We start from the raw sequence: 113,200 nt of genomic DNA, 5'->3' as shown, positions 1-113,200 counted from the left end.
TGAGGGCGTGCAGCTTCGATGCGGTGAGGTTCTTGAGCGACGCGGCACCGGGCGCGAGGGCGGCGATGAGCAAGGTTTTCGCGAGTCGGTCTTCGGTGCGGAACGGGTGGTTTCGCGCGAGCCCTTTCGCGGTTGCTTCGGTGAGCCCATGCTTGTTGAGGAGGAAGGGCCGCAGTTTGTCGGTGTAGAAGCGAGCGGAGATTTCGAATCCGGCGCGCACGTTGTCGTCGAGCGGTTTCGAGGTTCCAAGCGCGATGTAGTCGTAGAGGTCGCCGACGGGGATGACGTCACCGGCGGTCAGTTCGTCGTTGCCGTCGATCAGCAGTTCGGTCATCAGCGTCAGCGCGGTGCGTTCGCGCTGCATGATGTTCGACAGGGCGACCATCGCGTCGACGAGCGCCGGCGAGAATGGGAAGACGCTCGCAAACTCTGCTTCGCCCGAGGATGCTTCGTCGGCGAGCAGGCTGTTCCACACGGTGCTGTCGGCGCGAACTCGGGCGAGTGAGGCCTGCAAGGTCTCGGCCGCATCGGCACTCACGGGTTGCAGCAAGCGCTGCTTGACGATCTTGGGCAGATCAGCGGCGCGAAGCACGATCTTCTCGAAACGGTCGTCCCAGTACTGGAGCGTCTGCTGCTGTGACACGCGTTCGACGCCGAGCGCGCTGTTGCCGAGGAACTGGGCGAGTTCCCGCTGGCGGGCGACGAATGAGATGAACGGCACGGGCAGGCTGCCGGAGCCGGTTTCAACGAGCTTGGCGACCTTGGATGCTTCGCTTTGGATGAAGGCCTGGTCGGAGAGGTGCTGCCCGAGCCAGAGTACGAGTTCGTCGAGGAACAGCACGATGCCGTCGTAGCCGAGCGCGTGCGCGTGATTGCTCATCGTGCGGAGGCCGGAGGTGATGTCGACCCATTCGCCCGCGGACGAGTACCCGGTGAAGAGCGTCGCGGTGAGGTCGCTGACGAGGCGATCACGGTCCGCTTCGCCGGGCGCTTGGGCAAGGGCCGTATCGAAGGAGGCTGCATCCCAGCCGGTCGCGAGCGAGCCCCATCCGCCGCCGGTGTTCGGCGAGATCGTGGCGAAGAACTTCTCATCGCCGAGAAGGTCGCGGTGGGTCCGGGCGTCTTCGAGGAGTTGGTCGCTCGCGTGCAGGAACGGCAGCGGGGCTTCAGGGTGCTTCGCGGTGACTGTCGCGAGGTATCCGGCGAAGAGCGCCGATTCGAGGTTCTTCGCGCCGATGAGGTGGTAGTCGACGGCGAGGAAGTTCCTCTCGAGCACTTCGAGGTGCTTGCTGACGACGGGCGCCATGCCGTTGACCTCGCGGGCGGGCAGGTGCTTGGTAAGTAACAGGTGCAGCACCGCCATGAAGTGCGACTTACCGGCACCGAACGAGCCGTGGATGTAGGAGCCCACTGAGATGCGGTTGGTGACCGCCTGCTCGACCATCGACAGCGCCTCATCGAAGGATTCGGCGATGGACTCAGTGACGACGTAGTCGCGCAGGGTGCGGTCGGCGCGGGCGACACCCTCGTCGAGACGCAGCACGAAGTCGGCGGCGTTCGCCCGCGCGGGGATCGAGATCAGGTCGCGGAGCGGAGTCGTAAGCGGCAGGGCGGTCATCTACTTGGTGCCTTTCAAAGTGGCGGCCCGGCCACGAGTTGCGGCGGGCGGCTGCCAGGCGGCTACGGTGTCACGGGAGAGCTTCGTCTGCGTGAGCAACTGGTCGGTAAGGCCGCTGATCGCGGCGGCGGGGCTAACGCCGATCGCCGGGTCGACTTCGCCGTGCCATTGCTCGAGCCAAGGCTGCAATTCGAGGAGCCCGCCGACGAGGGGCAGGACCTCGTCGCTGGTGGCGCCAGCCGCGATGAGCTCCATCGGAAGGCGCGCGAGGGCCTGCGCACGGTCGGCGTGATTCCAGCCGGCCCAGCCGTAGAGCGGGCTCGCGTCGTTCGGACGATTCGTGCCGGGGTAGGAAATGAAGCGCTCCTTAGGTACGTCAAGCTTGCCGCGCGCCTTCCAGTACAAAGGCTTTCGGAAGTCAGCCTGCCCGTACTTCGGCGGCACCGGCACGGCGACTTGCTCGCCACGGTCTTCGGCGCGCTGCAGTTCCCATGTGCGTTCCCACGCTCGGAACTTCTCGAGCCCCGACGGCTTGTACCGCAGCGACGCGAGATATGGCACCGACTCGTCACTCAGCAGCGCGTCCACGACCTTGCGGAAATCGACGTCTTTCGACCCCGTCGCGAGTTGCGCCAGCTCCACGAACCATTTGTCCGTCCGCACGAGCTCTGCAAGCTCGTTCACCGAACGCGCGACTGGACGCCCATTCGCATCGGCCCACAACTCAGGCGCTTCGAGGCGATCAAGCATCACGTCGCGCAAAGAATCCGTTCGCTCGTCGTCCCAAGACGAGCGCTCCCAGCGTCGCTTGTAATCCGGTCGCTCCAACAATCTGACGCTCGGATTGGACTCAATCTCGTGAAGTCGGCGAACCACGAGTGCGCGATAGTCCGCGGGCCACTCCCTGGGGACATCCACGATCGGACTTGAACCGTGCTTCAAGAACCACTCCGCTGGTTCTCGTCCGGCTGCAACGTGTCGGGCAAGCGCAATCTCAAAGGCACGCTGACCAAGGGTTATTCGATCGAGCTCGCCTGCGTAAGTGAGGTCCTCGTTGATCAGCCCGTAAAGGCGATAGGCCTCCCAGTCGAGTTCCTCTTGCTCGAATACCAAACGATCTCTTGCAACACGCCGCTCTGATTGCGCAGCCTCGACGGCAGACTCTACCGATGAATCGGAAGAGACAGTATGCCTGAGAATTTCACGTAGATCGGTCGAGGCAACTCGACGCGCGAGTGAATCGATCGTGGCGCTTCTCCGTGCCGGCAGAGTTTTGGGCAAGGGAAGGCGAGCAAGGTTCGTCGAGTTGAACTGATAGGTACGCAGCCAAGAGGTGTCCGCGTCGCCGCCCTTCTTCTGAGTCACCTGCTTCAGCCAGAAGCAAACGACCGAACTATTCAGGACTCCCAGAAGTGCAACATAGTCTCCTTCGCTCGACCCCGCAGGCAGCTTCACTACTGGTGCGGTTTGATCGAACAGTCGGCCACTGCGGTCTAGGACGAAATGATTGTGCGAGGCGACCTCAGCGTATGCGATTCCCAATCGCTGTCGGTGTCTTTCAGGAAAGAACATGCTGTGATCAAACCAGCGAAGGCCGCGCTGTTCAGGACTTTTTCCAAAATCAACGCGCCGGCGCAGTGGCGTCCGCTGCGGCCACATCGTTCGAATCAACTGATCCGCTGGGTCCGTCGGAAGTCCCTCATCGTTGTAGGGGAAAGGTGCCTCGGTGACGTTCTTGACCGTGAACTCTCGCACCCCGTCACCCGAAACGATTGGAGCAGTCTGGGACAGTCCGTGCCGAGCGCTTAGTCCCAGGGGTCGATGGAATGCTTCGTCGAGTCCCGTGTGTGTCGTTCGACCGATCACAGGATGGAAGCTCGACAGTCTCCGCGGACTTGATTCAAGTGCGGCTAGCACATCATCTGCGCCGCCACCCGCTAGGGACCATGGGTGCCTAGCAAACCGGTCGCGGGGCGCATCAACAATCGAGACCTGCGCGCCGTCATACTCAGGTGAGTCGACGTGCGCGATCGCTTCGGCCCAATATGGGCTGACGGCTGATTCCTCAGGCTTGCCCGGGTCTTCCTGAACGCTCTGAACGACTCGCACGAATTCTTCAGTCGGCCGCCTTCGTCGACCGACCAAGATGACCGTAGGGGTGCCATCGAAGTTGTGTCCCGGAATCCAGGCCCCCGCGGAATCAAATATCAATTGAAGATCGACAGGATTCGCTGGGTCCTTCCCACAAAGCAACTGCTCAATCAGCCGCTTACCAAACTCCCGCTTCATGAAGGAGTTCGAGGTTATCTGACCAACATAGCCAGCGCCAACAAACTCATTCACGGCGATTGCAAGCTCAAAGAACAGCTCCATGAAGGGCACCGATAGTGCATACGGACCCGAGCACGTCTTATAAAGCTGCCGGTACAGCTTGTTGAGCACTGGGTCTTTCACAGTGATGTACGGCGGGTTGCCCACGACCACGTGGTACTGGTTCTTCGAGAGAATACCGTGGTACGCCGCGACATCCTCGTTCGCATACTCGTAAGCACCCTCGTCATCCGCGATGTCGAGCTTAACGCTCGATGCTTGCGAGGCGAGTAAGGAGTCGCCGATGGCGAGTTTGAGGTCGTAGTCAGGGGCGCCGACGAGTGTGCGGTCACCGGCGGCCTGCAACGCGGCGACCGTCAGCCGGAATCGCGCGATCGCGATGGCAAATGGGTTGAGGTCGATCCCGTGCACACTCGCGAGGGCGACCTTCACGCGGGCCCGAGCATCCATTGCGGGGGCTTCATTCGCCCACGCTGTGTTGAGTCGGGCGAAGGCGCCAAGCAGGAAATGGCCCGAACCGCACGTCGGATCGATGAGCTTCAGCCCCTCGAGCCCGAATTCTTCGATCGCGGGCGTGAGCGTCCTGTCGAGGATGAACTCCTCGACAAAGACCGGCGTTTGCAGCAGTGCATACTGCTTCTTCGCGAACTCCGAGAGGTCCTGGTAGAGGTCTCCGAGGAAGCGGGTGTCGAGGCTCGCATCCGTGAAGTCGTGCACGATCTGGCCGCTCGTCTCACTCGCCCGCCAGAACTGCAACAACCCATCGGCCGCCTCACCCGAGATCGGCGCCGACCACACCATCGAGTGGTCAGGGTCGACGAGCGCTCGACCGGCCGGCAGCGCTGCGAGCGCCCGGAACGCGTACCGCAGCCAGTCTGGCCCCGCCGCCGTCGGATTCGCCGTGTAGAACGCCGACTGGTTCTCGACCGCCCTCTCGGTGCCGTCGCCAGGGCCGGCGAACCACGGTAGCGCGGCCCTCGTACCGTCGGCCACGAGGCCGTCGAGCAACCCGTTGTCTTCGCTGAAGCGGATGAACACCGATGCGATGATCCACGCCACTGCGGCCTGCGCGACCTGGCCGTCTCGCCAGTCGATCCACGACATGCCGGTGCGCTCTCTGGCCGTCGCTCGGCTGAACTCCGTGCGCAGGCTCGCGGCCCACTTGGTCGTCTCGTCCTCTGCCCGGGTGCGCAGGTCTGCCTCGAGTACCTTCACCTGCTCCTTGAGGGCGGTGAGGAGCTTCGCGGAGTCGATCACAGGTTCACCTTCGAGTTCTGCGCCGGAGCGCCGATGGAGCTGGGGACGGGCAGCACGGCTGCCAAGGTCGTTGGGAGCTCGATCCACTTACCAGCGCCGATCGGCATCGGCGTGCCGTCAAGGTCGGGGACCGCGGCAGAGCCATGCTTCGGCAGCAGGAACCAGCGGGCGCCCGCGCGCTCCGTGGAGAGGTCGATGGTACGGGCGATGAGATCGACCAGCCCGAGATGTGCAAATACTGCCGCGTTCGTGAAGAGCAGGGCGGTATCGCGATCGTTGAGCTTGGCCCAGGCGCTGCTCATGGCCTGCTTCGCAAGCGCCTGCAGGTTGCGCTGGTCGATGGTGCTGGCATCCGGCTTGTCAGCATCGACGACAACCGACCAATCGGCGCCGACTGACGCCGCAGTCGCGTGCAGGTGCTCGACCGCGAGTGCCGCGAGATCGACGATCTCGACTCCGAACCGCGCAGCCAGCGTCGTCGCGGAATCGTCGTAGCTCCCCCACGTCGTCGTCAGCACCAGCGCGCTGCGGTGCCGCACTGACTCTGCCAGGGTGCGCGCGAGCGTGTCGTTGGGCAGCGACCCTTGCAGCGTTGTCGACCGAGTCGAAGCTCCGTACGTCGAGCCATCTTTCACGAGATAGCGGTCGAGGTTCCACTCGAGGTGGGGATGCGTCGTCTGAACGATCGCGTCGAGCGCCGGGTGCGGCGGAATCGCCGTGACCAGGCGGAAGCGCCCCTTCACCCGTCGCTCGATGCTGTCGGGCGTGAGTTCGCGCACTGCTACCCCGCCGAGGGCGACCTCGATCGCGCGCGCCGGCGAAAGGTCACGACAATACACCTCGTCGAGCGACGACTTCGCACCCGTCGTCGAGGCGGCCACCGCGAAGTCGAGCAACCGACCATCGGAAAGGTCGACGCCCACCGGCACGAGCCGGCGCAATCGATCGCGCACGAGCGCCGACGGTGCGACGTCGCGACTCAGCAGCACCTTGTCGATCTCGTCGCCGAGCGCGCGTCCCATGGCCAGCATCTGTTCGGAGCTGACGCCCGGCTCTCCCGCGCCAGCGCTCTCGGCGGCGATCGTGGCGAACAGCACAGGGGCCCGGTCGTCGCGCGGGCGACGCTTATCAATGCGCGGCGTCTCCGCCGTGGCATCCAGCTCAATTACGGCGCGCACGAGACCGCGCGCGTGCCGACGCCGCTCCTCGCCGAGTCTGGCTGACCCGTAACGCTGCAACAACTGGTCGGCGACCTCATCGTGGGTCGCGACGAGGCCGAAGTCATTGACGCTATTCGCGACATCGTCGACAACCTCGCGGAGCTTGCCCTCTTTGCGCCAGCGAGCGACCGACTCTGAAACGAGTCGCGACACCGCAGCTACCTGCAGGCCGAGCTGATCGGCGATCGACGTGAACGATGGCCAGGGTGCGTCGCCCGGCATCTGGTCTTCGCCGAGCAGCAGCCGCAGCACCGTGACCTGCTTCGAGTTCTCGGCGGTCATCCGGGGAATGAGCGTCGACCGGTGGCGCTCGATCGACAGCCGACCCGCCGTCGACGCGGTCGTCAACTCCGCCTCTTGTTTCAGCCGCGCACGCCACTCGCGAACCCGCCGCTGCACCTCTTTGCGGTGCAGCTCGCCGAGTCCACGGATCTGATTGATCTGCATCGGCGGCACGCCAAGCAGTTCGCCGACGGTCGACACACGGAGGCGACCGAGGCCCGACCGGGCCCGCACACTCAGGCCCGCATCTGCCAGTGGAGTGTCGAGGGTCGCCGCGGCGGCTTGCGCGTCGAGCAACTCGGTCGTCGAGGCATCCACGTTCTCCGGCTTCGACTCGGCGAACAAGCCCAGCCAAGCAGCCTCGAACTCGTCGAGCGTCGCGAACCGGGCCTTCGACTCGGGAGCAAGCGCCCGAGCGAAGAACTCCGCAAGTGGAGCCGCGTGCGACTCCTCGAATTGCGACGGCTGCACGATCGGCGCTTCACTCGGCTGCTCTGGTGCGTTGCCACCCGGCCAGAACGGCGGCACACTCGCCGCCATCTCGAACAGCGTGGCCGCGACCGAGAACAGCTCTGCCGCGCGGTCGTACTGACGGCGGCCCGCGAGATCGAGGTACGGATCGAGGTACGGCCGCGAACCCGACTTCGTGTGCGTCAGTGGTTCCCGCGCGAGCGACAGGTCGAACAGGGTGAGGCGCGGCTTGCGAGTGCCTGGGTCAGGAGCGACAGCGAGATTCGCTGGCTTGATGTCCCGGTGGAAAACCCCCTTGCTATCGAGGTATCGAACCGCCTCGAGCAGGTCACGGCCGTAGCTCTCGAGTTGTTCGATCGTCGAACGGCCCTCGGTTTGCAGCCGCGTCGCGAGTGTCTCAGCGCCCGCATCGCTCAGCACCAGCGCGCTTCGTCCGCCGACCTGGAGCGGCCCATCGAGCAACCGCACCACTCGAGGGTGTTCCACGCCCGCGAGCACCTCGGCCTCGAGCGCAAGACGCGCCGCCGCCTCATCGTCGCGAGCGAGTTTCAGGATGACGCCGGTCTTCGCTGTGTCGTAATCATCTACCAGAAGCGCGACGCCGGTCGTACCTGCACCGCGCCTGGCCGTGATCTCGAACCGGTCGCCGATGATCTCGCCAGGCGAGGCATCCAGTGGGTCGATCTCGACCTTGATCTTCTCGCCGCGAGCCAGGTACTCCTCGGTCGCGCTCTCCAACTCGACGAGAAGCGTGCCGACATCGATGGTTCGCATCGGCTCTTCGAACGACGTCGCATCACGCACGACCTTCGCGAACACCTCGGGCAGCTCAGGCTGCACCGCGAGCGGGTCGAGCGACTCCGCCGACTGGTACAGCGCGTGCAGATCGTTCGAGTTCTCAGATGGATCGCGATCGGTGAAGATGCGGTACGCGAGTGCGCCGAGCCCGTACACGTCGAGCGCGATCGGCGACGGTTCGCCGAGGTACTGCACGACCTCGGGCGCTAGATAACCCCACTGCGCCTCGGCGATCGCATCGGGAATGTCAGTCGTGCCCAGCATGGTGCGCGAGAGCGTCGTGCCGTCAGCCGCCTTCTGACCCGCGAACCAATCGCGCACGGCGACCGACACGCCCTTCTTCGAAGCGCGCACCGTGACCCGGAGCGGTGACAGCGCCCGGTGCATCACCCGACGCGAGTGTGCTGCCTTCATGACCTCGGCGATCTTTCGCACGAGCGTCACGCGCTCCTCGATCGACAACGAAGCCGCGTGCTCGTCGAGGTAGTCGCCAAGCGATACTTCGCGCTCGTCGTACTCGAACACGAGCGCCGGCCCAACGCTCGAATCGACGTACTCGATCGGATGCGTGATGCCCTTATGAGAGATACCGTCGGTCAGGCGGAACTCCCGCACGGCGTGCCGTTGGATGTCGGCGAACGCCTCCTTCGACGTTCCGCGCGGGATCTTGAACACGCGAATGCGTCGACGCGACTTCGTCGTCGGGTGGGTTGCCAACAAGTCGACCCACTCCTCGTCTTCGCCGAGCGGATCGGCCGCATCGAGGTTGTAGTCACCTACCTTGCGGGTCTTGGGAGTCGGCTTGAGATCGGCCTGCTCGATGATCTTGCGGATCTTCGCTGCGCGGGCCTGGTCGACGACATCCATCTGGTGAGAAGCGGGGCCCATGAGGAACTTCGAGAACGCCTCGCCAGGCCCCGCCAGCTTGATGTTGTAGCCGTCGAGCGTCGTGATGCCGTGCACGTTCTGCTCGACGCCGACCTTCGAGTCGCGCCCGTGCAACACCATGAGTGACCCGAGCCAGGGCACCACGTTCTTGTTCGAGCCGTGCTTCTGCGCGACCGAGGACAGCAGGCCCGAGAGCTTCTTCGCCTTGCTGTCTGCCGCGACCGGTGGATTGCCCATGTCGTGGCCGTTCTGGTACCAGCGGTTCTGCTTGATCAGCAGTTGCCCGTGCCATCCCTTGAGCTCGACCACGAAGAGCCCTGCCTTCGTGAGCAGCAAAACATCGACTTCGTTAAAGCCTCCGCTGTTCGCCACGAACGTCAGATTCACCCACGCCGTCGTGATGCCGTCATCGGGCAGCAGATCGCGGAGATCGTTGAGCGCGATTGCCTCAAGGTTCTGCGCGGCCTTGCCCATCACGATCCAGTTCGGTGAGCCGGCCTTCATCGGCGGGTCTCCGCAGGCACACAAGTGAAACCCAGCGCAATGTCTACATTCATTCGGATCCTTGGCACGAGTCGCCAACCGCTGTTCGTAGGAAGGTGGGCGTCTTCAGCATTGTTCCAGATTCCGGCGACATCGCCGCGGGGCACGCGTGCGAACTTGCCCCACGTTCGGGGCACAAGGCCCAAATTCTTGGAGCTTGCGTGAGAATCAACGGATGCTCTCGCTATTCGACGACGCTCCAGACCCCTCTGCCCCCAGCGACCCGGGACCCAGTCCGCTATCAGATGGTCAGCGGCTCCAGATCCGAGATGCGTTCGGACTGCTCGGCCTGACGACCGCCCGCGAGCAGTTCGCGCTCGTCGAGGAACTCACCGGAATCCGACTCAGCCGGGTCACCGACCTCACCGAAGATGCCGCTCGGTCGCTCATCTATACGCTCAAGGGGCGAGTGCAGAACGCCGGCCGCGCAAATACGGGTGACTCGTGGGCCGACCGCGATGAAGATACTTGGATAGATCGGCTTTGAGCCCGACGGCAAGAACGACGACTGGTCGTTGCCGGCCTACTCGGCAGGCGAGCTGCTCGGCACATCATCCTCGTCGAGCGGAACAAGCTGCAGAAGCTCGCCGGATGAGTTGACGGTGTAGAGAAGCTCTGTTTCACCCTCTACGGGGGCTGGTGTGACCTGCGCACGTAGCCGGGCCTGCCGCGCCGCGACCGACTTGTCCTTGTATACGCGACCGGTGATTCGGTCCTGCCATCGCCCCTTGAGTTCGATGCTCTGCAGTCGCTCGGTCAATTCCTCGGCAGCACCCTCGGCCGCCTCGAGCTCGCGTGCCTCCTGCTCGAACTGTCTGCGCAAGGCCGCGTAGGGATTCGCAGGGTCGGCAAGAGCGACGGCCGCAGCGTCAGCGATCAGGGCCTTCCGTCGGATCGCGATAGCCGCCCTCGCCAGATGCAATTCTCGGATGAAGTAGTCGACATCCTTCGTTTTGCCGCCGAGCGTCTCATCCAGCACGCGGTAGTCGACCATGCCCGCAGCATCCGTGAGCTTTTCGATCACCCCGCGATACTTCTGAAGGAACTCCTGTGCAGAGTGAAACTCGTCCAACGAGCCCTTAAGCGCGAGCTCCATGTGCGGGTCCCGGCCGTCGAGCATGAGGTTGATCGTGCGCGAGAGTTGTTTGTCGGCGGTCTTCTGAGCCGCGATGCGACCCATGTAGTAACGCTCCTCCTGGCGGCCCAAGATCATCTCCAGCTTGCGCTGATGGGTGCGCTGTTCTCGCTGCGCCACCATGTCAACAACCATCACAGCGCCGGCCACCGCGAAGACCGGCCACCCTGCCGCGATCGCTCCACCGACAGCCACCGGCTTGAGCAACGCCTGCGCTGAGATGTGGGCGCCGTTATGAGCCCATCCGCGATAGAGACCGGCCTGACCAGCCGCCTCAATCAGCTTTTCCCCCTTTGGAAGAAGGACGCGAAAGAGCGTGGGGTTCTTTGGATTGAGCAGCTTCACGACCTCAGTCAGCGACTGCTGTGCCGTCGCGTTCACGGGGAGCGTGTGGTACTTCGTGATTTCGGCGTCGGTGATCGGGAGATACTCGATGGCAATCGGAGTCGCGGCGTCTTCTAGCGCCTGCCAGATTGCCACTGAGCTTGAGCCTGCGGCACGAAGAACCTCGTCAGAGACCAGCAGGCCCTGCGCCGGGAATTCGTGCCGAACCTCAACGACCCCACCACGTGATGCGCCTCTACCGATTGACGACCTGCGCCGGAGGACTCGCCACACGAGCAAGCCGATGACGAGCAGCGCGATGGCAGGCACCGCGATGAGGAAGATCTCAAAGTTCATTTGTCCAGGAGCCTAGTCAGGTGCCGAGAGCTATTGGTGCCGCGAGCTCGTATGCCATGGAGCGGGCCGCGCGATCGCCAGGCATGTGTTGGCGCCGTAGCCGGGAAGGTGCGGGGCCGCCCGATCATACCCTCCCTATTACGGTGCGGCGAGAGACAGCAGACAACCACGATCCGCGGTGACGCGAGGGATGCTCGCATCTTCCCTACGCGCGGCGGCGTTCCTGCTTGAGGTTGGCAAACGGGAGCTTGCCGAACTGCTGCGTGAATTCGCGCGTCAGCTGCGCTTCCACCGCGCCAGGGTCGTTGTGCTCGACGCGCCATGCGACCAGCAATTTGTCGCTGTCTTCAAGGCACCAGATGTAACGACCGCCCCAATGCGCTACTGGTTCACCCATGCCGTGCCTGCGGAACTCATCAAGCCGCTTTGCAAGGCCCCGCCTGCCGCGCTCCCCCGGCGTGGCAACGCCGACGTAGACGACCGCGGCGCTTTCGACCCACTTCTGCTGAAGCTTCTCAACCGGCACAGAAGGGTCCCGTCGCTGGAACCAACCCGCGGGGCTCACCGCACGAAACTGCGGCAGGCGGTCTGGTCTATGACGCACGACAACATAGACCCCGCCGTCGATCGGAACGTCCGCTGACGGAAGCTCCGCGAAAGGAACGAAGCCTTCGAAGCCGACCTTCCGCAAACCATCGAGCGTCCAGCGCGAGTAGCTCGCGATCCATTCCCGCATTTGGTCAGTGAGATGGGAGGGCTCGGCAACCTCGCGTGCGCGGAAGATACCAACGAGCTGCTTGTCGGCCATCCAATGCACTTCGCTCGACGTCGCGATCGACTTGGAGATCTCGCTGAGGAACTCGTCGTAGGTCAAGGGGCGAGCCAAGGCATCAAGATGATCTGCTGCGGCGCGAAGGTCTGCGACGAGCTGCTCTGTAGAGGTCACACTTGAACGATAGGAGACAGCGCTGACGCGCGTGAGCACCCCAGGCTTCGAAGCAGCACGACGCGAGTTCGCGAGCAGCCAGTATGCAGCGGCCGAGGCCTGTAGCATCAGGGCACATAGATTGCTCGCACGAGGCCCGCGGGAAACCGGACGGGTTGCGAGTTACGACTTGGGGCACGTTGAGGCCGCGGCACGAAAGTATCGCGACCAAGTATGCGCTGTTACCTGCGGTCGTTCCTGTTATTACGACATGGAGCCGCAGTGTCAGCATGCTCAAAAGTCCCGTACCCGTCACTCTACTCAGCTGGTCGCGCACTCATCGCAGTGCACGAGTCGATGGCGACTCACGCGCGTAAGCGAGTCGTCGTCGGCATCCACCCCTGCACCGCATGTGGCGCATTTCACCTCACATCAGACACGAAGTCCGCACGATCAAAGTGGACTCGTACCGCCCTCGAATTGGCCCGGCGTAGATAGGTCTCAGCTCCTGTCGAGGCGGGCGACGCCGTGCGTGCGTTGGTGCGGCCGCAGGGCCAGCGGCGAGCCCATTCTCGTCAGGTATCTCGCCGTGCGCGTCGCGCGCCGCAGATCGACCTCACTTGGCCCGCCGTCCGGCAGCCGATCGACCACTTCCTCCAGGGCGAGCTGAACCACCAAATAGGCCACTTCGAGCCAGCCCCTTCCTCGCACAGCCCGGGCGCGGTTCTCGAGTTCTGCTTCAGCCTCGAGACGCGGTCGATTGCGAACGACGTGCGCAACAACGGCCCGCACCAATTGCTCGTGCTGCTGCTCGCGCGTCTTCTGTTGTAGCGCCGCCTTCGATGCGCGCACGGCACCTGCCACGTCCCGGCTCGTAAGCCGGTCGATATGACGGCTTCGCTCGATGACCACGTCGACTGCCTGGGCCCACATCGCGTCATCGACTTGAACCGGCGGGAGCCCCATTCGCTCACGAGCGGCGACGTAGGCAACCGCAGACTGACGCATGGACGCACCGTGTCGCGTCATCTGCTTGGTGAGCGCATCCGTGAACGCTGCCGCCTGCCGGCTCCGCTCCCCCAACGCTGGATCGGCGAAGAACGCTTCGGCGCCGCGTTCGTTCGCACGACGCTCACTCGCGGTCGTTCGGTGCAACTGCTTCGGCGGTAGCCCTGCACGCGCGAGGCGTCGCTTGAGGCGCTTCGCCGCAGCGGTTGCCTCGAGTTCCGCCTGGTAGACCGCGGGGTCGGCTCGACGCATCCGCTGAAGCTCTGCCAGGTGATCTTTGTTGCGTGAGGCCCATTCCTTGCGCTGGTCGCGGTGACGATCGGGATCGGCGTCGCGTCGCGCGGTCGCCCGCGCATTGATTTCGTCACGGTGCGCCTCGTAGTACCGCTTCGAGTACTCGCGCATCTTGTCCCGGTTAGCGGCAACCCATCGAACGCGATATTCCCTCACACGATCCGGGTGCTGCGCCCGCCAGGCCCGAACGCGCTCGCGGGTCTTTCGCGTCTGCTCGTCTCTCCGACGCTTGCGGGCTGCGGCGCGTCGCATCGATTCCCGATTGAGCTCACGCGCATGCTCGAGGTGGTCTTCGCGCCAGCGCCGGTTGAGCTCTCGAACGTGTTCGCGGTTGGCTTCGACCCACCGTCGCCGACTGTCAGCGAGTTGCTCGGGATGCTTCGCTCTGTAGCGGCGGTTCTGCTCGCGCTTGAGCGTGCGAGCCCGCTCGGCTGCGTCTGCGTCGCCGCTCTCTGGCGCGACCGTTTCGGCGAGGGACTCGTCCACGATCGAGCTACTCGGTCGTCGGTGGCGGTGCCAGCTCGAAGACCAGCGCCAGAAGTTCGGAGCGGTGTGCCGTCGGGTCGGCGATCGTTCGTGCGATCACTTCCCGCAGGTGCTGGATCGCGTGCGAATCGAGTTCTGCAACCGGCTCAAGGCAGTGAGCGACGTCCTCGTGAATGCGGTAGTGACCATCTTCAACGGTGACCTCCGGGAGGTAGAAGAGCGCAGCGAGCGCGGTACGACCCAGTACGTCGTCAAACTGTTCCTGCGAGATCGTCATCGTTGAGCCCTCCTGGCAGCGGTCGAGGTACACGCCCACCTTGCCGTGACACAGAGGTGCGCGGCCCTCGCCGAGCCGCGCACCGCCAAGAATCCGAGGGCACCGTCACTGCACCCGAACCAGATCAGGCTTCTCCACCCGTTCGAGGTCGACGCCCTCGCTGAGCACGGGCGCCGCGTCGAGGCGACGCACTCGCGCTTCGAACCGACGCACGCGAAGCAGACGCACGAGCGTCGCCGGGCCCGCGACGAGGAACTTCAATGCGTCCCAGACGAAGACGAGCACGAGCAGGTTCAGCCACGTGGCATCCGGCTGCTGCGCGAGGCCGGCGCAGAGCAGAGCGGCGAAGAGGTAGGGCACGGCGAGCAGCATCGCCGGCGCGCCCCACTTCAGGCCGCGACGGGTGTGAATGGCGTCGAGCAGGATGTTGGACGGCATGAGGCGACGAAGCAGCATCCCGAGGCGGATGCTGGCGGCCCAAACGAATGCGAACATGCTGCAGCCCTTCGTATCCGGCAAGGAGAACGATGAAGGACTGCCGACGAGCGGCGGTCATGCCGTCGCAACGAGCGGCGGCGACTATGAGGTTGCCTTGTCGCGATGTTAAACCCGAACGCTGACATCCGGCGTGCGTGATGGGACGTTCGGCTGGATCCAACCCGACTGGTCAGGCTCGGCGGCGCCGATCCGACGTGCCTGCTCGAGAGCGACGCGAGCGCGAGCGTAGTCGGCCTTCTGCACCTGCGTCTGCGGCACCGGGCCGAGCGGAGCCGAGCCCACGACGCAGTACCGGTCCCGGTAGGCGGCGACGGTCGCCGCTCGCCGCTTCCACGCGACCGGCCCCAGTCCACGCGAAGGCGGCGCCAGCGCTCGAGTCCAGGTCTCCCCCGCGCTCAGCTCGCGCTCGAGAATGGCCGCGGCTCTCGCCTCGATCAACTCAGCGCGCTCGGCAAGCGCGAGACGCATATCGTCTTCCAGCTCCCCCAAAGCCATCGGGAGAAGGCCCGCGATCAGGCGTGGAGCCCTACGCGACCGCCCGGTGCCAGCATGGCGGGAAGTCGCGGACATCACCCGTGCTCTGAGAACTGCCGCGACATCCTGAGCGTCGTCGAACCTGCGCATCGCGACCAGGCGCGGAAGAAGCGTCTCCACGTCGATATGCTGCGCCTGGGCCCGGCGCAGCTCTGCGGTCAGCGGTCCGAACGCGTCCGATGCGATAACCGCTTCCGCCCGCTCATGCGTGAGCCCGGAAGCGCGAATCACGCCAGCCCAGCGGTCGTGCTGCGCGGCCGCCGCGATGGTCTCGTACTCCGCGGCGAGCTGGCCGATCGAGCCCCACGCCTCCTGTTGCGCGACGATCTCCTCGTGCGCGGAGAGTTCGGCACCGACGTGCCGAAGCACGCCGAACAGGATGCCACGAGCGGTCATCTCCTCGCTCTCACCCGGGTGTGGCTCGGCATGGGCGACATCAGGCCGGTCGACAGCCACGTAGGCGCGGTTCGACTCGCGGCCGCGGGTCATCGCGACATACAGGTTCTCGCGCGTCATACCCGAGGCGACGACGACATGCGCGGTATCGGTCGTGAGGCCCTGCGCGCGGTGCGAGGTCACGGCGTAACCGAGCTCCACGTGCTGCTTCACATACTCGCGCGGCAGCACGACGGCGGTTCCCCGTGATTGGCCGTGCCGTCGCACCTCGAGCTTCCCGCTGTGGTGCACCGCGATCACGGTCCAGCGGTCGCCGTTGCGCACCCAGGAGCGTGCCGAGAGCAGCCGTCGATCGTTTCGCCGCGTGATGATCGTGTCGCCGACCGCGGCCGACGTGGCGTCGTGCAGCCCGACCTCGTGAATTGCGTCCACGCGCCCGTCGAGGATCCCGTCCATGCGGGCGCGCATGTTCAGCGCCGCGACTGCCTCGTTCGAGTCGCTGATCAGCACGGTCGACCGGCTGGCTCTGGCATCCGCGCGCCAGGCGCGGTACGCGGCATCCGCCATTTCATCGCTGCTGCCGTCGCGCACGCGATCATGAGCGAGGTAGCGATCGATCGCGTCGGGGTTGCCGTCGCGAAGTTCGAGCGAGGCGCGCTTCTCCCATTCTTCGGTGAATCGATGCACGTCGACGAGCTCGGGCGCGTCGCGCCGCTCGCGCACGAGCAGAGCGAACGCACCGCCGGCGTCGACGGACTGGAGTTGCGCATAGTCGCCGACAAGCAGTACTTTCGCTCCCGCGCTCGCGGCCAGCGCGGTGACCCGATCGAGTTGCAGGGTGCCCGCGAGCGATGCCTCGTCGATGATCACGAGCTGCCCCCGACGAAACGCGGTGCCGTGCACGGTGTGGTCCTGCCACCACTTCGCGAGGTTCTCGGTCGCGATGCCGAGGTCCTCGGCGAGCACGTGCGCGGCGGCCGCCGACGGCGCGAGCCCGAGGACCGAGCCGGCGCCATATTCCGCCTCCCATGCGCGGCGCAGCGCGCTCATCGCGGTGGTCTTGCCAGCTCCAGCTGGTCCGACGAGAACGTCGACGACTCGGCCCGACGTCACGATCGCCGTCAACGCGGCGATGTAGTCCTCAGTGAGCGGATGCCTCGGGTGCGTGTCGACCGCCACGCGTCGAAGCTTCGCGGTCCTGAGCTGTGGGCCGCTCCCGTCGCCGGCCCGCTCGAGGAGTCGAGCCTCGGCGTCGATGAGGTCGGTCGAGGTGTACACGACCGTGTGTCGCGGGCGGAACACCGACGCCCCGTCGGCCCGCAGAAACGCAACAGGGCTCGAGGCAAGTTCGGGCGGCGTGAGGCGCAACGATGCGCGCTCGGCCGCGTCGACCACGAGGCCGACGATGGCCTCGCGGTCGGATGCCGCAGCAAATCGGTACTCCATCGTCTGCCGTGCCGCCTCCGCGACGAGATTCCAGTGCCGCCACGTTGCACGCCGCTCACCGACCGCACGCACCACGCTCGCGGCGAGCGCAGCGATCGTCTCAAGCGACACGTCTTCTGCCTGCAGCGGGGTTGCACGCCCTCGTGCAACGGCCTTGCGCGACCACGTCGTTGCATTCTCGCCGAGCACGTGCTGTGCACGATTGCGCCAGCTTGCCGTGAGCTCCGCGAGCGAGTGCACCTCCTTCGCCGGCCGCGTCGCCAGTGTTGCCTGCGCTCGCAGCTTCATAATCGTGACGGCGCTCGGGCGACGGCCGTGCGCCGCGATGAACTCTGCAATCAGGCGGTCTGTCTCGACATCAATGTGCCGTGCACGCGTCGAGAACTCGGCGACGAGTAGCTCTGGCACGCCGGCGATCGCCCACGCCGGTTTGCGATCGTTTCCCCGTGCTCGCTGCTCCCAGCCGACACCGAGCTCTCGAGTCAGCTGGTCCGCGAACAGCGTCTCGTGCAATTCCGACAGCGCAACCACCGCGGCGTGCATCGGCCTGCCGTCCAGCGAGCGCCATTTGCCGTCGAGCACGGTCTGCACCTTGTTGCTGATCACGACGTGCGTGTGCAGATGCGGATCCCCAGCGCGCGAATCGAAGTGATCGAATGCCGTCGCGATGAGGCCCGCAACATCGACCTGCGCAACAGCGCCGTCGACCGCTGTCGCGCCAGAGCGCGTGGCTGCGACCTCGCGCTCCATGAACGCGAGCACCGCTGCAACCGCAGTGTGGTGGGCGCGCGCGATGATCGCTTGAGTGCGCACATCCGATATCCCCCATAACACGCTCGCCGACTTCGGGATCGAGAATGTGAAGTCGTAGCCGGCGACGGCGCGGCGCCGCGAAGTCTTGGCGGCGTCATCTGCGGCTTCGTTCGAATGCACTTGCTCGGCTCGGCCGCGGCCTCCGGCCGCCTCCGCAGTTGGTTCGTCGGCCTCCCGGTAGCTGGGATACCCGCGCCCAAGCGGCGCGCCGCTCACAGGATCGCGCCCCATGCCAATCAGCAACTGCAGCTGGGGCTCGGTCACCTCGTCGCCTTCGGCAATGCGGCCGCAGCCCAGGCCGCGGACCCCACTACCGATCCACCGCCCTGGCGGCGTTCCCTTCGCCGCGTAGTAGCGGGTGAGGGGAGTCGACAGCGACCGATCGCCATCCGCCGCAGCGATCGAACGCAGGAAGTACTTGTAGCCGTTGCCCGCGCTCATCACCCGCATCGAAACCGTCACCCGGAAACCTCACCTCATCGCGAGGAAGGTGCACCGCCTCGATCTGCAAGAGGCGTGGGATCAGTGTTCTATTCTCACGAGACTCGGGCCGTATGCGGCAACGAGTCGAAAACGTTGCCGCGGCGAGGGTTCGAGAGCCGGCACTAGATGATGAGTTCTGATCACCGATACGGCCTTCTGAATACGTCGCGAGGAGTGTTCAGATCCGGTCGCTTTTCAACCTTGCTGCTCGATTACGAGTCGGGCTGATGCAATCGAATCAGCCCAGCCCGCTGAGGGTCGGGAATGAGCTTCGGGACGAGTCGGACGAACACGACCATGCCGACGAGTTCGATGAGGGTCTGAGTGACGACGGCGAGTGGCGCGATCGCGAGCTCGGCAGGCAGAGCGAGCGCGAGTGGGAGCACGACGAGGGAGTTCCTGGTAGCGCCGCTGAAGATGACGGCACGGGTTTCTGGCACCGTGAGCCGGCTCAAACGGCCGGCCGCAAGGCCGACGAGTGGCATGACGACGAGGAATGCGACGTAGAGCGGAACGACGCGGAGGAGGGTGAGTGCTTCGCTGCCGAGGGCGGCGATCTGGGATCCGATCACGACTGTGAGGGTGAGCATCATGAGCGGCACCATCGCCCCGGCCATGACGTGTTCGATGGCGCGACCGGCCTGGTGTCGGCGGGCTATGGCTTGCACGATCGCGGCCGCGATGAGCGGGATGACGATGATGATGACGAATGCCTCGATGAACGGCTCGAGCTCGATGTGCGCGACCGCCTCGCCGCCGGCGAACAGCCACAGATATGCGGGCAGCAGGACGATCTGCAGCAGCATCAGGAGCGGGGTCGCGGCGAGCAGGCGCGCCTTCGCGCCCCCGGCGAGGCCGGTGAACACGATCACGTAGTCCACGCACGGGGTGAGGAGCACGAGGAGCACGCCGATCAACAGTCCGCGATCATCGGCCACGAACCGGGATAGTCCCCAGACGATCAGTGGGACGATGACGAAGTTCACCGCGAGCACGGTTCCGAGGAACCGGAGATCTCGGAACGAGCGGCCGACCTCGACCAGAGGCACACCGAGGAACGTGGCGAACAGCAGCACCGCAAGCACCGGGTTCGTCGCGGCCGTGAGCACGGGAGACGCGCTGGGAGCCAGGACGCCAAACACGCCGCCGAAGAGGATCGCGGCGACGTAGAGGGCGACTTGGTGTCGGTCCCACCAGTCCACGAGTCGCTGCATCCGATCAGCCTAGAGAATGCTTGACCTTCAAGCTGGTCGAAGCTTTAGCGTCGGTGTCATGACCGAACTTGATTGGGCCCCCACGGCCTGCACGCTCCCCACTGTCGAGCAGCCGTTCCGCGAGAAGGAGTTCAGCGCCCTCTTTGCGAGCAGTCTCCGCGGAGTGCGTCAGGTGGACTCCACGCGCGCTGACCTCATCCTCGATCCGGCGAGCGAGACGGCCGGCCGAGACCTCGCCGCGCGGGAGTCGTCGTGCTGCTCGTTCTTCACCTTCGAGTTCGAGCCGGCCGCGGGCTCGCTCACGATGCGCATCACCGTGCCCGAGCAGCACGCCGCCGTACTCGAGGCGCTCGTCGCGGCCGCGACACGTGGCGCCGGCCTGAAGGCGGCGGGTGCGGCATGAAACGCGACAAGAACTCGATCGCGTCGACAATCGCGGTCATTGGCGCTGCGGTGCTCGCCTGCGCGGCGTGCTGTGCCGGGCCGCTGCTCGCGATCGCCGGCAGCGTCGGCGCGGCCTCTCTGCTCGGCGCGTACTGGGTCCCTGGCCTCCTGGCGGTCACCGTGCTCGCGGGAGTCGTCGTGTCGGTGCTTCTGGTCCGTCGGCATCGTGCGAAAGCCTGCCGGCTTCCGGCGAGCCGGGTCGATGTCGAGATCCAGCCGGCGCGGAACCGCGACGATGAAGCCGCGGTCAGCGGTTCAGGACCGGTAGCACGGTAGCACCGGCCGGCGGCTGCAGAGCCTGGTCGCCGGTGATCACCGAGCAGGCGCACGCATCCGAACACACTCCGCCGGTCGCCGGCTGCGACAAGCGATCCTCGGCGCGCTGCAACTCGTCCGAGAGACGCACGAGCTCAGCTATCTGCGCGCGGGTCTCGGCCAACCGAGTCGCGACGACAGCCCGCATGTCGCGCTGCACGTGCTCGCACAGATCAGACTCCCGCGCCGCGACCAACTGCCGCACGTCGGCGAGTCCGAGATTCAATCGCTTCGCGCCGGCGATGAACGAAAGTCGCTCTACTTCCGTTTCGCCATACAGCCGGTACCCGTTCGAACCACGCTCAGCCGGCTCGATCAGGCCAGCCGACTCGTAGTACCGGATCGTGCTCGCCGGCAAGCCAGTCCGCTCCGCCACCTCAGAGATACGCAGCCCAACCATGCAACGATCGTAAACCTTCAAGTAGCTTGAACCTCAATGCGGCCGCTCTCTCTGTCGTCAGTTTTCGACGGGCGGTCACGTCCTGGCCGAGGCACCGGAGTGGGAGAATAGCCGTATGAGAGCAGAAGTGCTGCACATCGAAGAATGCCCGAGTTGGGAAGACGCCGGCCGGGGTCTTCGGTCAGCGTTGGACGCCACGGGCCACCGAGACGTGGCCATCACGTTCACGCTCATTGCTTCTGCAGCTGACGCAACCCGCCTCCCGTTCGCCGGCTCGCCAACGATCCTCATCGACGGGCAAGACCTGTTTCCGTCGGACGGACGGACAACTGATCTCGCGTGCCGGGTCTACCTGACGCCGAAGGGGCTGGCCGGCCGGCCTACGCAAGAACAGGTTGAAATTGCCCTGATCGCTCATGGCTGATCCCGTCCCAATTCGGTGCGCATGCTGCGGCAGAGCACTCCCTCGGCGTCGTCTTCACGCATTGGCTGACGGCAACGCGTACATCTGTCGGCGATGCGGACTCTGGGTCGCCCTCCGCCTCCGAAACGACGTCAGACGGTCATAAACGACCGGTTATGAACGCGAGTTTTGCCGTACCGGTTCGCTCTCTGCACCACTCGAAGGAGAATGCTTGAGTGGCAAACGTTGTCTTTCGTGACTTCGCAGTTGAAGACTTCCCGGCGTGGATCGAAACCCAGCATCGCGGGTACATAGAGGAACGCATTCAAGCCGGGGATGATCGAGCCACCGCGGAACGAATCTCTGCTGAGTCGTACGCAGGATTCTTCCCGGATCAACGACCTGCCCCTGGGCACGATGTCTTTCACGTCGAGATCGAGAATCGAATCGTCGGCATGATCTGGCTCGGGCCGCATCCTCGCGGACTCGCCGGGGTCTGGTGGGTCTGGGATCTCGAGATCGACTCTGCCGAGCAAGGTCACGGGTATGGCCGCGCCGCAATGCTCGCCGCCGAGGAGTATGTCGCGAGCCGAGGGGGGCACGCGCTGGCGTTGAATGTGTTCGGTTTCAATGCGCCGGCCCGCGGCCTGTATGAATCACTCGGGTACGAAACGACCTCGGTCCAGATGCACAAGTCGATTCCATCGACGACGTAGGTCAGCGGTCGGTCGAATTGGCCGGTGCTATTCCAGGCGGGAGAGGCGGTCGACGAACTCGTCTGCCATCGCCAGCTGCTCTCGGAGCTTTTCCCGCCGCGCCCGCGCGTCTTCGAGGTATCGCCGGAACCCATCGTCGGCATCGCGCTCGACGTCGGGGTCTGACGCCGCAGCTCGCGTGTCGATGATGCGCAGGAGTTCGACCATCTCTTCGAGCGCGAACCCGAGCGGCTTCATTCGGCGGATCAGCAACAGTCGCTCGAGATCTGGCTCTGTATAGAGCCGGAACCCACCCTCTGTGCGACCGGACGGCTTGAGCAATCCGATCTCGTCGTAGTGCCGGATGGTTCTGAGTGAGAGGCCGGTACGGTCGGCAAGCTCACCGATGTGCATGGTGGTGCTCGACGTGGTCACGGTCATTCCCTCAATTCCAACCCTACCCTCACGTTAGGGTAGAGTCCATCAGGTGATCGTCGGTACTTCATACCGACTGCGGCCGTTCTGGCCGCTGCGCAACGTGGCGCTCCACATTCGACTTTATCCATGGCTTGCTGAGAGCCCCCGCCCTTCTGGAGACCACTATGGCTATCCTGCAGCGCCCTGACGCGCCCAACCGTTACAAGCCCGAACCCTCAGTCCTGACCGCGTTGCGCAGCCCGCGAATTCTCACCCGCGAAGTCCTCGCAGGCCTGGTCGTCGCGCTTGCGCTTATCCCTGAAGCGATCTCCTTCTCGATCCTGGCCGGCGTCGACCCCCGTGTGGGCCTGTTCTCCTCCTTCGTGATGGCGGTCTCGATCGCGTTCCTCGGCGGCCGACCAGCAATGATCACCGCGGCGACTGGGGCGATCGCCCTCGTCATCGCCCCCGTGGCGCGTGACTACGGGATGGACTACTTCATCGCCACGGTCATTCTCGCCGGCATCTTCCAGCTGCTGATGGGTGTGCTCGGCGTCGCGAAGCTGATGCGATTCATCCCGCGCAGCGTCATGGTCGGCTTCGTCAACGCGCTCGCAATCCTCATCTTCACCGCGCAGCTGCCCCACCTGATCGGCGTGCCCTGGCTGGTCTACCCGCTCGTCGCTGCCGGCATCCTCATCATGGTGCTCATGCCGAAACTCACGAAGGTGATCCCGGCACCGCTCGTCGCCATCGTGCTCATCACGGTCGCCGTCGTCGTGACCGGGCTGAACGTGCCCACGGTCGGCGACCAGGGCGAGCTGCCCGAGAGCCTGCCCGAACTCTTCATCCCGAACGTTCCGCTCACGTGGGACACGTTCGCGATCATCGCCCCGTACGCACTCGCGATGGCGCTCGTCGGCCTGCTCGAATCGCTGATGACCGCCAAGCTCGTCGACGACGTCACCGACACCCACTCCCACAAGACCCGCGAAACGCTCGGCCAGGGCGCCGCGAACGTGCTCTCCGGCCTGTTCGGCGGCATGGGCGGCTGCGCCATGATCGGCCAGACCATGATCAACGTGAAGGCCTCGGGCGCACGCACCCGTATCTCCACCTTCCTCGCCGGCGTCTTCCTGCTGATCCTGGTTGTCGGGCTCGGCGACATCGTCGCGATCATCCCCATGGCCGCGCTCGTGGCCGTGATGATCATGGTCTCGGTCGCCACCTTCGACTGGCACTCCATCCGCTGGTCCACCCTGAAGCGCATGCCGAAGAGCGAGACGCTCGTGATGGTCGCGACCGTCGCCGTCGTCGTGGCCACCCACAACCTCGCGATCGGCGTCATCGTCGGCGTCATCGTCGCGATGATCGCGTTCGCCCGCCGCGTCGCCCACTTCGCCGCCGTGGAACGCAAGGTCGAATTGGAAGAGCCCGTGCCAACGGCGTACTACACGGTGATCGGCGAACTCTTCTTCGCCTCGTCCAACGACCTCACCACCCAGTTCGAGTACGCCGACGACCCCGACCGCGTCGTGATCGACATGTCCGGGTCCCACATCTGGGACGCCTCTACAGTCGCCGCGCTCGACGCGATCACGAACAAGTACGAACACCATGGCAAGCGAGCCGTGATCGTGGGCATGAACGAAGCCAGCGCGAGCATGCACGGCCGTCTCGCCGGAAACCTCGGATCCGACCACTAACGCACGACTCATTGGCTTCCGTCGCAGGTCGACGGAGGAGCAGGACGTCACTCCACAGGGAAGTCCACCCCCTCGTGACGTCTGAGATGACCGCCGGCCCGAGATCCGGCGGTCATCTCCGCTACCAAGCCTGATGTGCCCGAATCGACCGGTTTGAGCACTAGTCACGAATGGTTTCAGGAGAATCGTGCGGTGATCACCGCGATCACTGCGACGCCGGCCATGAGCAGGGCCATCGCGGAGTACCCACCGACGGCCACGGCGATGACCGGGCCGAGGGCCGGTCCGAGCGCGGAGATCGCGGTGATCGGTGCGGCGAACACGCCGTTGATGCTGCCGTAGTTGCGGGTGCCCCAGCGGTCGGCGACCGCGGACCCTTGCACAAGGGTCTGCGCACCGCGAACGGCGCCGGCGATGATGCCGATGCCGATGAGGAGCCATGGCGGCCCGGGCACCAGGCCCATCAGCGCCAGGAGCACGACGGCGAGACTCGAAGTGATGGCAAGCAGGATCCAGGGGGCGGTCCGGTGCGGGACGGCGACGTACAGCAGTCGGCCGATGACCTGACCTGCCCCGAGAAGGCCGAGCGCCCAGGCGGCGAGCTCGTACGTCATGCCCTTCTCCATGTAGAGCGGGATGATGGCGAGGGTGACGCTGAACAATGCGGCCGCGAGGGTGACCATCGATACCTCGAGCATCCAGAACCGGCGCGTCCGGATCACGGCACCGACGTGATGCACCGCTTCTCCGGCGTGGGCTGGTGAGAGCGGAGCCCAAGCACGCTCGAGGAAGAACCAGTGCAACGGCACCGTGAGGACGAGCAATGCACCCGCGAGGATGAGGAACGTCGCGCGCCAGTCGAATGCGGTGAGGAGGCCGGCGACGACGGGAGCGAACACGGTCGAGGCGAGGCCGCCGGCCAGGGTCAGGATCGTCATCGCGCTGCGCCGCGAGTCGCCGTGGCGGCGGGCGATGACGGTGAACGCCGCCTGGTAGAGCACGGCCGACTGCGCGAGTCCGCACACCACCCAGCCGAGCGTGAAGACGACCAGATCGGATGCCGCGCTGACGACGACCAGGCCCAGGCTGCCGACGATCGCCCCGAGCGTCATGACGAGGCGCGGGCCGCGATCGTCGAGCCATCTTCCGACGACGATGCCGGCCGCGGCGGAGACGATCAGCCCGCCCGAGAAGCACAGCGTGACCGTCGCAACGCTCCAGCCGGTTTCGTCTGCGATCGCCGGCGCTGCGACGATCAGGGCGTAGTACAGGATTCCCCAGCTGATGACCTGGCCGATGGAGAGTGCGGCCAAGCGCACTCCGAGCGGACGATTCGACACGGCCGGCCGGGTGCTGGTGGTCAGCGGGAGGCGGTGACGTCGAGCAACTGCGACAGCTGGCCGAGCGCCCCGGGCACGAGCTTGTAGTACGCCCACGTGCCTCGTTTGCTGCGGGTGAGGAAGCCTGCCTCCATGAGGATCTTCAGATGATGCGACACGGTCGGCTGGCTGAGGCCCACCGGTTCGATGAGATCGCACACGCATGCCTCGCCGCCTTCGGACGCGGCGACGATCGAGACCAGACGAAGTCGGGTCGGGTCGGCCAGGGCCTTCAGCTTCTTCGCGAGGTCGTCCGCACGCTCCGCATCGATGGTCTCGCTGGTCAGCGGCGTGCAGCACGCTACCGCCTCCGGCTGGATCACGGGCAACAGCGTGGTGGACATGTCGACCATCCTATCCGAATATTGACAAACGTCGATGGAGTGTCCACACTCAATATCGAAGTTCATCGATGCCTAGGAGGCGCACCACCATGACGCTGATCGATCTCACCGTCCCGAGCCTGCAGCAGCGCAGCCTCGACACCCTGCCCGTCGCGATCATCGGTGCCGGGCCGGTCGGGCTCGCCGCGGCCGCGAACCTCGTCGAGCGCGGCATCGACTTCGTCGTGTACGAAGCGGGCGACGAGATCGCATCGAGCATCCGTCAATGGGGGCACACCCGCCTCTTCTCGCCGTGGAAGCATGTGGTCGACCCGGCTTCACGCCGACTGCTCGAGGCCACCGGGTGGGAACTGCCGGCCCCCGAGAGCCTCCCGACGGGCGCCGAGCTCGTCGAGCGGTACCTCGAGCCGCTCGCCGCACTCGACGTGATCGCCTACCGGATCCGCACCGGTGTCCGGGTCGCGGCCGTCACCAGGCAGGGCATGGACCGCACCCGCACCGCCCGCCGCGCCGCTACCCCGTTCCTGCTTCGTGCGCACACTGCTGACGGCGTCGAGGAGTTCACCGCACGCGCCGTGATCGACACGTCCGGCACGTACGCCCACCCGAACAGCCTCGGCTCCTCCGGCCTGGAACCCCTCGGCCTCACCGAGGTCGCCGACCGCGTCAGCCACGCCCTGCCCGACGTGCTCGGCCGCGAACGAGCACGCTTCGCCGGTCGGCACACCACGGTGGTCGGCGCCGGGCACTCGGCAGCGAACACCCTGCTCGCACTCGCCCAGCTTGCCGAGCAGGAGCCCGAGACGCGCATCACCTGGCTGATCCGCAACGCCAGCGCGGTCCGGGTCACGACATCCGACGACGACGGGCTCGCCGCCCGTGCGTCGATCGGTCGCCGCGTCGACGCGCTCGTGGCTGCCGGCCGCATCACCGTCGTCGACCGGTTGGAGATCGTCCGGCTCGGCCGCACCGATGAAGGGGTTCGCGTCTACGGCGCCCGCCGCGGTGAACTGGTCGAGCACGACACCGATCTCGTGGTCAGTGCCACCGGTTTCCGGCCGGACCTCGACATGCTCCGCGAGGTCCGCCTCGAGTTGGACGACATCGTCGAGGCGCCCAAGCGCCTCGCGCCGCTGATCGACCCGAACGTGCACACCTGCGGGACGGTCGAACCGCACGGATTCGCCGAGCTCACCCACCCCGAGCCCGGATTCTTCCTGGCCGGGATGAAGAGCTACGGCCGCGCCCCGACGTTCCTGCTCGCGACCGGGTACGAGCAGGTCCGCTCGATCACCGCCTGGCTCGCCGGTGACGTCGCGGCGGCACGCAACGTCGAACTCGTGCTGCCCGAGACCGGTGTGTGTTCCACCAGCCTCGCGCCCGACGGCTCCTCGTGCTCGACGGATGACGCAGCGGGTCAGTCGCAGAGCAGCTGCTGCAGTTAGAGCGCGGCGCGGCCTCTGCGATGGGATGTCGCCGAGGCCGCGCGCCACCTTCGCCGCCTGCTGAACGTTGCGACCACATCATTCGACCAAATCCCGTGGCGCGGTGCGTCTAATATTCGTGTGTGTTCTTCGAGGCGTGCGCCTGTTCGATACCGCGCGCGAAGGTTGGGTGAGCGGGTGCCGGTGCGGGTGTTGTTTCGGTGGTATTAGGTTGGCGAGCATGCGTCGAGTGGAGCGAGCCGTTGATTTGACGGAGCCGACTCGGCATCGGTCGTTGCCGCTCGCGTTCGCCGTTGGCGGCGTGGTCGGTGTGCTCGGCGGAATGATCGGCCTCGGCGGCGCGGAGTTTCGCCTGCCGCTCCTGATCAGTCTGTTCAGTTTCGCGGCGCTTGCGGCGATCATCATGAACAAAGCCCTGAGTCTGATCGTCGTCATGACGGCGTTGCCTGCTCGGTTGCTTGCCGTGCCTTTGGATGAAGTTACACCGTTCTGGTTCGTGGTCGTGAACCTTCTCATCGGCAGCCTGGCTGGAGCCTGGGTCGGTGCGCACTGGGCCACCCGGCTCGCATCCAAGACCCTGTACCACGTGCTCGCGGCGTTGCTTCTCGGGATCGCAGTGCTCCTCGTCGTCACGCATGTGTTCACTCTCGATCCCGTGGCTCTACCCCCGGCGATGCAGTGGACCGTCGGCATACTTGCGGGATTCGTGATCGGCGTAGTCGCAGCCGTCATGGGTGTCGCGGGCGGTGAGCTGCTGATCCCAACCATCGTTGTGCTCTACGGGGTCGACATCAAGATCGCCGGTACGCTGTCGCTTATCGTGTCGCTCCCGACGATGCTGGTCGCGTTCGCCCGGTACAGCAGGGACAACAGTTTCCGCGTGCTCAGCGAGAACAAGGCATTCCTCGTTTCGATGGCCGCCGGATCGATCGCTGGCGCAATTCTCGGAGGATTGCTTCTGGGCGTGGTACCCAATCTGGTCATCGTCCCGCTGCTGGTGATTCTCCTCCTTCTCTCGTCCTGGAAGGTGTGGAACCACAGGTAGTCGAAGCCCCAGTCGACCGAATCGGGAGGCACGCCCAGCGCCACGCGTGCTCCAGCATATAGACTTCCGTCTATGAGTGATGTTGCGGAGGCCGCGCGGGAGCTTCGGCTCATGTCCGACCCGACGCGCGCCCACATCCTCCGGAGCATCCTCGGCTCGCCTGACGGACGCGTGCTCGTCGGCCGTCTTGCCGAGGAACTCGGCCTGCGGCAACCGACCGTGAGCCATCACGTGAAAGCGCTCCTCGACGAAGGCCTGCTGCAACGCGAGCCCGATGGGCGCCGGACCTGGTACTCGCTGGCACCCGCCCACGCAGACCGGATCGCCGAAACGCTCGGCAGGCCCGAAGGTGAGATCGAGGTCGATCCGATCCTCGACCGGGTCGTGCAGGATCTCAGCGAGCGATTCCGAGGCGTGTTCAGCACGGAAACGGTTGAGCGGTACGTCCGCGAGAGCTACGAGCTCCTTGCAGCCCGACCGACCTCCGGTCAGCGGGTTCCCTCGCTCGCCTCGCAGTTCGCAGCGGATCGTCTCGAGGCGCTCGCCCGCCATGAGGCCGCGCCGAGCGATTCGGTGCCGGAGGTGCTGTTCGTCTGCGTGCAGAACGCCGGCCGGTCCCAGATGGCCTCGGCGATCCTGCGGCACCTCGCGGGCGACCGGATACACGTGCGGACCGCAGGCTCAGACCCTGTCGGCGAGGTGCGAACCTCCGTCCTCACCGCGCTCGACGAGATCGGCGTGCCGCTCGCCGGTGAGTATCCCAAGCCGTTGACCGACGAAGTCGTCCGCGCGGCCGACGTCGTCATCACGATGGGCTGCGGCGACGCATGCCCGATCTATCCGGGCCGCCGTTACCTCGACTGGGATCTGCCCGACCCGGTGGGCAAGCCGCTCGCCGAGGTGCGCGAGATCCGAGATGACATCGAGCGCCGCATCCGCGAGCTACTCACCACCCTCTGAGATCGACAGGACCGATGAGCGCCAACGAGTCACCCACGCCCAGCCCTGCCCCGCTCGCCCGCCGCCTCGTCGCCGAATTCATCGGCACCGGCCTGCTCGTCGCGATCGTCGTCGGATCCGGGATCGCCGCATCCGCGCTCTCCCCGGAGGACATCGGCCTGCAGCTGCTCGAGAACAGCCTGGCCACCACCCTCGGCCTGGCGGTGCTCATCGCCGTGCTCGCACCCCTGTCGGGTGCACATTTCAACCCGGTCGTTTCGATGGCTGATTGGTGGATGTCGCGGCGTTCGAGTGAGCCCGGATTCGCCGCCCGGGATATCGCGCCGTATGCCGTCGCGCAGGTGCTCGGCGCGATCGTCGGTGCATTGCTGGCGAACGCGATGTTCGACATCCCTGCCGCGATCTCTGCGACCGAGCGGGCGACGCCGGCGACGTTCCTCGCCGAGATCGTGGCGACCGCGGGTCTGGTGTTGATCATCTTCTCGCTCGTGCGCAGCGGCAATGCACGGATGATTCCTGCAGCGGTTGGCGCGTACATCGGAGCCGCGTACTGGTTCACCAGTTCCACCTCGTTCGCCAACCCTGCCGTGACGATCGGCCGCATCTTCACCGACACATTCGCAGGCATCGCACCAGCCTCAGCCCTACCCTTCCTCGCCGCGCAGCTACTCGGTGGAGTCCTCGGTGTGCTCCTCGTGAGCTACCTCTACCCAATGATCGTCACTGCTCCCGACGTCGCCATCACGAAAGCCGCCACCGAAGTAGCCAAATGATAGACAGACGTCTATCATTTGAGTATGAGCACTGAGAAGCCTTCCGTCCTGTTCGTTTGCGTCCACAACGCCGGCCGTTCCCAAATGGCCGCCGGCTACCTTCGCGCCCTCGGCGGCGACAACGTCGAAGTTCGTTCGGCAGGGTCCGAGCCGAAGGACCAGATCAACCCGGTCGCCATCGAGGCGATGGCCGAAGAGGGCATCGACATCACCGGCAACACGCCGAAGATCCTCACCGTCGACGCCGTCAAGGAATCCGACGTCGTGATCACCATGGGCTGCGGCGATGCCTGCCCCATCTTCCCCGGCAAGCGCTATGAAGACTGGGAGCTCGAAGACCCGGCCGGCAAGGACATCGAGACGGTGCGACGAGTGCGCAACGACATCCGCGGCCGCGTCGAGGCGCTCATCGCCGAGATCGTCCCGGCCGCATAACCATGACCGGCCTCGACACCGCCGGACGACGGGGCCTACCCGGTCTCAGCTACCCCGAGCGCTACCTGCACGATCTCTCCCTCGAGCTGACCGAGCGGTACGAGGGGACATTCAACGCCGAGACGGTGGAACGATACGTGCTCGAGTCGTACACGGCCCTCCTCCGAACTGCCACCGTCAGGGCGCACCTCACCAATCGCGTCAAGCGCTTCGCTGCAGACCGGTTGACCGCACTCGCCCAGGCAAAGGGAGCGATCGCGCACGAGGTGCCCGAAGTGCTCTTCGTCTGCGAGCAGAACGCCGGACGATCGCAGATGGCGGCCGTACTCACCCACAGCATCGCCGGCGACCAGGTACACGTGCGATCAGCAGGCTCGATGCCTGCTGCAGAGCTGAACCCCGCGGTGGTCGTTGCCCTCGAAGAGCTCGGGCTCGACGTGAGCCGGGAGTTCCCGAAGCCCCTGACGGACGACGTCGTACAGGCAGCCGACGTCGTCGTCACGATGGGCTGCGGCGACGCCTGCCCGATCTACCCCGGCAAGCGGTACCTGGACTGGCACCTCGACGACCCAGAGCGTCTCACGCTCGACGAGGTCCGCCGAGTCCGCGACGAGATCCGCACCCACATCGAACAACTGCTGCAGACACTGGAGAGCGAATCCAATGAGTGACCAGACCATCGAGAACGTCGTCGTCATCGGCTCCGGACCCTCCGGCTACACGGCCGCGGTCTACCTCGCACGTGCAGGTCTCGCCCCCGTCGTGCTCGCGAGCTCCGTCGAGGCGGGCGGCGCCCTGGTCACCACAACGGAGGTCGAGAACTACCCCGGCTTCTCCACGGGCATCATGGGCCCCGAACTCATGGATCAGATGCGCGAACAGGCCGAGCGCTTCGGCGCCCGAATCGTCTACGACGACGCCACCGAGGTCGAGCTCACCGGCGATGTCAAGACGATCCGCACCATCAACGGGGTCGAGTACCGGGCGCACGCCGTCGTGCTCGCCATGGGCTCCGCCTACCGCAAGCTCGGTGTCGAGGGTGAGGAGCGGCTGACCGGTCGCGGCGTCTCGTGGTGCGCCACGTGCGACGGCTTCTTCTTCAAGGGCAAGGACATCGCAGTCGTCGGTGGCGGCGACTCGGCGCTCGAAGAAGCGATGTTCCTCACCCGCTTCGCCGACTCCGTCACGCTGGTGCACCGCCGCGATTCGCTGCGCGCGTCGCGCATCATGCAGGAGCGCGCACTGTCGAACCCGAAGATCCGGCCCTACTGGAATGCCGAAGTCATCGCCGCCGAAGGTGACGACGGGCTCGAGCGCCTCCGCCTCCGCGACACGACGACCGGTGAGGATGCCGCGCTCGACGCGACCGGCCTCTTCATCGCGATCGGCCACGACCCGCGCAGCGAGCTCGTCGCCGGCCAGGTCGAACTCGACGACGACGGCTACGTGCGCGTGCAGCATCCGTCGACCCGAACGAATCTCGAGGGCGTCTTCGCCTGCGGCGACCTCGTCGACAAGCGCTACCGCCAGGCGATCACCGCAGCGGGCACCGGGTGCGCGGCAGCCCTCGACGCCGAACACTACCTCGCGGCGAACGGCCTCGCCGATCCGGTCGAGGAGCAGGCGGCAATCATTCTCGAGACCTCTTAGCCCATGGGTGGGATCATGGGGTCGATCTCGCCGCCGGCGCAATCGTCCGATGCTCGAAACGGCGCTCCGATAGAATCGGACGCATGGCTGCCAGTCCGCTCCGGGAACCGGAAGGTGAGCCGTCTGCCGCGGCGCTGGACCGTGAAACGGCCGAGTCGCTCGCCCGCACCCTTCGCGCGATCGCCGATCCGACACGCTTGCAGCTTCTCAGCCTCATCCGTCGAAGCCCGAACGCCGAAGCGACTGGCGGCGAACTCGCGGACCGCCTTCGACTCACTCAGCCGACAGTCAGCCACCACCTGCGAATCATGGTCGACGACGGACTCCTTGTTCGTGACCAGCGGGGCAAGCACGCCTGGTTCTCGGTCGCCGCAGAGCGTGCAGCGGAGATCGACGACCTGCTTCGGTGAGACATGAGCGGGCCAGGCTCGCCCTCACCACTGGATCCGGCATCAGCTGAGAGCCGTGCCAAGCAGATCACGGTCCTTGCTGACCCGGTTCGACTCCGGTTGTTGAGCATCCTCGCAACCGACCCAGACCGATCGTGGAACGTAGATGACCTCGGTGCTGAACTCGAGATCGACGTGTCATCCGTGCACGAGCACCTGATCGTTCTGGAAGCGGCCGGATTGCTCGTGCCTCGGCCCGGGGCGACCTCGCCCCAGCTGATCCCGTCCGCGGAAGCATGGGTGCGGTTCGGTCGCCTCCTCGTGGGCAAGCCTGCATACGTACAGGTGAACCATGATGGAGGCGAGGTCGTCAGCACCGATGCGCTTCCGTCGCCGATCCAACGCATCGCAGATCGGCTTGCATACCGGTTCAGTGCGCACTTCTCGCGTGAGACCGTCGACCGGTATGTCGCTGAGAGTTACCAGCTTCTCCTGACTCGGGCGAAGACGACGCGGCACCTTCCGTCGTTGACGAGCCGATTCGCGAGCGACCGGCTGGGTGCGCTTGCGGCGGCGCAGGGATTCGACCTGACCGGTGTCCCTGAAGTGCTGTTCGTCTGCGTGCAGAACTCCGGCCGTTCCCAGATGGCGGCAGGACTGCTCCGCACCATCGCCGGCCAACGCGTCCACGTCCGGACCGCGGGCTCCCAGCCGGCCGACACCATCGACCCAGTCGTGGTGGAGGTGCTCGGGGAGATCGGCGTCCCGACGGTCGCAGAATTCCCCAAACCGCTGACAGACGAGGTCGTTCAGGCCGCCGATGTCGTGATCACCATGGGTTGCGGCGACGCGTGCCCGGTGTACCCGGGCCGGCGGTACATGGACTGGAAGATCCGCGACCCGCTCGGTCATCCGATCGAGGAGGTGCGACGCATCCGCGACGAGATCAGGGCGCACGTCCAAGAGCTGATGACGAGCCTCGACCTGCGCTGAGGCTCAGTCTGCGGAGATCCGGTAGCCGACGCCGCGGACCGTCTCGAGGATGTGACCTGACTCGGGCGAGGCGATCTCGAGCTTCTTCCGCACTCGGGTGACCAGAACACGGGTGGCGGGGACGCTGCCCTCGTCGTAGGTTGCCAGCGCACGGGTGAGTTCCTCGACGCTGACCACTCGCGGTGTAGCGAGCATCAGGTGTTGAACGAGCAGAAACTCGCGAGCGGTGAGTGGCACGGTGTGGCCGTCGATGGTGAGCTTGAACGCTTGGGGGTCCAGCAGCAGCGTGCCGATACCAAGTGGGCGCGTCGTCGCGTCCGATCGGATGCCGCAGGCCCGGACGGCGGCGATGAGTTGGTCGGGCCGGCATGGCAAGGCAAGAATCGATCGGGCACCTCGGGCGATGGCCTGGTAGGCGAGGTCTGCGGCGCCCGCGTGGCCGGCGACCCCGACGATTACGGGCACATCGCTCCATGCGGCCATTGCTTCGATGAAGCTGATGAAGTCGACGTTGACCATGTCGGTGGGAGCGACAATCGCGGCGGGCTCCTCGACCGGGACTGCCAGCAACGCACCGATGGCATCGCTGTAACCGTGGATTTCGAACCCGTGGGTTTCGAAGGATTCGGCCGGATGCCCGGGCGCAGACCGGGACTCGATGAACAACACGCGCGCCGGCCATCGCGGCGCGCCGATCGCGATCCGTGACGCGCCGGGATGCGCGTAGGCGAGGTCGCTCGGGGAGGAAGCGGTGCCGTGCCCGGCGCTGATGGTGTTCATCCGAAGCGTCCGGAGATGTAGTCCTCGGTGCGCTGGTCCTTCGGATCTTCGAAGATCTGCGTCGTCGTGCCGTATTCGACCAGTACCCCGGTGCGCGCACCGGTTCCCTCTGACACTTGTGCGGTGAAGAACGCGGTGCGGTCGGCAACGCGTGCGGCCTGCTGCATGTTGTGCGTGACGATCACGATTGTGTACTGCTTCCGCAGTTCCTGCATGAGATCCTCGATGCGCATCGTCGCAATCGGGTCGAGCGACGCGCACGGCTCGTCCATCAGGATCACGTCGGGCCGGACTGAGATTGCGCGGGCGATGCAGAGGCGCTGCTGCTGGCCGCCCGAGAGGCCGATGGCCGACTGCTTGAGCTTGTCCTTCACCTCGTCCCAGAGCGCCGCCCTGGTGAGAGACTCCTCGACGAGGTCGTCCATCGAGTCGACCTTCATACCGGTGACGCGGGGTCCATACGCGATGTTGTCGTAGATCGATTTCGGGAACGGGTTGGGCTTCTGGAAGACCATCCCGATGCGGCGGCGAACTTCGATCGGGTCGACGCCCTTGCCGTAGATGTTCTCGCCGTGGAACAGGATCTCACCGTCGACGCGTGCGCCGTCGATCAGGTCGTTCATCCGGTTGAGCGAACGCAGCAGGGTCGACTTGCCGCAGCCCGACGGCCCGATGAGTGCGGTGATCTCGTTGAGACCGAAGGCGAGGTTCACCTCGGTCACGGCACGGAAGTCGCCGTAGTAGACGTCGACGTTCTCGACCCGCATGATCGGCCGGGCGATGTGGTCGGTGACCTGGCCGGTGTGCATGGGGCGCAGGTGCATGGGTGCGTCATCGTGTGCGCTGGCCATTGGGTTTACCACCGTTTCTGGTATCGGTTTCGGATGAAGATGGCGAGCCCGTTCATGAGGAGCAGGAGGCCGAGGAGGAGGATGCTCGCGGCGGCGGCGAGCTCGTGGAATCCTTCCTGAGGTCGTCCGGTCCAGTTGAAGATCTGGATCGGAAGGGTCGTGAAGCCGCTGAGGAGCCCGTTGGGGTCGAAGCTGACGAACACGAGCGCGCCGAGGAGCAGAAGCGGTGCAGCTTCACCGAGTGCGCGGGAGAGCGCCAGGATCGATCCGGTCGCGATGCCGGGCACGGATGCCGGGAGCACCTGACGCCACGTCGTCTGCCACTTGGTGGCTCCGAGGGCGAGGGAGCCGTCACGGATCTCGGATGGCACCGCGCGAATCGCTTCGCGGGTGGCGATGATGATCACCGGCAAGATGAGCAGGCTCAGCGCGAGCGCGCCGCCGATGACGATGTTTTTGTCGCGCACGCCGATGAGTGTGAGAAACGCGAGCGCGAGCAGGCCGTAGACGATCGAGGGCACTGCGGCGAGGTTCTGGACATTCAGCTCGATGACCCGATTGAACCAGTGCTTCTTGTCGGCGAACTCCTCGAGATGCACGGCGGCGGCCACACCGATCGGGATGGTGAGGACCGCCGTGACGCCGATCACCCAGATCGATCCGAGGATCGCCGGGCGTGCACCCGCCCGATCGGGGGACGATGCCGGGTACTCGGTGAAGAGTTGGAGACCGAAGCGGCTTCCCCCCTCGAGCACGATGTTCACGATGAGGGTGAGGAGGAAGACGACCGCGACGAGCAGGCTCAGCCAGAGAACGATGAGGAACATCATCGGTCCGAGCCGCCGCTCGCGAGGTCGCTCGCCGGTGGAGAGCGGGAGCGTGGGTGCCGTGGCGACTGAGTCTTTCAGGGATCTCATGATCAATAGGCCTGTCGGAATCGGCGGACGAGACGGATGCTGATGAAGTTCACGATCAACGTGATCGCGAACAGGAGAAGCCCGACCGCGTAGAGGGTGTCGTATTCGAGCGAGCCGACGCGGGAATCGCCCAGCGCGGCATTCGCGATGAAGCCGGTCATGGTCTGGCCCTGCTCGAGCGGCCCTCCGACGATGCGAGCTTGGTTGCCGGCGGCGATCGCGACGATCATCGTCTCGCCGACGGCGCGGGAGATGCCGAGGACGACTGCGGCCATGACGCCGGACAGCGCTGCGGGGAACACCACGCGGAGGCTGGTCTGCATGCGGTTCGCACCGAGCGCGAACGAGCCCTGTCGAAGAGACATTGGAACCGCGGACATCGCGTCCTCGGAGATCGAGGCCACGGTCGGGATGATCATGATCCCCATCACGAGACCGGCGGCGAGCACGCTGAAGGCTCCGGTGTCGAGTTGCAGCCAGTCCCGGAACACGGTCGCCTGGATGAACTGAAGTGCGAAGAGCCCGTAGACGACGGTCGGCACGCCCGCGAGCAGCTCGAGAATCGGTTTCAGCGTCTTTCGCACACCCGGCCGCGCGTATTCGGAGAGCAGGATGGCGGCGCCGAGTCCGAGTGGCACCGAGACGATCAAGGCGATGGCCGTCGTCCACAGGGTCGCGGTGACGAGCGGGATGACTCCGAAGGAGGCGTCCGCGAATCTCGGCGCCCACCGGTCACCGAACAGGAAGTCAAAGACCGGGACCTCACGGAAGAATCCGATCGCGGGCACGAGCAGAGCGATGATGATGCCGATCGTGGTCAGGATCGCGACGGTCGCCGCGAGTCTGAGGCCGAGCTTGATGACAGCTTCACCGGGGCGCGCTCGTCCGGCGAACAATGACCGCTGCGGGTGGCCCGACGGAGTCGTCGGGCCACCCGTGCTGGCGGTCGTCGTGGCCTCGGTCACCGAGGCCGTTGTGTTGGCCAGCATCAGTGTCGTCAGCCGAGGGTCGCGAGCTCGTCCTGAGCCGTGGCCTTCTGCTCCTCGGTCAGACCGATGAAGAGCGCCGCCTCGGCGACCTCTGCCTCGGACTCGACGTAGAAGTCGACGAACGACTTGACCTGCGGCTTGTCAGCGTACGAGGCGTTGTTCACGTAGATGAACAGCGGGCGGCCGAGCGGCGAGTAGGTGCCGTCCTGCACGGTCTCTGCGGTCGGTGCGACGCAGCCTGCGCCACCATCGACCTCGACGGCCTTCATGGAGTCGGGGTTCTCCTCGACGTAGGAGAGGCCGAGGAAGCCGATCGCGCCCTCGTCGCCGGAGACGCCCTGCACCGTGATGTTATCGTCCTCGGAGGGGCTGTAGTCCGTCCGGATCGCGCCCTCTTCGCCGTTGATCGCGTCGGTGAAGTAATCGAACGTGCCCGAGTCGGTGCCGGCGCCGAAGAGGGCGAGCGGCAGGTCGGGGAACGACGGGTCGACCTGGTTCCAGTTCGTGACCGTGCCCTCGGCATCGGGGCCCCAGATGGTGTTGAGCTGTTCGACCGTGAGGCACTGCGCGAAGTCGTTCTCGGGGTTCACGACCACCGAGAGGCCGTCGTTCGCGATGACGATCTCGGTGTACTCGATGCCCGCCTCTTCGCAGAGGGCGATCTCCTCGTCCTTGATCGGACGCGACGCGTTAGAGATGTCGGTCTCGTCAGCGCAGAACTTGGCGAAGCCGCCGCCGGTGCCGGAGGTGGCGACGGTGACGTTCACGTCGGGAGCTTCATCGCGGAAGAAGTCCGCGGCGGCTTCGGTGAGGGGGGCGACGGTCGACGAGCCGTCGGCGACGACTGAGCCGCTGGCGCCGGCGCCTTCGGTGGAACCGCCGCCTGCGGCGGGCTGCCCGCCGCATGCGGTGAGAACGAGGGCAGCGGCCACGATGGTGGCGCTGAGCCCTGCGAGCTTGAGAGAACGGTAAGACACGGTGATCCTTCCGGGAGAGGATTTCGCCTCATGGATGAAATGTGATGCCGGTCACCCGGCACAACACATAGAAGATCGTCTAAATGAACGCGAGGTGAACTGTGTCTTTCTGCCTTGCGACGAGCGTGCGACAACATTCGTGAACTCGTCGCAAGTTGGGTCGACGCCGAGTCAGATCACGGTGTGCCAGACTCGGCCCGATGCTGAGGCAGATCAGCGTCCGACCACTCATCCAACGCCGAAGTCACGGATTCCCGCCAATACTCGGGGTCGGCGTTCCAGGTCATGGTGTGGTCCGCATCAAACGGCTCGAGGTGAACGAGGTCCGGTTGGAGATCTCGGAGACGAGTCGCGACCTCGATCGGCGACGAAGCATCGGCGGATCCGTGGAGGATAAGCGTCGGGGCAGTTAGGTCGTCGGTTCGCGTGATCCAGTCGAAACGGCGCAGACCGACAGGTGCAGCGAGCCCTGCGATGCGCGACAATTGCCGATGGTCGAGCCACGGGACGGCGAGTGCGCCAGTCCACGCTGGGAGACCCGACCGTCTGCAGTTCGCCTTGATCGTAGAGACCCAGTCGAGCACCGGCGATTCAAGCACGAGCCCAGCCACGATGCCGCGAAGCGCGTGCTTCGCGGCCAGTTGGAGCGCTATGGCCGCACCCATCGACCATCCGAAAAGGATGACGCGGCTCGCGCCATGCGCGAGCGCGTAGTCGATGGCGGCCCGCACGTCGTCGACTTCGGTGGCGCCGAGTGTCGACCTCCCAGAACTCAGTGTCGGGCCTTCGCCGTCGTTCCGGTAGGTCACCACGAGCGACGTGAGTCCGGCCTCGGCTGCGACCTGCACGCCACGGAGTGTTCCGGTACGAGTGCTCCCGAGACCGTGAATGTGGATCGCCCACGTGGTCGACCTTGCCTCCCAAGGTTGGACTAGCCAGGCGGGCGTCAGGCCGGCATCCGTCGGGATATCCACGTCGATTGCTTCGAGGCCCGCGTCTTCCGGGCTCGAGAAGTAGATTCCACTCCACGATGTGCGAGCGCCGGGGCGCAGGTCATCACCAAACTCCCCGACGACCTCGCGGCCGACGAGGGCCGGACCGCGATCCCGAACCCCGCTCGCCAGCCGAACCCAGCCCCCGTTCTCGAGCAGGAGGCAATAAGGCCCGGGCGCTGCCGTTTGCGGCGTGCGGTCGAGCAGCACGATCGGCCGCTCCCCCGAGGCATCCAACCCACGAATGGTGAGGTCGTACCGCCGGCCGCCCACTGGGGCTGTAAGGCGCCGTGCGATGACCAGACCGAGACCACCAAGCGCGACGCCGACTGACGCCACGGCCCCGACTACTGCCCACACGGCTCTAATCGCTTCTGCTGCTCCCACCCGACGCGCGAGCGCGCCCCCGTTGCAGTATCGCCTCGATCAGCTCCGAGTAGATGCAGCTCCGCCAGCTCGACGACCTTCCGCTCGTCACTACTCACCTCGAACGACACCCTCGTGTCGATCATCGCGTCGCGGATCTCGACGACCTGGCGGTGCAAGAGCGTTTCGACGTCGTCAGCGTGGAACGGGGCATCCTCGCTCTGGCTGATGCCGGGCCGCACCGCGACGGCTCGAGCCCAGACTGGTTCGAGCTGCCGCGCCAGCGCACGTGTGGTCCGTGCGCGTGACCGCGCCTGCAGGGTTCGCGCGATCGGCTGCCCGGCGAACCCGAGGCAGAGGAAGAGGAACGTGAGCAGGTACAGCGGCCCGTATACAACCGAGACAGCGACCATGAGTTCGAGGTTCCCTGCCAGATGCGCGACATCCATCGTGATGACGACGACGGTGAGCGCGATGCCGAAGACGCTTCCGATGACCAGAGAGGCCGGCGGCAGGAGCTGGACGCCCCGGCTGATTCGTAGCTGCCGAGACGCGAGTACAGCCATCGCGGCGAGCACGATCGCGTAGTAGAGGAAATGGATTATCGAGTAGGCAGCGGCGGCCGCTTGGTCGCCGAGCTCGAGCATGAAGTTGGTGGTAGTCGAGCCTCGGTCGCTGAGGAAGAACGCGGCGATCGCGCAGACCAGGGTGATCACGAGCGCGGGTATCCCGAGCGCGAGCTGAACGGAACGGGATCGGTGATCGGTGGCCTTCATGACGCTACGCCCTAGGAAGAACACGCCGACCGTCAGGGCGAGATCGGCGACAAGCGTCACGAGGTTGACGCCGCCGACGATGCCGTCGAGAGCCACGTAGATCGAGTCAATGTTCAGGGTCATCGCGATCGCGATGAGAAGCGCGGCGTAGGTGATCGTGCGCTCGCCGCGGCCCCGGCGCAGGATCCTCAGACATGCGAGCAGCAGCCACATCAGCGCGGAGACGAGGACTGGAATCACCCGAAGATCTCCAAGAACCGCGATTCGTGCATCGCTGATCCGCGAATCGCGGCCGCCAACTGGTCCGCCAATGACTCCGCCAGTATCTCGTCGGCGGTGTCCAGGTTCTGTCGCCGGAGCAGGCGCCTGCGTGTCTCGAGCGGGATGTCCGGGAGGAGGAAGTCGGGCTCTGCGGGATCGTCGTCCTCGCCGTGATCGAAGATCATGTGCGCGAGCTCGTGCAGCACGAATTGCTGTCGATGCAGCACTGACTCGCTGTGTGCGTGGAGGACCAGGTCCTCGGTATCGGTCTTGAGCCAGATCGCACAGAGCCCGTCGTGGTCACCGAGTTCGGAGAGTTCGACGATGCGCAAGCGTCGACCGCGCCGGGTCTGTACCGCGCCGACCAGCGCGTCGAACGTGAACGCGTTCCCCAGGGCGAGTCCACTGAAGGCCGCTGACAGGGCGGCCTCGCTGTTCACGGGTCGTCACCTCCGTCGAGACTTGTAGGGATTCCGGCGCCATCGGAGCAGTCGCGCCAGCGGTTACGTTCTGATGATCTCCTCATCGAGGAACTTGCTGATCGCCTCGAGCGCGTTCGGCGAGATGTCGCCGAGTGTGCGGGCTGCGTACGACTTCACGCGAGCGGCGCGCATCGAGCGAACGAGATCGAGCTGTGCGCTCACCCGCTCCGGAGCACGCGCACCGTCAACGCCCAGAAGGAATTCAGTGTCAACGTCGAAGAACGCGGCGAGCCCTTCGAACAGCGCGCGATCCTGCACGTACCGGTGACCGTTCACCATGTAGGTCCAGCGGGAGCGCGACAGGTTCGTCCCACGCTTTTCGAGATATGCGGCGATCTGCGAATACGTGGGCTCCGACCCCGATTCAGCAATAGCGACATCGAGGAGGAGCCTGAGGCGCTTCGCAAGATCCTCTGCAGCTGCTTTGCTCTCGACTTCGTTCATGTCTCGCATCCACCATCACCCTCGGGATAGGTCTGGTCTCGATGATTCGCGTCGGTTCGGCACCCGATGCATTAGGCATGCTCAATCTACTCGGAGGCCACACAAGACACAACCATTGCGCATGCCCAACGTGCGTGTTGGTCATGCTCAACGCAACCATTGCGCATGCTCAAATCGAGTGCTAGACCAGTCTTAGGAACGGAATTGAGCACGCCCGACGCAGTCGCTGGGGCGCGTTCATTCGCCCGACGCGGGTGCCCATCGGGCTGCATGAAGCCCGCGCCCGATGCGCCATCGCGTCGGCCGGCAACGGGGCGTCGCCGGGCGCACCTCTGTGTCAGCCGCGCCGCCGCGCGGTGAACGCTCGAGGAAGGTGATCCACGTGCCATCGAAGCCGCAATCACAGGCCGAACGCGAGGCGAAGGTCGCCGAGTTGCACGAGCAGCTTGTCGCATCCGTCGACGCCCTCGTCTCCGGCGACGAGTGGAAGCGAGCGCTCGAGTTCGCGGCACGGTTCCGTGCTCGGTCGTTCAACAACACGCTCCTGATCTGGGTACAGCACGCCGCTGCGTTCGAGCGGGGAACCGTCAGCGCGCCGACGCCGACCTACGTCGCGGGCTTCAAACAGTGGCAGTTGCTCGGCCATCGAGTGCTGGCAGGTCAGCGGGGCTATGCGATTCTCGCGCCGCTGACGGCGCGCTTCGCCACGGCGCAATTGGCGGATCCGAGCGCGTGGCGACGGCTCGGCCGGGCCGAGCGCCCCCGTGCGGGTGAAGTCGTGCAATCACGCATGATCGGTGTTCGGCCGGCCTACGTGTGGGACGTCTCACAGACAGATGGCCCGCCACTCCTTGATCCCCCAGCACCGAAACTGCTGAGCGGAGCTGCACCTGCCGGCCTCTGGGATGGGCTCGCCGACCTCGTCCGCCGCGAGCGCTACAGCGTGTGGACCGTCTTCTCGGCAGCGGCGATTGGAGGGGCGAACGGTCGCACCGACTTCACCGACCAGCGGGTGTCGATCCGTTCCGACATGGATCCCGCTGCGCGGGTGAAGACGCTGGCCCATGAACTCGCGCATATCCTCATGCACGATCCGGAGGTTGCAGTGACCCATCGAGGCATCGGCGAGGTCGAGGCGGAGTCAGTCGCGCTGATGATCGGCGCGGCGCATGGGATGGACACGAGCGACTACACGATCCCGTACGTCGCAGGCTGGGCGACCTCGGTAGCCAGCAAGACCCCGGCTGAAGTCGTTCAAGCCTCTGGCGAGCGAGTCCGCCGAACTTCGGTCTCGATCCTCGATCAGTTGATGACTGAGCAGCTTGGCGCGGGTGATCCCCCAGGGCTTGAGCAGGCGCAGGCGAGTCAGCGGTCTGTTGGGAGTGCCGGCACGACCAGACCGCCGAATCGACCCGCGCAACGAGTGGGATCGCAGGGGCTCTGAGGATGGAGATCTCACAGTTGCTTCTGACGGTGACGACGATGCCGCCGCGCAGGGCCGCGCACGCGTTCGCCCGCACCGGCATCCCGATCTTCCCGTGCGTCCCGAACGGGAAGCAACCGATGTCCGCAGCCGGCTTTCACGATGCAAGCTGCGACCTCGAGACGGTCGATGCTTGGTGGGGGCAGCATCCCGACGCGAACATCGGTCTCCCCACCGGGCATGCATCAGGCGTCAACGTCGTCGATGTCGACATCAAGGCAGCCGGCTCGGGCTTCGTTGCGTTCGAGCGCGCACGGGAAGTCGGTTTGGTCGATGGCGAACTCGCTCGCGTTCGCACTCCATCGGGCGGAATGCACGTCTACTTCCCTGCACCCATGTTCGCCGAACCTCAGCGGTGCTGGCAGTCGGCAACCGCGCACATCGACTTCCGCGGCGACGGCGGCTACGTCATCGTGCCGCCGTCGGCTTTGGCGGTTGATGGCAGGCGACGGTCGTATCGGGTGTCGTCGCTCTCCACGCGAGCCTCGAAGCCCGTCGACGCCACGCGCCTTCGCGATTACCTCGATCCGCGGGCAGCCCACCCTGAACGAGGCAGTTCGACGCCCGCGACGACGGATACCCGTCATCTCGCCAACTGGGTGAGCCGACTCCAGGAAGGCGAGCGCAACCGCGGGCTCTATTGGGCCGCCTGTCGCCTCGTCGAGGCCGGCTTCGACGTTGCATCGGCGACGGATGCGCTGGCGCGGGCCGCTCAGCATGCCGGACTCTCTGAACGCGAAGCAATCCGGACGATCAGGTCGGCCGCACGTCAGCCCAGTACAGTCCACGAGTTGCCGGCCGCGCAGTGGCACGACGACCAAGCTCGGCCTTGCCGTGAAGGTGGCACGCCATGCCTGCCCTGACGCTGCTACGCGGCGACGGCATCCGCTTGGCGACGATGACGGCGATCATCGGTACCGTCTTCATCGCGGCTGGCGCGTTCTGGCTCTCGTTCACGTCGCTGAGCGATCTCGCTCGCCGCTCCGGCATCGATCCCGCTCAAGCGTGGGTGTGGCCGCTCATCGTCGACGGCATCATCGTGGTCGCGACCGTCTCTGCGGTGGGTCTCGCGCGGTCTACAGTGGCCTGGTATCCGTGGGTGCTGCTGTTCGCCGGCGCAGCCATCTCCGTCGCCGCGAACGCCATCCATGCCGTTGTCGCCGAGTCGACCGACGTTCCGCTCGTGCTGGCTGCGGCGGTCGCCTCTGTGCCGCCGCTGGTGCTCCTCTCCATCACGCATCTCACGTCGGTACTCATGCGGCACCCATCCATTCGAGAGACGTTACCCGCGCAGCGGGAGACATCCGGAACCCCTCAAGTTATGCAGTTGCATCAGCGTGCCGCCGTGCGTGGCACCGGACAGGAGAAGGCGTCATCGCTCAGGGAGCTCGGCTGGTCGAACTCGGCGATCGCGAAGGATCTCGGCGTGCACCCGTCCACCGTCGGGCGCTGGCTCAGGGAGCAGGTCGTCACACCTGCAGTTCAAGCCAGCGCGCTGCACAGTGCAGCCCTCGAGAACGGAGCGAGCGATGGATGAGGACACGTTCGAGAAGAAACAACGCGCCGAACGTATCGCCGAAGCGGTCAAGGCGGATCGGCCTCTCCGCGATCCAAGCGAGCGGTCGGGGCGCTTTGCGCTCCCACAGGGCCAGGGCGCACGACGCTCCCGAAACGGGATCGTCTGGGTTCGCGCGTCGGACCTGCTCAGCAACGGTGCAGGCCGGGTCGCGGGGCTCGGCATGGACGTCGACTCTGAGCTCGTGCGACGGCTCTACCGAATCCCGGGGACCTCCCGTCGCGCGGTGCAGCGACGAGCGCACCGACTCTCTCCACTCTCAGCGTTCGGCACCTCATCGACCGACCGCAGTTTCGATCGCGATGGCCTCGGACGGAGCTGATCATGAGCATCCTGCAAAGCGCGGACACACGCACCAGAGCAATCGGAGGTGCCGCGATGGACAGGAACGAAGGTCAGGATGCCTCGTCGCAGACGTTTCGGAGCTCGGAGGGACTGAGGAACCTGCTCTGCCGACTGCAGTCGAACGGCGGCACCGGGTGGCGCAACGACCCCGAGGCATCCGAACTCATGCGCTTCACCGCCGATCGGTACGGAGCCCTCGCCAGAAAGCACGGCCTCGACCCATGGGAGGCGGCCGCCGCAGCGTTCGACGCGATGCGTGCCTCGGCGACGCTGCGCGCGGACGACCCGTGGGCGGTCGTCACGCAGGCGGTCAGGGTGACGTGCATCGCCGAGGAGCGAGCTCAAGGGCTGCTGTGCGCCGTGCATCAAGCTCGCCGTGCCGAAGTGTCCGCGCATCACGATGCCGAGCGGTTCAGCGACCGCGAGCACGAACTGCCCGAGTATCATCCGGCGTTCAGATCGCCGCCGGCGGATGAGCTCGATGACCTGGATGCCTCCGACGACTTCGATGGACCCGACGTCGATCGGCCTGCCGAAGTGGCTGCCGCCGTCAAGGATGCGATCTCGTTCTTCGCGCTGCTCGGGTGGCCGCGCGACAGTGCACGCGAGGGGGTCGAATACGTTTGTGCGCGGCTCGCCGACGCGCCGTCGCGACCGTCAGCGTTCGAGTCACTCAGGCGCGACTATGCGGCCCGCGCGTTGCTCGACTTGCCTCAGCGGGCATGGACTTCCATGCTTCGCGCACTGCTCGGATGCTGCGACCAGCTGCAAGAGCAGACCCCGGCCGGTCGCGGCATCCTGTTCCGACTCCTCGTCGGCGAGAACCTGCAAGCGCTGCTCTACGACGACGACCTCGTCGAGGACGTCGTCGTGAACGTTCCGAGGGCGCGACCATGACTGCCGCGACGCCCGGACACATCGAGTTGGAACGGGCGATCGACTCCATCCGGATGGGCACGCGCCACCGCACCGACCTCGGCGACATCGACGCGCTCGCCGCCTCGATCGAACGGCGAGGATTGCTGCAGCCGATCACAGTCACCCCTGACGGCGTGCTCGTTTGCGGTGCGCGACGGCTCGCCGCGCTGCGGCAGCTCGGCGTTCGGAAAGTCAACGTATGGGTACGTTCGGGAATCTCCGACCAGCTCACGCGGCTGCTCGCCGAGCAGGACGACAACAGCCTGCACAAGCCACTCAGCCCGGTGGAATCAGCGGCCCTCTACCGCGAGGTTAAAGCGCTTCTCGCGGAGGATGCACAGCGACGCCAGGAAGCCTCCCGATTCCGGACCGACGGAGAAAACCCCAGATCAGACGGTGCCGCACCCGGTGCGGCACCGCACCGCGGCCTCGGCGATACTCGTCGCCAAGCGGCACAACTCGTGACCGGACGCAGCACGTACAACACCCTCGAACGCATCGGACATCTGCAAGGCATCGCCGCCGATGAGGATCAGGATGAGGCTGTTCGCGCCCAGGCGATCGCAGCGCTCAGCGCCATCGATCAGGGCGCCGACGTCAAGCCCGAGTTCCAGCGGCTGAACGCGTACCTCAGCCTCGCGGAACTCGAAAAGGTCGCGGCAGATGCATCACAGGAGTCCGAGGTGAAGAGCGCTGCGTTGAAGTGGGCGGCGGAGCTGCGCACGGCCGCGCAGGCTGTGCACACGGCTGAGCTCGAGGAGCTGGCGCGAGACGCACTCGCCAGAGTGAAAGCCGCATCGAAGTCGAAGCGGCACCACCCAGTCGACCGCCAGCACGCCGATGCGTCGCCGGCGAAGTTCCCCGCGCGCGGGTTCGTCTACCTGTGGAGCGATCTTAAGGGGTGGTGGCTTCACTACGACGACGCCGAGCTTGCTGCCGCTCTTACCGACGAGCAATGGGAGCAGTTCGAGACGACATTGGCGGGCACGATCGAGCTCGCTTCGCGAGTCCGCGCGCTGCGCAGCGGGCGCTCGGCGCTCAGGAGCGCGTCCTGACGCTGTGCCCGCGCCGCCGCGCTTCTCGGGTCGGGCTCTGCGCACCTTGTTGGCATGCATTTCGCCCCTCGACGTCGACTCGTCATCGCCGTACTCGTCGTCACGCTCGCATTGCTTGTACTCGCTGGATTCGGCGTCTACGGGCTGCTGGTCGGGCCGGCCCCTGCAAGCCGGTCGGCGCAGGGAGGGACCGCATCGGCTTCTCCTTTGACGCCGAACGAATCGGCCCCCGTCGGGCGACCACAAGCAATCGCTGAAACCTCCGAGCCTGAGTTGTTTGCTCGAGCCGTCGCCCGTGCCGTGATCGGGTGGGACACGCGCGGCGCCTCCGGCACATCCGAATGGGCTCAAGTCATCGTCGACGTCGCCGATCCTGATCAGGGCGCAGCGGTCGCAACCGATGTTCGAAGCGCCCTGCCAGCCGAGGAGCTCTGGCGCCAGCTCGGCGACTACGGCACGCGGCAATGGCTCGAGTTCGATGCAGTGACTGTGCCGTCGAGTTGGTCGACGGCAGTCGCGCAGGCCGCGCAAGGACAGATCCCACCGGATGCCGCCGCCTTCACGATCTCCGGAATCCGGCATCGGGAAGGAACTTGGAACTCGGAAACTGTGCGCACTGATCGCCCGATCGCGTTCACCGTCTTCGTCACCTGCCCACACGAACAGCCATGCATGCTGCTGCGAATCTCGCAGCTCGATCACCCCTTGGACTAGGCGATGAAGCTGTTCATCGGTCTCCTCGTGGCGCTCCTCCTCACCGGCCCACTCGCCGGGCTCGTGAGCGTGGCCGCACTCATGAATCCTGCGGCGCATTCGTGCAACGCGGGATCCCTCGTCGTCGGCGCGATCCCCGATTCATTGACCGCGACGACAGCCTCGGGCACGTCGATCACCCTGGGGCGCCACCAACTCGCGCACGCGGCGACGATCATCGCCGTCGGCTCCCGCACGGCCGGGGTCGGTCGCGAAGGCGTCACGATCGCCCTGATGGCGGCACTCACCGAATCGACACTGCGAATGCTCGCGAACACCGGCGCCCACCCCGAGTCAGCGAACTACCCCAACGACGGGGACGCCTCCGATCACGACTCGCTCGGACTCTTCCAGATGCGCCCCGCCGCAGGCTGGGGCACCGTCGCCGAACTCATGGACCCCGACTACCAAGCCCGCGCGTTCTTCGGCGGGCCGGCCGGCCCGAACGCCGGGTCGCCGCGTGGACTCCTCGACATCGCCGGGTGGCAAATTCTAGATCCTGGCGCCGTCGCCCAAGCCGTCGAGGTCAGCGCCTTCCCTGATCGCTACCGCAACTACGAGCCGGTCGCCGAAGCGGTGCTGGGCGCGCTCACCCGGGCGGCATCCGCGACCGTGGGAACTGGCGATGCCGGCGTCGCCGTGCCCGAGACGTCGCGCATAATGTTCCCTCTGCCTGCCGGCACCTACACGAGCACCGACAGCTTCGGATGGCGCACGGACCCGTACACCGGCGAGCAGCGATTCCACGCCGGCAGCGACCTCGCCACCCCAGCCGGAACGCCGATCCTCGCGATCGCCGACGGCATCGTGACCTTCGCCGGACCGCGCGGCACCTACGGCGGACTCATCATTCTCGAGCACACCGTCGCAGGCGCGCGCGTCGCGTCCTACTACGCGCACATGTACGACGACGGCATCCACGTCGCAGCCGGGGATTCGGTTGCAGCTGGTCAGCAGATCGGCGACATCGGCTCCGCCGGCAAGTCGACCGGCCCGCACCTGCACCTCGAGATCCACCCGGGCGGCGCTGACGCGCCCGCCGTCAACGCACTCGACTGGCTCGCCGCGAACGGCGCGGCGACCTCCGACGGCACCCAGGTCGCGGCCGCCACTTGCAGGTCAGTGAAGGCAGGATGAGATGGACATCTTCCCCGACTTCGGCGCCGTCGGCGGCGCTCCCGAGTTCCGAAGCATCATCGGCGCGCTGCTGACCTTCGTGCTCATTATCGCCGTGCTCATGCTGCTCATCAGCGCAGTCACTTGGGCGCTCGCCTCAGCGAACGGCCACTTCCAGATCGCTACGAAAGCCCGCATCGGAGTGTGGGTCGCGTGCGGCGCTGCCGCGTTGGCTGGCGTCGGCGTCGCGTGGGTGAACTTCTTGCTTGACCTGGGCAGCCGGCTCTGATTGCGCTTAAGCACTGGCGCATCGGGCGCGGCGAATCGGCCGACTGGAGAACCAACGACCAGACCACTCATCGCCCCAATACGAGGTATGTGTGTTTCGTCCCCGCAAGCCGCGACCGTTCGTTGCTATAAGTTCGTGCGTATGCCCGGATCAACTGCACAGCGCGGCGACATCTACCTCCCCCGCCATACCGCAATTACGGTCGGCGATACGCATTCAACGCCTCGCCGCGTCGTGTGCGTTGCGGAGCTTCCGAGCGATCCCGAAGTCTGGAGGGCAATGTCGCGAACAACGACTGCCTACGATGCGTCGATCGACCTCTTTAGTCCGGCGGACAGCACTCTCGGTCTGACGAAAGATGGCTGGTGGTCCCATCGCTTCATCCGCTCGATCCGGAAGCGGTTGACTGGTCACCCACACGATTGTGCGTATCTCGCGACGATCCCAGAGCCGCTGAAATCCACGGTGTTGGACCACTACAAGAACCGGTAGGTGTTCAGTCGATACAAATGATACGATCGTCAACTTTGCTTTTGGATTCTGAATGAACTTTGAAATCGCCCCCGCGGGCATAGACCCGAGCGCTTGGGCCGGATCAGCAGGTGATACGCCGCGAGTCGGCGACCTTTGGCTCCTTTCTTGGAATCGCCAAACGCTCGGGCTTGCCCTAGTGGCACGCGCGGCTGCATCATTTGCGCTCGTTTGGCCTGTGGCTCTGCCAAGCGAACCAATCTTTCCGCCCGCGATGGTCGTGCCCGATAGCCCACTGGGCGTTTCGCTTGCAGTCTGGCCGACACGCGAGACCGGTGTGGGCAATCATCTGTTCCATCGGCGGCTCGGTGAGCTCGTGAGCGAGCGGTCGATCTTGCGCACAATGCAATTCATCGAAGGTGACCCCGTTGAAGCCCCTTTTGCACTAGCGGAGCCGAACGTGGATGAGGGCGACTTTCACGCTGAGAGCGACGCAATGATCGACAGATGGGAAGCGATCTGCCTCCACCTCTGGCCAAACCCCTCGCCCGGGCAAACGCAACTTTCTCGATCCACGATGGAGCGGGTCGGAGCAGGCATCGAGGAACTCATTGAGGCCCTCGGCCTCACTACCCCAGATGCTGTGGCGATGATGCGCGGCGAACGACTTCCGGATTTGGGCGAGCTGGAGACGCTTGCACTCTCGCTGGAAGTTGATCCGATCGACTTGATAACCGCCCCCGTCTCAGACTCACTCTTGTCCTCACCGAAGTTCAAAGACGAGCTAGTAGACGCCGCACTAGAGCTCGCAATCGACGAGGCGACATTTCGGAATCTTGTGCAGCAAGACTTTGCACTGGCTGCACGCTCTGATGGCGACCCGAGTGCGCAACTTCGCGCGGCAATAGCCCGTGTCCGCGAGATTGGTCGTGCATGACGTTAGACGTTGCAGAGCTTGTCGCCTCGCGATCGTACCGATCGATTGCGAGGCTGCTGCTCGACTGGGAGAACGCTCGTGGCGCGCTGGATACTGCCTTACTGTCGAGCGACCCCGAAGCCGCGATCGACGCGAGCGCCGAGCTCGAGATCGAGTACGACCTGAGTCCGGGTAACGGCTGCTCGGTGTTCGGGTACTACAGGTATCGAGCGAATCCGCCGTCAGCAATCGTCATCCATCCAACGCTCACCGCAGGCCGAGACACCTTTACCTTGCTGCACGAAGTCGGTCACCACATCCAACGTCAGCATCGTGAGTGGGCGACGACGCTGTTCCGTGTTCCCCCCTCCCTAGGAGCCAAGCTTGAGGAACGAGTCGCCGACTCGATCGCGGCCGAGCTCCTCTTTCCCGATGAGTTCGGTCCCGATCATCTCAACCCGTCGCTCCTGGCGGAGTTCTACGAGTCCTCGCGAGCATCCCGATCAGCTATCGCGATGCGGGCCGTGGAAATTGCCGGTGACACTCCGGCGGTTGCAGCGGTCGTCGACCACGAAGGTCGCGTCATCTTTGCACGCTCCACAAGCGACGACGTTTTTGCGCCAGCCCGCGGGCTGATCCAGCCGGCTCTCGGAACTCTAGTCGCACGATCCATGCAAGAAGCTCGAGCCGTGGAAGCGGAGCTGAGCGAGGGACTTCTTGCAACTTCTGGATGGGCGCAATCTGATCTCGTCGCCTCGGTTGCGCTAGATCACACGCAGGAATATGCCTTTGTGGTGATCCGGCCTGCGCAACGATTCGGACGAACACCTTCATGGCACATCTTGGAGCAGGAGTGTTCCAACGAGGCGTGCGAGCATGTCTTCGTCGTCGATGCCACAATCAGGCGCTGCAACAGGTGCAGCGAACACATCTGTCCCGCGTGCGGCCGATGCGCGTGCGAGCCCAGACTTGGAGAAACTTGTCCGAATTGCTTCACGGCCTTGTCATTCGCCGAACAGGCCGGACAAGTCGAGCACGAGTGTATCTAACCCTCTCGTCTGTGAGCGTTACCCGCAACTAGCATTCATTGCACGCCTCGACTTGCGGGACTGCCCCAGCCTCACGTCGTCGCTCCGCTCTACGGCGGAGCTACGACATCAATTGCCGGACACCGACGGACAGCATCACCGCGAGCTTGCATGTTCGGCAGTACGGAATACCGGCGAGCCCGGGCAAGCACCGAGTGCCGCAGTTCGGGCAGTCGGGTTCCGTTGCGAGCCAATCCATGCTGACGAGAATACGCGCGCGAAGAGCGTGCGCCGAACGGCCCCCAACGACAGCTGGCAGTGATGGGCCTACCTGCACACCTGGCACTTGTACGCATCCATTGACGGCGTTCGAGCGAGGGAGCACATCGTGATCGACATCGATCCGAACGGGACCGGTCTTCCGGGCATCGAGCAGTTGCGCGTCATCGTTGGCGCGGTGATGACGGTGGGGCTGATTCTCAGCGTGCTGGCCTTGATAGTCGCGGCGATCGTGTGGGGCTTCGGTGCGAACTCGTCCAACCCGCACCTCTCCGCACGCGGCAAGACCGGCGTGCTCGTCTGCTGCGGGGCGGCAATTGTCTGCGGTGCATCGGTCACGCTCGTGAACTTCTTCTGGGGCGTCGGGCAGACGGTCTGACACCGGGCCCAGCGAAGGCATCCGATGAGCGTCTGCGATGTGCCGGTCATCGCCGAGGTCTGCAACACCGTCGGTGAAGGATCCGCTGCCCTCGTCGCCGCTCCATTCGATTGGCTCGCACAGGCGATGGGCGCGGCAGCCGCGTGGCTCTTCGAATCGGTGTGGGCGGCATTCGACACGACGACCCTCGTCGACGTCACCGACCCCGGCTACATCAAGGTCTACAACGTGCTCTTCGGCGTCGCCGTATTCGTCACCCTAATCCTGTTCTGCCTGCAACTGATCACCGGCCTCGTCCACCGCGACCCCACCGCACTCTCGCGCGCGGCCGTCGGCCTAGCGAAGTCGATCCTTGGCTCATTCGTCATCATCACGATCACCGGGCTGCTACTCGAGATCACCGACCAACTAGCGATCGGCATCGTTCAGGCATCCGGAAACACGATGGAAGGCATGGGCGACCGCATCGCCCTGCTCGCCGTCGGTCTCACCGCGATCAACGTCGGCGGCCCAGGCGTCGGCGCGATCGTCACGATCTTCCTGTCCGCGCTCGCGATCAGTGCCGCCGCGATCGTTTGGTTCTCTCTGCTGATCCGCAAAGCCCTCCTGCTCGTCGCGATCGTCTTCGGTCCGGTCGCGCTGGCAGGCGCAACATGGGATGCCGCGAAGGGGTGGCTCTCGAAGTGGATTGCGTTCGTGATCGGCCTCGTGCTGTCCAAACTCGTGCTGGTCGTGATCTTCCTCGTCGCTGTCGCCCAGGTCTCGGCACCGATCGATGCGGATCTCGCGTCGGTCAGCGACCCGATCGCGGGCATCGTGCTGATGTTCATCGCCGCTTTCGCGCCCTATATCACCTACAAGTTCCTCAGCTTCATCGGCCTCGACATTCACCACGCAATGTCCAGCGAGCAAGAAGCGAAGAACGCGATGAACCGCCCCGTCCCGGTGCCGTCGACGCCCATGGTCGACGGGGCGAAGAAGATCCTCGACGGCGGCGGCAAGATGCCACAAGGGCGCGCGTCACCGGCATCCGCCTCGAGCTCAGGCGGAGCTGGACCCTCGGGCGCCGGAGCAAGCACAGCCAGTGCTGGAGCCTCCGCGAGCGGCGGTGCTGCAAGCGCAAGTGGCGCTAGCTCGGCCGGAGGGGCTGCGGGCGGGAGCGCCGCCAGTGCGGGAGCGGCCGCAGGGCCTGCCGGAGCGGCTGTCGCAATCGGCGCACAAGTCGCCACCGGCGCCGCGAAAGCAGGCGTACACACCGGACAGGCCCTCGGGCACGCCGGCGAGTCCCATACCCAAGCCGTCGGCGACATAAGTTCGCCAGCCCCGGACACTCCGCCGCCAGTCATCACCACCGCGCCGACACGACCGCACGCCTCGGCTCCGCCGCCCCCGCCAGTCGTTCAACCCTCGAAAGGCGCGTAACCATGGACACCGACCTCACGACGTTCCGACTCGCCCCAATGCAGTTCTCACGACTCACACGCCACGGCATCCTGCTCGGGCTCTCACTCCCCCAGCTCATCGCGCTCACGATCGGACTCCTCACCCTGGTGATCGGGCTGTACACGGCCGGCGCGGCCGGCGTCACCTGGACCAGCCCCATCTGGGGTACCGCCGCGCTCGTCGCGACCATCCCGGTCGGCGGTCGCAAGCTCGTCGAATGGGCACCGATCACGATCAGATGGATGCTGCGCACAGCCCGCGGACAGCTCACATACCGGCGGCGAATCCTCCGACCACGCCCCGTCGGCACCCTCGCGCTCCCTGGCGACGCCGCCTCACTTCGCGAGTGGAACGACCCGGAGACCGGCACCGTCATGATCCACGACCCGCACGAGCAGACCCTCACCGCGATCATCTCGGTCTCGCACCCGGCGTTCGCACTCCTTGATCCCGGCGAACAGCACCGCCGCGTCAATGGATGGGGCCGTGTGCTCGCCGCTGCCTGTCGCTCCGGACGCATCGCCCGCCTGCAGGTCTCCGAACGAACGCTGCCCGACTCCGGCACAGGCCTCGCCGAATGGTGGGAACGCCACGGCCTCGACGACGACACCTGGGCCGCCGCCACCTACCGCGACCTCATCGAACGCGCCGGGCCGGCCGGTGAACGCCACGCGACCACCATCAGCGTCGCCCTCGACCTCGGCGCGGCATCACGCCAGATCAGGTCGCAGGGCGGCGGGATGCGAGGCGCCGCCGCTGTGCTGAGGCAGGAGATGATCGCCCTCACCGGCGCATTGCGCGCAGCAGACCTCATCACCGGCGGATGGCTCACCGCCGACGAACTCGCGAGCGTCCTCCGCACCGCCTACGACCCTGCCGTTGGTGTCGACCTCGAACGCCACACCGAGATCGGCCGCGACCTCGCCGCCGCCGGCCCCGTCGCGGTCACCGAGGCATGGGACCACCTACACACAGACAGTGCTCTTCATGCCGTACTTTGGATCAGCGAATGGCCGCGCTCGCAGGTATTTCCGGGCTTCCTCGCGCCACTCGTCTTCACCAACGGCGTCCTCCGCACCATCGCCCTCCACTACCTGCCGGTGCGCGCCGACCAAGCGGCCCGCGATCTCCGCAAGAAGAAGACCGAGCTCATCAGCGACGCCCACCAAAGACAGCGCATCGGGCAAATCGAGGATGCCTCTTCGACCGCCGAGTACGAAGACGTGCTCCAGCAGGAAGCCGACCTCACCGCCGGCCACGGCGTACTCCGTACCACCGGCCTCATCGCTGTGACCGCACCGACCGTCGACGAACTCGACGCCGCCGTCTCGGCTATCGAGCAAGCAGCAATCCAGGCGTCGTGCGAGACGCGCAGACTCGTCGGTCAGCAGGCTCAGGCGTTCACAGCCGCGGCGCTCCCGCTCTGCCGGAGCGTCTGAACTCCACCGACCGTACCCATCTGAGCAGCCCGACCGACGGAAACGTCGCGAAGCGTTATCCGCGGGTCTCGCGCGGGTCCTTTGCGGGGGCGATCGTGTTCTTCTCGCGGATCTGCCCGTTGACGCCGTGAATACTCACGTCTCCGCCTCCGTTATTCGCCGCAAGGTCGCGTGCCGCAGCGTATGCCTCAGCCTGAGTCCCATGTCGCGACGATGCACGAGACGCATCCTCCCGCTTGGCCGCCCAGCCGCTCTCGTCCTTGAACACGTTGTAATCAGGCATCGCCCGCCCCTTTGTTTTGGTGCGGCCAGCCTATTCTGAGCCCCTGACATTGAGACCCCGCCGAGATGCTCGGCTGGGCGCTCAAACACACCTCCAATCGCAAGCATCCTGATTGGAGCGGACCATGACAGTCCTCGACGAACACGCAACTGCTACCCGCTGGATCAGTGTCGCGTTCCTGCAGGGTGACGAAGCCGACGGCCTACTCGCGCTCATCGATCAGGAGGGGCCGATCGCGGCGATCTACCAACTGCGGCAGCTCGACGACGGTGACCACACGCTGGAGGCGGCCCTGGTGAACGGGTACGTGTACGACGAGATCCCGGTGGGCGTCTCTGATCACACGATCGAGCCCTTCGGCTCCCCCTACGCGCTGACGTACAACGAGTCGTTCAGGTACGTGTCTCTGCTTCGGCACTACAACGCGACAGCCGAGCCAGCGCCCGCGATGGCACCGCTTCCGCGCGCACACGCTGAGCTACCTCCTCGGCGGCCCGACATGGCTTGGCGCCCACAACCGCAACCGCAACCGCAACCGCAACCGCAACCGCAACCAGTCTCTTCTGCGATCAGTGCCGCCGAAGGCCGCAACGGCGTGACATTGTGAGCACCGACGAGCGGCTGCACACCGCCGCGCTGGTCGAGCCCCGCGGTGAAGCACGCTGCAATCGGCGAACGCGGAGGCGCGAGGCATCCAGAATCGAAGCAGATGCCCGACGCAGCCGGCATCGAGAGGCGCGCACCAACTGGCAGGCTGAGCGCGACGAGGCCCGCAACGCCGCCTACCTTCCAGCCTCCGGCGAACCCGGCGCGGCGACGCTCCGCACGCCAGGCCGCTTGCGCCTGCCAAAGCATCAAGACACCTCGGCCACGCTCGCGGGCCACTACCCGTTCCTCGCTGAGGGCGGACTCGGGTCAGCTGGGGTGTTCGTGGGGCAGGATCTCTACTCCGGGGCATCCTTCGTCTACGACCCGTGGGTGCTCTACCAACGCGGCATGATCACCGCACCAAACGTCGTGCTGGCTGGCATCGTCGGCTCAGGCAAGTCGTCGTTGGCGAAGTCCCTCTACACACGGTCGTTGCCGTTCGGGCGACGCGTGTACGTGCCCGGCGATCCGAAGGGCGAGCACACCGCGGTCGCCGAAGCCGTTGGCGGCAAAGCGATCGTCCTCGGTCATGGGCTGCGCAATCGGCTGAATCCGCTCGATGAGGGGCACAGGGCTTCGAGTACGTCGGATGCCGAGTGGTCGGCGCAGCTCGCGGCCCGCCGTCGTGAGTTGATCGGCGCGCTGGCCGAAACGGTGCTCGATCGTCCGCTCACGCCGCTCGAGCACACCGCGATCGATCTCGCGCTCGCGGACGCGGTGCGCAGCGCCGATGTGCCGATCCTGCCGATGGTCGTCGACCGCATTCTCGCGCCGAGCCAGGCCGATGACGGCGGCCGGCTCGCCGAGGATGGCCGCCTCGTCGGCCACGCACTCCGGCGGCTCGTCGCTGGTGACCTCGCCGGCCTCTTCGACGGCCCCTCAACAGTCCGCTTCGACCCGACGCTGCCGATGGTCTCGCTCGACCTCTCGCGCGTCGCCGAGAACTCGACCCTGATCAGTGTGCTCATGACGTGCTCGTCGGCGTGGATGGAGTCGGCGCTGTCCGACCCGGCCGGCGGACAGCGGTGGGTGATCTACGACGAAGCCTGGCGGCTCATGGCCTACCCGGCACTGCTGCGTCGGATGGATGCGCAGTGGCGCCTTGCCCGGCATTTCGGCATCGCGAACATGCTGATCTTCCACAAGCTCTCCGACCTCGACAATGTCGGCGACTCCGGATCCGCAATGCGCGCCCTCGCATCCTCGCTGCTCGCGAACGCAGAAACCCGCATCGTGTATCGCCAGGAGCCCGACCAGCTCGGCGCCACCGCGACCGCGCTGGGGCTCTCGGGCACCGAGCAGAAGCTGCTGCCTACCCTCGGAACCGGGCAAGGGCTCTGGCGAGTCAAGGACCGCAGCTTCGTCGTCCAGCACCAGTTGCACCCCGACGAGCTCACCACGTTCGACACGACCGCTCGCATGGCCGATCTCGGCGCGCCCGCTGGCCAGCCCGCGCAGCTCGAGGGGGCCGGGTCACACCTGTGACACGAACCCGGGAGGCAGCGCAATGGCCGTAAACGTCGATGACGAACGAGAGGCGAGAATGTTGCTAGCGGTCGCCTGCGAACCCAGCGACGTGATCACCGGCATCCTGATCGCCCGACTTGGCGCCACCGAGACGCTACAGCTGATGGGCTCAGATGGGGCACTGCCGAGCGGCATCGACTCGGTCGAGGGAACTCTGTGGCGGCACCGCAACGGCACTCGGTCGGGCGACGGGCTCCTCGAACGGGTCCAGGCCGACATGCAGCGTTGCGACCTGCGACTACTCACACCTGAGGATGCCGCGTGGCCAGCCGAGTTGCACCAACTGGGCGCCCGTGCGCCGATCGCGCTCTGGTTGCTCGGCGACTACTCCGCGCTCGCCGGTCCACTGCACGCCCGCGTAGCCGTCGTCGGCGCTCGCGCGGCCACGACGTACGGCACTGACACCACCAGTGAGCTGGTCACCGCACTCGCGCAGCACGACCGCATCGTGCTGTCGGGCGGTGCGTACGGGATCGATGCCGCCGCGCATCGCGCCGCGACCGCCGCGCGACCAGGCGCGACGGTCGCCGTGCTCGCCAACGGTCTCGACCGGATGTACCCGAGCGGCAACGAGGAACTCTTCGACCGCATCACGACCAGCGGCGGCCTGATCATCAGCGAACTCCCGCCCGGATCCGTCCCCACCCGGTGGCGTTTTCTGCAACGCAACCGCATCCTCGGTGCGCTCTCCGGCGCCACTGTCGTCGTCGAGGCGGGACCGCGCTCGGGCGCGCTCAACGTTGCCGGGCAAGCGCACTCCCTCGGACGGCCGGTCGGGGCCGTTCCCGGACTCGCCTCGAACCCGGCCAGCGCCGGATGCCATCGCCTCATCCAAGAAGGCATCGCAAGCCTCGTCGCGAACGCCGACGACGTCACCGAACTGCTCGACGCACGAGCACCTCTCCCCCGCGAGCACGCGTTCGGGCCCGCACCGGCGCGAAGCCCGGTCCGCACCGGGCACGAGCTCGGGCTCTGAACGGGCGTCCCCGATGACGACGACCAGACCCTCGGCGGCTCTCGGCGATGAGCTCACCAACCTCGGCATGAGTGTGCTGCTCGGCGGCGCTGCGTTCGCACTGCTCCTTCGCGCCGCCGGCTCAGTCGCGGCGTGGGCGAGCGGACTCCCGCAACCGATCGGCGGCGCAGAGACGGGTCTGGCGGTGTTCTTCAACGCCGACGACCCTGCGACCGCCCTCGGAGCGCCCGGCCTGCACCCCGTTATGTACTGGGCGACCGCGACGGTGCTGATCGGCGCAGTCGTTGCGTTCGTTGTCTGGTTCTGGCGGATGCTTCGCGGCTCGCGCCGTACGGCAAAGGTCGACCCGTACCGGATCGCGGGCGTCGCGACGAAAGGAGACGTGGTGCACGCGGCATCCCACAAAGCGCTCATGAAGCGCGCCAAGTATCTGCGCCCCTCCCTGCACAAGGCGACCCCGACGGATGTCGGCTACTGGATCGGTACCTCGCAAGGCGTCCCGGTCTGGGCCAGCGTCGAGGACTCGATCCTCGTGATCGGGCCACCACGCTCCGGCAAAGGCGCCCAGTTCGTCATCAACGCTGTCCTCGACGCCCCCGGACCCGTCGTGACCACCTCAACCCGAACCGACAACCTGACCGCAACCATCCGGGCTAGGCAGCGCATCGGCCCCGTCGCCGTGTTCGACCCGCAACACCTCGCCGACGGCGTGCCAGCCGGCCTCCGATGGTCACCGATCCGCGGCTGCGAAGTACCGCTTACCGCGATGATCCGCGCTGCAGGTCTCGCCGCCGCGACCGGACTCAACGGCGGCAGCGTCGATTCCGGCTCGTTCTGGGAAGCGAAGACCCGTACCGCTCTGCAAGCACTCCTCCACGCCGCTGCGATCGACCATCGTTCGCCGGCCGAACTGTTCCGCTGGACCCTCGACCCCTCGGCAGCTCACGATGCCGTCGCGATCCTACTCAGCAACCCGGCCGCCGCGACCGGCTGGGCAGACTCACTTCAAGCGATGCTCGAAGCCGACCCCCGCACCCGCGACTCGATCTGGCAAGGCGTCTCACTCTCATTCGGCGCGCTTGCAGATCCGCGGGTTCTCGATTCGGTCTCCCCCGGCGAGGGCGAAGCGTTCGACCCCGAAGCGTTCCTCCGCGCCAACGGCACCCTCCACCTGCTCGCCACCGGCGCCGGCGCGAACAACTCCGCCGCGCTCGTCGCTGCACTCATCGAAGACCTCGTCGAAACAGCCCGTCGCATGGCCGCCCGCATGCCTCGTGCCAGGCTCGACCCGCCGCTACTGCTCGCCCTCGACGAGATCGGCAACCTCGCACCGCTCCCATCACTGCCGACCCTGATGGCCGAAGGCGGCGGCACCGGCATCACGACTATGCCGGTGCTGCAGTCCCTCGCGCAGGCACGCATGAAATGGAGCGACAATGCCGCCAACGCGATGTGGGACTCCTCGATCGTCAAGGTCTTCCTCCGCGGCTCCTCGGCCGCCCGTGACCTGCACGACCTCTCGACACTCATCGGCGACCGCGACGAAGCCACCGATTCCAGCACCATCGGAGACCGCGGCTCGCGCTCCTCCCAACGTTCCGTGCGTCGGGTCCCGATCCTCCCACCCGAGCAGATTCGGATGCTCCCGGATGACACCGGCCTGATCATGCTCCGGGCGGCACCCCCGCTCATCACACGACTGCGGCCCTGGGAATCGAGACCCGACGCTGAGAGGCTCCGTGCCGACCGGCTCGAGATCGAACAACTGATGCAAATCAGTCTCGACACCGACCCGGCATCTGGACCGGAGCCGGTAGTCGATGCCTCCGGCACTGCGGTCGAAGCGACTCGCGACGCGGACGAAGCTGCTGGCGATGCGGCGTGAGCCGTCCTCGACGCCTTCAGCGAGGTGGGATCTCCCGCGCACCTCGAGGTATCGGCGGACGATCTTTCCGCCCATCACAGGAGGTCAAGTCCCATGACTATCTCGACACAGCAATCATTCTCCGGATTCATTGCCTCGGAACCGCAGAAGTCCGTCAGCGACAGCGGCATCACCCGGTTCTATGCCCGCGTCGGCCAACCCCACTTCCGCCGCGAAGACGACGGCAGCTTCACCGAACTCGACCCCACATTCCACGACCTCGTCGCGTTCCGCATCACCGCAGAGCGTGCCTTCACCCGGTTCGCCAAAGGCGACCGATTTATCGCCGAAGGGTACGTGAACACCTTCAGCAGTGAACAAGGCGGCCTCATCATCGAACTCGAAGAGTTTGTCGCGAAGAAGATCGGTCACGACGCCTCCCGCACCAACTACAACGTCGACCGCACCCGCCGAAATGCGACTGCCGTCGCCGCACCTGCGAGCCCAGCCGCCCAGCACACGACGGTGTTAGACGCGATGGTTCCGCGCGCGACATCCGCTTACCTTGGTCTGTGACCTCGACCAATGACTGACGCACCCTGGCTCTGGCAGACGGGCGATCGAGAGCCGCCGCCCGACGACGCAGCCGCCGAGGATCTCGACGCGGCACTCGTGGCCGAGCCCCCGCACCCCGTCAACTGGAACCTTCTGACCGCCGAGCAAGCCGAGACCGAATGGATCGAGCTCAACCGCTGGGTCAACTGGCTTCGCCGCACCTACGGACTACCCGCCTCCATCATCCCGCCGTATTGGCACCGCCACCCGGAGCTCGTCTGGGAGCTGTCCGCACTGAACTTGCACTGGCTCAGCGCCTACGACCCCGACCAACATGGCTCGGCACCCTTCGGATGGCACCGCGACTTCGCCGACGCCCGCAACCGCCTCCACGACTGGGTCGCCACCTCGGGCACCCGCCTCGAACGCGACCGTCCCACCCGCCAAACCGCCTGGCCCGGCGAACCACCCGCCGACCCAGTCGATGAGGTCGAGATCACCGACCGAGACGACGACTTCATCACCTTCGTCATCGACGACGTCGAACGCCGCCGCACAGCTGCGGATGCGTTCACCGAATCTGGCTAGCGCTACCACGGAACTGCGTCACTCCTTCGGCGCCAGTTGCTGCAACACATCCGCCGGCGCCGACTTGACCGTCCGATCAGGCTCGGCGTAGTGCGCCTTCGTCGTCGACGTCGACGTGTGCCCGAGCATGTCAGCCGCGGCCTGCATCCCGAGCTCCTTCGCAAGGAGGGTCGCTCCGGTTCGGCGAAATGCGTGGGGCGAGATATTCATATCCTTGAGGCCAGCAGATTCCAGGATCTTCCGGAACGTTCGCCTGATGTTGTTGGGCGTGAGCGGTGTGCCCGCCCTGGTCGCAAACAGCAGGCTCTCGTCGCCATTCCCGCCGGTGATCGTCAAGCGATGTCGAATGACTTCTGCTGCGAACGCCGGCACGGCAATGACGCGATTCGATTCGTGGGTCTTCGGGTGGTCCTGCCGAAGTACGCCGACACCCGTGCGCACGATCACCGTGCCGTTGATGTGCACCCGTGGCGGATCCGCCGTCATGTCAACATCGCACTTGCGCAACGCCAGCACTTCGCCGATTCGCGTCGCTGTGCCGAGCATGACTTCGACGAGATCGCGAACAAGGCCATCTGACTTCGGCCCCATCGTGTCCGCGCTCGTCCGATAGTTACGCGCGGCTTCGCGGATGGCCGCGATCTGCTCCGGTGTGAGTGCCTTCGGCGTGCGTTTCGGTGCCTTCATCCGCGAAACCTCTTTGATCGGATTCCTTGGAATGAGTTCCCGTCTCACCGCAAAGCCCAGCACCATGCTCAGCATCGTGCGCGAGTGCTTCGCCTTGGTGTACGAAACTGCACGCTGCGCCTTCAGGAATCGCTCGATACGCCCGACCGTCACTTCGCGGATCGTGAACTCCTTGAACGTCGGCAGCACAAGGCCGCGCAACTCGCTGGCGTAGACCTCTTTGGTGCTCAGGGCGCGGTCGGGGTCGAGCATCAGATCTTCGAGCCACGCCTCTGCGAGCATCGTGAACGGCGAGTCTGCCGTCAGGTCGGTCGAGTCGCCTACGCGCATTCGCGAAGCGAGTTCGACCTTCAGTGCGGATCGAGCCGCGTTCCGACTCGCAGCCGTGACCGTCACGCGTCGCGTCTGCCCGTCCCAGTCCCGGAACCGGGTCACGGCGCGAAACCGCCCGCCTCCAAGCGAAAGAACTGCGATGTCGCCGAACGTTCCGATCGGCAGCCGAGGACGCCCGGCCATCAGTTGGCACCTTCGTGCGCGCCGCTGAGGCTTGGCTCATGTAGGTCCTCGAGCCAGACGAGCACGTCGGATACTCGGAAGCGGATCTCACGGCCGACGCGAATTCCGGATGGGCCACGACCATGCGCGCGCAGGTCGTAGATCGCCTGCACCTGGACACCGAGATACTCGGCGAGTTCGCATGTCGTCAGCACCGGCTCCAGGCCGATTGCGGAGAGTCGTTCGGCGTTCATACCTAGGAGGTATGCGAGGCCATCCCAGCTGAACCGAGGGCAGCCGTGGCTGTCTCGATCATGCGACCGCAGAACGATCGAGGTGCAGAATAAACGGCCAATAAGTGGCACACACATCAGGTCTCATCCTTTTCTCTAGGACGAGAAGGCCTGATCAGGTCGAATTCACCGTAGGGCGGACGGGACTTGAACCCGTGACCGATGGATTATGAGTCCACTGCTCTAACCAGCTGAGCTACCGCCCCTGGAGCGAACTCAGTCAGGCAGAATGACCGGGATCGACTCGGTGACCGGATCGGTCACGCGCTCACCACGATACAGACTCTCGAAGGTGTCGAGCGTGCGGGTGATGTCGTGGGCCTTGATGAGCTTGGCGGAGGCGGCCTTGAGCGCGTTGTACTCCTCGGGTGACGCCTCGAGCACGGTGCGGAGCTTCGCCGCGAGGTCTTCGGGGTTCGACGGTTCGAAGAGGTAGCCGTTCTCGCCATCGTGCACGAGGTGCGGCAGCGCCATGGCATTCGCGGCGACCACAGGCAGCGCCGAGGCCATGGCCTCCATCGTCACGATCGACTGCAGTTCGGCGATCGAGGGCATGGCGAGCACGGATGCGCGGTGGTACGCCTCGCGGAGTTCCTCGTCGGTGACGTAGCCGGTGAAGGTCACGCGATCGGCGATGCCGAGCTCGACGGCGAGGTGCTCGAGGTTGCGTTTCTGGTCGCCGCCGCCGACGATCTCGACCTTCGCGTCGAGGGCAACAGGCAGCAGCTTCAGCGCGCGGAGCAGCACGTCGATCTGCTTCTCACCGGTCACGCGGCCGACGAAGAGGATGCGGTTCTCGGTGCGGGGCTCCCAGTTGGGCGAGTACTTGTGCGCATCGATGCCGCAGGAGATCGCGTGCACGTTCTCGAGGCCGGTGTTCTTCTCGAGGAACTGCGCAGCGCGACGGGTCGGCGTTGTGACGGCTTCGGCGCGGCCGAAAGTGCGGCCCGCCGCCTTCCAGGCAAGGCCCACGGCCCACTCCTGCCAGGCCTTCGGCAGCAACGAGAACTCGAGCATGTTCTCGGGCATGACGTGGTTGGTGCCGATGATGCGTATGCCGCGCTTCTGCGCCTCGATCGAGAGCCCCCGCCCGACCACGATGTGCGACTGGAAGTGCACGACGTCGGGCTTCACCTCGTCGATGACGCGGGCACTGTTCTGGCGGATGCGCCACGGCAGCGCGAACCGCAGCCAGTCGTGCGGGTACCAGCGCCAGCTCAGCAGGCGGTGCGCCGTGAGCTCCTGGCCCTCGTGCACCTCCTTCCACGTGCCGTGCTTGCGGCTCGCGGCCGGGGCCATGATGTGCACGTCGTGGCCTCGCTCGACGAGCCCGGCCGCGAGGCGCTCGGCGAATCGAGCGGCACCGTTGACATCGGGGGCGAAGGTGTCGGCACCGATCAGGATCTTGAGAGGGCGATCGAGCTCGGCGCCGGCGGGCGTACTCGCACCGGGGGTGTCAGACACGGGTCGTGTTCCTCACAGTTCTGGGGGCGGGACGGTCGATCCCGTCGAGTCCGCGGGGCGCGCGATGGGCACGGCGGGCTGAATCCGACCTTAGTCTACGCAGTGCACCCCCGCGGGTGCCGCGCTCGCATGTCGCGAGCTCGGCGTGACCGTGCTCAGAGTCGCGTCTGCGGGTGGTTCCTCGCGAGCTGGAAGACGCCCCACACCGCGATCGCCCCCGCCACGATGTACACGCCGATCGCCCAAGGCGGCGCCTGCGACGCCTCGCCGAGCACGGTGATGCCGATGACGACCGCCACGAGCGGGTCGACGACGGTCAACCCGGCGATGACGAGGTCGGGAGGGCCCGAGGCGTACGCGTTCTGCACGAAGTAGGCGCCGATGCCCGTGGCCGCGAGCAGGCCGATGATGCAGAGGATCGTGAGCCAGCCGAACTCGCCCTGCTCGAGCTTTCCGAGCACGACCTTCGCGAGCGTCGCCACGAAACCGTAGACCACACCGGCCATGATCACGTAGTAGATCGCACGGATCTTCGCGCGGAAGAGCGCGAAGGTGACGCCGGCGATCGCGAGCACCACGGCGAGGATGATGAGGATGACGACCAACTGCCGGTCGGTGACGGGTTTGTCGACCGCAGTGAACGCGGCGACACCGACGAAGAGGAAGACCCCGCCCACGCACATGATGATCGCGATGATCGTCTTGCGGTTCAGTTGCACGTGATTGACGCGGGAGTTCACGATCGAGGTCACGACCAGCGCGATCGCACCGAGCGGCTGCACCACGATGAGGGGCGCGAAGTAGAGGCTCGAGAGCTGGAAGACGACGGCGAGCCCCAGCATGAGCGTGCCGATGACCCACGACGGCCGGGCGAGCAGCAGCGCGAGCTGCTTGAGGTTGAGGCCCTTGCCGAGCGTGTCGACCGTGTGCTTCTCGACCTTGACGACGCCGCGGTGCTGGAACTGCGCGCCGAGCGAGAGGAAGACCGCGCCGATGAGCGCGAGCGGGATCCCGATGAAGGTCTGGGGGTCGAGCGGAATCTGCTCGACGAATTCGCTCAGGTCCGGATCCACGCAACGACCCTACCCGTTCGCAGCCAGATATCCTTGCCGAATGGCCGTGCTCCCCATTCGAATCTCCGGTGATCCGGTGCTGCACTCCCCCGCTCTCCCCGTCGAGACCATCGACGACGAGCTCCGCACGCTCGTCGCCGATCTGTTCGAGACGATGGATGCCGCGCCCGGTGTCGGGCTCGCAGCCCCCCAGGTCGGGGTGGGCCTGCGCCTCTTCACCTACGGCTGGGTCGACGAGGAGGGCTCGAAATGGCGCGGAGTCGCCATCAACCCCGAACTGTGGATCACACCCCCGCCCGCCGGCGAGCCCGACCTCGACGACGAGGCGGAGGGTTGCCTCTCGTTCCCGGGTGAACGTTTCGGCCTGCGGCGCGCCGAACACGCGCTCCTCCGCGCCACCGACCTCGACGGCGAGCCCTTCGAGATCGAGGCGCACGGATGGCTCGCCCGCATCTTCCAGCACGAGTTCGACCACCTCGACGGCACCCTGTACACCGACCGGCTCGGCGAACGCGATCAGAAGCTCGTCGCGAAGATCAGCCGCAAGCTCGGTTGGGGGCGCCCAGGTCAGCAGTGGATGCCAGGGGTCGACGACCTCGAGGGCTGAGACGAGCGGTCAGCTGAACGCCCTGATGCCGGCGGCGACGGCAGCGGCGACGATCACGACCACCACGAACGGCACGCGGAGCGCGTAGAGCGCCGCCGCGACGATCACGGCAGGGACGCGCGCGTCGATCACGATGTCCTGGCCGGCCCCGAGGGTCTGCACGGCGATCAGCGCCGCGAGGAGCGCCACGGTGAGCAGGTCGGCGATACGCGCCGGGCGTTCGCGTTCGAGGAATCCGGCGGGAATGAGATACCCGGCGAGCTTCAGCGCGAGGGTCGCGGCCGACGCGATGAGGATGATGTGCCACGTCGTCATTCGGCGCGCCTCCGGGTGAACAGGTCGAACCAGCCGACGGCGACGGCGACGACGGCGGCGACGAGCACCGGCATGCCGGGCATCAGCACCGGGGTGGTGAGTGTGGCGACGACCGCCGCCCCGACGGCGACGGCGCCCGCCTGGACCCGCTTGAGGCGCGGCCACAGGAGCCCGAGGAATGCGGCTGCGGCAGCGGCATCGAGGCCCCAGGCGCGTGTGTCTCCGATCGCGTCGCCGATGAGGGCACCCGCGAGCGTCGTGAGGTTCCAGCCGACGAAGATCACGACACCGGTCACCCAGAAACCCGTGCGGGCCGCTCGGTCGTCGGACTGTGCGAGCGCCACAGCGGTCGACTCGTCGATCGTGATCCAGGCGGCAGCGCCGCGCCGCCACACGCTCGCGGGGCGGCCGTCGGCGCCGGGCGGTGCGACGAGCGGCTTCATGCGCATGCCGTAGATGACGTTGCGGATGCCGAGCATCGCGGCCGTGGCGATCGCCGAGCCTCCGGCCGCGACGCCGCCGGAGGCTAGCACCCCGACGAGGGCGAACTGCGAGCCTCCCGTGAACATCACGAGGCTGAGGAAGCAGGCCTGCCAGACGTCGAGGCCCGAGGCGACCGCGAGCGCACCGAAGGAGATGCCGTAGACCGCGGTGGCCAGGCCGACCGCGAGCCCGTCGCGTCGGGCCGTGCGGCGCGCGGCCGCGGTATCCGCAACGACGGTGTCTTCGGCGCCGTCGACGCTGACCGGAATGACCTCGTCGGCGTACTCAGCCATCACGCCCCTCCGATGCGGCGTCACGGGAACCGCCGGCGATGCGCTCGGCGATGCGGAGTTCGAGGTCGTCGAGCTCGCCGGAGACGTCGGTCACGAACCACACGCGGTCGCGCTTGCGGCCGGTGATCTCGCGGATCACGCCCGCGTCCTCGAGCCGCACGACCGCGGGCGCGAGGTTCGCCGGACCCGAGCCTGTGACCCGGCCGATCTCGTCGATCGAGAACACGGGGTGGTCGAGCATCGCGTCGATGAGCTTCGCCCCCGCCGAGTCGGCACGGAACGGGACAGCGTCGGCCCAGAGCTGCGGCAGCTCGATGAGCCGCTCGGCAGAGACCCGCGACTCCTCGGCCGCGACGCGCAGCCCCTCGGCGAGGTCGGCGACGAACGGCGCCACCCGCCCGGCCCGGTACTCGTCGATGAAGGCGAAGTAGCGCTCACGCTGCGCGAGCAGTGCGCTCGCGACCGGCACGACGCTCGTGCCGGTGACCCCTCGACGCCGCAGCACGGCGTTGATGATCGCCCGGCCGATGCGTCCGTTGCCGTCGGTGAACGGGTGGATCGACTCGAACTGCGCGTGCCCGACGGCGGCCTGCACGACGATGGGCACGTCGTCGCGATTGATGTAGGCGACGAGGTCGGCCATGAGCTCCTCGACCCGACCGGGCGCGGGCGGCACGTGCAGCGCCGCGCGCGGAGCGTGGTCGCTGCCGCCGATCCAGTTCTGCATCGTGCGCCAGCGGCCCGCGTAACGCCCGTCGAGCGGGTCGTCGCCGAGCAGCCGTCGGTGGGCTTCGAGAATCGCGTCGCAGGTGATCTCGCGTCGGGTTCCGGCATCGTCGACGAGGGCGGCAAGCGCGCGCGTCGCGGCCACCATGCTCTGCGCCGAACTGTTCGAGCGGCTGCCGGCGAGGGCGCGGGCGAAATCCTCGGCGCTCGCGTCTTCGTACTCGATGCGGCTGGAGGCGACCGAGTCGGTGCGCATCAGGAACCGGCCGAGCGCAGCCAGCCCGCCGGTCGCGTGTTCGGCCCGAGCGATCTCGACGACGGTGCGCTCGCACGCGGCGGCGAGGCTCGGCGGCGCCTGGAGGTCGAGGCCCGCGATCATCGGCGGAATGCTCGCTTCGACGTGGTCGAGGGTGCGGTCGTCGCGGCTGCCCCCGCGCACCGCCTGACGCCATGGAAGGCGCTCGACGTCGTGCGCGGGCCACTCGTTCCGCTGGACGAGCTTCGTCACGTGCACTCAACCTCTCACTGAAACTCTCTCGGCTGAGAATATCACTTCAGTGGGCTAAATGGTCGTATTGCGACCGTTGATTGCACTTCTGACGCCGCAGAAATGCCGGGTTCAACGCGAAAGCCCCGCATTCCCTCAGGATGCGGGGCTCGGTCGCTCCCCCACTTGGACTCGAACCAAGAACCTATCGGTTAACAGCCGATTGCTCTGCCAATTGAGCTATGGAGGATCGCTTGCGCGCATCGATACTCTAGCAAAGGGATGCCCCGACTCCCAATTCGAGCCGGCCTCGCATCTCTGCGCCGTGTGGAGCGCTTCAGTAGCCCGCGTCGAGGTCGATCCGCCCGAGGAATTCGGCCTCGCCGAGGAAGGCACGCACGTTGTGCTCCACCCGTGCGGCCAGCAGCGCGGGCGTCGTCGCCATCGCGTCGGCGACGTGCGGCGTGATCACGCAATCGGGTGCACTCCACAACGGATGCCCCGCCGGGAGCGGCTCGGGATCGGTGACGTCGAGCCCCGCACCGCCGAGGTGCCCCGACTCGAGCGCGGCGACGAGCGCGGCCGTGTCGACGATCGGACCACGACCGACGTTCACGACCACAGCGCCGGGTGCGAGCGCGGCGAGCACTCCGGCATCGACGGCGCCCCGGGTCTCGTCGGTCAGCGCCGCCGCGACGATGAGCACGTCGACCCCGGTCGCGACCTCGACGAGACGATCGAGCGTCACCGTGCGAGCAGCACCGGCGACCTCGGCGTCACTGCGACGCACGACGGAGGGACGTACCCCAAACGGCGCGAGCAGTCGCAGCAGCTCGGTCGCGATGCCGCCGGCGCCGACGATGACGACCTCGGCGCCGTGCAGGCTGCGGCTCGCGTGGTCGCGCCGCCACTCGCCCGCCCGCACGCGTCGCGGGATCCGGCGGAGGAGTGCCAGCGTCAAAGTCACCGCGTGTTCGGCGACCGGCGCGGCGTACACGCCCTTACCGCTCGTCCACACTCGCCCGTCGCCGCGGAAGCGCGGCAGCACCTCGGCGAACGGGTCGATGCCGGCCCAGGGCAACTGCACCCACTCGACGCCGGGTGCACGCTCGAGCGCCTCGACGAGGGCCGCGCCGCCCGAGGAGCCGCTCCACACGATGCCCCGAGTGCGCTCGTCGAGCGGGGCGACCGCTCCCCCGGCCCGCTCGACCGCACCCACCAGTTCGGGCTCGGCATCGGGCACGACCGCGATCGTGCCGCGAGCGTCGATCGGGCCGCGCGCGGTCGAGGCATCCCTCATGCCAGTGGCTCGGCCAGGTCGTCGATGATCGCGTGGCCGCCGTCGAGTGCGCCCGCGAGCGCTCGTACATACGGGTGGTGCGGGTCGTGGAAGACCTCGTCGATCGTGCCGATCGCGGCGAGCTCGCCCCGGTCGAGGACCGCGATGCGGTCGGCGATGCTGCGCAGCACCGGCAGGTCGTGGCTGATCAGCACCGCCGAGAACGCGTGCCGCTCGCCGAGCTCGGCGATCAGCTGCGCGACCGCATCGCGCACCGTCAGGTCGATGCCGGCCGTCGGCTCATCGGCGATGAGCACCGAGGGCCCGAGCACGAGCGCCCGCGCGAGCGCGACGCGCTGACGCTGCCCGCCACTCAGCTCGTACGGATACTTCTCGAGCATGCCGAGCGGCAGCCGGACCCCGTCGAGCATGGTGGCGACCCTGGTCGCGAGCGCCTTGGCGTTGTAACGGCGGTCGCGCTCGAGGATGGGCTCGCCGATGATCTCGGCGACGCTGTGGTCGGGCGGCAGCGTCGACGCGGCATCCTGAGGCAGGTAGCCGACATGGAAGCGATACTCGGCGACTTTGCGCCTGGGCAGTCCGCGCAGGGGCTGACCGAGCACCGTCGCCTGACCGCCCGTGATCACCGGGCGCGCCTCGTTCGAACGGGCCTCGAAGGCCGCGCCCGAGAGCACCTTCGCGAGGGTCGACTTGCCGCTGCCCGCACTGCCGAGCACGCCCAGCACCTCGCCCGGCGCGACCTGGAGCGTCAGTCCGTGGAGAGCGACATGCGCAGGGCTGGCGCCGCGCGGCGGGTACTCGAGCGACAGGTCGCTCAGGACGATCGGAAACCCGTGGGCTGCGCCGTGCATCAGTCGGCCTCCCGGAGCCGGCGGAGTTCCTCTCGGCGTTCGGCCTGCGCGACCGGGTCGGGCACCGGCAGCGAGGCCAGCAGCCGCTGGGTATAGGGGTCGCTGGGCGCCCCGAGCACCTCGGCTCCCGTGCCCTCCTCGACGAGACGACCGTGGTACAGCACCGCAATGCGGTCGGCCAGCAGGTCGACGACGGCGAGGTCGTGGCTGATGAACAACGACGCGAATCCGAACTCGCGCTGAAGCTCGGCGAAGAGCTCGAGCACGCGGGCCTGCACCGAGACGTCGAGTGCGCTCGTCGGCTCATCGGCGATGAGCAGCTCGGGCTCGAGCGCGAGCGAGCGCGCGAGGCTTGCGCGCTGACGTTGTCCGCCTGAGAGCTCGTGCGGGTAACGGTCGCCGTACGCCTTCGGCAACTGCACGGCCTCGAGCAGCTCGTCGACCCGCGCGCGCGCAGACGCGGCGTCGCCGGCCCTGCCGTGGATGATCAGCGGCTCGGCGACGCACTCGGCGATCGTCAGCAGCGGGTTGAAGCTCGACGCCGGGTCTTGGAAGACGAAGCCGATCCGGCTGCGCAGCGGCCGGAACTCGCGCTCGCGGAACCCGTTCATCTCGTGCCCGAGCACCCGGAGCGAACCGCCGGTGACCTTGGTGAGGCCCGCGATCGCGCGCCCGATCGTGGTCTTGCCCGAGCCCGACTCGCCGACGAGCCCCAGCACCTCGCCGGGGCGGATCACGAGGTCGACGCCGTCGACCGCGCGGAAACCGGGCTTGCCGAAGCGCCCCGGATAGACGATCTCGAGTCCCTGCGCGGCGACGACCGGCGCCTGCTCGAGCCAACCCTCGGGCCGCGAGGCGGCCCGCGCCTCGGTCTTCGCCGTACCCGTGCCGACGTACGGTACCGCGGCCAGCAGGGCCTTCGTGTACTCGGCCTGCGGCGACGCGAAGAGCGTCTCAGCGTCGGCCTCCTCGACGACCTTGCCCTGGTACATGACCGCGACCCGATCGGCGAGGTCGGCCACGACGCCCATGTTGTGGGTGATGAGCACGATGCCCATGCCGAACTCGTCGCGACAGCGGCGCAGCAGATCGAGGATCTCGGCCTGTACGGTCACGTCGAGCGCCGTCGTCGGCTCGTCTGCGACGATGAGCCCCGGGTCGAGCACGAGCGCCATCGCGATCACGATGCGCTGCTTCTGACCACCCGAGAACTCGTGCGGGTAGTGGTCGATGCGCACCTCGGGCTCGGGGATGCCGACGCGACGCAGCACGTCGATCGCCTTCGCCCTGGCCTCCTTCTTCGAGAGCTCGGAATGCGCCCTGAGCCCCTCGATGATCTGCCACCCGACGGTGTACACCGGGTTGAGGGCGGTCGATGGCTCCTGGAAGACCATCGCGACGTCGGTGCCGCGGATGGCCCGCAGCGTTCGCTTCGGAATCGTCACCACGTCGTGCTGGGCCGTGCCCGCCTTGTTCGACAGGATCACCGCCCCGCTCGCCGTCGCCGTCTCGGGCAGAAGCCCGAGGATCGTCTTCGCGGTCACGGTCTTGCCGCTGCCCGACTCACCCACGATCGCGAGCACCTCGCCCCGCTCGACCGACAGCGAGACGCCGTCGACCGCCTTCACAGCACCGGCGTCGGTCGAGAACGACACGCCGAGCCCTTCGATGCTGACCACCGTGCTCATGGCTTGACCTCGATCCCGTGTTCGTCGAATGTCGCTTCGTCTTCGAGTCCGGCAAGGCCGCCGGGGCCGGCCGTCAGCGTGCCGCCGGGCACGACCGAGGTCTCGGCGACGACGCCGGCCGATTGCGCGACCCGGCGGCGCCCGCGCAGGCGCGGATCGGCGAGGTCGTTGAGGCTCTCGCCGACGAGCGTGATGCCGAGCACCACGAGCACGATCGCGAGTCCCGGGTAGAGCGAAGTCCACCAGATGCCGCTCGTGACATCGGAGAGCGCCTTGTTGAGGTCGTAGCCCCACTCGGCCGCGGCGGTCGGCTCGATGCCGAAGCCGAGGAAGCCGAGGCCGGCGAGGGTGAGGAGCGCCTCGGAGGAGTTCAGCGTGAAGATGAGGGGCAACGTGCGAGTTGCGTTGCGGAGCACGTGGCGGAACATGATTCGGCTGTTCGACGCACCGAGCACCTTGGCCGACTCGACGAAGGCCTCCGCCTTGATGCGCACGGTCTCGGCGCGGATCACCCGGAAGTACTGCGGGATGAACACGACCGTGATCGACAGCGCCGCCGCGAGCACGCCGCCCCAGAGGTTCGACTGTCCGCCCGAGATCGCGATCGCCATCACGATCGCGAGCAGCAGCGAAGGGAACGAGTAGATCGCGTCGCAGACCACGACGAGCACCTTGTCGAGCCACCCGCCGAAGTAGCCCGACACGAGGCCGAGCAGCACACCGGCGAAGATCGACAGGACCACCGCGATGATGATCACGAGGATCGCGGTCTGCGCACCCCAGATGACGCGCGAGAGCACGTCGTAACCGCCGACCGTGGTGCCGAACAGGTGATCTGCCGAGGGCGGCTGCTGACTGCCGAACGGACCGTCGACGTCGCGCAGCTGCGCGAACCCGTACGGCGCGATGAGCGGTGCGAAGATCGCGGTCAGGACGAAGATCGCGGTGACGACGAGGCCGGTGACGAGCATGCCGCGCTGAAGGCCCACGCTCTGGCGCAGCTGGTGCACGACGGGAATGCGGTCACGAAGCCGCAGCTTCTGCACGGGCGCCGCGACGGGAGTCGATGCTGTGGTCGACATTTCAGTACCTCACCCTCGGGTCGATGAGCGCCGCGATGATGTCGACGATGAAGTTCGTGAGCGCCACGATGACGGCGAGCAGGGCGACGATGCCCTGGACGGCGACGAAGTCGCGCGCCTGGATGTACTCGACCAGCTGGAAGCCGAGGCCCTTCCACTCGAACGTGGTCTCGGTGAGCACCGCGCCGCCGAGGAGGAGCGCGATCTGCAGGCCGATGACCGTGATGATCGGAATGAGCGCCGGTCGGTAGGCGTGCTTGCGCAGCAGCCGCGACTCGGCCACCCCGCGCGAGCGGGCCGCGTCGACGTAGTCGGTGCCGAGCGTGCCGATGACGTTCGTGCGTACGAGTCGAAGGAATACGCCCGCGGTGAGCAGGCCGAGAGCGATCGCCGGGAGCACGGCGTGCGCGAGCACGTCGCCGAGCACCGCGGGGTCGCCCGTCATGATCGCATCGATCGTGTAGAAGCCCGTCTTGTTGGGCAGAAACTCCATCTCGATCGTCGACCCCGTCGAGGCGCGGCCGGCGACCGGGAGCCATTTGAGCCATACCGCGAAGACGAGCTTCAGCAGCAGACCCGCGAAGAACACCGGCGTCGCGTAGCAGAGGATCGCGAAGACGCGGAGCAGTGCATCTTGGCCCTTGTCGCGGAAGTACGCCGCGATGAGACCGAAGGGGATGCCGACCGCGAACGCGACGAGGAGCGCGTAGAAGGCGAGTTCGGCGGTGGCGCTGCCGTAGGTGAACAGCACCTCGGTGACCGGCCGGTTGTCGGTGATGGTCATGCCGAAGTCACCGGTGAAGACGCCGCCCATGTACTCGAGGTACTGCACGATGAGTGGGCGGTCGAAGCCGGCCTCGTGGATGCGCTCGGCGAGTTGGTCGGGCGGCACCTGGCCACCGAGCTTCGCGGTGATCGGGTCTCCGGTGGAGCGCATCAGGAGGAACACCACGCTCACCAGGATGAAGACCGTCGGGATGATGAGCAGTGCACGGATGAGGATGTAGCGGCCGAGGCTGCCGCCCGAGGATCTCGTGGATCGCTTTCGGACAGGATCAGCGCCGGTGGTGGCCGTCGTCGTTGAGGTCAATGTTCGCCAATCAGGGGTGTGGCTCGAATGCGGGTGGCCCGCTCACGAAGAGCGGGCCACCCGTTCCGGTCTGCAAGCGACTCTAGTCGCTCAGGCTGCTCAGCCCTTGGTCAGCGAGGCGAAGCGGAACTTGAAGGAGCCGTCGAGGATGGCGCCGTCGATGTCGGTGCCGGTCACCGCGACCTGCGCACCCTGGAGGTACGGCACGGTCGACAGGTCGGCCGCCACCTTCTCCTGGATCTCCTCGATGATCGCGGTGCGGGCGGCCGGGTCGGTCGTCACCGCCTGCTCGAGGATGAGGTCGTTGACCTCGGGGTTGTCGTAGTGGTTGCTGAGGAAGTTCTCCTTGAGGAAGAACGGCGTGAGGTAGTTGTCGCCGTCGGAGTAGTCGGGGAACCAACCGAGCTGGTAGGCCGGGTAGACGTCGGCGACGCGGTCTTCGGAGTACTGCACCCACTCGGTGGTCTGCAGGTTCACCGTGAACAGGCCGTCGGCCTCGAGCTGATCCTTGATGAGGGCGTACTCATCGGCCGACGAGGGGCCGTAGTGGTCGTTCGAGTACTGGAGGTTCAGCTCGACCGGGGTGGTGACCCCGGCGTCTTCGAGGGCCGCCTTGGCCTTCTCGGCGTCGGGTGCACCGGCACCGTCGCCGTAGAGCTCCTTGAGCGGCTCGACCGCACCGGCGAGACCCGCCGGGATGTACGAGTACAGCGGCGTGTAGGTGCCCTTGTAGACCTGCTCGCCGAGTTCTTCGCGGTCGATGAGGTTGGCGACGGCCTGCCGCACGGCGAGCGCCTTGGCCGGGTCGGCCTCGGGGGTCTTCGCGCCGAAGGGCTGGGTGTCGAAGTTGAAGACGATGTAGCGGATCTCTCCGCCGGGGCCGTCGACGACCTCGACCTCGTCGTTGCCCTTGAGGTCTTCGATGTCGGTCGCAGACAGGCTGCGGTAGGCGACGTCGATGTTGCCCTCCTGCACGTCGAGCTTCATGTTCGACGACTCGGCGTAGTACTTCAGGTTGACCGTGTCGGTCGATGCCTCGGCGAGCAGACCCTGGTACTCGGGGTTCTTCGTGAACGAGATCAGGTTGTTGAAGTCGTAGCTCTTGATCTGGTATGGGCCGCCGAAGGCCTTCGCCTCGACGATGTCATCGTCGGCGGTGAGCGCCTCGGCGTCGAACACCTCGTCGTCGACGATCGCGCCGGGGAAGCTCGTGAGGATGAGCGGGAAGACCTGGTCGTTCTCGGCCTTGAGATGGAACACGACCGTGGTGTCGTCGGGGGCGTCGACGCTCTCGAGGTTGTAGAGCAGGCTCGATGCGCCGTTCGGGTCGGCGATCTTCAGCTGACGGTCGAACGAGAACTTCACATCGGACGACGTGAGGTCGTTGCCGTTCGCCCACTTGAGGCCCGCGGGCAGCGTGACCGTGTACTCGGTCGGCGCGGTGAACTCGGCCGTCTCGGCGAGGTCGGGCACGACGTCGGTGCTGTTGTAGTCGGTGTTCAGCAGGTACGGGAAGACCTGCGTCTGCACGGCGAGCGAACCGTTGTCGTACGAACCGGCCGGGTCGAGCGTCGTGACCTTGTCGGTCGTGCCGACCGTGATCGAACCGCCCGATGCGTCGTCACCGTCGCCGCCGCCGGCCGAGCAGCCGGCGAGCACGAGTGCGGCCGCCGAGAGTCCGGCTGCCGCGATGAGCGCGCGACGGCCGTTCTTGGTTGCGGATGTCATATCCGTCTACCTCTTCCTGTCAGGACTGAAGCGCACCGCGGCTTCCACGGCGCGTTCTCGTATCACTCAGAGGTAGCACACCGTTCCGGAGTCATGCAGGGAGGTGCCGTCGAACGGCGCAATGTTTACCGATCTGCAACCTTGCGCGCAATGGATCGTCGTGGGGCGACGCGGGGCGACGGATTCCGTCAGTCGGCGCGAAGCGCCCGGCGCTCCTGCTCGAGTTCGACGAGGGCCCGCTGCAGGGCCGAGAAGGTCGCCTGATCGCCGGTCGACACGCGTTGCAGCCGACCGAGCAGTTCGGACTTCTGGCGGAGGAGTTCGCGATCGATGAGCGAACTCACCACGCCGCGCACCCAGGCCTCGAGCTCGGCGTCGCCTCGCTGCGGCACCGGCAGCACCGCGAGCTGCTGCACGACCCCGGCGAACGGCGTGGGCACCTCGGCGACGACCCGATCGACGCGCAGCCTCGGATCGGTCGACCCGAGCACCGCGGCGATGCCGTCGCGCACGACCGCGAGCGTCGCGTCGCCGAATCGCGAGTCGACCGCGTGCCGGAGCAGTTCATCGCCGACGCGATCGGGGAACTGCAGCATGGCCTGCAGGGCGTCGCGCTCGAGCCGCGTCGACGGGTCGTTCGGAAGGTTCGCGATCGAGAACGGGCGCTCGGCGGGCGCATCCCCCGCGTTCGAGGTGAACGATGCGGATGCCTCGCCGCGGGCGTTCTGCGCCAGGGCCGGCGTGCGGCCCCGGCCTCCCCCACCGGCGCCGCGCACCGCACGGGTGACCTCGGCGAGCTCCATGCCGAGCATCCGCGCAAGCTCGCGGGTATAGCCGGGCCGAAGCGAGGCGTCGCGGATGTCGGCCACGATGGGCGCCGCCGCTCGCAGCGCACCGACCCGCCCCTCGACCGTCTCGAGGTCGTAGCGATTCAGGGTGTGCCGGATCACGAAGTCGAACATGGGCGTGCGGGAATCGACGAGAGTGCGCACCGCACCGTCGCCGCGCGCCAACCGCAGGTCGCAGGGGTCGAGGCCGTCGGGGGCGACCGCAACGAAGGTCTGCGCCGCGAAGCGCTGTTCTTCGGCGAAGGCCCGCATCGCCGCCTGCTGGCCGGCGGCGTCGCCGTCGAAGGTGAAGACGACCTCGCCGACCCCCGAGTCGTCGCCGAGCACGCGTCGAAGCACCTTGATGTGGTCGACGCCGAACGCCGTGCCGCAGGTCGCGATCGCGGTCGTCACACCGGCGAGGTGGCACGCCATGACGTCGGTGTAGCCCTCGACGACGACGACGCGGTGCGTCTTCGAGATGTCGCGCTTGGCGAGGTCGAGCCCGTAGAGCACCTGCGATTTGTGGTAGACCGCCGTCTCGGGGGTGTTCAGGTACTTGGGGCCCTTGTCGTCGTCGAGCAGGCGCCGCGCCCCGAAGCCGACGGTCTGCCCCGTGACATCCCTGATGGGCCAGACGAGCCGCCCGCGGAACCGGTCGTAGACGCCGCGGTCGCCTTGTGAGACGAGGCCCGCGGCACTGAGCTCTTCGGTCGAGTAGCCCTTCGACTTCAGGTGGTTCGTCAGTGCGTCCCAGCTCTTCGGGGCGAAGCCGACCCCGAAGCGACGGGCGGCCTCGGCGTCGAAACCGCGCTCGCCGAGGAACCGGCGGCCGACCTCGGCCTCGGGCGAACCGAGACGGTCGACGAAGAACTCGGCCGCGGCCTGGTTCGCCGCGAGCAGCCGCGCACGGTTGCCGTGGTCGGGCGCCTGCCCGCCGTCTTCGTAGTGCAGCTCGAAGCCGATGCGACCGGCCAGCCGCTCGACCGCCTCGGTGAACGAGACGTGGTCCATGCGCTGGAGGAAGGTGTAGACGTCACCCGACTCGCCGCAGCCGAAGCAGTGGTAGTAGCCGACGCCGGGCCGCACGTTGAAGCTCGGGCTGCGCTCGTCGTGGAATGGGCAGAGCCCCTTCAGCGAGCCGACTCCGGCCGATTTCAGACTGACGTGATCGCCGATGATGTCGGCGATGTTCGTGCGGGCCTTCACCTCGTCGACATCGCTCTGTCGAATTCGGCCCGCCATGCTCACATCCTAATCTCGGTCGATCGTTCACTGGGCAGGCCGGGTGTGGTTCGGCGCCGTCGGTTCGGGCTCCGACCGCGGTCAGCGCTGCACGAGCCGCTCGTACCAGCTGAGCGCCGACTGATCGGTGAGGCTCGCGACCTGGTCGACGACGACCCGCTTGCGGGCGCCGTCGTCGGTCGCGGCCGCCCAGTCTTCGGCGAAGCCCGCGTCGAGATGCTCGTCGCCGCTCGCGTACAGCGCGTCGGCGAGCGAGCCCAGCACCAGCCGTTGCTGGAGGTAGATCGGCTGACGCGTGTTGCGCGACATCACGAAGGCCGCGACGATGCCCTTCAGCACCGCGATCTCGGCCTGGATCTCGCGCGGCACGACGACGTCGGCGTCGAAGCGGATGAGGCTCGCGAGCGGGAACGCCGCACGCGTGGCCTCCGTCGCCGCATGCGCGAAGCGGCCGATCAGCTGGCTCGTCAGGTTCTTCAGTTTGGCCTGGTCGCGTCGGCTGCCCGTCCACTCGTCGAGCCACCCGCCCTGCGAGTCGAGCCGGTCGAATGCCGCGATGAGCTCGTCGTGCGAGATCGCGCCGCCGACCCACTCGTGCATCGACGACACGAGCTCGTCGTGGTCGGCCCGTGCGCCGAGCGCGGCGACGTCGATGTAGCCGCCGACGACCGCGTCCTCGAAGTCGTGCACCGAGTACGCGATGTCGTCGGAGAGGTCCATCACCTGGGCCTCGATGCAGAGCCGCCGCTCGGGCGCCCCCGCCCGCAGCCACTCGAATACCGCGACGTCGTCGTGGTAGAAGCCGAACTTCTGCCGCCCCGAGGGGTCGGCGACGCCCGTCGCCTCGGGCCACGGGTACTTGCAGCTCGCGTCGAGGCTCGCCCGCGTCAGGTTGAGGCCGTAGCTGCGGCCGTCGTCGCCGAACAACTTCGGCTCGAGCCGGGTGAGCAGGCGCAGGGTCTGCGCATTGCCCTCGAAGCCGCCGATGTCGGCGGCCCAGTCGTTGAGCGCCTTCTCGCCGTTGTGACCGAATGGGGGGTGGCCGAGGTCGTGCGCGAGGCAGGCCGTGTCGACGACGTCAGGGTCGAGGGCGAGGTTCGACGCGAGTTCGCGCCCGATCTGGGCGACCTCGAGCGAGTGGGTCAGCCGATTGCGTGCGAAGTCGAGCCCCGAGGTCGGGCTCAGCACTTGCGTCTTCGCGGCGAGCCGCCGCAACGCGCTCGAGTGCAGCAATCGACCGCGGTCGCGCGCGAAATCGCTGCGGCGCGAGGAGTGCTCTTCGGGCAGCATCCGTTCGGTGTCGACGGCTTCATAGCCGCCGAAGAGTCGATCTGCCACGCGCTTACCCGCCGCTCGTGTCGAGCTCGGCGTCGACGAGCGTCACCCGGTCGTGGCCGATGAGCTCTTGCGAGTCGAGCCACCCCTCGGGAAGCGTCGGGTTCTTGGGCGTGCCTGCTCGGCCGCGCGGCCCCTCGGCGCCCTCGCCCGGGTACGGCATCGACCAGTCGAGCGTGCCGAGCAGGTCGTCGAGCATCGCGAGCGACTCGACGGTCGCGAGGCGCGCCCGCAGGTCGCCGCCGACCGGGTACCCCTTGAAATACCAGGCGACGTGCTTGCGGATGTCTCGGCAGCCGCGCTCCTCGCTGTCGAAGAACTCGGCGAGGAGTTCGGCGTGCCGCCGGAAGGTCTGCGCGACCTGCCCGAGCGACGGCCGGAACAGCCCCTCGTCGCCCGCCGCGAGCTCGCCCCGGAACCCCGCCGCGAGATCGCCGAAGAGCCAGGGGCGCCCGAGGCATCCGCGACCGACGACCACGCCGTCGCAGCCCGTCTCGTCGACCATGCGCAGCGCGTCGGCGGCCGACCAGATGTCGCCGTTGCCGAGCACCGGCACGCTCGTCACCGTCTCTTTGAGCTTCGTGATCGCCGACCAGTCGGCCTGGCCCGAGTAGAACTCGGCTGCGGTGCGCGCGTGCAGCGCAACCGCCGAGACGCCGGCGCCCTCGGCGATGCGGCCCGCCTCGAGGTAGGTGAGGTGGTCGGCGTCGATGCCCTTGCGCATCTTCACCGTGAGCGGAATGTCGCCGGCGGCGCGCACCGCACCCTCGACGATGTCGCGGAACAGTCCCGTCTTCCACGGGAGCGCGGAGCCCCCGCCCTTGCGGGTGACCTTCGGCACGGGGCATCCGAAATTCAGGTCGATGTGGTCGGCCCGGTCTTCGGCGACGAGCATCGTGACTGCCTCGGCGACCGTCTTCGGGTCGACGCCGTAGAGCTGGATCGAGCGCGGCGTCTCGGACTCGTGATGCGTGATCAGGCGCATCGACTCGGGCGTGCGTTCGACGAGCGCGCGCGAGGTGATCATCTCGGAGACGTAGAGGCCCGCGCCGAACTCGCGGCAGAGCCGGCGGAACGCCGTGTTCGTGATGCCGGCCATGGGCGCGAGCACGACGGGCACGTCGAGCTCGATGCCGCCGATCGCGAGCGGGCCTGCGGGAAGCGTGGTGGTTGTGGACATCACCGTCGATTCTCCCAGAGATCGGGGCGCGCTCGCCCGATGCCGGCGTGCGAGCCTAGGATTCACTGCAAGACGACCTTGGGGAGGACGAGATGGCGGAACCCACGGGTGCCGAGCGGGTTCGGGCCGACGCAGCGGAGCGCGGACTCGACGTCGAGATCATCGAGCGCCCCGCCGCGCGCAGCCTCGAGGAGGCCGCCGAACTCCTCGGCATCTTGCCCGGCGACATCGTGAAGTCGCTCGTGGTGAAGCGCAGCGACGACACGTACCTCTTCGCACTCGTGCCGGGCGGGCGCAAGATCAGCTGGCCGAAGCTGCGCGCCCTCGTCGGCGTCAACAAGCTGCAACTGCCCGACGCCTCGCGCGCGCTGGCGGCGACGGGCTACGAGCGCGGCACGATCACGCCGCTCGGCTCGACGACCCCGTGGCCGGTGTTCGTCGATGAGACCGTCGTCGGCCGGCGCGTCTCGATGGGCGCGGGCGAGCACGGGCGCAGCCTCTTCGTGGACGCCGATGCCCTCATCGCGGCGTTCGACGCGACGGTCGCCGACCTCAGCGACCCCGAGTGAGCTCGGTGGTCGAGTAGCGAAGCGTATCGAGACCCGGGAATGCCCGGCGCACCCGATGCGTTCGACTCCATCGTGACTTCGCCCATCAAGACCTCCCCCATCAAGATCGACATCTGGTCGGACATCGCCTGCCCGTGGTGCTACATCGGCAAGCGCCATTTCGAAGAGGGCCTCGCGTCGCTCGGCGAGGACGCGCCCGACGTCGAGATCGAGTACCACTCCTTCGAGCTCTCGCCCGACACCCCGCTCGACTTCGAGGGGTCGACCGTCGAGTACCTCGCCGAGCGCAAGGGCATGCCCGTCGAGCGCGTCGAGCAGATGCTCGACCACGTCACGGGCGTGGCTGCGAAGGCCGGCCTCGACTACCACTTCGAGAAGGTCGCGCACACGAAGACCCTGAAGGCGCACGAACTGCTCCACTTCGCGAAGGCGCACGGCAAGCAGCTCGAGCTCAAGGAGCGCCTGCTGAAGGCCTACTTCGTCGAGGGCGGTCGCGTGAACCGCATCGACGAGCTCGTCGGGTTCGCCGTCGACACTGGACTCGACGCCGACGCCGCCCGCGAGGCGCTCGAGTCGGGCCGCTACGCCGCCGACGTGCAGGCCGACATCGCGCAGGCCGGGGCGTACGGCATCAACGGCGTGCCGTTCTTCGTCTTCGAGGGAAAGTACGGCGTCTCGGGCGCGCAGCCGGCCGAGGTCTTCGGCCAGGTGCTCACCCAGGTCGCCGGCGAGCGCGACGGAGCGGCCGCGTGAGCCCTGAGATCGAGGTGGATGCCGCGGGCTCGGCCCCGTTCGAGGCGCCGTCGTCGGGCGGCGCGCTGCCCGTGGCATCCGGCTCGCCGTTCACCATGCTGCCCGGCGACGCCGGGGCCATGGTCTGCGAGGGCGATGTCTGCTTCGTGCCGGGGCTCTCGGTCGAGTAGCACGCAGTAGGGTGTGCGGGTGCCCGACTCCGCCGCCGCCCATGCCGCGCCGCGTCGCATCCTCGTCGCCGGGGCGAGCGGTGCGGGCAAGACGACGCTCGCGCGCCGCATCGCCGACGCCGCCGGGCTGCCCTACCAGGAGATCGACGCCCTCTATCACGGCCCCGACTGGACGCCGCGGCCGAGTTTCGTCGACGAGGTCGACGCCTTCACGGCGCAGGCCGGGTGGGTGACCGAGTGGCAGTACGAACCGGTGCGTGACCGACTCGCCGAGCGCGCACAGCTGCTCGTGTTCCTCGACTACTCGCGTACGCGGGTGATGCGACAGGTGATCGCGCGAACGGTGCGTCGTCGGCTGCGTCGCGAGGAGCTCTGGAACGGCAACGTCGAGCCGCCGCTCCACACGATCCTCACCGATCCCGAGCACATCGTGCGCTGGGCGTGGCGCACGCACGGCACCCGGGCGGCCCTCGTCGAGGAGGCCGCCGCCCGGATTCCGGGGCTCGAGGTCGTGCGGCTGCGGCACCCGCGCGCGGCCGAGGCGTGGCTTCGGCTGACCTTCACTTCCGCGGGATAGCGATATATCGTTGAGTATCGTTCGCGGATCGCGGGAGGTCATCATGAACGGCAATCGCCCGAACGGCGGATTCGGCGGCGCAGGCTTCGGCGGAACGGGACCCGGCAACCCGGGCGCCGCGATCTGGGAGGCGATGGAGCAGCTGCGCTCCTCGTTCGACCAGCGACCCGGAATGCGGCGAATGGCGCGCGGCGACGTGCGCGCGGCGGTGCTGGCACTGCTCGCCGAGCAGCCGATGCACGGCTACCAGATCATCCAGGAGATCGACGAGCGCAGCGGCGGCTCGTGGAAGCCGAGCGCGGGCTCGGTCTACCCGACGCTGCAGCTCCTCGCCGACGAAGGGCTGATCGTCGCCGACGAGACGCAGGGGCGCAAGACCTACTCGCTCACCGAGGCCGGCCGCGACGAAGCCGCTGCGGCGGCCGACCGGCCGGCGCCCTGGGCGTCACCTGCCGTCGGCGGGGGCGCCCACCGAGCACTCTCCAAGGCGGGCGTCGAACTCGCCGCCGCCGCGGCCCAACTCGGCCGCAGCGGGTCGCCAGAGCAGATCCAGCAGGCCGTGACCGCGCTCGACGAGGCGCGGCGCCGGCTCTACACGATCCTCGCCGAGGGCTGATCGGGTGCCGCACCGGGTGCCGCATCCGTCTCGACGCGAGAGGATGACGGCATGACCGATGGTGCCCACCGCGCCCGCTCGCGCCGCATTCTTGGATTCGCGGCGCGTCAGCTCGTGCAGATCTGGTGGTTCGAGCTCGTGCTGCCGAGGCTCGGTCTCGGCGGGGTCGCCGATCGCTCGCGCGAACGACGGATGCGGACGCTCGCGTCGCGGTTCCGCGCCCTCGCCGTCGAGCTCGGCGGACTCATGATCAAGGTCGGGCAATTCCTCTCCGCCCGCCTCGACGTGCTGCCGCCCGAGATCACCACCGAGCTCGCGGGCCTCCAAGACGAAGTGCCGGCGGTGCCGTTCCCCGAGATCCGCGCGCTCGCCGAGGCCGAGCTCGGCGCCCCGCTCGACCGGGTGTACGCCCGGTTCGACGAGATCCCCGTCGCGGCGGCCTCGCTCGGGCAGGCGCATCGCGCCCGGCTCTCAGCGAGCGATGCCGCCGACACCGGGCTCGACGAGGTCGTCGTCAAGGTGCAGCGCCCCGGCATCGAGCAGATCGTCGCGGTCGACCTCGCGGCCCTCCGCCGCGTCGCGGGCTGGCTGCGACGAGTGCGGGTCGTCGCCGACCACGTCGACGCCCCCGCCCTCGTCGAGGAGTTCGCGCAGACGAGCCACGAGGAGATCGACTACCTGCACGAGGCCCAGAACGCCGAGCGCTTCGCGGAGTCGTTCGCCGACGAGCCGCGCGTGTACGCGCCGGCGGTCGCGTGGGAGCGCACGACCCGGCGGGTGCTGACGCTCGAGGACGTCACCGCGATCAAGATCAACGACACCGACGCGCTGCGCGCCGCCGGCATCTCCCCCGGCGAGGTCGCAACCGTCTTCGCCGAGGTCATGTTCGACCAAGTGTTCACCCACGCATTCGTGCACGCCGACCCGCACCCCGGCAACATCTTCGTCACGCCGCTGCCGCGCACCGCCGCCGCCGGCACGAAGTCGGCGTCTGCATCTGTTCGAGACATCGCGTGGCGCCTGACCTTCGTGGACTTCGGCATGATGGCCGAGGTTCCGCACGAACTCCGCGGCGGACTCCGCTCGCTCGTCATCGCCGTCGCCTCGCGCAACGGCCACGGCATGATCGGCGCCGCCCAGGAGATCGGGGTGCTCATGCCCTCGGCCGACACCGTTGCGCTCGAGCGGGCGCTCACGCAGCTGTTCGAACGCTTCGGCGGAATGGGTTTCGCCCAGCTCAGAGACGTGGATCCGCGCGAATTCCGCGACTTCGGCGTGGAGTTCGGCGACGTCATGCGCTCATTGCCCCTGCAGCTGCCCGAGCACCTTCTGCTGCTCATCCGGGCGATGGCGCTCACCTCGGGCATGTGCAGCTCGCTCGACTCCGAGTTCAACGTGTGGGACGCCGTCGAACCCTACGCCACGCAACTCCTGAATGAGGAGCGCGGCGACGTCGCGCACGAGCTCCTCGGCCAGGCGGCGACGAGCGCCGGGATCCTCTGGGGCATGCCGAAACGCGTCGATGCGCTCATCACGAAGGCGGATCAGGGCCGCATGTCGTTCGACACGTCGCGGCTCGAACGGCGCCTCGACCGCTTGGAAGGGGTCGCCCGCCGGATCATGTCGGCGGTGTTGTTCGCGGCGCTCCTCATCGGCGGGGTGCTGCTGCTCAGCGCGAATCCCGTGCTCGGTTGGACGCTGATGGCCTGCTCCGCGCTGCCGCTGGCCCACACGCTCTTCGCGGGTGCGGCCAACCGGATGCGTCGGCGCTAGCCCCGATTCGATCAGCCGCTGACCGTCGGGGCGTCGATCGCCCCGCCGAACCGTCGGTTTCGGCGGGCGTAGATCTCGATCGCCTCCCACAGTTGGGTGCGCGAGAAGTCGGGCCAGAGCGTGTCGAGGAACACCATCTCGGCGTACGCCGACTGCCAGAGGAGGAAGTTCGAGGTGCGCTGCTCGCCCGAGGAGCGCACGAACAGGTCCACGTCGGGCAGCTCGGGCACGTAGAGCCGCTTCGCGATGAGCTTCTCGCTCACCGCCGAGGGCCGCAGCCGGCCCGCCGCGACATCGTCGGCGATCGAGCGCACGGCGTCGGTGATCTCATTGCGCCCGCCGTAGTTGACGCACATCGTGAGGGTCAGCACGTCGTTGCCTGCGGTGAGTTTCTCGGCGAACTGCAGCTCGTTGATGACCGAGGCCCAGAGGCGCGGCCTGCGGCCGGCCCAGCGGATGCGCACGCCCCACTCGTTGAGCTGGTCGCGGCGGCGGTGCAGCACGTCGCGGTTGTAGCCCATGAGGAAGCGCACCTCCTCTGGCGACCGCTTCCAGTTCTCGGTCGAGAAGGCGTACACGGAGAGGTGCTTCACCCCGGCCTGGATCGCGCCGGCGACGACGTCGAGGAGCGCCGCCTCCCCCGCCTTGTGGCCTTCGATGCGGGTGAGCCCGCGCTGGTTCGCCCAGCGGCCGTTGCCGTCCATGACGATCGCGACGTGCTCGGGCACCGCGCCCTTCGGAAACGCGGGCGGGTGCACGCCCGTCCAGTCGAGCGGCTTGTAGGGCACGGCGTCGCGGTGGGTGAAGGGCTTCGGTGTCACAGCTTCCTCAGAGGGCGGGGTGCGGGGCGGATGCCTCGCGGCTGACGTGCGGCAGCGAACGGAGACCTCGTTCGAGGTGCCACTGGGTGTAGGCGGCGACGATGCCGCTTGCTTGGTTGCGGTCGCGTTCGGGGGCCGCCTCGGCGAGGGGCCAGTCGCCCGAGAGGAGCGCGCCGAGCAGCGCCACGGTGCTGCGCTGGATGCGCGGAGTGCCCGGCGGCGCGCACTCGTCGTCGCAGACGACGCCGCCGAGTTGCACGACGACCGCCGTGTGCTCGCCGGCGCGACCGCAGCGCGCGCAGTCACCGAAGCTCGGTGCCCACCCGGCGAGGGCGAGCGCGCGCAACAGGTAGGAGTCGAGCGTGAGGCCCGCCCCGTGCTCGCCGCGGGCGAGCGAGCGGAGGGCGCCGACGAGCAGCAGGTACTGCTGCAACGAGCCTTCCGACTCGGTGAGCTTGTCGGCGGCCTCGACCATCGCGTTCGCCGCCGTGTACGCCGCGTAGTCCTGCGTGATCTGGGCTCCGTACGAGCCGAGCGATTCGGCCTGGTTCACGATGTCGAGGCTACGGCCCTCGTAGAGCTGCAGATCGGCCACCATGAACGGTTCGAGGCGGGCGCCGAACTTCGAACCCGTGCGGCGCACCCCCTTCGCCACGGCGCGCACCTTGCCGTGCTCGCGCGTGAGCAGTGTGAGGATGCGATCGGCCTCGCCCAGCTTGTGGGTGCGGAGCACGACGGCTTCATCTCGGTACACGGGCACAGCTCGATTCTCCCATCTCCGCCGCCCGCGGCATCCGTGATTCACTGTGAGCGTGGAAACCGCTGAGTTCACGATCCCCCTCTGGCTCGACCTGACCGCCGTCGGTCTCGGCGGCGTGCAGGGCGCACTGTTCGCCTCCGGATTCCGCGGCGAACGCCGTCTCGACCTGCTCGGCGTCGCGATCGTCGGCATCGTGATGGGATTCGGCGGCGGCGTGATCCGCGACCTCCTCCTGAACCAGCCGATCGGCGCCCTGCAGAGCAACTGGTACCTCGTCACCGCGGTCGTCGCCTCGCTCGTCGGCATGCTGCTCGCCGCTCCCCTGCAGCGCCTGGGCGGCGTCATCGTCGGGCTCGACGCGGTCGTCATCGGCATGTTCGGCGCCTTCGGCACGACGAAGGCGCTCGACCTCGGCCTGCCCGTGCTTCCTGCGGTGTTCGTCGGCGTCGCGGCCGCCGTCGGCGGCGGCATCCTGCGCGACATGCTCATGAGCCTGCCGGTCGCGATCATGCACGTCGGCTCGCTCTACGCGGTCGCCGCCGCCGCCGGATGCCTCGTGCTGGTCGGTCTCGACGCCTTCGGCGTGCCGCTGCTCATCGCCGGGTTGGTCTGCATCGTCGTGACGAGCATCATCCGGTGGCTCGCAGTGATCTTCGACCTCTCGCTGCCCGAGCAGCGCATGCTCTACCGTCGCAAGGTCGCGACGGAGACCGGCGTGCTGCCGATCATCCGCCGCTGACGCGCACCTCCCCGCCTGCCCCGTTTCGGGGGTGTGTTTCGGCATGTTTCGGGGCCTCTGAGGCGTGCTCCTTGCGGAGATGCACCCCCGAAACGGGTAGGCGGGCGCAGGGGATGGCGCAAGGGACGGGTCAGATGGCTGCGGTCGCGAGCGAGGGCTCGGTGGTGCGCACGCGCAGTGCGCGATTGACCGCCGAGACGACGGCCTTCAGGGAGGCGGTCGAGATGTCGGCGTCGATGCCGACGCCCCACAGCACGGTTCCCTCGACCTCGAGCTCGACGTACGCAGCCGCCTGCGAGTCGCCGCTCGCCGAGAGGGTGTGCTCGACGTAGTCGCGGAGCTTCACCTCGACGCCCTCGGCACCCAAGACGTTGAGGAACGCCGAGATCGGGCCGTTGCCGCTCGCATCGGCCTCGACGCGATCGACGCCGTCGCGGAGCCCGACCCGCACGTTGACGACCCCGTCGAGCGCGCTCTCGGTGCGGAGGCTCAGGAGCTCGAAGCGGCCCCACTTCTCGTCGGGACGGTTCTGCGGTGCCGGCAGGTACTCGTCGGTGAAGGCACGCCAGATCTCCTCGCTCGAGACCTCACCGCCCTCGGCGTCGGTCTTCTGCTGCACGACGCCCGAGAACTCGATCTGCAGGCGTCGCGGCAGGTCGAGGGCGTGGTCGGTCTTCAGCAGGTAGGCGACGCCACCCTTGCCCGACTGCGAGTTGACCCGGATGACGGCCTCATAGCTGCGGCCCAAGTCGCGCGGGTCGACCGGCAGGTAGGGCACCGCCCATTCGAGTTCGTCGACGCTCACGCCGCGGCCATCAGCCTCGGCGGCCATCGCCTCGAAGCCCTTCTTGATCGCGTCCTGGTGCGACCCCGAGAACGCCGTGTAGACGAGGTCGCCCGCCCACGGGTGCCGCTCGGGCACCGGCAGCTGGTTGCAGTACTCGACGGTGCGCTTGACCTCGTCGATGTCGGAGAAGTCGATCTGCGGGTCGATGCCCTGGGTGAACAGGTTGATGCCGAGCGCGACGAGGTCGACGTTGCCCGTGCGCTCACCGTTGCCGAAGAGGCAGCCCTCGATGCGGTCGGCCCCGGCGAGGTAGCCGAGCTCGGCCGCGGCGACCGCGGTGCCGCGGTCGTTGTGGGGATGCAGCGAGAGGATCACGTTCTCGCGGTGCGCGAGGTGCCGGCTCATCCACTCGATCGAGTCGGCATAGACGTTGGGCGTCGCCATCTCGACGGTGGCCGGCAGGTTGATGATGACCTTGCGCTCGGGCGTCGGCTCGAAGATCTCGATGACCTGGTTGCAGACGTCGACCGCGAACTCGAGCTCGGTGCCCGTGTAGCTCTCGGGCGAGTACTCGTAGTAGACCGTCGTGCCCGGGATCGTCGTCTCTTGTTCACGGCATTTGCGCGCACCGTGCAGGGCGATGTCGATGATGCCCTGCCGGTCGGTGCGGAACACGACCTCGCGCTGCAGGATGCTCGTCGAGTTGTAGAGGTGCACGATGGCCTGCTTCGCGCCGGCGATCGACTCGTAGGTGCGTTCGATGAGGTGGTCGCGGGCCTGCGTCAGTACCTGGATGGTGACGTCATCGGGGATCGCGTTCTCGTCGATGAGGCTGCGCACGAAGTCGAAGTCGGTCTGGCTCGCGCTCGGGAACCCGACCTCGATCTCCTTGTAGCCCATCTTCACGAGCAGGTCGAACATGATGCGCTTGCGTTCGGGGCTCATCGGGTCGATGAGCGCCTGGTTGCCGTCGCGGAGGTCGACGGCGCACCAGCGGGGCGCCCACTCGATGCGCCTGGCCGGCCACGTGCGGTCGGGCAGCTCGACCGAGATCTGCTCGTGGAACGGGCGGTACCGGTGGATGGGCATCGCCGAGGGCTGCTGGGTGTTCTGCATGGGGTGCTCTTCTCGCTTGTTCGGATGGATTCAGCCGACGACGAACTCCGCAGCGAGGGAGGCCTTCGAACTAGGACTCGCTGCGGCAGCTAAGGAGAAGCAGGCCGTGAAGCACGGCACAAGGCTAACATCCGAGCGCTGCGGCCGCATGCACGTGACGCGCCGCCGGCGTCGTCGGACGCACGGAAGCGGGCGACGGCCTCCCCCGAGGCCGCCGCCCGCCCTTCCCTCCCGCCCCCCGCGATCCCCCTAATCGACCGCGAGGGCGACCACCGGCGAGACGCGCATCGCGCGCCGCGCCGGGGCGATGGATGCGACGAGCGTCAACACGCCCGCCGAGACGATGAGCGCGCCGATCATCACCCAGGGGACGCCCGGCATGACGAACACCGGTTCGCCCTGGGCCCCGCCGAGGAGCGCCTGCGCACCGGCCCAGCCGTAACCGAAGCCGAGCACGAGCCCGGTGAGGGTGGCGGCGACGGTGAGCGCGGCGCTCTCCGCGACGATCATGCGTCGCAGCTGGCCCCGGTCGAAGCCGAGCGCACGCAGGAGGCCGAGCTCGCGGGTGCGCTGCATCACGCTCAGCGACAGCGTGTTCACCATGCCGATCGCGGCGATGAGTGCGCTGAAACCGATGAGCACGGTGAACACCGCGATCGTCGCGTTGAGCATCTCCTCGATGCCGGCGAAGACCTCCGGTTGCGCCGCCTGCGCGGCGAGCAGCATCGCGCGGTACGACTCCATCGTCACCGAGAAGGTCGTGAGGAGCGTGACGCCGATGACCAGGCCGATCGTCATGCGCGAGCTCCGCTCGGGGTTGCGCACCGCGTTCTCGGCGGCGAGCCGCGCCGCCGGCGAGCGGCCGAAGAGACGGCCCACGAGTCGCAGCACGGGCGGCATCACGACATCGGCGCCGAGCACGACGCCGGTGAACGAGAGGATGCCGCCGGCGAGGCCGATGAGCACGCCGATCGGATCGGTGAGGCCGATGACCACACCGGTGACGAGGAGGCCGATGCCGACGACCACGAGCACGATCGCGGCGATATTGCGCCCGCGTCGTCGGCCGAGTTCTTCGCGGTCCTGCGCGGTCGCGTTCGAGATCGCCTCAATCGGGCGCACCCGCAGCACCCGGCGCGAGCCGACCCACGAGGCGAGCCAGGTCGTGAGCGCGACGGCGATCGCCGGCAGCACGACGGCTGCATTGAGGTAGCCGTAGTCGGTCGCCGGGAGCATCCGGTTCGCGACCGCGAGCTCTTCGATGCCGAGCGCCGCACCTGTGCCGGCGAGCACGCCGATCGCGGCGCCGGCGATGCCGACGACGAGACCCTCCTTCGCGATCTGCGCGCGCTGCGCCCGCGCGCTCGAGCCGATCAGGCGCAGCAGCGCGATGGTGCGGGTGCGCCCCGCGACGACCGTCGCGACCGTGTTCGAGGTGACGATCGCGCTCACGTAGACGGCGATCACGACGAACACCGTGGCGAGGAAGCCGAGCATGAGGGCGACCGTGTCGCTCTCCCCGGTGACGTCATCGGCGCGGATCGCCGCCGCGAGGAGGCCGGTCACATGGAGGAGCAGCACCCCGAAGGTGCCGGCGAGGGCGGCGACCAGCAGCGTCGGCCACTGGTCCTTCATGCGGGTGCGCATCAGGCCGCCAGCTCCATCGAGAGCATGAACGCCGAGATCTCCTCGGGCGTCGACCGGCCGGCGTCGCGCACGATCTTGCCGTCGGCGAGGAACAGGATGCGATCGGCATGGCTCGCGGCGACCGGATCGTGCGTCACCATCGCGATCGACTGGCCGTAGCGCGCGCTCGCGACGGCGAGGAGGCCGAGCACCTCGCGCCCGGTGCGCGAGTCGAGGTTGCCGGTCGGTTCGTCGGCGAACACGAGGTCGGGGCGGGTCGCGAGGGCCCGCGCGATGGCGACGCGCTGCTGCTGCCCGCCCGAGAGCTCGTGCGGGCGGTGGGTGAGGCGGCCGCCGAGGCCGAGCGTGTCGAACAGCTCGTCGATCCAGGCCTGCTCGTCGCGGCTCGGCCGACGGCCGTCGAGCTCGAACGGCAGCATCACGTTGCCGCGCACGTCGAGGGTCGGCACGAGGTTGAACGACTGGAAGACGAATCCGATGCGTCGACGGCGCAGCACCGTGAGCGCCGAATCGCCGAGCTCGGTGATGTCGGTGTCGCCGAGCCACACCCGGCCGGCCGTCGGCGAGTCGAGGCCGGCCATGATGTGCATGAGCGTCGACTTGCCCGAGCCCGACGGCCCCATGATCGCGGTGAACTCGCCGCGGCGGAGGCCGAGCGAGACGTCGTCGAGTGCGGTCACCGCGCCGGCACCGTGCCCGTAGCGCTTGGCGAGGCCCGCGACGCGGGCGATGAGACCGAGGTCTGAGGGTTGGATCTGCATGTCTTCGACGCTACGGAGTCGCCCTCGCCCGCGTCATCCGCCCAGGGATCGGTTCGCGGTCATCCTCTGGGATGACGTCGACGGCACCGCGTAGGCTTCCACGCATGGTCGCCGAAGACGCCGAGGAACTGGACATCGATGCCGCGGCACTGGACGCCGCGGTGGGCGAGCGATCCTTCACCGGCGTCGTGACCGTCGACGTGGGCGATCGTCGGCGACTCGAGCGCGTCGAAGGCGACGCGCACCGCGCACTTCGAGTGCCGAACTCCGCGCAGACCCGCTTCGCGATCGCCAGCGGCGGCAAGACCTTCACCGCTCTGGCCGTGCTCCGGCTCATCGAGGAGGGTGCACTGTCGCTCAGCACGCGTGTCCGCGGCATCCTGGGCGCCGACCTGCCGCTCATCGACGCCGAGGTGACCGTCGAGCAGTTGCTCACGCACACGTCAGGCGTCGGCGACTACCTCGACGAATCGGCGGGCTGGGAGGCAGCCGACTACGTGCTCCCCGTTCCTGTGCATCTCCTCGCCGATACCGAGGCGTTCCTGCCCGTCGTCGACGGCTACCCGCAGTCGTTCCCGCCCGGCGAGCGCTACGCCTACTGCAACGGGGGCTACATCGTGCTTGCGCTGATCGCCGAGCGGGTGAGCGGGGTCGGGTTCCACGACCTCGTCGAGGCGGAGGTCTGCTCGCGGGCAGGGCTGCGCCGGACCTCCTTCCTGAGGTCGGACGAACTCCCCGCCGACGCCGCCCTCGGCTATCTGTTCGACGAGGGTGATCGCACCAATGTGCTGCACCTGCCGGTGCGCGGGAACGGCGACGGCGGCATCTACACCACCGCCGACGACCTCCACAGCTTCTGGCGCGCACTGCGCGGCGGCCGCATCGTGCGCGAGGAGACCGTCGAGGAGATGATCCGTCCGCGTTTCGACCTGCCCGATGAGCGCCTGCGGTCCGGAATGGGCGTCTTCCTCGACGCGACCGGACGCAGACTCGTCATGGAGGGCCACGACGCAGGGGTCTCGTTCCGATCGGTTCACGATCCGCGCACCGAGACGACCGTGAGCGTCCTGGGCAACAGCTCCGATGGGGCATGGCCGATCATCGCCCTGCTCACGGAGGCGGGCTAGGCGAATCGCCGCACGCATCGCGGCCCCGCCTGAGTTACCCGCTCGACGACAGGTCGTGCTCGTAGGCGAAGACCACGAGCTGCACCCGGTCGCGCAGGCCGAGCTTCGCGAGGATCCGGCTCACGTGCGTCTTCACCGTCGCCTCGGAGAGGAACTCGGACGCGGCGATCTCGCTGTTCGAGAGCCCGCGTGCGGCGAGGGCGAAGATCTCCCGTTCGCGCGGCGTCAGCTCGAACCAGGCGGTCGGCGCCGGCCGAGTCGTCGAGCCCGCGCCGATGTGCGCGAACAGGGCGCGTGTCGCCGAGGCGGCGATCACTTGGTTGCCCTGATGCACCGTGCGGATCGCAGCGAGGAGGAACTCGGGGTCGGCGTCCTTCAGCACGAACCCGCTCGCACCGGCCCGGATCGCACGCGCCGCGTTCTCGTCGAGGTCGAACGTCGTCAGCACGAGCACTCTCGGCGCCGCCCTGCCGTCGCGATCCGCGTCCGCGAGGATCCGCTCGGTCGCGACGATGCCGTCGGCGAGCGGCATCCGCACGTCCATCAGGATGACATCGGGTCGCTCGGTCGCGGCGAGGGCGACCGCCGCGACGCCGTCGCCGGCCTCTCCGACCACGTCGAGATCGGGCTGCGACTCGACGAGCATGCGCACGCCGGCGCGGAACAGGGCCTGATCGTCGACGAGGGCGACACGGATGCTCATGCGGTCCTTCCACGTTGGGCGGGGATACGGGCGGTCAGACGGAACAGTCCGTCGTCACCGGCCACCGCCTGCAGACTTCCGCCGGTCAGCTGCGCGCGCTCGCGCATGCCGGGGATCCCGTGGCGGAACGCGTGCGAGTCGGGCGCCGAGGCATCCTGCCGTTGCGAATTAACGAGGCTGAGTACGACGCCCGCCTGATCCCAGGCGAGTTCGAGCAGCACCGGCTTCGCCGTGTCGCCATGACGAAGCGCGTTCGTGAGCCCTTCCTGCACGATGCGGTACACCGCGATCTGATGGCCGGTGCCGAGTTCTGGGCGCTCCCCCGACTCGGAGAACCGCACATCGAGCCCGGCCGTACGCACCTGCTCGAGCAGCGGGCCCAGGTCATCGAGCGCCGGCTGCGGCGAGGCGCTCTCGTGGTGACGGAGCTCGGCGAGCAGCAGCCGCACATCGCCGAGCGCACCGCGCGCGACTCCGGCGATCGTGCCGAGCGCATCGACCGCCGACTCGGGCCTGGTGCGGGCCGCGAAGCGCGCCCCGTCGGCCTGCGCGATCACGACCGCGAGCGAGTGGGCGACGACGTCGTGCATGTCGCGGGCGATGCGATTGCGTTCCTGCTCGACGACGTACCGGTACTGGACGAGTTCGCGCTGCCGATTCGCGACCTCTTCTCGTCGGGCCACCTCGCGGTTGTCCCGCACGGCGCGCACGAGGAGCCCGGCCGTCCACGCGAGCACGAGCACCGCGATCGAGGCGACGAAGAGCATGCCGGTCAGCACCAGCATGCCGATCGCGTCGCCGGCGCCCATCGACGACGCCCCACCGAAGAGCGGCTTCACGACCGCGAGGTATCCCGTCGCGAAGAGCGCGCCCACGCCCGCCGACCCGAGCCCCAGCCACTTCACCACTCGGCCGCCGTGCGCCGCGGTCGAATAGAGCACGCCGAGCACGGCGGCGTCGTAGAGCTGCAGGTCGCGCAGCAACAGCATCTGCATCAAGGCCGAAGCCCACGCGACGCCGAGCGACCACCGCACGTCGAAGCGGCGGATCGCGAGGGCGGCCGTGAAGCCGGCCAGGATCACGACGTCGGCGACGCCGCCGAGCAGCGCGAACGGCAGGCACATGAGCGCGAACACGCCGGCGAGCACGATGTCGGTCGTGAGTTTCGCGCGGCTGATCCTGGTGTGCACCGATCCACCGTACGCGCTCCGGCGACGAGGAAGCGCAGTTCACGCGCGGAATCATCCTCGAGTCGTACACGGCGACCGTTTCAGCGGCCGTGAATCCTGCCACAACGCGACCCCGACGAGCGAGATCGTCCGAAGACGACGCTGCCGCTCAGAATCCGAGGCGGCCGAGCTGTTTCGGGTCGCGCTGCCAATCCTTCGCGACCTTCACGTGCAGCGCGAGGTGCACCTTGCGCCCGAGAAGCCCCTCGATCTGCGCGCGCGCGGTCGTCCCGACCTCACGCAGACGGGCGCCGCCCTTGCCGATGATGATGCCCTTCTGGCTGTCGCGCTCGACGTAGAGGTTCGCGTAGATCTCCAGCAGATCTTTGTCTTCGCGCTCGACCATGTCGTCGACCACGACGGCGATCGAGTGCGGCAGTTCGTCCGAGACGCCCTCGAGGGCCGCCTCGCGGATGAACTCGGCGATGCGGTCGGACGCATCTTCATCGGTGAGTGCGTCGGCCGGGTACAGCGGCTGCTCGGATTCGGGCAGGAGCGCGAGCAGCTCGGCGACCAGTACGTCGAGTTGCTCGCCTCGCGGCGCCGAGACCGGGATGATGGCCGCCCACTCACGCAGTTCGGAGACCGCAAGGAGCTGCTCGGCGACCTTCGCCTTCGACGTCGCATCGGTCTTCGTGACGATTGCGACCTTCTTCGCACGCGGATACTGCTCGAGCTGCTCGTTGATGAATCGGTCGCCCGGGCCGATCGGTTCGTTCGCCGGTACGCAGAACGCGATCACATCGACATCGCCGAGCGTCGACTGCACGAGCGTGTTGAGGCGCTCGCCGAGCAGCGTGCGCGGACGGTGGAGGCCGGGTGTGTCGACGAGGATGATCTGGCCGTGCTCGCGGTGCACGATGCCGCGGATCGCCCGGCGCGTGGTCTGCGGCTTCGAACTCGTGATGGCGACCTTCTCGCCGACGAGCGCGTTCGTGAGCGTCGACTTGCCCACGTTCGGGCGCCCGACGAAGGAGACGAATCCGGCACGGTAGTCAGTCACGATGGTTCCTCTCGACGGAGTCTCCCGAATCGAACGCGGCGTGCGCGTCGATGAGGGCCTGATCTGCTTCGACGAGAATCGTCGAGATGCGCTTGCGGCGGCCTTCGGTGCGTTCGGCCTCGAGTCGCAGACCCGACACCATCGCATGCTCGCCCGATGCGGGGAGGTGCCCGAGCTCCTTCGCGAGGAGTCCCCCGGCGGAATCGACGTCCTCGTCGTCGAGATCGAGCCCGAACAGCTCGCCGAGCTCGTCGATCGGCAGACGCGCGTTGACGCGGAACCGCCCCTCGCCGAGATCTTCGACCTGCGCCGCTTCGCGATCGTATTCGTCTGAGATGTCGCCCACGAGCTCTTCGATGAGGTCTTCGAGGGTCACGAGCCCGGCGATGCCGCCGTACTCATCGACGACCATGGCGAGGTGGTTCGATTCGAGCTGCATCTGCCGGAGCAGCGCGTCGGCCTTCATCGAGTCGGGTACGAACACGGCGGGCCGCCCCAGTTCGCCGACGGTGAGCCCTTCGGCATCGAGCGGCCGTTCGAAACCGAGCCGCGCGAGATCGCGGAGGTAGAGGATCCCGGCGACGTCGTCGGCGTCGTGCTCGATCACCGGGATGCGCGAGTAACCGGCCTTCAGGAACACGGCCATCGCGTGCGGCAGATGGGCGCTCGCATCGATCGTCACCATGTCGGTGCGCGGCACCATGACCTCGCGCACGACGGTGTCGTTGAACTCGAAGATCGAGTGGATGAGCTCGCGGTCGCCCTCTTCGAGCACCTCGAACTCGGCGGCCTCGTCGACCATGCTGAGCAGTTGCTCTTCACTCGACACCCCCGCGAAGCGCATGCTGCCGGGCGTCACCCGGTTGCCGAGCGAGACGAGCGCGACCGCGAGCGGACCGATCAGGACGCGGAGGAAATGCACGAGCGGGGCGGTCAGGCGCAGCACCAGTGGAGCGTGCGCCCGACCCACGCTTCTGGGGCTCGCGCCCACGAGCACGAACGACGCCGCCGTCATGATGAGCGCCGCGCACAGCAGCACGAGCCAGATGTCGTCGATGAAGAACGTGAACGCGAGCGTCACGAGCACCGCTGCCGTGGTCTCCGCGACGATGCGCATGAAGTTCACCGTGTTCACGTGAGCGCCGGTGTCGTCGGCGATCGCGAGGATCGATCGGCGCGCGCGGGCACCGACGGCGAGTTCGGTGAGATCGGCGCGGGAGCTCATGCCGACGGCCGCGTCGACGGCGGCCATGAGGCCGCCGAACGCGACGAGGAGGAAGGCAGCGCCGAGGAAGAGCCAGGGCAGCATGGTCAGCGGCGGCGCTCCTGCATCGCGAAGCCCACGAGGATGTCGCGCTGGACGCCGAACATCTCCTTCTCTTCGTCGGGCTCGGCGTGATCGAAGCCGAGCAGGTGCAGGATTCCGTGCGTCGTGAGCAGGAGCAGTTCATCGACGAGCCCGTGCCCCGCGGTGCGGGCCTGGGACTCGGCGACCTGCGGGCAGAGCACGATGTCGCCGAGGAGTCCGGGCGGGGTCGGCGCCTCCTCGGTGCCCGGACGCAGTTCGTCCATCGGGAAGCTCAGCACGTCGGTCGGCCCGGGCTCGTCCATCCACTGCACGTGCAGCTGCTCCATCGCACCCTCGTCGACGAGCACGATGGCGAGCTCGGCGTCGCGGTGCACGTGCATGGCGTCGAGCGCGTAGACCGCGAGACGCTGGATCGCCGCCTCGTCGACCTCGATCGCGGATTCGTTGTTGATCTCGATGCTCAAGACGTGCCCCTTCTCGGCAGGTGGTCGCGCGGACCCGCATGACCGCGTCGCTCGGCGCGGTTCGCGAACTCGCGGGCCTCGGCGCGTTCGAAGCGCTGGGCCTGCTGCCGCTGGTCGAACTCGGTGTAGGCGTCGACGATCCGCCCGACGAGGGTGTGTCGCACGACGTCGTCGCTCGTGAGCCGCACGAACTCGATGTCGTCGATGCGATCGAGGATGCGGGTGACGAGCCGGAGCCCCGAGGCGCCGCCCGGCAGGTCGACCTGGGTGACGTCGCCCGTCACGACCATCTTCGAACCGAACCCGAGCCGCGTGAGGAACATCTTCATCTGCTCGGGCGTCGTGTTCTGCGCCTCGTCGAGCACGACGAACGAGTCGTTGAGCGTCCTCCCGCGCATGTAGGCCAGCGGTGCGACCTCTACCGTTCCAGAGGCGAGCAGCTTCGGCACGAGCTCGGGGTCCATCATCTCGTTGAGCGCATCGTAGAGCGGACGGAGGTAGGGGTCGATCTTGTCGGTGAGCGTGCCGGGCAGGAACCCGAGCCGCTCGCCCGCCTCGACGGCAGGCCGGGTCAGGATGATGCGACTGACCTCTTTGCGCTGCAGCGCCTGCACCGCCTTCGCCATGGCGAGGTAGGTCTTGCCGGTGCCGGCGGGGCCGATGCCGAAGACGATCGTGTGCTCGTCGATGGCGTCGACGTACGCGCGCTGGCCCTCGGTCTTCGGCCTGATGGTCTTGCCCCGGCTCGAGACGATGACCTGGCCGAGCAGTTCTGACGGCTTCGCGTCGGGATCGGCGTCGAGCATTCGAGCGGAGCTCCTCACTTCGGTGGGGGTCGGATCCTGGTCGTGGCGCACGAGCTCGAGCAGTTCTTCGATGAGCCGTCGCACCCGGCGACGCTCATCGGCCTCACCCCGGATCGAGATCTCGTTGCCACGGACGTGCACCTCGACACCCGGGTACTCGCGCTGGACGGTCGTGAGCAGTCGATCCTGCGGGCCGAGCAGCCGAACCATCGCGACGCCGTCGATGCGGAGGCGCTCCGCGTCGGCGCCCGCCTCGGGCGCGTCGGGGTCGATCGCTTCAGGCTCCGGCAAGCGTGCCCTCCTCGAGGCCGCCGGCGAGGCTGTTGCCGGCGAGAACGTGCGCGTGCACGTGGAAGACGGTCTGGCCGGCGGATGCCCCGGTGTTGAACACCAGCCTGAACTCGCCGTCGGCGAGTTCGGCGGCGATGCCCTGCGCGACCGCGACGAGTTCGGCGAGCAGTGCGGGATCGCCCTGGGCGAGCCCCACGACGTCGCGGTAGGCGGCGGTCTTCGTCGTGACGATCACGTGCACCGGCGCCTGCGGCGCGATGTCGTGGAAGGCGATGACCCGGTCGGTCTCTGCGACGATGCGAGCGGGGATCTCGCGCGCGACGATTCGCTCGAAGACGGTCGGTTCAGCGGGCGAGTCGGTCATCACCCCATCGTAGCGAGCGATCGGCTACCACCGCCCGAGTGCGGCGTTGAGCACGGCGATCGCAGCTGGGCCGGCCGTCGAGGTGCGCAGCACCGAGGCGCCCAGGCGCACCGGTTCGGCGCCCGCCGCCGTGAGCTTCGCGAGTTCCTCGGGCGCAATGCCGCCCTCTGGCCCCACGACGAGCGCGAGGTCGCGCCCGTCGGGGCGCAGCTCGGAGAGCGGCATCGTGGCGGTCGGCTCGAGCAGCAGCATCCGAACTCCCGCGAAGCGCGTCGGAAGCTGCGCCGTCGTCGTGATCGAGGCGACCTCGGGCAGCCAGGAGCGGATCGACTGCTTGACCGCCTCGCGGACGATGCCGGCCCAGCGGGCGCGCCCCTTCTCGGCCTTCGGGCCCTCCCACCGGGAGACCGAACGCGCCGCCGCCCACGGCACGACGGCGTCGACGCCGAGTTCGGTCGCCGCCTGGACGGCGAGTTCGTCGCGGTCGCCCTTCGCGAGCGCCTGCACCAGCGTGACGGTGATCTCAGGGCGCTCCTCGACGAGGATCTCCTCGGCCAGCAGGGTCAGCTCGCGCGGCGCCGTCGCGACGACCTGTCCGCGAACCACGACCCCGCGACCGTCGCCGATCGAGATCCGCTCGCCGGGCCGCACTCGGGCGACGGTGACGGCGTGACGGGCCTCGTCGCCCGTGAGTCGGAGCTCGGCACCGGGCGCGAGCGCCGCGAGCTCGAGCGTCTCGTCGAGGTAGAGGCTGCTCATCGCACCATCGGCTCAGCCGAGGAACCGGTCACGCAGACGGGCGAAGAGCCCCTGCTGGAAGTGCGTGAGTTCGGGCGCGGGCGACTTCTTGGACGCGGCGAACTGCGAGATGAGGTCGCGCTCCTTCGACGAGAGCTTCGTCGGGGTCACGACCTGGACCCCCACCTTGAGTTCGCCACGACCGTTGCCCCGGAGCCGCGTCACACCGCGGTCGCGCACCGTGACGACCTCACCGCTCTGCACGCCGGCCTTGAGCTCGACCTCGACGTCGCCGTCGAGCGCGTGGATCGTCGCCGTCGTACCGAGGATCGCGTCGGTCATCGCGACTTCGAGCGTCGCGAGGAGGTCGTCGCCGTTGCGGCTGAACACGTCGTGATTCTTGACCTTGATCTCGAGGTAGAGGTCGCCGTTGGGGCCGCCGGCGGGGCCCGCCTCACCCGAGCCCGGCATCTGAAGGCGCACGCCGGTGTCGACGCCCGCGGGGATGTCGACGGGCACGGTGCGGCGCGCACGCACGCGGCCCTGGCCCTGGCAGGTGACGCAGGGCGTCGCGATGATCGTGCCGTAGCCGCGGCAGCTGCCGCACGGGCTCGACGTCATCACGTTGCCGAGGAGCGACCGCACCTGGCGCTGGATCTGGCCGCTGCCGCGGCAGATGTCGCAGGTGACCGGCGAAGTGCCCGGCTGGCAGCACGACCCCTGGCAGGTCTCGCAGCGCACCGCCGTGTCGACCTCGATGTCGCGGTGGGTGCCGAAGATCACCTCGTCGAGACCGACCTCCACGCGGATCAGTGCGTCCTGGCCGCGCTCGCGACGCGACCGCGGCCCCCGGCTCTGCTGGCCGGCTCCGAAGAAGGTCTCGAAGATGTCGCCGAACCCGCCGAAGCCCTGTCCGCCGAAGCCGCCCTGGTCGCCGAGGTCGTACTGCTGGCGCTGTTTCGGGTCGGAGAGCACGTCGTACGCGTGCGTCACCGCTTTGAACCGCTCGGATGCCTCGGCACCCGGGTTCACGTCGGGGTGGAGTTCGCGAGCGAGTCGGCGGTACGCCTTCTTGATCTCGTCGGGCGTCGCTTCGCGCGAGACGCCGAGGACCTCGTAGTGGTCGGCCACGGAGGGCTTGTCCTTTCGGTTGCGGATACCGGTCTTGCGACGGGCGGAAGGTCAGCTCTCGCCGAGCGTGCGGGAGAGGTAGCGGGCGACCGCGCGGACGGCCGCCATGCTGTTGGAGTAGTCCATGCGGGTGGGACCGACGATGCCGAGCCGCGAGATGTCGCGGCCGGGGATCTCGAAGGCGCTCGAGACGATCGAGGTCTCGCCGAGCCCGAAGGAGGCGTTCTCTCGACCGATGCGCACGGCGACGGCGTGCTCGTCTCCGGACATCTCGCCGAAGAGCTTCAGGAGCACGACCTGCTCTTCGATGGCCTCGATCACCCCGAGGATGGAGCCGGCGAAGTCCTGCTCGGTACGAACGAGGTTCGCCGCCCCCGCGACGACGAGCCGGTCGCCGCGCTGCACCTGGGCCTGCTCGGCGAGGCTCACCGCGAGGGTGTGCAGCACGGCCGCGTGCCTCGGGTCGACCGCGTCGATCTCGCCCGAGAGGAGCACCGCGGCCTCGGCCATGGTGGTGCCGGCGACCAGTTCGTTCAGACGCTGCCGAAGCTCGGCGAGCGTCGCCTCGTCGACCGGCTGTTCGAGCGCCGCGAGTCGCTGTTCGACCTGGCCCGAATCGGCGATGAGGATGCAGAGCACCCGGTTGGGCGAGAGCGAGACGAGTTCGACGTGACGCACCCGAGCGCTCGCGAAGCTCGGGTACTGCACGACGGCCAGCTGCTTCGTGAGCTGCGAGATGAGACGCACGGTGCGGGCGAGCAGTTCGTCGAGGTCGCTCGACTCGCCGAGGAAGGTCTCGATCGCCTGCCGCTGCGCCGAACTCAGCGGGCGCACCTCGGTGAGCTGGTCGACGAACACCCGGTAGCCCTTGTCGGTCGGGATACGGCCCGAGGAGGTATGGGGCGCCGCGATGAGCTCCTCCTCTTCGAGCAGCGCCATGTCGTTGCGGATGGTGGCTGCGGAGACGCCGAACGCGTGCCGCTCGACGATCGTCTTCGAGCCGACGGGCTCGCGCGACGCGACGTAATCCTGCACGATCGCCCGAAGCACCGCGAGACTACGTTCCGATGCCATGCCCCGCTCCCTCCGACGAATTAGCACTCGATCTGCCTGACTGCCAATCATATCGCCACATCCGACGACGAAGCCGTTGCCCGCGGCGGTTCGCGGCGCTACCGTATGGATGTCCCGCGAGTCCTCTCGACCGCGAACCCCCTCCCGCAACCGAGATCACCGAAGCCCGAAAGGCGCGCAATGACCGAGCCCAACCCCCCGCAGCCCGACCCCGCCGGCCAGCCCCAGCCCGCCACGGCCGGCCCCCTCACCCACGAGCAGGATCTGCAGTGGGCGTCCTTCGCCCACCTCGGCGGCATCCTCGGGTTCCTGCCCTCGCTCATCATCTGGCTCGTGTTCAAGGACCGCGGCCAGTTCACGAACACCGAGGCGAAGGAGGCGCTGAACTTCCAGATCACCGCGGCGATCGCCTACGTCGCCATCCTCATCGTGAACTCGATCCTCACGGCCGTCACCTTCGGCTTCTGGGCGCTCATCGGCTGGATCCTCCCCCTCGCCCTCTGGGTCCTCGTCATCGTCTTCTCGATCCAGGGCTTCCTCAAGACGAAGGACGGCAACCACTACCGCTACCCCTTCGCGATCCGCCTCATCAAGTAGCAGCGCCTTTTCGAGCGCGCCGCGGGGCTCTTCCCGCGGCGCGCTCTGCTGTGCCAGCATGTCGGGTGACGAAGTCTCGCCTTCGGGCGACCGAGCAAGGAGAACTCCATGTCCGACGCCACCCCGCCTCCCCCGCCGGCGAACCCCTACCAGCAGAGCCAGCCGCTGAGCCCCTCCGACGAGAAGCTCTGGGCGACACTCATCCACATCGGTGGGGCGATCTTCAACTTCCTGCCTGCGCTCATCGGCTATCTCGTCCTGAAGGACAAGGGTCCGTTCATCCGCGGGCACTCCGCCACGGCGCTGAACTTCCAGCTGACGATCCTCATCGCCTACATCGTGAGCGGCCTGCTGATGTTCGTGTTCATCGGGTTCCTGCTCTACCCGGCCGTGTGGGTGCTGAACATCGTGTTCTGCATCATCGCCGCGATCGCCGCGAACAAGGGTGAGGCCTACACGTACCCGTTCGCGATCAAGTTCGTGAGCTAGGTCTCGATACGGCCAGGCGGGCCTACTCGACCACCGAATCCTCGAGCAGGCGCCGAACGACCGCGTCGGCCAAGAGCCGCCCTCTTCTGGTGAGCGTCAGCACACCCGAGAGGGCGGCTCTCGCGTCGACCAGGCCGTCGGCGAGGAGCGCGGCGACCGCATGCCGTCCTCCGGTGTGCAGCGTCGAGATCTCGAGGCCCTCGCGGATTCGGGCCCGGAGCAGCACCCGCTCGGTCTCTCTGGCGGCCCGGTCGAGCACTTCGCGACCGACGGCCGGCGAGACCCCCGCGGCGATGCGGTCGGCGTAGGCGGAGGGGTGCTTGGCGTTCCACCAGCGCACGCCGCCGACGTGGCTGTGCGCGCCGGGGCCGACGCCCCACCAGTCATCGCCCCGCCAGTAGCCGAGATTGTGGCGCGAGCGCTGCCCGGCGTTCGACGCCCAGTTGCTCACCTCGTACCACTCGTACCCGGCCGTCGCGAGTCGCTCGTCGACCAGTTCGTACATGTCGGCCTCGAGGTCGTCATCGGGCTGTGCGAGCTCTCCGCGGCGGATCTGCCGGGCGAGCTTCGTGCCCTCCTCGACGATGAGGGCGTAGGCGCTCAGGTGGTCGGGGCGCTGCGCGATCGCGTACTCGACGCTCCGGCGCCAGTCGTCGAGCGACTCCCCCGGCGTGCCGTAGATGAGGTCGAGACTGACGTCGAGCCCGGCGTCGCGCGCCCACCCGACGACGAGCGGCACCCGCTCGGGGTCGTGCGTGCGGTCGAGGGCCGCGAGCACGTGCGGCACCGCCGACTGCATGCCGAACGAGACGCGGGTGAAGCCGCCTGCAGCGAGCCGGGCCAGATCGTCGGGACCGACCGAGTCGGGGTTCGCCTCGGTCGTGACCTCGGCGCCCTCAGCGAGCCCGAACTCGTCGCGAACGGCACCGAGCATGGCGACGAGGTCGTCGGCGGGCAGCAACGTCGGCGTCCCGCCGCCGAAGAAGACCGTCTGCGCCGGCCTTGCAGGCAGCCCGGATGCCTCGAGAACGCCCCGTGACATCCTGATCTCACCGATCGCCTCACCGGCGTAGTCGCTCTGCTTCGCCCCGCGCAGTTCGTCGGAGGTGTAGGTATTGAAGTCGCAGTAGCCGCACCGCACCCGGCAGAACGGCACGTGCACATAGACGCCGAATGCGCGCCCGGCGGCGCCGAGCGCGGCAGAGGCCGGCAGAAGTCCGTCAGCCGGTGCGGGTTCGCCGAGCGGCAGCGCGGCGCCCACGACTACGCGCCGCTCGCGGGGTGGAGCGCTCGGAGTTCGTCGCGGGTGAGCTCGCGACGGTGCCGGCGCCGCGTCGGGGCGAGCACGGCGCTCACGCCGCCCGCGGTCGCGAGGATCGACCTGATCGTCAGCCAGACCGTGTCGTCGTCGCGGTGCTCGAGGATGAAGGACTCTTCGCCCGTCTCGGCGCCGTTCGACGTCGTGCCGTACGCGAAGCCGATGCGGTTCGGCTCGTCGATGACGTAGACGACGAGCACGGGGGTCTTCGACGTGCCGAAGCGGCGGCGCCGCGCGAGCGTCGCGGTCATGCCTGCGGCGATGTACGCGGTGCCGTCGGCCCCGAAACGGTCTTCGGTGCGGGGCGCGGGCTGCTCGGTCAGGGGCGCGCCCTCGGGGTCGAACACGATGCCCGGGTATTGCGCGCCGGTGCCCGCGGCGACGTCGGTGACGGTGAACCCGGCACCGCGCTGCACCCCCCACGTCATGAGCGCCTCGGCCGAGCGTTCGAACCGGTCGCGACCCGAGCCGAGCCGCACCGCGTCTTCGGCGGGGCGGAGGCCCGTCGGCGGATACCGGAGGAAATCGGGATCGAGGGTCGCTCCGATCGCCCCGTAGGTGACGGACTGGTCGGTGAATGTGCTTCTGCGAGTCATGCGGAGCTCTACTTCTTCGCGTCCTTCTTCTCGACGTCGCCGCTCAGCGCCGCGATGAACGCCTCCTGCGGAACCTCGACGCGGCCCACCATCTTCATGCGCTTCTTGCCCTCCTTCTGCTTCTCGAGGAGTTTGCGCTTGCGGCTGATGTCACCGCCGTAGCACTTGGCCAGCACATCCTTGCGCATCGCCCGGATGGATTCGCGCGCGATGATGCGAGCCCCGATCGCGGCCTGGATCGGCACCTCGAACTGCTGACGCGGGATGAGTTCGCGCAAGCGCCCGGTCATGAGCACACCGTAGGCGTACGCCTTGTCGCGGTGCACGATCGCGCTGAAGGCGTCGACCTGCTCACCCTGGAGGAGAATGTCGACCTTCACGAGGTCGGCGGCCTGGTCGCCCGTGGGCTCGTAGTCGAGGCTCGCATAACCCGCGGTCTTCGACTTCAGCTGGTCGAAGAAGTCGAACACGATCTCGCCGAGGGGCATGTTGTAGCGGATCTCCACCCGGTCCTCGCCGAGATACTCCATGCCGAGCAGCGTGCCGCGGCGCGACTGGCAGAGCTCCATGATGGTGCCCACGTAGTCCTTCGGGGCGAGGATCGCCGCCTTCACGACCGGTTCGCGCACCTCGGTGATCTTCGCGCCCGTCGGGAACTCGCTCGGGTTCGTCACCGTGACGGTCTTGCGGTCTTCGGTGGTGACCTCGTAGACGACGCTCGGTGCCGTCGCGATGAGGTCGAGGCCGAACTCGCGCTGCAGGCGCTCGGTCACGATCTCGAGGTGGAGGAGCCCGAGGAAGCCGCAGCGGAAGCCGAAGCCGAGCGCGACCGAGGTCTCGGGCTCGTACACGAGCGAGGCGTCGGAGAGCTTGAGCTTGTCGAGCGCCTCGCGGAGCTCGGGGTAGTCGCTGCCGTCGATCGGGTAGAGGCCCGAGAACACCATCGGCAGCGGCTCGGTGTAGCCCGCCAGCGCTTCGGTCGCGGGCTTCACGGCGGTGGTGACGGTGTCGCCGACCTTCGACTGGCGAACGTCCTTCACGCCGGTGATGAGGTAGCCGACCTCGCCGACGCCGAGCCCCTTCGACGGCTGCGGCTCGGGCGCGCTCACGCCGATCTCGAGGATCTCGTGGGTCGCCTTCGTCGACATCATCTGGATGCGCTCGCGGGGCTTCAGCTGCCCGTCGATCATGCGCACGTAGGTGACGACGCCGCGGTAGCTGTCGTAGACGGAGTCGAAGATCATGGCGCGGGGCGGCGCGTCGGCGTCGCCGACCGGCGCCGGAATGCGCTCGACGACGCGGTCGAGCAGCTCCTCGACGCCGACGCCGGTCTTGCCCGAGACCTTCAGCACATCGTCGGGCGAACCGCCGATGAGGTCGGCGAGCTCCTTCGCGTACTTCTCGGGGTCGGCGGCCGGCAGGTCGATCTTGTTCAGCACCGGGATGATCTCGAGGTCGTTCTCGAGGGCAAGGTAGAGGTTCGCGAGCGTCTGGGCCTCGATGCCCTGCGCCGCGTCGACGAGCAGGATCGCGCCCTCGCACGCGGCGAGCGAGCGCGAGACCTCGTACGAGAAGTCGACGTGCCCGGGTGTGTCGATCATGTTGAGGGCGTAGGCGCGGTCGCCCTGCTGCCACGGCATGCGCACGGCCTGGCTCTTGATCGTGATGCCGCGCTCGCGCTCGATGTCCATGCGATCGAGGTACTGCGCGCGCATGTCGCGGTCGCTGACGATGCCCGTGATCTGGAGCATGCGGTCGGCGAGCGTCGACTTGCCGTGGTCGATATGCGCGATGATGCAGAAATTGCGGATCGACGCAGGGTCGGTGGCGGCGGGCACCGGCGGGTTCACAGCTCTCGGAGACATCCCGACGATTCTCCCATGACTTCGCTTCAGACTTTCGACGGATGCCTCGCGGCGGGCCTCGAGACTACGCTCGAAGCACCATGACGACGGCTGAGACCATGCTTCCGGGCGACGAACGCGTGGCGCGATCGGCGCTGCGCCCGGTGTTCGTGGCGCTCCGACTCGGACTCCATCTCCTCGTCGTCGGACTCACCCTCTTCGTCGTCGTGCGGGCCCTGCTCGCCGACGACCCCGCCGAGGTCCTCATCACGATCCTCGCGATCGCCTTCCTCGCCTGCTACGGCGGCGGCATCGCGGCCGCGCACCGGCAGCTTCCGACGTTCGCGCGAGTGCTGTGGCTCGCCTCCCTCCTCGCACTTTGGGTCGGTATGTCGGCGCTCACGCCCGACGCGGCGTTCCTCGCGTTCCCGCTCTTCTTCCTCGAACTGCATGTGCTCGCCGCCCCGATCTCGGTGCCGCTCGTCGTCATCACCTTCGGAATCTCGGTCTGGGGCACCGCCACGCACCTCGGCTTCGAGGTGGGCTCGATCCTCGGGCCGCTGATCAGCGCGGGCGTCGCCATCGTGATCGGCCTCGGCTACCGAGCGATGTCGCAGGAGACCCAGGAGCGCCAGGCGCTCATCCTCGACCTGATCACCACCCGCGAGGAGCTCGCGGCGGCGAGCCGCGAGGCCGGCACCCTCGCCGAGCGCGAACGGCTCGCTCGCGAGATCCACGACACCGTCGCTCAGGGGCTCTCGAGCATTCAGATGCTGCTGCACGCCGCCGAACGCGACGTCGAGGACGAACGGGTCGCCGAGAAGCTGCGCCTCGCCCGCGAGACCGCAGCCGAGAACCTCGGCGAAGCGCGGCGCTTCATCCGCGAGCTGACCCCGCCCTCCCTCGACGAGCAGACCCTGCCCGGCGCGCTCCGACGCCTCACCGAGGCGGTGAACGAGCAGGCGAGCCAGGCGGGTGCGGGCACCCGCGTCGAGTTCGCGACCAGCGGAGACCCGGTGCTCCTGCCGATGACCGTCGATGCGGCCCTCCTCCGGATCGCGCAGGGTTCGCTCGCGAACGTGCTGCGTCACGCCGAGGCGCACGCCTGCTCCCTCACGCTGAGCTATCTCGGCGACGAGATCGCGCTCGACATCGTCGACGACGGCGTCGGCTTCGACGCCGGGGAGCTGGCCCGAGTCGGCGACCCGGGCGAGTTCGGCCTGCGAGCCATCCGCCGCCGCGCCGCGGAGCTCGGCGGCAGGGTCGACCTGGAGACCGCACCCGGTGAGGGCACTGCCCTCTCCGTGCGAATCCCGGTGGTGCCGTCGTGATCCGTCTCCTCCTCGTCGACGACCACCCCGTCGTGCGCGCCGGTATCAGGGCGATGCTCGAATCCGAGACCGATCTCGAGGTCGTCGGCGAGGCCGCCACCGCCGAGGACGCGGTCAGGCTCGCAACGGCCGCCGCCGTCGACCTCGTCCTCATGGACCTTCAGTTCCCCGGGGCCCTCCAGGGTGCCGAAGCCACCCGACGCATCCGGGCGGTGCCCGGGGGCCCGCGGGTGCTCGTGCTGACGAACTACGACACCGACGCCGACATCCTCGGCGCGATCGAGGCCGGCGCGAGCGGGTTCCTCCTCAAGGACGCCCCGCCCGACACGCTGCTCGCCGCGGTGCGCGCGGCCGCGGTCGGCGAGCAGGCGCTCGCTCCGGGGCTGTCGTCGCGCCTCGACGCCTCGCAGGCCTCGGGCGAACGACTCACCGTGCGCGAGGCCGAGGTGCTCGCGCTCGTCGCCGAGGGCCGCACGAATCGCGAGATCGGCAAGGCCCTCTTCCTCAGCGAGGCGACCGTGAAGTCGCATCTCGTGCACATCTTCACCAAGCTCGGCGTGGGCTCGCGCACCGCGGCCGTGGCACGCGCCCGTGAGCTCGGCGTGATCCGGGCGGGCTGAACGATGCCTCGCGCGCGCATCGTGCTCGTCCACGGCATCCGCACCTCGGCGACGATGTGGCGGCGTCAGCTCGAGGCGTTCGCGGCGCACGACGTCGACGCGGTGGCGATCGACCTGCCCGGGCACGGCTCGCGCCTCGGCGACGAGTTCTCGATCGACGAGGCCATGTCGATCATCGATGCGGCGCTGAACCCGTCCCGGGCCATCGCCGACGTGCCGCGGCTGCTCGTCGGGCTGAGTCTCGGCGGCTATCTCGCGATCGAGTTCGCGGCGCGGCATCCCGACCGCCTCGACGGACTCGTCGCCGCGGCCTGCGGAACGATCCCCCGCGGCTCGGCCCTCGCCGCCTACCAATCGATCGCCGCGTCGATCGCCCGCCTGCCGGACGGAGGCCGAGGACTCAACGACGCCATGGCCGCGCTCTTCCTCAGCCGGGAGTCGGCGCGCGACGTCGTCGCCGGTGGGGTCGCGCTCGACGTGATGGGCCCGGCGCTGGCCGCGGTCGGCCGTCTCGATCCCAGGGCGGCACTCGCGAGGGCTCGTGTGCCGGTCTGGTTCGTCAACGGACGGTACGACCACTTCCGCTTCCAGGAACGTACGCTCCTGCGCGCGGCGCGGGACTCGCGTCTCGTGATCGTGCCCGGGGCGACGCACCTCGTCAGCCTCACCCGTCCCGTCGATTTCACCGCGGTCGTGCTCGGCGCGGTGGCCGAACTCGACCGTCGTGCCGCCGTGCGCCGCCGACCCGACGTTCGTCGCATTGGTGCCGCTCGCGCGTAGCTGGTATCGTTGCCTGTTGGCTTGCCGTGTGGGTCCCACCCCGCACGATCGCCGGGCACGAGCCCCTCTACCTCGTGACGGCACATCCTGTACCCACACGAGAACGAAAGACGAACCACACGTGGCAAACATCAAGTCGCAGATCAAGCGCATCAAGACCAACCGCAAGGCCGAAGAACGCAACAAGGCCGTGAAGAGCGAGGTCAAGACCGTCGTCCGCGCCGCTCGCGAGGCCATCGCCTCGGGCGACAAGGAGAAGGCCACCGCTGCCGTCCGCGTCGCCGGCCGCAAGCTCGACAAGGCCGTGTCGAAGGGCGTCATCCACAAGAACCAGGCCGCGAACCGCAAGTCGGCGATCGCGAAGCAGGCTGCCGCGCTCTGAGTCGCGTCGCACGGCAGTACGACTGAAGGCCCCGCTCCGGCGGGGCCTTCGTCGTTCTCGGTCGGAGCCGCGCGGCGCAGCCGCTGCTCAGCGGCGGCCGCGGGCGGCGACGACGCCGACGAGTCGCTCGAGGGCGAAGACGGGGTCGCGCTCGGCGCCCTTGACCGCTGCGTCGGTCTGGGCGAGCGTCTCGATGGCGACGCCGAGGCCCGCATCGGTCCAGCCGACGAGGTCGCGGCGGGCGCGGTCGATCTGCCAGGGGGCCATGCCGAGCGAGGAGGCGAGCTGGCCGCCGCTGCCGCGCGAGCCCGAGACCTTCGCCATCGTTCTGAGCTTCATCGCGAACGCCGCGACCATCGGCACCGGATCGGCACCGCTGTCGAGTGCGTGCCGCAACGCGATGAGCGCGTCGCCGTGACGGCCAGCGATGGCCGCGTCGGCCACCGCGAAGGAGTTCGTCTCGACCCGGCCGCCGTAGTACCGGGCGACGACCGCTTCGGTGATGTCGCCGGGCGCATCGGACAGCAGCTGGCGGCTCGCGGCGGCGAGCTCGCGCAGGTCGTCGCTGAACGCCCCGACCAGGGCACGCAGCGCGCCCGGTGCGATCTTGCGCCCCGCCGCGCGGAACTCGGCGACGACGAAGTCCTGCTTCTCGGCATCTTTCTTCAGCTCGGCGCAGACGATCTCGATGCCCCCACCGCCGCCTGCTCGGATCGCGTCGAGGAGCTTCTTGCCGCGCACGCCGCTGCGGTGCCGCAGCACGAGCGTCGTGGCGTCGGCGGGTTGCTCGAGGTACTCGAGCGCGTCGAGCAGGAAGTCGTCGCTCGACTTCTCGACGCCGCTCACCCGGATGAGCCGTGGTTCGCCGAACAGCGAGGGGCTCGCGAGCGTGAGGAGTTCACCCCGGCGGTAGCCGTCGGCCTCGAGATCGCTGACCTCGAGCGCCGGGTCTTCGGAGCGGAGGAAGTCGCGCAGCATGCCGATCGCACGCTCGGCGAGCACGTCTTCGGCGCCCGAGACGAGCACGATCGGCGCCGGCCGCACGGCGTGCCACGCCAGCTGCGGAATCGCGACCTTCGTTCGCGCTGAAGCGCCTGCTCCGCGTGCTGCCACCAGTGCCTCCCTGTTCCGTCGTCAAGTCTAGGGTCGGCCGCCGACGCCGAGGCGCGGTGGCCGAAACGGCGCCGACAGTAGTCTGAGTTCGGTCCGGAGAATTCGCACTGCGCGTCTCGAGGGAGAGAGCAACGGGATGAGGCCACTTCGCTACTCGATCAACGTCACACTCGACGGATGCTGCCATCACGAGGCAGGGCTGCCCCCCGACGAGGAGTCGATGCACTTCTGGAGCGCCGAACTGGAGCGAGCCGATGCCCTGCTGTTCGGCCGGGTGACCTACGAGATGATGGAATCTGCGTGGCGCAGGCCGGCCTCGGGCACCTGGCCCGACTGGATGCGTGAGTGGGAGATCCCGTTCGCCGAGACCATCGACCGGGCGAAGAAGTACGTCGTGTCGAGCACGCTGAGCGGGGCCGATTGGAATGCCGAGCTGGTGCGAGGCGACGTGGGGCGAGAGGTTCAACGGCTCAAGCAGGAGTCGGGCGAGGGCCTGTGGGTCGGTGGCGTGACGCTCCCTCTGGCGTTGGCGGATCTGGGACTGATCGACGAGTACGAGTTCCTCGTGCAGCCGGTGCTCGCCGGGCACGGGCCCACGCTGCTCGCGGGGCTCCGCGAGCGCATCCGGCTCGAGCTCGTGGATCGCCATGAGTTCCGTTCCGGGGCGGTCGCCATGCGCTACCGGCCGACGCCGGCAACGGCGTGACATGATTCGTGAATCATCGGCCGATCGGCGCGTCGGCCGCTCCGTCGCCGCCCCCGCGTTCGCTCCAGACGCGCATCCCCCGCTCAGCCGGTGAGAGGGCGATCGTACCCGAGAGGTCGGTGCGCAGCGGCATCGTACGGGTGCGTTCGAGCAGTTCGAGCAACCGGCCGGTCGGATGCCCGTAGCCGTTGTCGGCACCGACGCCGATGAGCCCGACCGACGCACCGAGCCGTTCGTACAGCGCCTCGCGCTGGTCGGCCGAACCGTGGTGCGCCACCTTCACGAGATCGACCGGCCCGAGACCCGAGTCGGTGAGCATCCGCCGCTGCGCGTCCTCGCCCAGGTCGCCGAGGAACACCCCGTGGTAGCTCGGCGCCAGGACCTCGAGCACGACGCTCCCGTCGTTGCCGGGCGGGGTGTCGGACATCGGCCAGAGCGCGCGCCATTGCGAGCGCCCGAGTGTGCCGTGCGAACCGGCGGTCACCGCGATCGCCTCGGCTCCCTCCGTGACGAGCGGGTCGAGCGCCCGCGACGAGCGTTCGCCGTCGAGCGGTCCGTGCAGCACGGTCGACACGATGCCCTCGACCGCGGCGACTCCGCCGACGTGGTCGGCGTCCCAGTGGGTGAGCACCAGCAGGTCGATGCGGTCGACGCCGAGCAGTTCGAGGCATCGGGTCAGCGCGGCCGGGTCGGGCCCCGTGTCGATGAGCGCTGTCGCCTCGCCCGGGCGGAGGAGCACCGCGTCACCCTGGCCGACGTCGCAGGCGGCGACCACCCAGTCGCGGGGCCGCTGCACCCGGGTGATCGCGGGCCCGCCGACCACGACGCCCAGCTGAATCGCGACGGCGACGATGAGCGCGCCGGCCACGACGGCCCGCGCGCGGCGTGCGAGCGGCCGGCCGAGCACGAGGCGCAGCACGAGCACGGTGCACACGGCGAGCAGCAGCGCGCCCGGGGCATCCGGAAGCCAGGGCAGCCGTCCGGCCGGCAGTGCCGCCGCCGTGTGCGCGACGACCGCGATCCACTGCGCCGGCAGCCACGCGAACTGCACCGCCGCGTACCCGAGAGACGGCAGCACGGGCAGCAGCAGGCAGCCGATCAGGCCCACGACGGTGCCGATCGGCGCGGCCGGAGCAGCGAGCAGGTTCGCGGGCACCCCGTAGACCGCGATCGCCGGGTCGAGCAGCACGAGCACGGGCTGGCACGCGAGCTGCGCGGCGAGCGGCACGCCGAGCACCACGGCGAGCGGCACGGGCATCACACGTGCGAGCGCCCGTGAGAGCGGCCCGGCGAGCACGAGGAGGCCCGCGGTCGCGCACACCGAGAGCGCGAAGCCGTAGTCGCGCGCGTACCAGGGGTCGACGACGAGCAGCACGACGACCGCCAGCGCGAGCGCGGCGAGTCCGCCGCCTGGCCGCCCCGCCGCGACCGCGATCAGCACGACGACGGCCATCACCGCTGCCCGCACGACGCTCGACTCGGGCGTGACCAGCACGACGAACGCACCCAGCGCCAGCAGTGCGATGATCACGCGGATGCTCCGGCGAAGCCCCAGCGCCGCGGCCAGGGCGAAGGCGGCGGCCGTGACGATCGCGCAGTTCGCCCCCGACACCGCGGTGAGGTGGCTGAGCGAACTCGCCTTCATGGCCGCGTCGAGCGGTTCGCCGACCGCGCTCGTGTCGCCGATCGC

Annotated in this window: 111 protein-coding genes and 2 tRNA genes (2 of these 113 only partly in view); 51 read left to right on the top strand and 62 right to left on the bottom strand. The window is 67.6% G+C overall.

The features are described from left to right. The 3 genes in view from H516_RS0113580 to pglW are tightly spaced (each overlapping or abutting the next) and all read right to left on the bottom strand, a layout consistent with a single transcriptional unit that may run on beyond the window. Positions 1-1,618, bottom strand: the beginning of a protein-coding gene (locus H516_RS0113580) for a BREX-2 system ATPase PglY family protein (protein WP_022890259.1). It extends 2,108 nt beyond the left edge of the window; 1,618 of the gene's 3,726 nt are visible here — the first part of the coding sequence; it begins with the start codon at positions 1,616-1,618; the stop codon falls past the left edge of the window. Continuing rightward, positions 1,619-5,206, bottom strand: coding sequence for a BREX-2 system adenine-specific DNA-methyltransferase PglX (gene pglX, locus H516_RS0113575; RefSeq protein WP_022890258.1), 3,588 nt, complete (start codon positions 5,204-5,206; stop codon positions 1,619-1,621). It lies immediately after the preceding gene. After that, positions 5,203-9,339 (bottom strand): BREX system serine/threonine kinase PglW, encoded by a 4,137-nt coding sequence (gene pglW, locus H516_RS0113570; protein WP_245561833.1) that lies wholly within the window; start codon positions 9,337-9,339, stop codon positions 5,203-5,205. Before pglW ends, pglX begins: the two co-directional genes overlap by 4 nt. 244 nt (positions 9,340-9,583) lie before the next feature. On the opposite strand from pglW, the gene H516_RS22225 reads away from it, so the two are divergent. Continuing rightward, positions 9,584-9,895, top strand: coding sequence for a hypothetical protein (locus H516_RS22225; protein WP_157432259.1), 312 nt, complete (start codon positions 9,584-9,586; stop codon positions 9,893-9,895). A 36-nt stretch (positions 9,896-9,931) separates the two neighbouring features. Here H516_RS22225 and H516_RS0113560 read toward each other — a convergent pair whose 3' ends face one another. The 7 genes from H516_RS0113560 to H516_RS0113525 all read right to left on the bottom strand — a co-directional run bounded on the left by H516_RS0113560 (position 9,932) and on the right by H516_RS0113525 (position 19,598). Beyond that, the gene (locus H516_RS0113560) at positions 9,932-11,224 is read right to left on the bottom strand and encodes a hypothetical protein (RefSeq protein WP_022890255.1); all 1,293 of its coding nucleotides are present in this window, start codon (positions 11,222-11,224) and stop codon (positions 9,932-9,934) included. A 205-nt stretch (positions 11,225-11,429) separates the two neighbouring features. After that, complete coding sequence (locus H516_RS0113555) at positions 11,430-12,170, bottom strand: hypothetical protein (protein WP_245561821.1); 741 nt, start codon at positions 12,168-12,170, stop codon at positions 11,430-11,432. Positions 12,171-12,650: 480 nt separating this feature from the next. Then, positions 12,651-13,937 (bottom strand): hypothetical protein, encoded by a 1,287-nt coding sequence (locus H516_RS20155; RefSeq protein ID WP_022890253.1) that lies wholly within the window; start codon positions 13,935-13,937, stop codon positions 12,651-12,653. 7 nt (positions 13,938-13,944) lie between these two features. Then, entirely contained in the window at positions 13,945-14,214 is a 270-nt protein-coding gene (locus H516_RS0113545; protein WP_022890252.1) for a hypothetical protein, read from the bottom strand. A 105-nt stretch (positions 14,215-14,319) separates the two neighbouring features. Further along, the gene (locus H516_RS20150; protein ID WP_051138834.1) at positions 14,320-14,709 is read right to left on the bottom strand and encodes a hypothetical protein; all 390 of its coding nucleotides are present in this window, start codon (positions 14,707-14,709) and stop codon (positions 14,320-14,322) included. Between the two features lie 108 nt (positions 14,710-14,817). Then, positions 14,818-18,351 carry a MobF family relaxase gene (mobF, locus tag H516_RS0113530; protein ID WP_026378777.1) on the bottom strand — a complete coding sequence of 1,178 codons (3,534 nt, stop codon included), beginning with the start codon at positions 18,349-18,351 and terminating at the stop codon, positions 14,818-14,820. A gap of 245 nt (positions 18,352-18,596) precedes the next feature. Next, positions 18,597-19,598 (bottom strand): arsenic resistance protein, encoded by a 1,002-nt coding sequence (locus tag H516_RS0113525; protein WP_022890248.1) that lies wholly within the window; start codon positions 19,596-19,598, stop codon positions 18,597-18,599. Positions 19,599-19,656: 58 nt separating this feature from the next. Between H516_RS0113525 and H516_RS0113520 the strand changes: the two genes are divergently transcribed. Next, positions 19,657-20,001: a hypothetical protein gene (locus H516_RS0113520; RefSeq protein ID WP_022890247.1), complete on the top strand. Its 345-nt coding sequence runs from the start codon at positions 19,657-19,659 to the stop codon at positions 19,999-20,001. Beyond that, positions 19,998-20,318, top strand: coding sequence for a hypothetical protein (locus tag H516_RS22220; protein WP_022890246.1), 321 nt, complete (start codon positions 19,998-20,000; stop codon positions 20,316-20,318). The genes H516_RS0113520 and H516_RS22220 overlap by 4 nt, the downstream gene beginning before the upstream one ends. Here the strand turns inward: H516_RS22220 and H516_RS20140 are convergent. After that, a complete protein-coding gene (locus H516_RS20140; RefSeq protein ID WP_022890245.1) occupies positions 20,290-20,757 on the bottom strand; it encodes a MerR family transcriptional regulator in 468 nt (155 codons plus the stop codon). The two genes, H516_RS22220 and H516_RS20140, sit on opposite strands and share 29 nt — an antisense overlap. Before the next feature lie 115 nt (positions 20,758-20,872). Between H516_RS20140 and H516_RS21845 the strand changes: the two genes are divergently transcribed. Next, entirely contained in the window at positions 20,873-21,181 is a 309-nt protein-coding gene (locus H516_RS21845) for a hypothetical protein (RefSeq protein WP_084620701.1), read from the top strand. Between the two features lie 215 nt (positions 21,182-21,396). Further along, on the top strand, positions 21,397-21,876 hold the full coding sequence (locus H516_RS21840) for a GNAT family N-acetyltransferase (protein ID WP_022890244.1): 480 nt from the start codon (positions 21,397-21,399) through the stop codon (positions 21,874-21,876). Positions 21,877-21,903: 27 nt separating this feature from the next. On the opposite strand, the gene H516_RS0113500 is transcribed toward H516_RS21840, so the two are convergent. Further along, positions 21,904-22,296 carry a MerR family transcriptional regulator gene (locus H516_RS0113500; RefSeq protein ID WP_022890243.1) on the bottom strand — a complete coding sequence of 131 codons (393 nt, stop codon included), beginning with the start codon at positions 22,294-22,296 and terminating at the stop codon, positions 21,904-21,906. A 161-nt stretch (positions 22,297-22,457) separates the two neighbouring features. Between H516_RS0113500 and H516_RS0113495 the strand changes: the two genes are divergently transcribed. Next, positions 22,458-23,978 carry a SulP family inorganic anion transporter gene (locus H516_RS0113495; protein WP_026378776.1) on the top strand — a complete coding sequence of 507 codons (1,521 nt, stop codon included), beginning with the start codon at positions 22,458-22,460 and terminating at the stop codon, positions 23,976-23,978. A gap of 176 nt (positions 23,979-24,154) precedes the next feature. On the opposite strand, the gene H516_RS0113490 is transcribed toward H516_RS0113495, so the two are convergent. Both H516_RS0113490 and H516_RS0113485 read right to left on the bottom strand, forming a co-directional pair. After that, positions 24,155-25,291 (bottom strand): MFS transporter, encoded by a 1,137-nt coding sequence (locus H516_RS0113490; protein ID WP_022890241.1) that lies wholly within the window; start codon positions 25,289-25,291, stop codon positions 24,155-24,157. 47 nt (positions 25,292-25,338) lie between these two features. Next, a complete protein-coding gene (locus H516_RS0113485) occupies positions 25,339-25,701 on the bottom strand; it encodes an ArsR/SmtB family transcription factor (protein ID WP_026378774.1) in 363 nt (120 codons plus the stop codon). Positions 25,702-25,790: 89 nt separating this feature from the next. On the opposite strand from H516_RS0113485, the gene H516_RS20130 reads away from it, so the two are divergent. From H516_RS20130 to H516_RS0113440, 9 genes are all read left to right on the top strand, one after another. Continuing rightward, positions 25,791-27,146, top strand: coding sequence for an NAD(P)-binding domain-containing protein (locus H516_RS20130; protein ID WP_022890239.1), 1,356 nt, complete (start codon positions 25,791-25,793; stop codon positions 27,144-27,146). A gap of 220 nt (positions 27,147-27,366) precedes the next feature. Beyond that, positions 27,367-28,191: a TSUP family transporter gene (locus H516_RS0113475; RefSeq protein ID WP_051138832.1), complete on the top strand. Its 825-nt coding sequence runs from the start codon at positions 27,367-27,369 to the stop codon at positions 28,189-28,191. Positions 28,192-28,263: 72 nt separating this feature from the next. Next, positions 28,264-29,151: a metalloregulator ArsR/SmtB family transcription factor gene (locus H516_RS0113470; protein WP_245561819.1), complete on the top strand. Its 888-nt coding sequence runs from the start codon at positions 28,264-28,266 to the stop codon at positions 29,149-29,151. Between the two features lie 14 nt (positions 29,152-29,165). Then, positions 29,166-29,924: an aquaporin gene (locus H516_RS0113465; protein ID WP_026378771.1), complete on the top strand. Its 759-nt coding sequence runs from the start codon at positions 29,166-29,168 to the stop codon at positions 29,922-29,924. A gap of 24 nt (positions 29,925-29,948) precedes the next feature. Continuing rightward, positions 29,949-30,359: an arsenate reductase ArsC gene (locus H516_RS0113460; RefSeq protein WP_033197179.1), complete on the top strand. Its 411-nt coding sequence runs from the start codon at positions 29,949-29,951 to the stop codon at positions 30,357-30,359. 2 nt (positions 30,360-30,361) lie between these two features. Continuing rightward, complete coding sequence (locus H516_RS20125; RefSeq protein WP_022890236.1) at positions 30,362-31,030, top strand: arsenate reductase ArsC; 669 nt, start codon at positions 30,362-30,364, stop codon at positions 31,028-31,030. Then, positions 31,023-32,009: a thioredoxin-disulfide reductase gene (trxB, locus tag H516_RS0113450; RefSeq protein WP_022890235.1), complete on the top strand. Its 987-nt coding sequence runs from the start codon at positions 31,023-31,025 to the stop codon at positions 32,007-32,009. Before H516_RS20125 ends, trxB begins: the two co-directional genes overlap by 8 nt. Positions 32,010-32,092: 83 nt before the next feature. Next, positions 32,093-32,419, top strand: coding sequence for an ArsR/SmtB family transcription factor (locus H516_RS0113445; RefSeq protein ID WP_022890234.1), 327 nt, complete (start codon positions 32,093-32,095; stop codon positions 32,417-32,419). A 3-nt stretch (positions 32,420-32,422) separates the two neighbouring features. After that, positions 32,423-33,391, top strand: a complete 969-nt coding sequence (locus tag H516_RS0113440) for an arsenate reductase/protein-tyrosine-phosphatase family protein (RefSeq protein WP_084620700.1) — start codon at positions 32,423-32,425, stop codon at positions 33,389-33,391. Positions 33,392-33,394: 3 nt separating this feature from the next. Here the strand turns inward: H516_RS0113440 and H516_RS21410 are convergent, their stop codons facing one another. From H516_RS21410 to H516_RS0113395, 9 genes are all read right to left on the bottom strand, one after another. Continuing rightward, positions 33,395-34,171: a winged helix-turn-helix transcriptional regulator gene (locus H516_RS21410; RefSeq protein ID WP_022890232.1), complete on the bottom strand. Its 777-nt coding sequence runs from the start codon at positions 34,169-34,171 to the stop codon at positions 33,395-33,397. Beyond that, on the bottom strand, positions 34,168-34,938 hold the full coding sequence (gene pstB / locus H516_RS0113430; protein ID WP_211217098.1) for a phosphate ABC transporter ATP-binding protein PstB: 771 nt from the start codon (positions 34,936-34,938) through the stop codon (positions 34,168-34,170). The genes H516_RS21410 and pstB overlap by 4 nt, the downstream gene beginning before the upstream one ends. An 89-nt stretch (positions 34,939-35,027) precedes the next feature. Beyond that, positions 35,028-35,849 (bottom strand): phosphate ABC transporter permease PstA, encoded by an 822-nt coding sequence (pstA, locus tag H516_RS0113425; RefSeq protein WP_245561817.1) that lies wholly within the window; start codon positions 35,847-35,849, stop codon positions 35,028-35,030. Between the two features lie 92 nt (positions 35,850-35,941). After that, complete coding sequence (pstC, locus tag H516_RS0113420; RefSeq protein ID WP_022890229.1) at positions 35,942-36,928, bottom strand: phosphate ABC transporter permease subunit PstC; 987 nt, start codon at positions 36,926-36,928, stop codon at positions 35,942-35,944. Between the two features lie 8 nt (positions 36,929-36,936). Next, complete coding sequence (locus H516_RS0113415; protein WP_022890228.1) at positions 36,937-37,905, bottom strand: PstS family phosphate ABC transporter substrate-binding protein; 969 nt, start codon at positions 37,903-37,905, stop codon at positions 36,937-36,939. 176 nt (positions 37,906-38,081) lie between these two features. Beyond that, positions 38,082-39,134, bottom strand: coding sequence for an alpha/beta hydrolase family protein (locus H516_RS20115; RefSeq protein ID WP_245561815.1), 1,053 nt, complete (start codon positions 39,132-39,134; stop codon positions 38,082-38,084). Positions 39,135-39,244: 110 nt separating this feature from the next. After that, positions 39,245-40,279 (bottom strand): DUF6545 domain-containing protein, encoded by a 1,035-nt coding sequence (locus H516_RS0113405; RefSeq protein ID WP_022890226.1) that lies wholly within the window; start codon positions 40,277-40,279, stop codon positions 39,245-39,247. Continuing rightward, the gene (locus tag H516_RS0113400) at positions 40,276-40,740 is read right to left on the bottom strand and encodes a hypothetical protein (RefSeq protein ID WP_022890225.1); all 465 of its coding nucleotides are present in this window, start codon (positions 40,738-40,740) and stop codon (positions 40,276-40,278) included. The genes H516_RS0113405 and H516_RS0113400 overlap by 4 nt, the downstream gene beginning before the upstream one ends. Before the next feature lie 63 nt (positions 40,741-40,803). Beyond that, complete coding sequence (locus tag H516_RS0113395) at positions 40,804-41,226, bottom strand: hypothetical protein (protein ID WP_026378764.1); 423 nt, start codon at positions 41,224-41,226, stop codon at positions 40,804-40,806. 382 nt (positions 41,227-41,608) lie between these two features. On the opposite strand from H516_RS0113395, the gene H516_RS0113390 reads away from it, so the two are divergent. From H516_RS0113390 to H516_RS0113330, 14 genes are all read left to right on the top strand, one after another. Then, positions 41,609-42,670 carry an ArdC-like ssDNA-binding domain-containing protein gene (locus H516_RS0113390; RefSeq protein WP_026378763.1) on the top strand — a complete coding sequence of 354 codons (1,062 nt, stop codon included), beginning with the start codon at positions 41,609-41,611 and terminating at the stop codon, positions 42,668-42,670. Between the two features lie 2 nt (positions 42,671-42,672). Then, positions 42,673-43,572 carry a bifunctional DNA primase/polymerase gene (locus H516_RS20110; RefSeq protein ID WP_022890222.1) on the top strand — a complete coding sequence of 300 codons (900 nt, stop codon included), beginning with the start codon at positions 42,673-42,675 and terminating at the stop codon, positions 43,570-43,572. After that, the gene (locus H516_RS20105) at positions 43,560-44,246 is read left to right on the top strand and encodes a DUF2637 domain-containing protein (RefSeq protein WP_084620696.1); all 687 of its coding nucleotides are present in this window, start codon (positions 43,560-43,562) and stop codon (positions 44,244-44,246) included. Before H516_RS20110 ends, H516_RS20105 begins: the two co-directional genes overlap by 13 nt. Beyond that, positions 44,239-44,607 (top strand): hypothetical protein, encoded by a 369-nt coding sequence (locus H516_RS21405; protein WP_022890221.1) that lies wholly within the window; start codon positions 44,239-44,241, stop codon positions 44,605-44,607. The genes H516_RS20105 and H516_RS21405 overlap by 8 nt, the downstream gene beginning before the upstream one ends. 56 nt (positions 44,608-44,663) lie before the next feature. After that, positions 44,664-45,527, top strand: a complete 864-nt coding sequence (locus H516_RS0113370; RefSeq protein WP_022890220.1) for a hypothetical protein — start codon at positions 44,664-44,666, stop codon at positions 45,525-45,527. Then, on the top strand, positions 45,524-46,603 hold the full coding sequence (locus tag H516_RS0113365) for a ParB N-terminal domain-containing protein (RefSeq protein WP_022890219.1): 1,080 nt from the start codon (positions 45,524-45,526) through the stop codon (positions 46,601-46,603). The genes H516_RS0113370 and H516_RS0113365 overlap by 4 nt, the downstream gene beginning before the upstream one ends. Positions 46,604-46,657: 54 nt before the next feature. Continuing rightward, positions 46,658-47,317: a hypothetical protein gene (locus tag H516_RS22215; protein ID WP_022890218.1), complete on the top strand. Its 660-nt coding sequence runs from the start codon at positions 46,658-46,660 to the stop codon at positions 47,315-47,317. Positions 47,318-47,320: 3 nt separating this feature from the next. Next, positions 47,321-48,493, top strand: a complete 1,173-nt coding sequence (locus H516_RS0113355; RefSeq protein WP_022890217.1) for a M23 family metallopeptidase — start codon at positions 47,321-47,323, stop codon at positions 48,491-48,493. A gap of 1 nt (position 48,494) precedes the next feature. Further along, entirely contained in the window at positions 48,495-48,761 is a 267-nt protein-coding gene (locus H516_RS0113350) for a DUF6112 family protein (protein ID WP_022890216.1), read from the top strand. A 544-nt stretch (positions 48,762-49,305) separates the two neighbouring features. Continuing rightward, entirely contained in the window at positions 49,306-50,169 is an 864-nt protein-coding gene (locus H516_RS22210; protein WP_157432257.1) for a hypothetical protein, read from the top strand. Beyond that, positions 50,166-51,197, top strand: coding sequence for an ImmA/IrrE family metallo-endopeptidase (locus tag H516_RS21835; RefSeq protein ID WP_022890215.1), 1,032 nt, complete (start codon positions 50,166-50,168; stop codon positions 51,195-51,197). The genes H516_RS22210 and H516_RS21835 overlap by 4 nt, the downstream gene beginning before the upstream one ends. A gap of 367 nt (positions 51,198-51,564) precedes the next feature. Then, positions 51,565-51,834, top strand: coding sequence for a DUF6112 family protein (locus tag H516_RS0113340; protein WP_022890214.1), 270 nt, complete (start codon positions 51,565-51,567; stop codon positions 51,832-51,834). Between the two features lie 24 nt (positions 51,835-51,858). After that, positions 51,859-53,256, top strand: coding sequence for a hypothetical protein (locus tag H516_RS20095; RefSeq protein WP_022890213.1), 1,398 nt, complete (start codon positions 51,859-51,861; stop codon positions 53,254-53,256). A 2-nt stretch (positions 53,257-53,258) separates the two neighbouring features. Further along, positions 53,259-54,716: an SCO6880 family protein gene (locus tag H516_RS0113330; protein WP_022890212.1), complete on the top strand. Its 1,458-nt coding sequence runs from the start codon at positions 53,259-53,261 to the stop codon at positions 54,714-54,716. Positions 54,717-54,771: 55 nt separating this feature from the next. Here the strand turns inward: H516_RS0113330 and H516_RS21830 are convergent, their stop codons facing one another. Further along, a complete protein-coding gene (locus tag H516_RS21830) occupies positions 54,772-54,999 on the bottom strand; it encodes a DUF2188 domain-containing protein (protein ID WP_084620695.1) in 228 nt (75 codons plus the stop codon). 124 nt (positions 55,000-55,123) lie between these two features. Between H516_RS21830 and H516_RS21395 the strand changes: the two genes are divergently transcribed. From H516_RS21395 to H516_RS0113300, 6 genes are all read left to right on the top strand, one after another. Further along, positions 55,124-55,606, top strand: a complete 483-nt coding sequence (locus H516_RS21395) for a hypothetical protein (protein ID WP_022890211.1) — start codon at positions 55,124-55,126, stop codon at positions 55,604-55,606. Beyond that, on the top strand, positions 55,600-57,132 hold the full coding sequence (locus H516_RS0113320) for an ATP-binding protein (RefSeq protein ID WP_026378761.1): 1,533 nt from the start codon (positions 55,600-55,602) through the stop codon (positions 57,130-57,132). Before H516_RS21395 ends, H516_RS0113320 begins: the two co-directional genes overlap by 7 nt. Positions 57,133-57,190: 58 nt before the next feature. Then, positions 57,191-58,150 carry a DNA-processing protein DprA gene (gene dprA, locus H516_RS20085; protein ID WP_051138830.1) on the top strand — a complete coding sequence of 320 codons (960 nt, stop codon included), beginning with the start codon at positions 57,191-57,193 and terminating at the stop codon, positions 58,148-58,150. A 13-nt stretch (positions 58,151-58,163) separates the two neighbouring features. Beyond that, positions 58,164-60,035, top strand: coding sequence for a TraM recognition domain-containing protein (locus H516_RS20080; protein WP_022890208.1), 1,872 nt, complete (start codon positions 58,164-58,166; stop codon positions 60,033-60,035). A gap of 93 nt (positions 60,036-60,128) precedes the next feature. Then, a complete protein-coding gene (locus H516_RS0113305; protein WP_022890207.1) occupies positions 60,129-60,590 on the top strand; it encodes a single-stranded DNA-binding protein in 462 nt (153 codons plus the stop codon). A gap of 9 nt (positions 60,591-60,599) precedes the next feature. Next, complete coding sequence (locus H516_RS0113300) at positions 60,600-61,157, top strand: hypothetical protein (protein ID WP_022890206.1); 558 nt, start codon at positions 60,600-60,602, stop codon at positions 61,155-61,157. 18 nt (positions 61,158-61,175) lie between these two features. Here H516_RS0113300 and H516_RS0113295 read toward each other — a convergent pair whose 3' ends face one another. The 5 genes from H516_RS0113295 to H516_RS0113275 all read right to left on the bottom strand — a co-directional run bounded on the left by H516_RS0113295 (position 61,176) and on the right by H516_RS0113275 (position 65,169). Beyond that, positions 61,176-62,360, bottom strand: a complete 1,185-nt coding sequence (locus tag H516_RS0113295) for a tyrosine-type recombinase/integrase (RefSeq protein ID WP_033197177.1) — start codon at positions 62,358-62,360, stop codon at positions 61,176-61,178. Next, positions 62,360-62,593: a helix-turn-helix transcriptional regulator gene (locus H516_RS20075; RefSeq protein WP_022890204.1), complete on the bottom strand. Its 234-nt coding sequence runs from the start codon at positions 62,591-62,593 to the stop codon at positions 62,360-62,362. Before H516_RS20075 ends, H516_RS0113295 begins: the two co-directional genes overlap by 1 nt. Positions 62,594-62,764: 171 nt before the next feature. Next, a tRNA-Ile gene (locus tag H516_RS0113285) sits at positions 62,765-62,838 on the bottom strand. A 10-nt stretch (positions 62,839-62,848) separates the two neighbouring features. Then, a complete protein-coding gene (locus H516_RS0113280) occupies positions 62,849-64,096 on the bottom strand; it encodes a glycosyltransferase (protein ID WP_022890203.1) in 1,248 nt (415 codons plus the stop codon). A 155-nt stretch (positions 64,097-64,251) separates the two neighbouring features. Further along, on the bottom strand, positions 64,252-65,169 hold the full coding sequence (locus tag H516_RS0113275) for a DMT family transporter (protein WP_022890202.1): 918 nt from the start codon (positions 65,167-65,169) through the stop codon (positions 64,252-64,254). A 40-nt stretch (positions 65,170-65,209) separates the two neighbouring features. Between H516_RS0113275 and def the strand changes: the two genes are divergently transcribed. Further along, positions 65,210-65,776: a peptide deformylase gene (gene def / locus H516_RS0113270; protein WP_022890201.1), complete on the top strand. Its 567-nt coding sequence runs from the start codon at positions 65,210-65,212 to the stop codon at positions 65,774-65,776. Positions 65,777-65,785: 9 nt separating this feature from the next. On the opposite strand, the gene H516_RS0113265 is transcribed toward def, so the two are convergent. The 13 genes from H516_RS0113265 to dusB all read right to left on the bottom strand — a co-directional run bounded on the left by H516_RS0113265 (position 65,786) and on the right by dusB (position 80,406). Next, entirely contained in the window at positions 65,786-66,091 is a 306-nt protein-coding gene (locus tag H516_RS0113265; RefSeq protein ID WP_022890200.1) for an AzlD domain-containing protein, read from the bottom strand. Continuing rightward, positions 66,088-66,867, bottom strand: coding sequence for an AzlC family ABC transporter permease (locus H516_RS20070; RefSeq protein ID WP_022890199.1), 780 nt, complete (start codon positions 66,865-66,867; stop codon positions 66,088-66,090). The genes H516_RS0113265 and H516_RS20070 overlap by 4 nt, the downstream gene beginning before the upstream one ends. Further along, complete coding sequence (locus H516_RS20065) at positions 66,860-68,101, bottom strand: Fic family protein (RefSeq protein ID WP_022890198.1); 1,242 nt, start codon at positions 68,099-68,101, stop codon at positions 66,860-66,862. Before H516_RS20065 ends, H516_RS20070 begins: the two co-directional genes overlap by 8 nt. A 156-nt stretch (positions 68,102-68,257) precedes the next feature. Then, a tRNA-Asn gene (locus H516_RS0113250) sits at positions 68,258-68,330 on the bottom strand. Between the two features lie 87 nt (positions 68,331-68,417). Further along, positions 68,418-69,380, bottom strand: coding sequence for a D-isomer specific 2-hydroxyacid dehydrogenase family protein (locus tag H516_RS20060; RefSeq protein WP_022890197.1), 963 nt, complete (start codon positions 69,378-69,380; stop codon positions 68,418-68,420). After that, positions 69,377-70,231, bottom strand: a complete 855-nt coding sequence (locus H516_RS20055; RefSeq protein ID WP_022890196.1) for an ABC transporter ATP-binding protein — start codon at positions 70,229-70,231, stop codon at positions 69,377-69,379. Before H516_RS20055 ends, H516_RS20060 begins: the two co-directional genes overlap by 4 nt. After that, positions 70,231-71,919, bottom strand: a complete 1,689-nt coding sequence (locus H516_RS0113235; RefSeq protein WP_022890195.1) for an ABC transporter ATP-binding protein — start codon at positions 71,917-71,919, stop codon at positions 70,231-70,233. The genes H516_RS20055 and H516_RS0113235 overlap by 1 nt, the downstream gene beginning before the upstream one ends. Then, positions 71,916-73,001: an ABC transporter permease gene (locus tag H516_RS0113230; protein WP_022890194.1), complete on the bottom strand. Its 1,086-nt coding sequence runs from the start codon at positions 72,999-73,001 to the stop codon at positions 71,916-71,918. Before H516_RS0113230 ends, H516_RS0113235 begins: the two co-directional genes overlap by 4 nt. A gap of 1 nt (position 73,002) precedes the next feature. Beyond that, a complete protein-coding gene (locus tag H516_RS0113225) occupies positions 73,003-74,091 on the bottom strand; it encodes an ABC transporter permease (protein WP_022890193.1) in 1,089 nt (362 codons plus the stop codon). A 99-nt stretch (positions 74,092-74,190) separates the two neighbouring features. Next, a complete protein-coding gene (locus H516_RS0113220; RefSeq protein ID WP_022890192.1) occupies positions 74,191-75,819 on the bottom strand; it encodes an ABC transporter substrate-binding protein in 1,629 nt (542 codons plus the stop codon). A 188-nt stretch (positions 75,820-76,007) separates the two neighbouring features. Next, positions 76,008-77,891, bottom strand: coding sequence for a DNA primase (gene dnaG / locus H516_RS0113215; protein ID WP_026378758.1), 1,884 nt, complete (start codon positions 77,889-77,891; stop codon positions 76,008-76,010). Positions 77,892-77,972: 81 nt separating this feature from the next. After that, complete coding sequence (locus H516_RS0113210) at positions 77,973-79,229, bottom strand: deoxyguanosinetriphosphate triphosphohydrolase (protein WP_022890191.1); 1,257 nt, start codon at positions 79,227-79,229, stop codon at positions 77,973-77,975. 4 nt (positions 79,230-79,233) lie between these two features. After that, positions 79,234-80,406 (bottom strand): tRNA dihydrouridine synthase DusB, encoded by a 1,173-nt coding sequence (gene dusB, locus H516_RS0113205; RefSeq protein WP_022890190.1) that lies wholly within the window; start codon positions 80,404-80,406, stop codon positions 79,234-79,236. Between the two features lie 92 nt (positions 80,407-80,498). Here dusB and H516_RS0113200 point away from each other — a divergent pair, with 92 nt between their 5' ends. Genes H516_RS0113200 through H516_RS0113175 form a run of 6 tightly spaced genes read left to right on the top strand, consistent with a single transcriptional unit; the run spans position 80,499 to position 84,864 of the window. Continuing rightward, a complete protein-coding gene (locus H516_RS0113200) occupies positions 80,499-80,975 on the top strand; it encodes an aminoacyl-tRNA deacylase (RefSeq protein WP_022890189.1) in 477 nt (158 codons plus the stop codon). A gap of 39 nt (positions 80,976-81,014) precedes the next feature. Then, positions 81,015-81,728 carry a DsbA family oxidoreductase gene (locus H516_RS0113195; RefSeq protein WP_022890188.1) on the top strand — a complete coding sequence of 238 codons (714 nt, stop codon included), beginning with the start codon at positions 81,015-81,017 and terminating at the stop codon, positions 81,726-81,728. Then, positions 81,725-81,898 (top strand): hypothetical protein, encoded by a 174-nt coding sequence (locus tag H516_RS22205; protein ID WP_157432256.1) that lies wholly within the window; start codon positions 81,725-81,727, stop codon positions 81,896-81,898. Before H516_RS0113195 ends, H516_RS22205 begins: the two co-directional genes overlap by 4 nt. Before the next feature lie 19 nt (positions 81,899-81,917). After that, a complete protein-coding gene (locus H516_RS0113185; RefSeq protein WP_026378756.1) occupies positions 81,918-82,475 on the top strand; it encodes a P-loop NTPase family protein in 558 nt (185 codons plus the stop codon). Positions 82,476-82,518: 43 nt separating this feature from the next. After that, positions 82,519-83,091, top strand: a complete 573-nt coding sequence (locus H516_RS0113180; RefSeq protein WP_022890185.1) for a PadR family transcriptional regulator — start codon at positions 82,519-82,521, stop codon at positions 83,089-83,091. A 51-nt stretch (positions 83,092-83,142) separates the two neighbouring features. Continuing rightward, on the top strand, positions 83,143-84,864 hold the full coding sequence (locus H516_RS0113175) for an ABC1 kinase family protein (RefSeq protein ID WP_022890184.1): 1,722 nt from the start codon (positions 83,143-83,145) through the stop codon (positions 84,862-84,864). Between the two features lie 11 nt (positions 84,865-84,875). On the opposite strand, the gene H516_RS0113170 is transcribed toward H516_RS0113175, so the two are convergent. Continuing rightward, on the bottom strand, positions 84,876-85,685 hold the full coding sequence (locus H516_RS0113170; RefSeq protein WP_022890183.1) for an isoprenyl transferase: 810 nt from the start codon (positions 85,683-85,685) through the stop codon (positions 84,876-84,878). A 7-nt stretch (positions 85,686-85,692) separates the two neighbouring features. After that, positions 85,693-86,445, bottom strand: a complete 753-nt coding sequence (gene recO / locus H516_RS0113165; RefSeq protein ID WP_022890182.1) for a DNA repair protein RecO — start codon at positions 86,443-86,445, stop codon at positions 85,693-85,695. A gap of 52 nt (positions 86,446-86,497) precedes the next feature. On the opposite strand from recO, the gene H516_RS0113160 reads away from it, so the two are divergent. After that, positions 86,498-87,184, top strand: a complete 687-nt coding sequence (locus H516_RS0113160; protein WP_022890181.1) for a trimeric intracellular cation channel family protein — start codon at positions 86,498-86,500, stop codon at positions 87,182-87,184. A 130-nt stretch (positions 87,185-87,314) separates the two neighbouring features. Here the strand turns inward: H516_RS0113160 and leuA are convergent, their stop codons facing one another. The 3 genes from leuA to H516_RS0113145 form a co-directional block, all read right to left on the bottom strand. Then, entirely contained in the window at positions 87,315-89,087 is a 1,773-nt protein-coding gene (gene leuA, locus H516_RS0113155) for a 2-isopropylmalate synthase (protein WP_022890180.1), read from the bottom strand. Positions 89,088-89,336: 249 nt separating this feature from the next. Beyond that, positions 89,337-90,734 (bottom strand): ABC transporter permease, encoded by a 1,398-nt coding sequence (locus H516_RS0113150; protein WP_022890179.1) that lies wholly within the window; start codon positions 90,732-90,734, stop codon positions 89,337-89,339. Further along, the gene (locus H516_RS0113145; RefSeq protein WP_022890178.1) at positions 90,734-91,495 is read right to left on the bottom strand and encodes an ABC transporter ATP-binding protein; all 762 of its coding nucleotides are present in this window, start codon (positions 91,493-91,495) and stop codon (positions 90,734-90,736) included. The genes H516_RS0113150 and H516_RS0113145 overlap by 1 nt, the downstream gene beginning before the upstream one ends. A gap of 104 nt (positions 91,496-91,599) precedes the next feature. On the opposite strand from H516_RS0113145, the gene H516_RS0113140 reads away from it, so the two are divergent. Continuing rightward, positions 91,600-92,622, top strand: coding sequence for a serine hydrolase domain-containing protein (locus H516_RS0113140; RefSeq protein ID WP_022890177.1), 1,023 nt, complete (start codon positions 91,600-91,602; stop codon positions 92,620-92,622). Between the two features lie 34 nt (positions 92,623-92,656). Here H516_RS0113140 and H516_RS0113135 read toward each other — a convergent pair whose 3' ends face one another. The 10 genes from H516_RS0113135 to hrcA all read right to left on the bottom strand — a co-directional run bounded on the left by H516_RS0113135 (position 92,657) and on the right by hrcA (position 101,734). After that, complete coding sequence (locus H516_RS0113135; protein WP_022890176.1) at positions 92,657-93,325, bottom strand: response regulator; 669 nt, start codon at positions 93,323-93,325, stop codon at positions 92,657-92,659. Next, a complete protein-coding gene (locus tag H516_RS0113130) occupies positions 93,322-94,515 on the bottom strand; it encodes a histidine kinase (protein WP_022890175.1) in 1,194 nt (397 codons plus the stop codon). The genes H516_RS0113135 and H516_RS0113130 overlap by 4 nt, the downstream gene beginning before the upstream one ends. A 148-nt stretch (positions 94,516-94,663) precedes the next feature. After that, entirely contained in the window at positions 94,664-95,557 is an 894-nt protein-coding gene (gene era / locus H516_RS0113125) for a GTPase Era (RefSeq protein WP_022890174.1), read from the bottom strand. Then, positions 95,550-96,866 carry a hemolysin family protein gene (locus tag H516_RS0113120; RefSeq protein WP_022890173.1) on the bottom strand — a complete coding sequence of 439 codons (1,317 nt, stop codon included), beginning with the start codon at positions 96,864-96,866 and terminating at the stop codon, positions 95,550-95,552. Before H516_RS0113120 ends, era begins: the two co-directional genes overlap by 8 nt. A gap of 2 nt (positions 96,867-96,868) precedes the next feature. Then, positions 96,869-97,330 carry an rRNA maturation RNase YbeY gene (ybeY, locus tag H516_RS0113115; protein ID WP_022890172.1) on the bottom strand — a complete coding sequence of 154 codons (462 nt, stop codon included), beginning with the start codon at positions 97,328-97,330 and terminating at the stop codon, positions 96,869-96,871. Next, complete coding sequence (locus H516_RS0113110; protein ID WP_084620712.1) at positions 97,327-98,346, bottom strand: PhoH family protein; 1,020 nt, start codon at positions 98,344-98,346, stop codon at positions 97,327-97,329. The genes ybeY and H516_RS0113110 overlap by 4 nt, the downstream gene beginning before the upstream one ends. Before the next feature lie 67 nt (positions 98,347-98,413). Beyond that, on the bottom strand, positions 98,414-98,791 hold the full coding sequence (locus H516_RS0113105) for an HIT domain-containing protein (protein ID WP_022890170.1): 378 nt from the start codon (positions 98,789-98,791) through the stop codon (positions 98,414-98,416). 24 nt (positions 98,792-98,815) lie between these two features. Next, positions 98,816-99,550 carry a 16S rRNA (uracil(1498)-N(3))-methyltransferase gene (locus H516_RS0113100; RefSeq protein WP_022890169.1) on the bottom strand — a complete coding sequence of 245 codons (735 nt, stop codon included), beginning with the start codon at positions 99,548-99,550 and terminating at the stop codon, positions 98,816-98,818. A 12-nt stretch (positions 99,551-99,562) separates the two neighbouring features. After that, positions 99,563-100,660: a molecular chaperone DnaJ gene (gene dnaJ / locus H516_RS0113095; protein WP_022890168.1), complete on the bottom strand. Its 1,098-nt coding sequence runs from the start codon at positions 100,658-100,660 to the stop codon at positions 99,563-99,565. Between the two features lie 51 nt (positions 100,661-100,711). Further along, positions 100,712-101,734, bottom strand: a complete 1,023-nt coding sequence (gene hrcA / locus H516_RS0113090) for a heat-inducible transcriptional repressor HrcA (protein ID WP_022890167.1) — start codon at positions 101,732-101,734, stop codon at positions 100,712-100,714. Between the two features lie 180 nt (positions 101,735-101,914). On the opposite strand from hrcA, the gene H516_RS0113085 reads away from it, so the two are divergent. Together H516_RS0113085 and H516_RS0113080 are read left to right on the top strand one after the other, a co-directional pair. Further along, positions 101,915-102,331 (top strand): DUF4870 domain-containing protein, encoded by a 417-nt coding sequence (locus tag H516_RS0113085; protein WP_022890166.1) that lies wholly within the window; start codon positions 101,915-101,917, stop codon positions 102,329-102,331. Between the two features lie 108 nt (positions 102,332-102,439). Then, positions 102,440-102,820, top strand: a complete 381-nt coding sequence (locus tag H516_RS0113080; RefSeq protein WP_022890165.1) for a DUF4870 domain-containing protein — start codon at positions 102,440-102,442, stop codon at positions 102,818-102,820. A 22-nt stretch (positions 102,821-102,842) separates the two neighbouring features. Here the strand turns inward: H516_RS0113080 and hemW are convergent, their stop codons facing one another. The 3 genes from hemW to lepA are packed head-to-tail and all read right to left on the bottom strand — an operon-like array spanning position 102,843 to position 106,599. Then, entirely contained in the window at positions 102,843-104,081 is a 1,239-nt protein-coding gene (hemW, locus tag H516_RS0113075; protein WP_022890164.1) for a radical SAM family heme chaperone HemW, read from the bottom strand. Positions 104,082-104,083: 2 nt separating this feature from the next. Then, positions 104,084-104,734 carry a DUF1990 domain-containing protein gene (locus H516_RS0113070; RefSeq protein ID WP_022890163.1) on the bottom strand — a complete coding sequence of 217 codons (651 nt, stop codon included), beginning with the start codon at positions 104,732-104,734 and terminating at the stop codon, positions 104,084-104,086. 8 nt (positions 104,735-104,742) lie between these two features. After that, positions 104,743-106,599, bottom strand: coding sequence for a translation elongation factor 4 (gene lepA / locus H516_RS0113065; RefSeq protein WP_022890162.1), 1,857 nt, complete (start codon positions 106,597-106,599; stop codon positions 104,743-104,745). Between the two features lie 80 nt (positions 106,600-106,679). Here lepA and H516_RS0113060 point away from each other — a divergent pair, with 80 nt between their 5' ends. The 4 genes from H516_RS0113060 to rpsT all read left to right on the top strand — a co-directional run bounded on the left by H516_RS0113060 (position 106,680) and on the right by rpsT (position 109,691). Continuing rightward, a complete protein-coding gene (locus H516_RS0113060) occupies positions 106,680-107,909 on the top strand; it encodes a sensor histidine kinase (protein WP_022890161.1) in 1,230 nt (409 codons plus the stop codon). Continuing rightward, positions 107,906-108,529 (top strand): response regulator transcription factor, encoded by a 624-nt coding sequence (locus H516_RS0113055; RefSeq protein ID WP_022890160.1) that lies wholly within the window; start codon positions 107,906-107,908, stop codon positions 108,527-108,529. The genes H516_RS0113060 and H516_RS0113055 overlap by 4 nt, the downstream gene beginning before the upstream one ends. Before the next feature lie 3 nt (positions 108,530-108,532). Then, the gene (locus tag H516_RS0113050) at positions 108,533-109,309 is read left to right on the top strand and encodes an alpha/beta fold hydrolase (protein ID WP_022890159.1); all 777 of its coding nucleotides are present in this window, start codon (positions 108,533-108,535) and stop codon (positions 109,307-109,309) included. A 121-nt stretch (positions 109,310-109,430) separates the two neighbouring features. After that, positions 109,431-109,691, top strand: a complete 261-nt coding sequence (gene rpsT / locus H516_RS0113045; protein ID WP_022890158.1) for a 30S ribosomal protein S20 — start codon at positions 109,431-109,433, stop codon at positions 109,689-109,691. Between the two features lie 87 nt (positions 109,692-109,778). On the opposite strand, the gene holA is transcribed toward rpsT, so the two are convergent. Beyond that, positions 109,779-110,807, bottom strand: a complete 1,029-nt coding sequence (gene holA, locus H516_RS0113040; protein WP_026378752.1) for a DNA polymerase III subunit delta — start codon at positions 110,805-110,807, stop codon at positions 109,779-109,781. A 133-nt stretch (positions 110,808-110,940) separates the two neighbouring features. Between holA and H516_RS0113035 the strand changes: the two genes are divergently transcribed. After that, the gene (locus H516_RS0113035; protein ID WP_022890156.1) at positions 110,941-111,510 is read left to right on the top strand and encodes a dihydrofolate reductase family protein; all 570 of its coding nucleotides are present in this window, start codon (positions 110,941-110,943) and stop codon (positions 111,508-111,510) included. Positions 111,511-111,523: 13 nt separating this feature from the next. On the opposite strand, the gene H516_RS20050 is transcribed toward H516_RS0113035, so the two are convergent. Further along, positions 111,524-113,200, bottom strand: the 3' portion of a protein-coding gene (locus tag H516_RS20050) for a ComEC/Rec2 family competence protein (protein ID WP_022890155.1). Its footprint extends 747 nt past the window's final position; 1,677 of the gene's 2,424 nt are visible here — the last part of the coding sequence; its start codon lies off the right edge, out of view; its stop codon occupies positions 111,524-111,526.

It is taken from the genome of Agromyces italicus DSM 16388 (assembly GCF_000421545.1).
In the GTDB taxonomy this organism is placed as follows: domain Bacteria; phylum Actinomycetota; class Actinomycetes; order Actinomycetales; family Microbacteriaceae; genus Agromyces; species Agromyces italicus.
This window is presented reverse-complemented; position numbering and strand designations above follow the sequence as displayed.

Excerpts from the sequence above, each read along its gene's own strand:
- pglW (WP_245561833.1), bottom strand. The coding sequence starts at position 9,339 with ATGGGCAAGGCCGCGCAGAACCTTGAGGCAATCGCGCTCAACGATCTC.
- H516_RS22225 (WP_157432259.1), top strand. The coding sequence starts at position 9,584 with ATGCTCTCGCTATTCGACGACGCTCCAGACCCCTCTGCCCCCAGCGAC.
- H516_RS0113560 (WP_022890255.1), bottom strand. The coding sequence starts at position 11,224 with ATGAACTTTGAGATCTTCCTCATCGCGGTGCCTGCCATCGCGCTGCTC.
- H516_RS0113545 (WP_022890252.1), bottom strand. The coding sequence starts at position 14,214 with ATGACGATCTCGCAGGAACAGTTTGACGACGTACTGGGTCGTACCGCG.
- H516_RS20150 (WP_051138834.1), bottom strand. The coding sequence starts at position 14,709 with ATGTTCGCATTCGTTTGGGCCGCCAGCATCCGCCTCGGGATGCTGCTT.
- mobF (WP_026378777.1), bottom strand. The coding sequence starts at position 18,351 with ATGCGGGTGATGAGCGCGGGCAACGGCTACAAGTACTTCCTGCGTTCG.
- H516_RS0113525 (WP_022890248.1), bottom strand. The coding sequence starts at position 19,598 with ATGCAGCGACTCGTGGACTGGTGGGACCGACACCAAGTCGCCCTCTAC.
- H516_RS0113520 (WP_022890247.1), top strand. The coding sequence starts at position 19,657 with ATGACCGAACTTGATTGGGCCCCCACGGCCTGCACGCTCCCCACTGTC.
- H516_RS22220 (WP_022890246.1), top strand. The coding sequence starts at position 19,998 with ATGAAACGCGACAAGAACTCGATCGCGTCGACAATCGCGGTCATTGGC.
- H516_RS20140 (WP_022890245.1), bottom strand. The coding sequence starts at position 20,757 with ATGGTTGGGCTGCGTATCTCTGAGGTGGCGGAGCGGACTGGCTTGCCG.
- H516_RS21845 (WP_084620701.1), top strand. The coding sequence starts at position 20,873 with ATGAGAGCAGAAGTGCTGCACATCGAAGAATGCCCGAGTTGGGAAGAC.
- H516_RS0113500 (WP_022890243.1), bottom strand. The coding sequence starts at position 22,296 with ATGACCGTGACCACGTCGAGCACCACCATGCACATCGGTGAGCTTGCC.
- H516_RS0113495 (WP_026378776.1), top strand. The coding sequence starts at position 22,458 with ATGGCTATCCTGCAGCGCCCTGACGCGCCCAACCGTTACAAGCCCGAA.
- H516_RS0113485 (WP_026378774.1), bottom strand. The coding sequence starts at position 25,701 with ATGTCCACCACGCTGTTGCCCGTGATCCAGCCGGAGGCGGTAGCGTGC.
- H516_RS20130 (WP_022890239.1), top strand. The coding sequence starts at position 25,791 with ATGACGCTGATCGATCTCACCGTCCCGAGCCTGCAGCAGCGCAGCCTC.
- H516_RS0113475 (WP_051138832.1), top strand. The coding sequence starts at position 27,367 with ATGCGTCGAGTGGAGCGAGCCGTTGATTTGACGGAGCCGACTCGGCAT.
- H516_RS0113470 (WP_245561819.1), top strand. The coding sequence starts at position 28,264 with ATGAGTGATGTTGCGGAGGCCGCGCGGGAGCTTCGGCTCATGTCCGAC.
- H516_RS0113465 (WP_026378771.1), top strand. The coding sequence starts at position 29,166 with ATGAGCGCCAACGAGTCACCCACGCCCAGCCCTGCCCCGCTCGCCCGC.
- H516_RS0113460 (WP_033197179.1), top strand. The coding sequence starts at position 29,949 with ATGAGCACTGAGAAGCCTTCCGTCCTGTTCGTTTGCGTCCACAACGCC.
- H516_RS20125 (WP_022890236.1), top strand. The coding sequence starts at position 30,362 with ATGACCGGCCTCGACACCGCCGGACGACGGGGCCTACCCGGTCTCAGC.
- trxB (WP_022890235.1), top strand. The coding sequence starts at position 31,023 with ATGAGTGACCAGACCATCGAGAACGTCGTCGTCATCGGCTCCGGACCC.
- H516_RS0113445 (WP_022890234.1), top strand. The coding sequence starts at position 32,093 with ATGGCTGCCAGTCCGCTCCGGGAACCGGAAGGTGAGCCGTCTGCCGCG.
- H516_RS0113440 (WP_084620700.1), top strand. The coding sequence starts at position 32,423 with ATGAGCGGGCCAGGCTCGCCCTCACCACTGGATCCGGCATCAGCTGAG.
- H516_RS21410 (WP_022890232.1), bottom strand. The coding sequence starts at position 34,171 with ATGAACACCATCAGCGCCGGGCACGGCACCGCTTCCTCCCCGAGCGAC.
- pstB (WP_211217098.1), bottom strand. The coding sequence starts at position 34,938 with ATGCGGGTCGAGAACGTCGACGTCTACTACGGCGACTTCCGTGCCGTG.
- pstA (WP_245561817.1), bottom strand. The coding sequence starts at position 35,849 with ATGTTCCTCATCGTTCTCTGGCTGAGCCTGCTCGTCGCGGTCGTCTTC.
- pstC (WP_022890229.1), bottom strand. The coding sequence starts at position 36,928 with ATGCTGGCCAACACAACGGCCTCGGTGACCGAGGCCACGACGACCGCC.
- H516_RS0113395 (WP_026378764.1), bottom strand. The coding sequence starts at position 41,226 with ATGAACGAAGTCGAGAGCAAAGCAGCTGCAGAGGATCTTGCGAAGCGC.
- H516_RS20110 (WP_022890222.1), top strand. The coding sequence starts at position 42,673 with ATGGAGATCTCACAGTTGCTTCTGACGGTGACGACGATGCCGCCGCGC.
- H516_RS20105 (WP_084620696.1), top strand. The coding sequence starts at position 43,560 with ATGCCTGCCCTGACGCTGCTACGCGGCGACGGCATCCGCTTGGCGACG.
- H516_RS21405 (WP_022890221.1), top strand. The coding sequence starts at position 44,239 with ATGGATGAGGACACGTTCGAGAAGAAACAACGCGCCGAACGTATCGCC.
- H516_RS0113370 (WP_022890220.1), top strand. The coding sequence starts at position 44,664 with ATGGACAGGAACGAAGGTCAGGATGCCTCGTCGCAGACGTTTCGGAGC.
- H516_RS0113365 (WP_022890219.1), top strand. The coding sequence starts at position 45,524 with ATGACTGCCGCGACGCCCGGACACATCGAGTTGGAACGGGCGATCGAC.
- H516_RS22215 (WP_022890218.1), top strand. The coding sequence starts at position 46,658 with ATGCATTTCGCCCCTCGACGTCGACTCGTCATCGCCGTACTCGTCGTC.
- H516_RS0113355 (WP_022890217.1), top strand. The coding sequence starts at position 47,321 with ATGAAGCTGTTCATCGGTCTCCTCGTGGCGCTCCTCCTCACCGGCCCA.
- H516_RS0113350 (WP_022890216.1), top strand. The coding sequence starts at position 48,495 with ATGGACATCTTCCCCGACTTCGGCGCCGTCGGCGGCGCTCCCGAGTTC.
- H516_RS22210 (WP_157432257.1), top strand. The coding sequence starts at position 49,306 with ATGAACTTTGAAATCGCCCCCGCGGGCATAGACCCGAGCGCTTGGGCC.
- H516_RS21835 (WP_022890215.1), top strand. The coding sequence starts at position 50,166 with ATGACGTTAGACGTTGCAGAGCTTGTCGCCTCGCGATCGTACCGATCG.
- H516_RS20095 (WP_022890213.1), top strand. The coding sequence starts at position 51,859 with ATGAGCGTCTGCGATGTGCCGGTCATCGCCGAGGTCTGCAACACCGTC.
- H516_RS0113330 (WP_022890212.1), top strand. The coding sequence starts at position 53,259 with ATGGACACCGACCTCACGACGTTCCGACTCGCCCCAATGCAGTTCTCA.
- H516_RS21830 (WP_084620695.1), bottom strand. The coding sequence starts at position 54,999 with ATGCCTGATTACAACGTGTTCAAGGACGAGAGCGGCTGGGCGGCCAAG.
- H516_RS21395 (WP_022890211.1), top strand. The coding sequence starts at position 55,124 with ATGACAGTCCTCGACGAACACGCAACTGCTACCCGCTGGATCAGTGTC.
- dprA (WP_051138830.1), top strand. The coding sequence starts at position 57,191 with ATGTTGCTAGCGGTCGCCTGCGAACCCAGCGACGTGATCACCGGCATC.
- H516_RS20080 (WP_022890208.1), top strand. The coding sequence starts at position 58,164 with ATGACGACGACCAGACCCTCGGCGGCTCTCGGCGATGAGCTCACCAAC.
- H516_RS0113305 (WP_022890207.1), top strand. The coding sequence starts at position 60,129 with ATGACTATCTCGACACAGCAATCATTCTCCGGATTCATTGCCTCGGAA.
- H516_RS0113300 (WP_022890206.1), top strand. The coding sequence starts at position 60,600 with ATGACTGACGCACCCTGGCTCTGGCAGACGGGCGATCGAGAGCCGCCG.
- H516_RS0113295 (WP_033197177.1), bottom strand. The coding sequence starts at position 62,360 with ATGGCCGGGCGTCCTCGGCTGCCGATCGGAACGTTCGGCGACATCGCA.
- H516_RS20075 (WP_022890204.1), bottom strand. The coding sequence starts at position 62,593 with ATGAACGCCGAACGACTCTCCGCAATCGGCCTGGAGCCGGTGCTGACG.
- def (WP_022890201.1), top strand. The coding sequence starts at position 65,210 with ATGGCCGTGCTCCCCATTCGAATCTCCGGTGATCCGGTGCTGCACTCC.
- H516_RS0113265 (WP_022890200.1), bottom strand. The coding sequence starts at position 66,091 with ATGACGACGTGGCACATCATCCTCATCGCGTCGGCCGCGACCCTCGCG.
- H516_RS20070 (WP_022890199.1), bottom strand. The coding sequence starts at position 66,867 with ATGGCTGAGTACGCCGACGAGGTCATTCCGGTCAGCGTCGACGGCGCC.
- H516_RS20060 (WP_022890197.1), bottom strand. The coding sequence starts at position 69,380 with ATGAGGGATGCCTCGACCGCGCGCGGCCCGATCGACGCTCGCGGCACG.
- H516_RS20055 (WP_022890196.1), bottom strand. The coding sequence starts at position 70,231 with ATGCACGGCGCAGCCCACGGGTTTCCGATCGTCCTGAGCGACCTGTCG.
- H516_RS0113235 (WP_022890195.1), bottom strand. The coding sequence starts at position 71,919 with ATGAGCACGGTGGTCAGCATCGAAGGGCTCGGCGTGTCGTTCTCGACC.
- H516_RS0113230 (WP_022890194.1), bottom strand. The coding sequence starts at position 73,001 with ATGTCGACCACAGCATCGACTCCCGTCGCGGCGCCCGTGCAGAAGCTG.
- H516_RS0113220 (WP_022890192.1), bottom strand. The coding sequence starts at position 75,819 with ATGACATCCGCAACCAAGAACGGCCGTCGCGCGCTCATCGCGGCAGCC.
- dnaG (WP_026378758.1), bottom strand. The coding sequence starts at position 77,891 with ATGGCGGGCCGAATTCGACAGAGCGATGTCGACGAGGTGAAGGCCCGC.
- dusB (WP_022890190.1), bottom strand. The coding sequence starts at position 80,406 with ATGTCCACAACCACCACGCTTCCCGCAGGCCCGCTCGCGATCGGCGGC.
- H516_RS0113200 (WP_022890189.1), top strand. The coding sequence starts at position 80,499 with ATGGCGGAACCCACGGGTGCCGAGCGGGTTCGGGCCGACGCAGCGGAG.
- H516_RS0113195 (WP_022890188.1), top strand. The coding sequence starts at position 81,015 with ATGCCCGGCGCACCCGATGCGTTCGACTCCATCGTGACTTCGCCCATC.
- H516_RS0113180 (WP_022890185.1), top strand. The coding sequence starts at position 82,519 with ATGAACGGCAATCGCCCGAACGGCGGATTCGGCGGCGCAGGCTTCGGC.
- H516_RS0113175 (WP_022890184.1), top strand. The coding sequence starts at position 83,143 with ATGACCGATGGTGCCCACCGCGCCCGCTCGCGCCGCATTCTTGGATTC.
- leuA (WP_022890180.1), bottom strand. The coding sequence starts at position 89,087 with ATGCAGAACACCCAGCAGCCCTCGGCGATGCCCATCCACCGGTACCGC.
- H516_RS0113150 (WP_022890179.1), bottom strand. The coding sequence starts at position 90,734 with ATGCGCACCCGCATGAAGGACCAGTGGCCGACGCTGCTGGTCGCCGCC.
- H516_RS0113145 (WP_022890178.1), bottom strand. The coding sequence starts at position 91,495 with ATGCAGATCCAACCCTCAGACCTCGGTCTCATCGCCCGCGTCGCGGGC.
- H516_RS0113140 (WP_022890177.1), top strand. The coding sequence starts at position 91,600 with ATGGTCGCCGAAGACGCCGAGGAACTGGACATCGATGCCGCGGCACTG.
- H516_RS0113135 (WP_022890176.1), bottom strand. The coding sequence starts at position 93,325 with ATGAGCATCCGTGTCGCCCTCGTCGACGATCAGGCCCTGTTCCGCGCC.
- H516_RS0113120 (WP_022890173.1), bottom strand. The coding sequence starts at position 96,866 with ATGCTGCCCTGGCTCTTCCTCGGCGCTGCCTTCCTCCTCGTCGCGTTC.
- H516_RS0113110 (WP_084620712.1), bottom strand. The coding sequence starts at position 98,346 with ATGGTTCGGCTGCTCGGCCCGCAGGATCGACTGCTCACGACCGTCCAG.
- H516_RS0113105 (WP_022890170.1), bottom strand. The coding sequence starts at position 98,791 with ATGACCGACTCGCCCGCTGAACCGACCGTCTTCGAGCGAATCGTCGCG.
- H516_RS0113100 (WP_022890169.1), bottom strand. The coding sequence starts at position 99,550 with ATGAGCAGCCTCTACCTCGACGAGACGCTCGAGCTCGCGGCGCTCGCG.
- hrcA (WP_022890167.1), bottom strand. The coding sequence starts at position 101,734 with ATGGCATCGGAACGTAGTCTCGCGGTGCTTCGGGCGATCGTGCAGGAT.
- H516_RS0113085 (WP_022890166.1), top strand. The coding sequence starts at position 101,915 with ATGACCGAGCCCAACCCCCCGCAGCCCGACCCCGCCGGCCAGCCCCAG.
- H516_RS0113080 (WP_022890165.1), top strand. The coding sequence starts at position 102,440 with ATGTCCGACGCCACCCCGCCTCCCCCGCCGGCGAACCCCTACCAGCAG.
- H516_RS0113070 (WP_022890163.1), bottom strand. The coding sequence starts at position 104,734 with ATGACTCGCAGAAGCACATTCACCGACCAGTCCGTCACCTACGGGGCG.
- lepA (WP_022890162.1), bottom strand. The coding sequence starts at position 106,599 with ATGTCTCCGAGAGCTGTGAACCCGCCGGTGCCCGCCGCCACCGACCCT.
- H516_RS0113060 (WP_022890161.1), top strand. The coding sequence starts at position 106,680 with ATGACGACGGCTGAGACCATGCTTCCGGGCGACGAACGCGTGGCGCGA.
- H516_RS0113050 (WP_022890159.1), top strand. The coding sequence starts at position 108,533 with ATGCCTCGCGCGCGCATCGTGCTCGTCCACGGCATCCGCACCTCGGCG.
- H516_RS0113035 (WP_022890156.1), top strand. The coding sequence starts at position 110,941 with ATGAGGCCACTTCGCTACTCGATCAACGTCACACTCGACGGATGCTGC.